Here is a 113247-nt window from a genome sequence, read left to right as displayed (position 1 = left end):
AGCCGAGATCGATGTCCGGCGTATCGTCCTCCTCGTTTTCGTCTTCCACCGCCGCGTCCGCGACCGGATCGGGATCGATGTCGCTGAGGTTGAGGTCGAGCCCCCCGTCGTCTTCCGGCGTATCGTCGGCGTCGGTCGGGTCATCGTCCGTGTCGTCGCCGGCCGACTCCGCCGAGGCCGTCTCGTCCGTCGGCTCGTCGTCCTCGAGTCCGGGGACGGACTCGGAATCGCCGGCGATCATGTCCTTGACCGCGCGACTTCGGTCCTCGGAGACGATGCTACCGATGACCTCGTCGTCGACTTCATCGGCCTCCGAGTCCGATTCGCTGTCGTCGCCAGCGTCGCGTTCGACGAGCGTCGGCTCGGAGAGAAACTCCGTCGCTCTGCTCTCGTCGTCGAGCTGGATGCCGTAGACCGTCTCGAGTCGCTCGTCGGGCTCGAGCGTGGCGGTGAACTCGACGTGGTTGTCCTGAAACGCCGTCCAGTCGTCGCTGTGATAATCCGGGTGGAACCCGACCTTGTCCATCGGGAACGAAGCAGGAATATCTTCGGAGAGCTGAAACGTAATCGGGGAGTCGCGGTCCGATTCGATCTCGAACCGAATCGCAGGGACGGGGAACTCGTCCGCTGCGAACGATTTTCTGACGGTGAGTCCGTCAGTACTGACCTCGACCACGTCGTCCGTGTCGGCGGTGCTACTCATATGAGACCAACGTTACCATACCATTACTATAAATCGTGCGGACGGACACACGTCCCTCCGGCAGTAGCTACAGATCGACTCGGTCGCCGATTTCGACGATCTCGAGCCGCTTCGGATGCGCGAAGCTCCGCGCGTGGTGGTGTAACGTCGTCGGATCGGCGGTGAGCCCTTTCCACATGTCCCAGTGACTCGGAAGGAGCCGTTCGCACTCGAGCGCGGCCGCACACTCGATGATCTGGTTTTCGTCGTTGTACCATCGCGTTCGTTTCGGCTCGCGGGTCTGCTTGTCGGGAATCCGTCCGACGGTGCCGAACGCGAGCGCCGCGAGGTCGATCTCGTACTCGTCGCCGAGTCGCTCGAACTCGTCGGTCGGCTTCGTGTCGCCGCCGTGGAAGAACGTGCTGCCCTCGTGTTCGAACACGTAGCTCACCGGATGGGTCGCGTCTGGGTCGTTCGCCGGTTCGACGTGAACGGTGAACTCGCCAATCTCGAGGGTATCGCCCTCGGCGATCTCGCTGAGCTGGTCGTCGGTTACGTCCCACTCCTCGGTCCAGCTCTCCTCGTCGCGAGCGACTGCGACGCTGTCGTCCGGACCGTAGAACGTCGCGTCCGTCCCCTCGAGGATCGGGGCCTGGCTCGGTCCGTGAACGTGGTCGGTGTGTTCGTGCGTCGCGAGAACGGCGTCGGCCTCGTCGATGTCGGCGGGATCGAACGGGACGGGGATCATCCGGACCGTCCGGGGCGGATCGCCCAGTCCGAGATAGGGGTCGACGTAGATCGTCGTTCCCTCGCTCCCCTTGAGGACGAAGCCGTTACACCCGAGATACCAGATGGCTACGCCGTCCGGGTTCGCGTCTGCAACGTCGCGGACGAGCCAGTCGTTCCAGTCGCTGTGAATCATGTGCGTGGATGCGAGGACCGGCTGTGTAAGTGTTGTCGTCTCCACTGATGGCCCGAGGCGACGATATCGTGCTGGTGCGGCGACGAGCGGCAGTCAGGCCGAGAGAAAAGCGGACGGCAGACGGCGACGAGCGACCACGGGCTAGAGCGAAAACGGAACGTGAGCGTCGTCTCGCCGACCGTCGAGGCGCTCGAGTCGGGAACCGAGCAGCTGTCGCAACAGCACGACGAGCCCGTTCTGGGATCCCTTGCCCACGATCGCCGTTTCGGCGGGCCGATCGTCGCCCGACGACGGGCGTCCGATCGCACCGAGCATGACGGCCTCGCGATCGGCGAACACCAGTCGCCCCACGGAATCGCCGGCCGCTGGGAGGTCGAACCAGTCCCGCTGGGGCTCCCAGACGGTGACGCCTGGGACGCGCTCGCGGACGAGTTCACGGACGCGTGGATCGCTTGATCCGAGATAGACGTCGACGCCCCGGTCGACCGCGTCCTCGATCCGGCGGAAACAGGCCTCCTCGAGCAGCCCGGTCGTCGTAAATAGCAGGAACAGCTCGTTCTCGGTCCCCTCACAGAGTGATTGGCCGGTCGTGACGATCGTCTCGCGACCCTCGAGCGTGCGAACGGGCGCCTCGTCCTCGATCGATGCGGCCGTCTCCCCGTTGGTCACCGTCGATCCGTCGGCGGACCGGAGCCACTCCGCGCGAACGGCGGGGTGGCCCTCGTAGGCGGCTTGACCCGCCGACGCGTCGTAGCTGACGAGCGTGGCCTCGTGGAGCACCGGCAGGTGGACGTGGACGAGCGAGGTGTGTACCTCGTGGACACGATCGTCCGAGACCGCGCGTTCGGTCGTGCCGGCTTCGCGGGCGGCAACGTCACGGGCGAGCGTCTCCGTCGCGATCGGGTGATACTGATCGCCGAGCACCGAGAGGACCGTCCGCCGGCGCTCGTCGGCCAGCGCCTCGAAGAGGGCGTCCAGTTCGGCCGCGTCCTCGGTCCGATCGGCTGAGATGGCGTCCTCGAGGCGGGGTTCGTCGACCGCTCGGTGATCGGCCAACGCGATGGCCCCGTCGTCGGTTTGCTCGAGCAGCCCTACGTCGGTCAAGCGAGGGAGGTGATGGTGGTGGAGGTCGACGAGTGCCTGTTTCCGGTCGTTCTCGGTCACGGCGGCGAGCCGTTTATCATCGATTACGGCTGCGAGCTGGAACGCAAGGTCCTCTTTCTCGACGGCGCGGGGAGCTCGTTCGGAGACGAGACGGACGACGGTCCGGCGACGGCTATCGGCGAGGGCGCTGAAGCGCTCGTCGCGAGCATCGGCCGTGGGTCCGCTCGAAGCTGAGTTATTCATCGACTACCGGTCGGAGCGTAGCGGGCAAAAGAACTGCTCCAAACTGCTTTGGAATCAGTTGTTGGTTGCCGTTCTGGAGTGTGAAACACACGCCTTCATACTAATATCTAAACGAACGTAGTAGTGTATTATCCAAGGATGATCAAACATAGGTTTCGTCAGGATATTCATCGCGACTAGATAGTCGTCGAGTAGCGACTCGAGAGGAAGATACCGTCGGCAGGATCGGAACACGCCGTCAGCGGACTACCAGGTCCCGTGGAAGGTGTCGAACGAGAGACTGTCGAGTGGTTCGTCGCCGACGGCGATCCGGTACTCGCCGGGCGTGAGCATCGGCTTGTGGAACTGCGGGCCGTCGTCGGTCGTAATCCGCGGACAGCCGGTGTTGACGAACGCGTCCATGTCGAAGTTCCGCAGGCGGTCCGGCGTCACCTCGTCCATCGTGATGAGGTAGGCGTTATCGTTGTCGTTGAGGATCTTCTGGGCGGTCTCCCAGCGGCCCTGGCCGATCTTGGTACAGAAGATGACGCCCCACTTCTCTGCGTCCATCGCGCGGTGGATCGCGCCGTAACGCTGCTTCATGAACTTCTCCGTGTCCGCGACGGTGACGACGTTGTTGACCGGGTCCGCGATGACGACGTGTTTGTCGGGGTGTTCCATCGCTAGTCCGAGCGGGTGGAACTTCCCGCCGCCGACGTAGAGCACCTGGTCTGCGGGCACGTCCGCGCTCGCGTAGTTGCAGCCAAGCACCTGTCCCTCGTGGGTCAGCCGGTCGTCGCCGCGCCGGCTGTGAACCTCGTACCCCCGTTCCTCCAAGAACTCGCTCATCTCCTCGTAGCGGTTCATGTGCTGGGCCGTGGTGACGAGGCCGACGCCTTCGGTCTCCGCGGGCGGCTCCAAGGTCTCGAGGGCCTCCTCCATGATCGGCGTGACCTCGACGTTCGAGAACAACGGAACGTAGATCACTTTCTCCGTGTCCTTCATCGGCGAGTGGCCGAAGTGGACGAACACGTCGGTGCGCTTCATCAGATAGGTGTCGAGGTCACAGGCCCCATAGCAGGGCTGGCCCGACAGCATGAACGTTACGTCGTCGCCGGCCAACTCCCGTAAGTCGTCCGCGACGGACGGACCCCGTCGCTTCAACCCTTCGGGAAACTGCAGTCCGACCTTCGTCGCGTCCCGCTCCTCGATCGCCTCGACGATCTGCTCGAGTTCGTAGTCCCACTCGCGATCGTGCTTGAGACGCATCCCGGTGTTCCTGAGGTCGCCCTCGGAGTACTCCGGCTCCTGGCTCATTAGCCTCTGTTGCGGCCACGGACGTATAACGGCGGCGCTTCCCGACTCGGCTCAGGAGAATCGCTCGACCTGTTGCGTTCCGGGATCGGTGCCGGTGTGACAGGCCGTAAACGCCGCCCGGAAATCGTCGCCGTCGAACGCCGCAACCAGTTCGTCTAGCTCGTCGTACAGCTCCGCGAGCCGCTCCTGTACGGCTTCGTACTCTCCGTCCTCGTCGTACTCCCCGTCCCCGTTGTCGTTTGCACGCGCACGTGACTCGAGCTTGCCGCGTCTGGCCGCCAGCGTCGCGCACTCGGCTATCAACTCGTCGTATCGGGCCCGACGCGCCAGCCGATCGACCGTCTCGCGAAGGGTCGCCTCGTCGATGGGCTTGACGAGACAGTCGGTGGTGAGGTGGCAACTCTCGAACTCCCGGTCGCCGCTGCTGAGCACTGCCATCGAGTATGCCCCTGCCCGACGGTCGATTTCGACCGCGACGATGGACCCCGACGCCGTTCGGAGGTCGTGACCGACCAGGACCACGTCGGCATCCTCGAGAGCTGTGAGGGCCTCGTCGCCGTCCGTCGTCGTCTCCACTCGGTAGTCATCGACGAGCAGGGATCGAAGCCCGGTCGTTACGTCGGAGTCGGAGTCCGCAACGAGGACGACGGTCGAGTCACCAGCCATAATTCGTGATGGTGGTACCACTCTATTCGACTGATATCAAACTATGGATACGTTCAGGACCGCTTACACATGTCTGCGAGCCGGCCCGCCTCTCGGGCAGTTCCCGTGCCAAGCCACCGCAAAGGCGCGCCGGTGGTCGGAAAGCCGAGCGCTCGTTCGGCAGACCGCGACCACAACGGCGAACGGGACTGTTCCGTTCTCGTCCCAACAGTCATAGTACTGGAGCGTAAACGGGGGGTTAATGGCAGCGGAACAGGCCGCAGACGGCTATCTCTTCGACCTCTATCGTCGATACATCGGTGAACCGGAGGACCGAACCGACGTCTACGTTGGGTTCGGGCTGTTCCTCGGCGGAATCGGGCTGGCGATCGTCGGACTCCTGCTGTTCCTGTGGGGTAACACGTTCGAGGCCCGCACCGCGGGCTACTTCGCGTGGGTGGGGCCCGCGTACGCGCTCGCGATGACTGCACTCCCAGTCACGATGCTCGGGATCGTCACGCTCCTGCCGTCGGAACGGCGGATGCTGTACGCCTCGATCGGCGGCGTCGCGATCACCCTGGCTGCAGTAGCCGGTTTCCTCGCCGCCTACCCGCACCACTGGAACGGCTACGGGAACGATTACACCGTCGAGATCATTGCGACCTACGCCGTCGGCCTCGCGGGCATCACCGCCTCAACCGGCGCGGCGCTGATCGCACACTATCTCGACATGGCCCAGCAGGCCGACGCGGTCGCGACCGGGGACGAGACCGAGGCCGAACCCGAACTCACCGATGCGGACGTCCGGCAAGATATCGACGAGGCGATGGAGGGCGTCGAACTCTCCTGGGGCGGCGTCGAGAAGACCGAACACAAGCGACTGAGTTTCTCCGAGAACGACTTCGACGACGTCGACGTCGATACCGACGCTGGGACGACGACGACCCGATCGACGGGCGTCGACGCGCAGGTCGCCGGCCTCAAAGGGCTCAAAGGCGGCGAGACGAAACAGACCACCTCGAGTTCGACCGTCGACGACCAGACGGCCAAACTCAAAGAACTCCGCGAACAGCGACGCGCGGAGGAACTGGCGACGGCCGACGACGAGGGCGTGGCCGCGACGGTGACGAAACCGCTCTCGAGCCTGCTCGAGCGAGTTCGAAACGCGTTCGGGCGGAATTAAGAACCAATTAGCGGCCGAAACTCGCTGTTGCTTTCTTCAGAGTGAGAGAGTAATCAACGCACATAGATTTATAATCCGTCGGTGGCCTTGCCCACACATGGCCAAAGGCCTAGACGTTGGAACGATGAACATCCTGTCAGCACAGCAGGATGGGAACGACACGGTTTTCGTGCAACAGCGTAACTCCTTCGTAGAGATCGAGTACTCGGACATGGCCGAGCAGATGCTCTCGCGAAGCGAAGTCCTCCACATCCGCAAAGACGACAAGGTCTACGTCGTCGGCGACGACGCGTTGAATTTCGCGAACATCTTCAATAAGGAGACGCGTCGGCCGATGAAACACGGGATTCTCTCGAACGACGAGCAGAGCGCGATCCCGATGATGAAGCTCATCATCGAGCAGGTCGTCGGTGAGCCCGCGTATCCCGACGAGAAGCTGTACTTCTCGTCCCCCGCAGACCCGATCGACTCGGACCTCTCGACGCTGTACCACCAGAAGACGATCGAATCCTTCCTCGACGACATGGGGTACGACTCCGAACCGATCAACGAGGGGATGTCCGTCATCTACAGCGAACTCGCGGACAACAACTTCACCGGTCTCGGTATCTCGTTCGGTGCCGGGATGACGAACGTCTGTCTGTCGTACTACGCGGTGCCGGTCATGAAGTTCTCCGTCGCCCGCGGTGGCGACTGGGTCGACGAGCAGGCCGCCCGCGCGACCGGGACGCCCGTCGACAAAGTCACCTCCATCAAGGAAGACGACTTCGAACTCGACTTCACGACCGACGTCGGCGGCGTCGAAGGCGCGCTCTCGATCTACTACGAGAACCTGCTCGACTACGTCATCGAGAACATCGTCAAAGAGGTCGACGACGAAGACGTCGAAGAAGGGCTGGACGTGCCCGTCGTCGTCACCGGCGGCACCTCGAGCCCGAGCGGTTTCGAGGAACTGTTCCGCGACCATCTGGAAGAAGCGAACATTCCGTTCTCGATCAGCGGCGTGACGCACGCGAACGAACCGCTGTACAGCGTCGCGCGCGGTGGCCTCGTCGCCGCCCGCTCCGACGAGGACATCGACCACGAGGAAGACGACGAAGCGGAAGCGGCGGCGGCAAACGAGTAACGCCGACGGCTCGGCTTCGATTTTTTCGACCGCTCGATCTCGTCGCCTAGGCGACGTTGGTGCCTCAGCGTTCGGCCGACTGCTCGTAAAACCGGTTGAACGCGTCCCGCCAGGACTCGACGTCCTCCTCGTTGGGCAGGTGTTCGACGGGGATGTCGGCGAACCCACAGCGCGAACACGAGACCGTCGACACGTCGGCGAGCGCGAGTTCCTCGAGTTCCCCACCACACCGCGGACACTCGTCCATACCTGTAACTTCGCCGGGGTATCCTTAACTCTATTCGAACCTGTCGACGAGGTATTACGTTCTTTCTCTCTGAGACCCGATGTGCGACGACGAACACGTTCGAACGACGCTACGTCCGTCCGCCGGGACGGCCCCACTTCGAACCCGACACATTACCACTACGCATCTAACAACCTTTTTGCATGCAGCAAGTGTATGACGCGGCAATGAACACGACGGTCTTACCGAACGCCGCGATCGATCGCTGTCGGCCGGTCGACGCGACCCCCGCCGCACTCGAGCCGACCGCTCCAGACTCTCTGCGCGCCGTCTCCGTCCTCGGCGTCGAAACCGCGACCGTTACCGTCGATGGCTGAGCGATGGCAGGTCCCTCACGGCGCACGCTCGCGCGCCGACTCGAGTCGCTCGAAGACTTCTCGGAGCCGTCAGCGGCGCTCGAGCAGTATTTGACGCCGCCGGAGCTGGCCGCCCACCTCTGTCACCTGGCGCGGCTACAGGGCGACCTCAAGGGGCAGGTCGTCGACCTCGGAACGGGAACGGGGATGCTCGCGATCGGGGCGTCGCTGTCCGGCGCCGACCGCGTGGTGGGTATCGATATCGATGCCGGAGCGCTCGCGGTCGCCCGGCGGAACGAACGGACGGCAGCCGCGGACGCCCGTGAGCACGGCGTCGACTGGCTCCGGGGCGACGTGACCCGCCATCCGTTCTCGGTCACCGACGCGACCGTGCTCTCGAATCCCCCTTTCGGCGCACAGCGCGGGAACCGCCACGCGGATCGTCGATTCCTCGAGACGGCGAGCGAAATCGGCGCCGTCTCCTATACGATTCACAACGAGGGGAGCCGGGAGTTCGTCGAGTCGTTCGCCGCCGACGAAGGGGGCGAGGTGACCCACGCGTTTCGGGCGGAGTTTCCGCTTCCGAACCAGTTCGAGTTCCACACCGCGACAGAGGAGACGCTCGCGGCCGAAGTGTTCCGGATCGAGTGGCCGAGAAGCGGTCGAACCAGTGACAGCGCCTCTCAGTAGCCGCCGTAGGTCTCCTTGCTCGCGATCGCAACGCGGGTCCCGTCGGCGGCCGCGTAGACGGTTTCGTTTCGGCGTTCGAAGACGAGGCCGCCAGCCGTGGTCGTCGCGTTTTGGGCCGGGACGAGGGTAGTCACGGCGGTCTCGGTTTCGCTCGAGGTTACCGCGAGGCGGTACTCCCCGCCGTCGGGGCGGATCGTCACGTTTCGGCCGGCGATCCGGGCGGCGGCCCGCGACGCGTTGGACTCGTACGCGAGCCGGCGATCCGTCCCGTCTTGCCAGAGCCAGACCTGGTAGACAGTCTCGTTGCCGACTGGCTTCCAGCCGGTCCGTTCGACGTGGACGGCCTCGCGCCAGCCGGGACCGCCGACGTAGACCGTCTCCTCGCCCGTGAACGCGAGCCGCCGGGCGCTGACCGCCTCGAGCCAGATCTCGCGGTCGTCGCTGGCGACGATCACCCCGCTCGACTCGAGGCCGGCGTCGCTCTCGATGGCCTCGATGCCGATGCCGGTAACGAGCCGGTTCTGGACGCCCTCGACGTACTCGACGGTGTAGTCGTCGATCTCGACGGCGGCCTCGGTCGACGCGGTGGCGTCCTCGACGACGAGGAAGTTGAAGGGGATGGCCATGCCGGCGAGCAGCGCCAGGATGCCGACGACCGCCAGGAACGCAGTTCCTCGCCGCGTCAGGGTCGACGACGGTCCTGATTCGCGAGCGAGTCGCTGTGTCCCGTCGGCCAATTCGAGAACGCGCTCGAGTCGGGCTGTGCCGGCACCGCTTCGGTCGCCGGCGCTGCCCGCCAACGCGAGCGTCCGATCGATCGCCGGCCGGTCCGACTCGTTCGTCTCCGTGGACTCGCGATCCACACCGGGCACCAGCCCCTCGAGTCGCGCCGGGAGAAGCGGCTTCTCCGAGGCGGTCATCGAGAGCGTGACCACGAGCGCGAGCACCGAGACGACGGCGACGCCCGGCCCCTGAAACAGGATAAACGAGTCGTCGGGCCCGTACCAGTAGATCGCCCACAGTCCCTTCGAGAACCCAAAGAGAAGGATTGCCAACCAGAGCCGGAGTGGGTTCGGTCGGGACCCCCGGCGCTCGAGGAGCACAACGCCGAGGACGAACCCGAGGAAGAGCCCGATGGCGTGGCCCTGAATCGCGATCCCGGCCCAGGACGGAGCCGACGGGGGACTCGGTTGAGCGGTGTACGTCCGGATCGGCTCCTGCAGCGCATAGTAGAGGCGTACGACGACGCTCTGGACGCCGATCGTAGCGACGGTCGTCACGATCGGATATTGGACGAGGGCGAAGCCGGCCAACGCGAAGACGACGCCGGAGAAGCCGATCACGGGGCCGAGCGCGAACGCGCTCGTTGCCAGACCGACGCCGATGACGGCCAGCGGAAAGAGCACGAACGCACGGACCCGCGGATCGGTTCGCCACGACTCGGCCCGCTCTGGGTCGTGACCGTCGGCGTAGTGCCCCCAGGCGAACTCGGCGATCGGGGCGACGACGAGCGTCCCGGAGAGGTTACCGATGAGGTGGCCGGGGCCGGCGTGTGAAAACGCCGCCGTGAGGATCCCGAGCGGATAGAAGTACGACCACGAGCGAAACGGGATCGTCACGGGATCGTCGAAGTTCGCGATCCCGCCCTGGACGAACAGATAGACACAGAGGACGAACGCGATCACGACGAGCGAGCCCCACGGAACGCCGTAGACGAACCGCGCCCGGAGGACCTCGAGCCAGGGCTGACGTGGCCGATGGACCCGCCTGACGACCGCGATCGATCCGACCAACGCCGCGGCGACGACGACCGTCAGCAAGACCGCGAGCACGCGCATGCCCGGTGGTTCGAACGGGGCCGTATAGTGGTTTGCCTTCACCGAAGGCGCTCGAGCCGCGAACCGTGACGTGGGCGGACACGACTCACAGGCCGGCGAGCGGCGGCTTCGAAAGGTACAAGCGGCCGACGAACGGAGACGACGGTATGGAACTGCGGGTCACCGAGAGCACCGAGACCGAACTCTCCATCGAGATCGCCGGCGAGGACCACACGTTCATGAACGTGCTCAAGGGCGCGCTGCTCGAGCACGACGATGTCAGCGCGGCCACCTACGACGTTAACCCCGAACAGTCGGGCGGCCAGACCGAGCCCATCCTGACGATCAAGACCGAGGGCGCGGATCCCCTCGAAGCGCTCGAGGAGGCCGCCGTCGATGTCCGCGAGAAGGCGAACGCGTTCCAGGACGCGTTCGAAGCGGCCGCGTAGCTGCGTCCGACCCACGGAGCGATCGTCTCCTCTATCTCCCCTCCTGTTCGTGAACGCGTGAGGAGCGCCTAACAGGTCCCGTAGAACACGTGGACCGTGCCGTCGACCACGTGGATATCCAGCCCTTCGACGGTATACTCCGAGCCGGTATCGACGCCGCGCGCTTGCAGGCGGTCGACGATGCCATCGGCGAGTGCCCCTTCGTCGTCGTAACTCGACAGAGAGAGGGTCGACGGAAGCCACTCCTCGTCGAGCGTCCCGTGACACTCGAGCCCGAAGTCGTCCAGTGAGACCGCCTCGACCTTCGCGTCCTCGTACTTGATCGCCACGTACGCGAGGTTGTAGTACTCCGCGTACGTCGCGAGATCGTCGTCGTAGCTCCGCGAGTGCTCGCGATCGCGCTCGAGGCGCTCGTGGACCAGCCGCTCGGTCTCCTCGAGATCGATGCCGGCCGCTTCAGTCCCCTCGCCGGGTGCCTCCGGCGGTGCTGGCGCCCCCGTTCCCGGCAACTCCGGCACGGAGACGACCCCCGTCGCCACCAGCGCGACGACGATAGCGACGCCCGCGACGACCGGCAGATACGGCTTGGCGACCTGAAACCAACTCGGCGTGTTCAGGTCGCGATCGACGTCCTCGTACGTTCGCTCGGTCTTCTCGAGCATGGGAGTCCCGCAGCGGGAACACGGCGGCGAGTTGCGGACGTGTTCGCGACCACAATCCGGGCAGGCCCAGACGATGTCCGCGCCGGTGTCGACGGAATCGGGTTCCGACGACGCGTGCTCGGTTATTTCCCCCTCGTCCACCCGAACGATCGCCTCCTCGAAGGCGTTATGGCCGCAGGAATCGCAGGGCGGATCGTTTTCCTCGTGTGGCTTCCCACACCACGTACACCTCCACTTCACTGAATGAACGGCTCGCCTACACGTAAATAAATATGTCGTGTGGCCGATGAAAGCCGTTCTCCGGCCGCTCGTCGGAAGCGAACCGCGAGCCCGACTACGGAGTCAGCAAGTCGCGTAGAAGATGTAGATATCTCCATTCGGCGCGACGTGGAGATCGAGTCCCTCCGCGTCGAACCCGGTTCGAACCTCCTCGCCGAACCGCGAGGAGAACAGTCCCGCGGCGATGTCCGCCGCGAGTGCCGACTCGGTCTCGTAGGAATCGATCGACCGCTCGCTGAGGACCAGCGGCGCGCCGACGGGCCTCGCGTCGCCGCAATCGTGGTCGAATTCGTCGGCCCGGACGGCGTCGGGTTCGGCGTCGTCGAACTCGACCGCGACGAATCCCCGGTTCTGGTACTCAGCGTACGCATCGAGTCCCTCGTCGTAGCGTCGGCTCTCGGAGGCGTTCCGTTCCGCCTCGAGCCGTTCGTGGACCAGTTCCTCGGCCGCCTCGAGGTCGATCCCGGCCGCTTCAGTGCCGTTACCGGGCGCGTCGGGCGGTGCCGGCGACGACGGACCGATCCCCGGCAGCACCGTCGGCGGGACGATGCCCGTGGCGAACAGGGCGACGAGCAACGCGACGGCGACGAGGATCGGCAGATAGGGCTTCGCCACCTCGAGCCAGCCCGGAACGGCCAGATCGCGCTCGAGGTCGTCGTAGTTCCGCTCGACTTGCTCGAGGTCGGGGTTGCCACAGCGGGCACACGGCGGCGTGTTGCGGACGTGTTCGCGGCCGCAGTTCGGACAGGCCCAGACGTACTCGGGACCGGTGTCGACGGTTCCGGCGGGGATCGGCTCGCGGTCGGGGTCGCGCTCGCCGCCGTCGGTCACCGGTGCGACCGCTCGCTCGAGGGCATCGTGGCCGCAGGCGTCACAGGGAGGTTCGCGTTCCGCGTGCGGCGTTTCACACCGCGTACACCGCCATCTCACTCACGAAGGTCGAGGACCGCGTCGGTAAAAGGCTGCTGGACGGGGAACCCCGCGAATCGCGCAGGGAGGGGAGGGAGAGAACAGGGCGTAGCGTCAGCGCGTCAGAGACGGACCGGCACGCCGTGCTCGTCGAGGTACGCTTTCGTCTCCTCGATCGAGTATTCGTCGAAGTGGAAGATCGAGGCCGCGAGGCCGGCGTCGGCACCGGCCTCGGTGAACACGTCGTACATGTCTTCGGGACTGCCACAACCCGAGGAGGCGATGACCGGCGTGTCGACGGTGTCGCAGACGGCTTTCGTCAGCGGGAGATCGTAGCCGTCTTTGGTGCCGTCCTTGTCGATCGAGTTGACGAATAGTTCGCCTGCACCGCGGGACTCGGCCTCGGCGGCCCACTCCAAGACGTCGATCCCGGTCCCTTCGCGGCCGCCTTTCTTCGTACACTCGAACCAGCAAGACTCGCCGTCTACCTCGACGTAGTGTTCGCCCTGCTCGTCGAAGCGTCGCCGGGAGTCGACGCTGATCACGATACACTGGCTGCCGAAGGCGCGCGCGCCCTCGTTGACCAGTTCGGGGCGCTCGAGCGCGCCCGTCGTAATGGAAACCTTGTCCGCACCGGCGCGCAGGGTCTCTTTGATGTCCGCGGTGGTGCGGATACCGCCGCCCACAGTGAGGGGGATGAACACTTCGTCGGCGACGCGCTCGACCACGTTGAGCATGGTCTCGCGGCCGTCCGCCGAGGCGGTGATGTCGAGAAAGACGAACTCGTCTGCGCCCGCGCGGTTGTAGGCGCGGGCCATCTCGACCGGATCGCCGGTGTATTTCAGATCCTCGAAGTTGACGCCGGTGTAGACCGCCGGGTTCCCGTCCTCGTCCAAATCCACGTCGATACACGGGATGACGCGCTTGGTCAGTACCATGTAGTTGCTACCTGCGGATTCGCACCGTGGGTAGTAAAGGCGTCTGGATCGGGCCGGATCTGCCGTCGCATCCGGTGTCGGTGACTTCGGCGTCGGCCCGGTGTAGGTGGTGTTAAGTGCCGGAGACGAAAAGAGACGAGTATGTCAGACGACACCGAAACGCCCGACGGTGACGATACGGGAGCCGACGTCGGACACGACCTCGAGGAACCACGCACGACCGCACCGATGAGCGAATGTACGGCTCGAGAAGTCGCGATCGGCGGCGTGGTCGCCATCGTCGGCGCTGCGGTCGCCTTCGGGATCCCCCTCCTGACAGTCGGCGTGTGAGTTAGAAGACGTACTCGTCGTCGTGGCCCATCATCCCGTCGTCTTCGAGGCCGGTTCCGCCGGTCGCGCCCTCCTCTTCGTCCATCGGTCCGCTGGTCTTGTAGGCCTTGATCCCCGTCGATAGGAGATCCTCGATCGCCTCCTCGCGGTTGACGAACTCGCCGCGCTCGACCATCTGGGCGATCTGCATCTCGAGGTGCTCCGGTATGGTGATCTCTACTTTCGGCATCTGATTCGGCTTTCGGCGAGGGGGTATTTAGGTTTGACGGGGACTCAACAACGCGTAGAAGGATCCGGTCAACGAACCGAAACGACCCGCGGTCACGGGTCGAAAATCGATGGCCGAAACGGTGCGTGGGACCCGAACCAGATGGCTCGTCGAGCCGGGAGTTCGTCTAGCGATTCCCCATGACCGAATCGAACGCGTTTTTCAGCGTCGTTCCGGGCTGGGTCAGCGTGTTCAGCTGCTTGCGCATCTTTCGCTGATTGAAGTAGCTCGCGAACGCGAGGATCGTCGGGGGCCAGAGACCGACGAACGTCCCGAGCTGGCGTTCACCCCGAATGAAGTAATAATACAGCGAGAGGCCGACCGAGGCCGCCGACGCGACGAACGCCGGGCCCATCGCCTGTTCTCCGATCTCTTCCGGTTCCTGTTCGGTGACTTCCCGTTCCGTTAGCTGTTGTCTGCTCGCCATGCAACGGGAGAGTCGGGAAGACCGTACTAAGGGATGACGAGGGTTTCACCGGAAACCACCTAATACACTGCCAAACTGACCGTTTCGATGGCGGTGCGGTGGCCGCAATCTCGCCTTTCTTCGTGCGAACGCGTACCGACGGCCGGCCGGAGCGGTCCCGGACCCGTCGACGGTCGATCGACGGCGTCACATCTACGGTGATCGGGGCGTAGCCTCGAGTATGGATGCGACAGACGTGACCGATCTCTATCGGGAGTTCGGCGACGAGCGACTGCCGCCGGGACAGCGCGAGACGACCGAGTTTCCCGTCCTCTCGAAAAGCCGGACGCCGGAGTGGGATCCCGACACGTGGGAGTTCACCGTTACGGGCGCGGTCGACGATGAACTGACGCTCTCGTGGGACGAGTTTCGCGACCTCCCAAGCGTCACCCAGCGACAGGACTTTCACTGCGTGACCGGCTGGAGCAAGTTCGACTGCGAGTTCACGGGCGTTCCGTTCCCGGAACTCGCCGAGCGCGCCGGCGTCCACGACGACGCGGTCCACGTCATGTTCGCCGCGCTGGACGACTACACGACCGACCTGCCCCTCGAGGACTGCATGCGCGAGGAGGTCCTGTTCGCCTCCGGGTTCGACGGCGAGGCGCTCCCCACCGATCACGGCGGGCCGCTCCGGGTCGTCACGCCGCACAAGTACGCCTACAAGGGCGCGAAATGGGTCGACGGCGTCGAGTTCCTCACCGACTCCGAACGAGGGTACTGGGAGCGACGCGGGTACTCGCGGACGGCGAACCCGTGGGAGGAAGAGCGGTACAGCTAGACCGTTCCGTTCGCCGAATAGTTAGGCTGAAGGCGTGGCGGTCCTGACGTGGGGTCGATGGACCGATCGTCGGGCGAGAGTCGGCTTGCTGGCGGTGCGGACTCGGCGGACCGACCCGCCGAACTGGTCAGCCGGTGTCGCGAACTCGAGGGCGCCGCGGTCGAGGCGCTGCTCGAGGACGACACCGAGACGCGCGTCCAGTGGGCCGCGCCCGACGGACTCGCGATCGTCGGCCGGGGGGTCGCCGCCCGCATCCGGGCGGACGGCCCCGACCGATTCGATCGTATTCGGACGCGGGCGAGCCGGCTGTTCGACGGGATCGCACACGACGGCCCCCCACAGGCCCGCCCGCGGGCGTTCGGCGGATTCTCGTTTCACGACGGCCACGAGCCGGACCCGCCGTGGACCGGCTTTCCCGCCGCGTCGTTCGTCGTCCCGCGAGTGCAAGTCAGCCGAACCGACAACGGAACGTGGCTGACGACCGTCGGAAGCGGCGACGAGGCTGCAGACCGCCTCGAGCGCTGGCACGAACTGCTGACGGCGTCGACGACGGAACCGAACGCGAGCGGCTCGACTCCTGGCGTCCGTTCGACGACGCGCACGACTTCCCGCGAGCAGTGGGCCCGGCAGGTCGAGACCGCGCTCGAGCGGATCGCCGACGGCCAACTGACGAAGGTGGTGCTCGCACAGGCCCTGTCGGTCGACCTCGAGGGGTCGGTCGACGTGCCGGCGACGCTCGAGCGGCTGGGCCGCCGATACCCGAACTGTTACCGGTTTCTGGTGGGCCACGGCGACAGCGGCACGTTCTTCGGCGCACCACCGGAACGGCTGGTGTCGAAACGCGGGGAGCGCGTCGAGACGGAGGCGCTCGCCGGCTCGGTGGCGCGGGGAGACACTCCCGACGAAGACGAAGCGTACGCCGAGCGGATGCGAGCCGACGCGAAACTTGGGCACGAACACGGGCTCGTCGTCGACGCCATCCGGGAGCAACTCGCCCCGCTCGCGCGCGAACTCACCGTCAGCGAGCGGACGATCCGGAAGCTGGCAACCATCCAGCACCTCCAGACGCCGATCGAGGCGCGACTGCCGGGTGATCGCCACGTCCTCGAGATCGTCGAGGCGCTCCACCCCACGCCCGCGGTCGGCGGCGTACCGCCGGACGCGGCCTGGAAGACGATCCGCGAGACGGAGACGTTCGATCGGGGCTGGTACGCCGCGCCGGTGGGCTGGTTCGACGCCGCCGGCGACGGCGAGTTCGCGGTCGGCATCCGCTCGGGCGTCGCGGCCGACGGGGCGGTGACGCTCTTTGCGGGCAACGGGATCGTCGCCGACAGCGACCCCGACGAGGAGTGGGACGAAGTACAGTTGAAGTTCCGACCGATCCTGGACGAACTCCGATGACTGCACCGAACCGCGCGACCTTGTGGGGTCGCGTCCTCGTCGACGAACTCGCGAACGGGGGGCTCGAGGCCGTCTGTATCGCCCCCGGCAGCCGGTCGACGCCGCTGACGGTCGCGTTCGCCGAGCACGCCGAGATCGACGTCTACTCGCATCTCGACGAGCGCTCCGCGGCCTACTTCGCGCTCGGTCGCGCCCGTCGAACCGGCGAGCCGACGGCGCTTGTCTGTACCTCGGGGACGGCGGCGGCGAACTTCCACCCCGCCGTCATGGAGGCCGACCGAGCCCGCGTACCGCTGCTCGTGCTGACCGCCGACCGGCCCCCGGAGCTCCGCGATAGCGGCGCGAACCAGACCGTCGACCAAGTCAAACTCTACGGCGACGCGGTTCGGTGGTACGCCGAACTGCCCGAGCCCGAACCCGACGAGCGGAAAATCCGCAGTCTGCGGACGACAGCCGCGCGTGCGCTGTCGGAAACGACTGGCGTGGCGCCGGGCCCGGTTCACCTCAACTGTCCGTTCCGCAAGCCCCTCGAGCCGATCGACGTGCCCGGCGACGTGCCGGACTCCTTCGCCGAGACGACGGCTGCACAGGGTCGAGACGGGTCGTTCGTCGAAACATCCGGCGGGACGCGAACGCTCGACGACGGCGATCTCCGAACGCTCCTGCGGACGCTCGAGGCCGCGGACCGGCCGCTACTCGTCGCGGGTCCAGCAGATCCGGCCGACCTCTCGCGGCTCGAGCCGGCGGCCGTAACCGAACTCGCCGACCGACTCGGCGCGCCCGTTCTCGCAGACCCGCTCTCGGGGCTGCGGTTCGGGTCGCATATCGAGCGAAAGGGGACGGACGGCGACGAAAGCGCTACCGGGGGAACGCGGTCGGTCTACGGCGGCTACGACGCCTACGTCACCGAGATCCCGAAGCCGGACGTGGTCCTCCGCGTTGGCGCCTCGCCCACCTCGAAACCGCTCCGCCACTGGCTTCGAGACGCCGACGCGCGACAGTTCCTGATCGATCCCGCGGGCGCCTGGCGCGAGGCGACGTTCACCGCGACCGACCTCCTGGCCGCCGAGCCGGGGGCCGTCGTCGACGGACTGCTCGAGGCGCTCGCCGACGGCGATTCCGGTGGCGACCGCGGGGCGGACCCGCGAGCGCCGAGCGACGACGCGTGGCGCGCGCGGTTCGACGCGGCCGAACGCCGCCACTGGGCGATCCGCGACGAGGCCGTCGCCGCGGACGCGCTCGAGGAGGCGCCGTTCGAAGGGGCAGTGCTCGCCTCGGTATTTGCGAACGCGCCGGATCCGGCCACGGTGTTCGTCTCGAACAGCATGCCGATCCGGGACGCGGACCGGTTCGGTCGACCCCGACGCGCCGACCTTACCGTCCTCGCGAACCGCGGTGCCAGCGGCATCGACGGCATCGCGAGCACGGCGCTTGGGGCCGGCAGCGCCACCGACGACCCGCTCGTGCTCGTGACCGGCGACCTGGCCTTCTACCACGACTCGAACGGGCTGCTCGCGGTCGGCCGCTGCGACGTGGACGCCACGATCGTGTTGCTGGACAACGACGGCGGCGGTATCTTCCATAAACTGCCGATCGAAGGGTTCGAGCCACCGTTTACCGACCAGTTCAAGACGCCGCACGGGCTCGAGTTCGACGACCTCGCGGCGTTCTACGACCTCGAGTTCGAGTCCGTCACCCCGGCCGACTTCGACGACGCGTATCGACGTTCGCTCGAACGTAGCGGGACACAGGTGCTCGCCGTCGAATTCGACTCGGCGACGAGCCACCGTCGGCGGGAGGAACTCGACGAGCGCGTCACGGAAGCAGTCGCGAAGACGTTCGACGACAGCTCCGCTGCCGACTCGTAGCGGTCGCCAGCGGCCGATTTTGACGTTACGGACGTAGCGTCCACCACAACGCGACGGCGTAGCCAAGCGGCACCCAGGCGAACCCGAGCGCGAATACTCCCGCCAGAGAGATCGGTTCGACGAGTGAGAAGCCGACGATCGCGGCCGGAAAGAGGACGCTCCAAGCGCCGAAGACCGCCATCGCGATTCGCGGCATCGTGAGGAGATATCCTATCAAGACGAGGGTACAGGCGGCGACGACGACGTTGACGGCGAGCGAAAACAGCGAGGAGAGGCTCGCGACGACGAACAGCGGATAACAGAGGACGACGGCCGCGACCGTGATCGCCGTCGTCCGATCGATCCGGGTCCTGTCCCACTCGAGATCGATGTCGCCGTCCCAGTCGTGGACGGAGTACTGAAACCCATCGGCTCCGTTCCCGGTCGAGCCGTCGGGTTCGGCCGCCGCCGACGTCCGCGAACTCGAACGCGTTCCGGTAACTCGCTCGCCGTCGAACGGCCACTCGCCCGCCGCGCGCCGCTTTTTTCGGCGGTGCTGTCGCTCGGCCCGCTGGCGAGCGTGGTGGCTCCGCCCGCGGTCGGACCCCTCGGTCGTCCCGTCGTCCCGCACCTGCCGCGCCTGTTCGCGCGTCCAATCGGTGGTTCCGGAGTCAGTCGCGTCCGTCTCCGCGTTCGCTCGACCGGTCGACGAGGTCGACGCCTCCGACTCGTCGGCGTCGCTCGAGTTGCCGCCGAACGTTGTCCCCTGGGCGAGATCGACGTACGCCTCGTGGCCGAGTCGGTCGTAGCGGGCCCGTTCCGTGCCGTCGGTGAGGACCGACCGCGCGGTCGTAACCCGCTGGAACCGCTCTGCGGCGTCGGGGGCGTCGGAGTGGTCCGGATGGGTCTCGAGGACGCGGTCGCGGTAGGCCGACTCGATGTCGTCCACCGTCGCGCCCGGGTCGACTCCGAGCACGTCGTAGTACGTCTCGCCCATCGCGTGCTCGATTGGACGGCCAGATAAAAAATCACTCGGACGAACAGACTGTCGTCGGTGACTGCTAGTCACACCACTCGGTGCGTCCGAGTCCGCGTGTGACGCCCTTCCGACTCGTAAACTAAGTAGCGCTATATCAAATTCGCCGATCGCGAGACGAGACAGCGGGTGGCTTCGAAACACAGTACCGGCCGAATTCCGTCGGCTCGAGGCCATCAGTCACGAAATCGGTTCAACCAGCGTCGTCGCTCGGTCCGAGAACCGAGCGAATTCGACACGACTCGCCGAGTCGAGTGGCCGGGAGCGGTCGCTCGCAAGCGTTACGGGTTCCGGTCCCGGCCGGATTCGATCCCGGACTGCATGAACTGCGCTAAAATACGGCCGATGCTGCTGCCGGCGGTCCACATCGCCTCCTCGTCGACGACCTCGTCGTCGGTGGCGACCGACAACAACACGGTCTCCTCGTCGACCATGAGCGCACGTCCCGCGAAATCGGCCGGGTTGTCCTCGTCCATCACGATGACCGTGATCGGGCTATCGGCGAAGCGTTCGCGTTCCGACTGTTCGGCCGTCACGACCGTGACGAACACGCCCTGCGTCGCTCGATCGCGAAGCGCCGTTTCGATCCGATCGGACAGGGAATCGCCCTCGGGTGCGACGAAGACGACGCTCGAGTCGGCCGTCCCGACCAGTTCCGCGATTCGATCGTCGATGGGCTGACGGCCCCGAAGCGTCGAGACGGAGCCGTCGTCCTCGCGCCCCGACGACTCCGTCCGCAGGTCGGCGAGGTTCTCGAAGGCGCGCTCCCGTTCGCGCTCGAGGCGATCTGTCAGCTGTTCTCGAGCCGCGGCGAGGCTCACCGGCCGGTACTGCTTCGGCGACGATTCGATGACTTCGACGAGGCCCCGCTCGACGAGGTCGTCGGCCGCGCCGTAGACCTGCGAGCGGGGCACGTCGGAGACATCGCTGACCTCCTGGGCGGTCCCCGTTCCCAGTTGCTGGAGGGCGACGAACACGCGCGCCTCGTAGTTCGGGAGTCCGAGTCGTTTCAGCGCCGCGACCGCGTCTTGTGTGCTCATGGATGGCGTCGGGAGACCGGCTCTCTCGGTCGGTCGATCGGCTCTTCGACCGGCGGGGCTATCAGTAGCGGGGATTTCCGCCCACACACATATTTAGTAGAATTCTACAACACTTATGTTCGCTGGCCCGGAACGGAGCGGTAATGAACCCAGCCGAGCGGTACGCGGCGTTCGTCACTGCCCACAGCAAAACCGTCATCGCGGTGATGCTGATACTGACGCTGATCGTCGGCAGCGGGGCGGGGAGCGTCGATTCGGGGCTGTCGATCGCGAGCTTCGAAAGCGACTCGACGGAGGCCGAGAAGTACGACGCGCTTCGGGAGAACTTCACGACCGACGGCGAAAACGCGACGGTCGTTCAGGTCGTCGTCCGGGGCGACAACGTCCTCTCGAAGCAATCCCTCCTCGAGACGTTGCGCTTCCAGCAAGCCGTCACGGACGATCCAGCGGTGAACGCGACGCTGCGGGAGCGCCGGCCGATGGTCGGGCTCTCGAACGTCGTCGCGACGACGGCCATTCGGCAATCACAGGCCGGCAACGAAACCGGCGCCGAGGGGGCGAACGCCGGAGCCGGCACGGCGACGCCGTCGCTTTCGGCGCAGATCTCGCAACTCGAGTCCATGTCGGAACGCGAGGTCGAGGCGACCGTCGAACGGGTGTTGACGCCCGGCTCGAGCGCTGCTGGACCGGTCGACCCCTACTCGCTGCTGCCGACCGACTACGAACAGGGATCGACGACGGCGTCGGGGCGCGTCCTGTTCGTGTTCCAGGATACGAGCGACGCGACCGGTGACGACCTCCCGCCGGCCGTCGTCGACGCCCAACTCGAGTTGCAGGAGCTGTCCTCGGAACGTATCTCGGCCGAGAGCTTCGTCTTCGGTGCCGGGATCGTCGACGAGGAGAGCACGCAGGCGACCGGCGAGAGCTTCGCGCTGATCTCGCCGGTCGCACTCCTGTTGATTCTGGGCGTGCTCGGGATCGCCTATCGAGACGTTTTCGACGTGGCCCTCGGGCTGCTCGGCGTCGTCCTCGTGCTCGCGTGGATGGCCGGCTTCATGGGCTGGGCCGGTATCGGCGTCACGCAGATCCTGATCGCCGTTCCGTTTCTGCTGATCGGGCTCTCGATCGACTACGCGCTCCACGTCGTGATGCGCTATCGCGAGGCGATGGTCGACGATCCCGACGCGTCGCCGCAAGTGGCGATGCGACGCGGCCTCGCGGGCGTCGTCGTCGCCATCGGCGCGGCCACGTTTACCACGGCCGTGGGCTTCCTCTCGAACGCGGTCAGCCCGCTTCAGTCGATCCAGGAGTTCGGGATCGTCAGCGCCGTCGGCATCGCCGCGGCGTTTCTCGTCTTCGGCCTGTTGCTGCCGGCGCTGAAACTCGAGCTCGACGGCCTCCTACGACGGATCGGGCTCTCCCGGCAGACGCGCGCGTTCGGCCGCGGTGGTGCCGCGGGACGCCTGCTCGGCGTCGGTGCCGACATCGCCCAGCGCGCGCCGTACGTCGTCATCGCCGTCGCCCTCGTCCTGAGCGCGGCCGGCGGTGCCGCCGCGACGGACATCGATACGTCCATCGACCAGACGGACTTCCTCCCGCGGGACTCGCCGGCCTGGATGGACTCGCTGCCGGACTCGTTCCAGCCGAGTGACTACCAGCTCCGGTCGAACGCCGAGTACATCAACACGAACTTCGCGCAGGCGCGCGATCGATCGCGCGCCGAGTTTCTAATCGAGGGGCCGGTCACCGACCCGGCGACGCTCGAGCGGCTCGCGGCCGGCAGGGACGACCTCCGCAACACGTCTTCGGCGGTAGTGCTGGCCGACGGGAATCTGCAGGTGACGGGGCCGCTCGAGACGATCGAGTCGGTCGCCGCGACGAACGAGACCGTGGCCAACATGGTCGCGGAGTCGGATACGGACGGCGACGGCGTTCCTGACGAGAACCTGACCGCGATCTACGACGCCGTCTACGCGGCCGATCCGGCCGCGGCCGAGGCCACGATCCACCGCGAGGGCGGAGAGTACCGCTCGCTCCGGCTCTCCGTGGGGCTCTCCGGCGCGGCAGACACCGGGACCGTCACCGAGGAGATGCGCGCGGTCGCGACCACGATGGAAGGCGAGACCGAACTGACGGTGACGGCGACCGGGCAACCGATCATCGAAGAACTCGTCCAACGGGGTCTGGTGCAGACGCTGGTCAACGGATTCCTCATCACGTTCGGGGTCATCGTCGCCTTCCTGACGGCGATCTTCTGGCTCCGCTATCGGGTGCTCGGCCTCGGTGCGGTCGTGCTGGCCCCCGTCGTCCTCGCGCAGGCGTGGCTGTTCGGGACCATGTACCTCGCCGGAATCCCCTTTACCTCCGAGACGGCCATCATCGCGGCGATCGGCATCGGCATCGGCGTCGACTACGCCATCCACATCGGTGAGCGGTTCGTCGAGGAGTACCGCGGCGACAGCATCGCGGCGCTCCGGCGGACCGTCCGCGGAACCGGGGGCGCGTTGCTCGCCAGCGCCGCCACGACCACGGCCGGTTTCGGCGTTCTGATGCTCGCGCTCGTCCCGTCGCTCCAACGGTTCGGCTTCGTCACGAGCGTCGCGATCGGCTACGCCTTCCTCGCGAGCGTCCTCGTCTTGCCGAGCCTGCTCGCGGTCTGGGTTCGGTTCTCCGGTTACGACGGTGCGGAAGCCGCCAGCGCCTGACCGACGCCACGGTGGCCCCCGACAGCCGCCTCGGGTTGGCTCCGCTCGAGACGCGAATCTATTTCTGCCGCCGCCGACCACACTCGAGCAAATGGTATCGGAACTCTTCGACCCCGAGCAGTGGGAGCCGGCCGCGCTGAACGACGAGTTCAGGGACATTACCTACCACCGGGCGATAGACTCCGGGACGGTCCGGATCGCGTTCGATCGGCCGGACGTGCGCAACGCCTTCCGGCCGGGAACGGTCGACGAACTCTACGACGCCTTGGATCACGCCAAGCGCCAGACCGACGTGGGCTGTATCCTGCTGACGGGCAACGGCCCCTCGACGAAAGACGGCGGCTGGGCGTTCTGTTCCGGCGGCGACCAGACGATCCGCGGCGAAGACGGCTACCAGTACGAAGGTGATGAGGAGCGCGCGTCCGAACAAGGGCGACTGCACATCCTCGAGGTCCAGCGGCTGATCCGTCACATCCCGAAAGTGGTCGTCTGCGTCGTGCCGGGCTGGGCCGTCGGCGGCGGCCACTCGTTGCACGTCGTCTGCGATCTCACCCTCGCGAGCGAAGAGCACGCGAAGTTCCTCCAGACCGACCCCGACGTCGCCAGCTACGACGCCGGCTTCGGCTCGGCCTACCTCGCGAAACAGATTGGCCAGAAGAAGGCCCGCGAGGTGTTCTTCCTCGGGAAAACCTACGACGCCGCGGAGGCCGCGGAGATGGGCATGGTCAACGAAGCGGTGCCACACGAAGAGTTAGAGGAGACCGCCCTCGAGTGGGGCGAACGCATCAACGCCAAGAGCCCGACGGCGATGCGGATGCTCAAGTACGCGTTCAACATGACCGACGACGGTATGGTCGGCCAGCAGGTGTTCGCCGGCGAGGCGACGCGGCTGGGGTACATGACCGACGAGGCCAAAGAGGGCCGCGACGCCTTCGTGGAGGGGCGAGACCCGGACTTCGACGACTACCCCTGGCACTACTGAGCGACCGGACCCCGCCTCGAGGCGGATGTGAACCAGTGATATGAATCGACGAACCTTCCTCCGGCGGGCGACCGCGCTCTCGAGTGCGATAGTCCTCGCCGGCTGTGCCGCTCCGGGCGGCGAGGGAAACGAGAGCGACGACGGCGAACCCGACGGCGGGAGCGGTGGCTCCGTCACGGACACTCCGTCCATTCCCCGGATCGAGGACCCGCCAGCGGCCGTCTATCTCCCCGGCCACCGCAAGTCAATGCGCGTCCTCGAGCCGGTCGACGCCGGCGACTACCGGGTGGCACCGATGCTCTCGTACCCGCACCCGTTCTGGCTCGTCACCGGAGCCGAGCGCCAACTCGTCGAGCCCGAAGCGGGGCGGGGCGTCCACCTGATGTGCACCGTCTGGGATCCCGAGACGGAGACGGTGATTCCCTTCGATCTCGGGCCTCGAGTCGCGCTCGAGCGAACCGACGGCGGCGACGATTGGCGGCGAACGCTGTCGCTGTGGCCCATGCTCTCCCAGGAGATGGGGGTTCACTTCGGCGATAATATCGTCCTCCCGGCAGACGGCACCTACGCCGCCACGGTCGAACTGCCGCCGATGGGGACGCGACGAACCGGCTCGTTCGCGGGACGGTTCGCCGAGCGCGCGAGCGCGACGTTCGAGTTCACCTACGACGAGGCCTTCCGCAAGGCCGTCGTCAACGGTATCGAACTCCTCGAGCGCGAGCGCTGGGGGAAGCGGGGCGCGCTCGAGCCGATGCTCGGCCATGAGGGGCAAGCCGGCGACGGGGCCGGCGGCGACGGGAATCCGGCCGCCAGAATCCCGTACTCCGCGCTGCCGCCGGCCGGAGAGTATCCCGGCACTCGCCTGACCGAGCCGAGCGCGGCCTCCGGTGCCGATTCGGCGGACGGTCTTCCGACCAGCGGCGACGCGGCGTTCGTCGTCACGCTACTCGAGTCCGGCTCCCGGTTGGCCGACGGCGACGACCGATACCTGCTCGTCTCGCCGCGGACGCCGTACAACCGCGTCCCGCTCGCGAACGCGTCGCTTCGCGCGGTCGTCTCCCGCGACGGCTCGACGGTGGTCGATCAACCTCTCGAGGCGACCCTCGACGGCGAACTCGGCTTTCACTACGGGCTGTCGCTCGCCGACATCCGCGCCGGCGATTCGGTGCTGATCGTCGTGGATTCGCCACCCCAGACCGCCCGCCATCAGGGGTACGAGACGGCGTTTTTCGAGATGGAGCCGCTCGAGCTTTCGGTACCCGATACCATCGCCGCGGAAGGGTGACCTCGACGTCGTTGTCCACTGTGAACACATCGGCCGGCTCGCAATGCCAACGTTGACACTCTCTCGAGTGGGACACTCGAGCCATGAGTTCGGCCGAGGTCGAAATCTCACGGACGAAGGCGTGGCTGATGGCGGCCCGCCCGCAGACCTTGCCCGCGGCCGCGGCTCCGGTGATCGTGGGGACGGGGCTCGCGGTCCACGAGGGGGTGTTCGCGCCGTTGCCGGCGGTGATGGCGTTCGTGGGTGCTGCGCTGATCCAGATCGGGACGAATTTCGCGAACGACTACTACGACGCGGTCAAAGGAGCCGACACGGACGACCGCGAGGGGTTCACTCGCGTCACCCAGTCGGGACTCATCTCGCCCGAGCAGGTCAAGCTCGCGACGCTGGTGACGTTCGCCCTGGCGATCCTCACCGGGACCTACCTCGTCTACGTCGGAGGCGTTCCGATCCTGGTCGTCGGGCTGGTGAGCGTCTTCTGCGGGTGGGCCTACACCGGCGGCCCCTATCCGCTGGGCTATCACGGGCTAGGCGACCTCTTCGTGTTCGTCTTCTTCGGACTCATCGCCGTGACCGGGACCTACTACGTGCAGGCGGCGGCCGTCCTCGCTGAGCCGCTGTCGACGACGATCCCGGCGGGGACGGTCACGCGCGAGGCGATCGCCGCGAGTCTCCCCGTCGCCGGGCTCTCGACGGCCATCCTCGTCGTGAACAACGTCCGCGACAAAGAGACCGACGCCGAGGCGGGCAAACGCACGCTCGCGGTCCGGCTCGGCTACCGGGCGAGTCGCCTCGAGTTCACCGCTCTGTTCGCGCTCGCCTACGTCGTTCCGCTCTGGTTCTGGCTCGGCGCGGACTTCGGCCTCGGCGTCTTGCTCCCGCTCGTCACTCTCCCCTACGCCGCGATGATCGCACGGACGATCTGGACGCGGACCGACGGCGAGGCGCTCAATCCGGCGCTCGAGCAGACTGGCAAGCTGCTTGCGGTCTACGCCCTCTGTTTCGCCGGGGGGCTGGTGGTGCTATGAGTCCGACCGACGACCTCTCGCTGGAGTATCGGTCGTTCTCGCTGGAACTCGCGGAGCCCCTCGAGACGGCCGACGGAACGATCGAGTCCCGCGACGGTTTCCTCGTTCGGCTGATCGACGAGGAGGCCGCGGATGCGGGCGGGCCCCACGACGAGGCCGTCGGCTACGGCGAGGCGACGCCGCTACAGGGCTGGACGGAATCGGGCGCTGACTGCGAGGACGCCCTCGAGCGCGCCCGGGACGCGCTCGAATCGGGTGGGCCGAGCGAGGCGCTCGAGGCCGTCGATCGCCAGGTCGCAGCCAGACACGGACTCGCGCTGGCGCTCGCGGACCTGCAGGCGAGCCGCGAGGCGACGCCGCTGTACCGCTATCTCGGGCAGGGCCCGATGGTCGGCCGCGTGCCGGTCAACGCGACGATCGGCGACGGCTCGACGACCGACACCGTCCGCGCGGCGCGTAGCGCGGTCGATCGAGGCTTCGACTGCTGTAAGCTCAAGGCGGGTCTCCGGAGCGTCGAGGAAGACGTCGAACGCGTCCGGCGCGTCCGCGAGGCCGTCGGCTCCGGCGTCGAACTCCGGGTCGACGCCAACGAAGCGTGGACCTACGAGGAAGCCGAGTGCGCGCTCGAGCGCTTCGCCGACCACGGCGTCTCGATCCTCGAGCAGCCGCTTCCCGCGGGGGCGCTCGAGGGTCACGCCGATCTCCGGGCGCAGAGCCGCGGCGTCGACATCGCGCTCGACGAGGGGCTGTTAGAGCACGGCGTCGACGCGATCTGTGAGGCCGACGCGGCGGATGTCGTGGTCCTCAAACCGATGGCGTTGGGCGGGATCGACGTCGCTCGCAAGGTCGCCGCGTGGCTGACCGAACTCGAGGTTACGCCGCTGGTGACGACGACCATCGACGGCGTCGTCGCCCGGACCGGCGCGGTCCACCTCGCGGCGGCGATTCCGAACGTGCCGGCCTGCGGGCTCGCGACGGGCGACCTCCTCGCGACGGATCTCGGGCGAGATCCCGTCTTGCTCGAGAAGGGGTCCGCGGTCGTGCCACAGGCGAAGGGACTGGGCGTCTCGGACGTGTGGGAGGAGCGATGACCGGACCGGTCGACTGGCCGACCCAGGACCTCGTCGCCCACCGCGTCGCGGCGACGCCGGATCGGACGGCGCTGATCGATGTCACGACGGAGACCGAGTGGACCGTCCGCGATCTCGACCGACAGGTCGACCGCGCCGCGGCGGGCCTCGAGTCCGTCCTCGAGAAACGCGACGGGACCGGCGGCGAGCGGATCGGCGTCCTGATGGACACCAGACCGGCCTTCGCGACCCTCTTTTTCGCCGCGATGCGGACCGGGACGACGGTCGTCCTGCTGAACGTCCGCGAGACGGTCGGCGAACTCGCTGCGAAGGTCGAACGCACCGGACTCGGCGCGATCGTCTGCGAGCGAGCCACAGAGGAGACGGCGCTCGAGATCGCGGACGAGCAAGCCCCCGAAGCGGTCGACGTGTACTCGGTCGACGAGCCGCGGAGCGGTCGCGTCTCGGCACCGTTTCGGTCGGCCGTCGCCGAGGAGACAGGCTCCGACCTCGCCCCCGACTCTCGAGCGGTCGAACCGGTCGCGCTCGAGCGCGACGATACCCAGCTGATCATGTTTACTTCGGGCACGTCCGGCGAGCCGAAGGGCGTCCGGCTGACGGTCGGCAACCTCGTCGCGAGCGCGACCGCCTCCGCGTTCCGGCTCGGCGTCGGCCCCGACGACCGATGGCTCTGCTGTCTCCCGATGTACCACATGGGCGGGCTGGCACCCGTCCTCCGCTCAGTGCTCTACGGAACCCCGGTCGTGATCCAGCGCGAGTTCGACGCCGAGTCGACAGCGCGGGTGCTGGGCGAGTACGAGATCTCGGGCGTCTCGCTGGTCCCGACGATGTGCAAGCGCTTGCTCGAGGTCGGCTGGAACCCCGCCGACACGCTCCGGTTCGTCCTCCTCGGCGGCGCGCCGGCCTCGGACGAACTGCTCGAGCGCTGCCGGAAGCGCGGCGTGCCGGTCCACCCGACCTACGGCATGACCGAGACAGCCTCGCAGATCGCGACGGCCACGCCGGCCGAGACCGGCACGCACGAGGGAACGGTCGGCCAGCCACTGTTGTTCACCGACGTGTCCGTCGTCGACGAGGCCGGAACGGCCGTCGGGGCCGGCGAGCAGGGTGAACTCGTCGTCTCGGGGCCGACGGTGACGCCGGGCTACCTCGACGACGAACACACCGAGGCGGCGTTTGGCGACCGCGGCCTGCACACGGGCGATATCGGCTATCGAGACGTAGACGGCCGGCTGTGGATCCTCAACCGACGTAGCGACCGCATCGTCACCGGCGGCGAGAACGTCGATCCCGGCGAGGTGATCGCGGCCCTCCGGTCGCATCCCCGCGTCGAGGAGACCGCGGTCGTCGGCCTCGAAGACGAGGAGTGGGGCGAGCGCGTCGCGGCGCTGATCGTCCCCGATGCTGGAACCAGTTCGGACGCGACGCTCGAGCCACGATCCGTGCTCGCTCACTGCGACGGCCAGCTCGCCGGCTTCAAGCGGCCGAAGACGGTCGGCTTTGCCGGCGAACTCCCCCGAACGGCGTCGGGAACCGTCGATCGCGAGGCGGTCCGGGAGCGCCTGCTCGCAGATGGGATCGACGTGACCGACCCCGCGTGAGCCGGATCGGTGGCTGCCGCCAGCGCCGCACGGACTGCCGCCGGAACGGAAGTTAAGACGCTGGCGTTCCTACCGCGAGCCGTGTGTACGCTCACTCTCGCCTGGCAGGTGTTCGACGACGTTCCGGTCGCGGTCGCCGCCAACCGCGACGAGGCCCTCGAGCGCGAGTCGACATCGCCCGCGGTCTTCAGTGAGGATCCGTTAGTCGTCGCTCCCCGCGACACCGAGGCCGGCGGCACGTGGATCGGCTACAACGAACACGGCGTCTTCGCTGGAATCACGAACAAGTGGACCGACGCCGAGTTGGCCGGCGAGCGCTCGCGGGGGCTGCTCGTCGCCGACGTGCTCGAGGCGGACTCCGCCGCCGACGCGGCGGCGACCGTCGAGGACGCGGTCGAAGCCGACGAGTACGACGGCTTCTATCTCGTCGTCGCCGACGCGACCGACGCAGTCTGCTACGCGTGGGACGGCGCACTCTCTCGGACCGAGTTCGACCCCGGTGTCCACGTCGTCGTCAACGTCGCCGTCGACGACGCGGTCGACGTGCCGTCGATCCGGCCGGAGGCCGGCCGAGCGCAGGCGGCGAACGCACGAGCGGTCCGCGAGGCGCTCGCGGCGACGTCCGGCGAGACGGCGTCGGAGTGGCTCGAGCGAGCGGGCGACGTGCTCGGCGATCACGAGTACGGCGTCTGCATCCACCGAGACGGGTTCGGAACCCGGTCGTCGTCGCTGCTCGCGATCGGCCCGGAAACGGATCACTACGCCTTCGCGCCGGGGCCGCCTTGCCGGACGAGTTACGAGACGGTGTCGGTCGCCACTGAGGGAGAGGCCGGGATCGGATCCCAGGTCGACGCCGCAGACGGGGTCGCGAGCGACGATTCAGCGGTCGACGGGGAAGGGCACATTTAAGCGGTTCGCACCGTCTTGTATGGATATGGACGCACTCCTGCCTGTAGCGACGCGCACGGCGAGGTGGTCGCCGTGAGCGTTTCCGCGGCCGAAGCCGAGCTCACCGAGGACGAGCGCGCCGGTCTCGAACTCGTCCGCGAGTCCGGCGGTATCCACCAGAGCGATTTCTGGAAGGAACTCGATGTCTCCTCGCGCAAGGGCAGCCGGATCGTCGAATCCCTCGTCGAGAAGGAACTCGTCGACCGGGAGGAGACGATCTACGACGGCCACAACACGTACTACATCGCACCGACGGCCCGCGACCTCGATTTCACCCTCCTGATGGCCGGCGACATGCTCTCGCCGTTCATCGGCGAGGAGGAGGTCGATCCCAACAGCGACGCCTTCTCGCAGTGGATCATGAACCTCGCGTACGAGGAGTAGCCGGGTTTTCGCGGCGCTCGGTCACGAGTCGCTCGACCCGTTCGATTTCCGCGCGCCCCGCACTTGCGCGACGTGAGTAAACGTGACCAGCCCTAGCCCGCCGACGAGGTTCCCCGCGGTCGCGATCACGATCGTTTCGAACAGCGTTCCGTACGTGATTCGGGGATCGAAGAGCATCCCGAAGAAAACGTGGATCGCGGTTACGATCACGTGATCGAAGGGCCCGAGAGCCAACAGGAATCCGACGATGTACGCCAGCGTGATCCGGCTTCGGACGGTGTTGACGCCCTCGAGGAGGAACGAGAGCATGCTCACGAGCGCGCCACCGACGATAGCGCTCGCGAACATTGCTCGCCGCGGACGGCGAACGATCTCCTCGGCGGTTCGACCGAGCGCGTGTGCCGTCCCCGACGGCAGGACGCCGTCGACGGCGAAGACGAGCGCGAAGAGGAACCCGCCGACGAGATTGAAAACGAAGGTGACGGTCCACAGCCGAACGAGCGGGCCGAGCAACCACGACCCGTCCCGATCGGCCGCCGTCGCGGCCGGATCGAAGAAATTCTCGTTGAACAGTTCCGTCCGCCCGACGACCAAGAAGACGACGCCGACGCCGAACGCGAGCGCCCCCGCGATGTGCGCGACGGCACCGAACTGCGGTTCGACCAGCGCATCGACGACGCCCAGCGCGGCGATGCCGAAGACGATCGTAAACCCCGCGATGAAACTCGTCGAAACGAGTTCGAGCAGCGACTGGTCGAGGCGACGTTCGCCTTCTTCGACCGCCCGATCGAATATCTCGGCCGGGTCCGGGGCGACAGACACGGTAGAGAGGGTACCGCTGTCTGACGGATAAGCGCCGGGTATGCATACGCTACGGCCGTCCGGTGACCGGCCCGGCCGCCGCTGTCGCTCGAGCCGGGCTGTTCACTTGGGCGTACTGCGAAACGGGCGTTCGGGACGGAGCAAGAGCCACTACTCGTAGGGATCGAACTGTTCGATCAGGACGAAGGGGTCGCGTTCGCGGTTGTAGTAGGAAACGTCGCCGTCGATCGCTTCGATGAGTCGTCGGTGGACCTCGCGTGCGGCCCGCCCCTCGTCGGGCTCTAAGTGGTGACGGCCGCGCATGTCGGTCCAGAAGCCGCCGTCGAGCCAGAGCAGCGTCTCATCGTTGGACTGATAGACGACATCGCCTTTCTCGGTCAGCCCGTCGATCGCGAGTTGCCGACCGGAGAGCTGTGCACGAGCGAGGACGGCGACGAGCTGGCGTCGCGAGACGGGTGCGTGCAGGGCGACGTCGTCGATCGTATCGTCGAAGTAGCCCTCGACGAGGTCACACGCCCTCGAGAATTCGTCGAACTCGACTTCTTGGTCCTGTGCAATCTTCATGAGAGTCTTCCCGAGCTAGCTGTTCGGTATGGGTACAGTTGGCAGACGTGTATAAAAATCTATCCGTCCCCCGGCGACCTCAGGTGAGCGCGCTCGCGGCCCGAATCAACCGCTCCTCGCCGAAGGCGGGGCCGATGAGCTGAAGGCCGACAGGGAGGCCGTCGGTCTCGCCGGCCGGCACCGAGATCGCGGGCAGGTCCGCCAGGTTGACTGGGACCGTGTTCGCGTCGGCGAGATAGAGCTGGAGCGGGTCGTCCAGACTCTCGCCGAGTTCGAACGGGGGCACCGGCATCGTCGGGCTCGCGAGCACGTCGGCGTCCGAGAGCGCCTCGTCGAAGTCCTGTTTGACCCACGCGCGGGCGTCCTGAGCCTTCTTGTAGTACTTGTCGTGGTACCCCGCCGAGAGCGCGTACGTCCCGAGCAGGATGCGGCGCTTGACCTCGTCGCCGAAGCCCTCCTCGCGGGCTTTCGCGAACGCCTCGTTCCAGTTGCCGTCGTAGCCGCCCGACCGGCCGTAGCGGACGCCGTCGAACCGCGCGAGGTTCGACGACGCCTCCGACATCGCGATCACGTAGTAGGCTTCGACGGCGTGCTCGACCGACGGCAGCGAGACATCGTGGTACTCAGCGCCGCGGTCCTCGAGTTCGCCCAACGCCGCCCAGAACGTCTCGACGACACCCTCGTCGGCACCCTCGAGCAACTCGGTGGGGACGCCGATGGAGAGCCCGTCGACATCGCCGGTGGCGGCGTCGGCGTAGCGCTCGCCCTCGAGCCGCGGCGTCTCACGGGCGTCGCCCGCTCGACTCTCCGAGGCGCGTGGCGCCTCGCGTGTCGTCGCGTCGCGCTCGTCGGAGCCGGCGATCACGTCGAGCAGTGCGGCGGCGTCCTCGACGGTCTCGCCGAAGGGGCCGATCTGCTCTAAACTGTTGCCGTAGGCGACGAGGCCGTACCGCGAGACCAGGCCGTAGGTGGGCTTGATGCCGACGACACCGCAGAACGCGGCCGGACAGCGGACCGAACCGCCGGTGTCCGAACCGAGCGCGAGGTCGGCCTCGCCCGCCGCGACGGCGGCCGCCGAACCGCCCGAGGAACCGCCGGGGACGTGGCCCGGCGCGGCCGGGTTGTCCGTGGAGCCGAAGGCGGAGGTTTCGGTGGTCGTCCCCATCCCGAACTCGTCCATGTTGGCTTTGCCGACGATCGTCGCGCCGGCCTCCTTGAGGCGGGAGACGACCGTCGCGTCGTAGGGCGGGACGTACTCCGCGAGCATCTCCGAGCCGCAGGTCGTCCGGACGCCCTCGGTGGAGATGTTGTCCTTGACCGCGACGGTCGTCCCGGCCAGCGGGCCGTCGTCGGCACCCTCGATCCGTTCCTCGGTGATGAAAATATTTTCCGACATGTTCAGGAGACGTTCGGCCCTTTGAAGTAGCCATCCTCGGTTTCCGGCGCGTTCCGAAGCGCTTCCGCGTGCTCGAGCGAGGAACGTTCCTCGTCGGGTCGCATCACGTTCGCGAGGTCGGCCTCGCGGTCGACCTCCGGCACCTCGTCTAACGTCTCGAAGTACGCGAGGATGTCCGCGAACTGCCCGGTGAACCGGTCGACCTCATCGTCGTCGAGATCGACGCGGGCCAGCTCCGCGACGTGGCGGACCTCCTCGGGACTGACGGCGTCGTCGCTCATACGTGTTCGCACCGGCCTCCGGAGAGTAAGGGTTTCGATACTGCCGGCGCGCGACGCGGCAGCCGACGGGCGTCGGAAGACGCCGAAACGACCGAAACTTCCAAGTGTTGTCAGTCCGCAATGATTCGCGAGAACGCGTTTTCCAGCGAGAGGTACCTTGCTGTACTGACAATGACTGACTCCACCATCCAAACGCAGAGCGAGGAGCGACGCCAGGCCGAGTCCGAGACGGCGACCGAGACCGCCACCGAGCGCGAGCAGTGCCCGGAGTGTGGCGGCCGACTGGTCTCCGACGCCGAGCACGCGGAGACGGTCTGTGCGGACTGCGCGCTCGTCGTCGACGAAGGCGAGATCGACCGCGGTCCCGAGTGGCGAGCGTTCGACGCCGCCGAGAAAGACGAGAAGTCCCGCGTCGGCGCGCCGACGACGAACATGATGCACGACCAAGGGCTCTCGACGAACATCGGCTGGCAGGACAAAGACGCCTACGGGCGCTCCCTGAGTTCCCGCCAGCGCCAGAAGATGCAACGGTTACGAAAGTGGAACGAGCGCTTCCGCACCCGCGACTCCAAGGAGCGCAACCTCAAGCAAGCACTCGGCGAGATCGACCGCATGGCCTCCGCGCTGGGCCTCCCCGACAACGTCCGCGAAACCAGCAGCGTCATTTACCGGCGCGCGCTTGAGGAAGACCTCCTCCCGGGCCGGTCGATCGAAGGCGTCGCGACGGCGTCGCTGTACGCCGCCGCCCGCCAGGCCGGCACGCCGCGTAGTCTCGACGAGATTTCGGCGGTCTCCCGCGTCGAGAAAGACGAGGTCGCGCGCACCTACCGCTACGTGATTCGGGAGCTCGGCCTCGAGGTCCAGCCGGCCGACCCCGAGAGCTACGTGCCGCGATTCGCCAGCGAGCTCGAGCTCTCCGACGAAACCGAGCGACGCGCCCGGTCTCTCCTGTCGACGGCCAAGGAATCGGGCGCTCACAGCGGCAAGTCACCGGTCGGCCTCGCCGCCGCCGCGGTGTACGCCGCCGCTCTCTTGACCAACGAGAAGGTCACCCAAAACGAGGTCGGCGAGGTCGCCAGCATCTCCGAGGTCACCATCCGCAACCGGTACAAAGAACTGCTCGAGGCCGAAGAGGGAGCGCCCGCCTGAGGCGACCCCGACGCGTTCGTCCCGACACCGTGGTACGCGTCGATTCCCTGGCCATCGTTTCGGCTAGCGCAATGGTCTTCGAAAGGTGAAATTATTCGCTTCAAATATATTCCTAACCGGTGTCGCGTTCGGATAACGAGCGCATACTCAAGCATCCTGCACTGGAGTGGTCGCATATGAACTGCGACAACTGCCAGGCCGACGAGGTTGCGTACACCCTGACGACCCACGTCGAACCCGGGACCGGCGAGCAGGTCGATCTCCACTTCTGCTCGACGGACTGTCTCCGCGTCTGGACGTGAGCCACGGTAGCCGCGGCCGCCCCGAACCGCTATCCGCCCGCACAACGCAGCGACGATCGTGACTCGACAGTCAGTCTCGACGACGACGGGAGCGTCCCCGGAACCGCCGCTTTCGGCCGAAATCGACGCGGAGGCGACCGAACGGACGGTCAACGGCGTCCGCTTGCACGTCGTCGCGGCCGGCGACGAGACCGGCCCGCTGGTCGTCTTGCTACACGGCTTTCCCGAGTTCTGGTACGGCTGGCGGGCCCAACTCGAGCCGCTCGTCGCGGCCGGCTACCGCGTGCTCGTGCCCGATCAGCGGGGGTACGACCGGAGCGAGAAGCCGGACGGGGTGAGCGCGTATCGAACCCACGCACTCTCGCGAGATGTCGTCGGCCTGCTCGCGTCCGAGGGCCGCGAGCGGGCACACGTCGTCGGCCACGACTGGGGCGGGATGGTCGCCTGGGACCTCTCGCGTCGGTTCCCCGAGCGCATCGACCGGCTCGCCGTCGTCAACGCACCGCACCCGACCGCCTATCTGCGAGCACTGTTCGCGAGCCCCGAACAGCTGCGCCGGAGCTGGTACGCGGCCTGGTTCCAAGTGCCGCGACTTCCCGAGGTCGTCTGCCGACTCGGCGACTACCGCGTCCTCGAGCGCGCCCTGCGAGGGACGGCCCCACCGGGCACGTTCTCCGACGAGGATCTGGCCCGCTACCGCCGCGCCTGGGACCGGGACGGTGCGATCACGGGGATGCTCAACTGGTATCGAGCCGCCGCGAGGTACCCGCCGATTCGGCCGCCCGACCGGGTCGACGCGCCGACGCTCGTCGTCTGGGGCGAGGAGGACACGGCGCTGCTGCCCTCCCTGGCGGTCGACAGCGCGACGTTCTGCGCGGACGCCCGTCTCGAGTTCCTTCCGGGCGTAAGCCACTGGGTACCTCACGAGGCCCCCGCCCGGCTGTCCGAGTTGCTGCTCGAGCACCTCAGTGAGCCGTAGCCTCCTCTGCTCGAGGGTCCCACGCGCCCGCGTCCGTCGACCGGAACACGTTCGGGGAAGGAGTCCCGTCACTGGTCGCCGTCGGTCCGAACGAACGTCACCGCGGGCGTCCGGGGCGTGGACCGTCGCAACCGCCACCACTCCCCGGACCGCGTGCGGTGGCCGCCGCTCGAGAGCCATGATCGAACTTCGCCTGCGTCCGAACCCGGTCGGCCGAGTCGCCTCCGAACCGTCAGTCGTCGCCCTCGCCGTCGCCGACGCGGCGGTCGTCACTGCCTTCCTCGGCTTCGGCCTGTTCGTCCACGGGATCGAGCCGTGGGCGTACCCGGCACACACCCTCCGGACGGCGACGCCGTTCGTGCTCGCGTGGGCGGTCGTCGCCCCGCCGCTTGGCGCGTATCGCGGTCGGGCGCTCGAGTCGTTCCGCTGGACGGTCGCCGTCGTCGTCGTCGCGTGGCTCGCCGCGACCCTGCTCGGTAGCGGCATCCGCGCGTCGTCGTTCTTCCCCGGCGGTGCGCCCCCGTCGTTCCTGCTGGTCAACGCCGCGCTCGGACTCGCGTTCGTCCTCCCGTGGCGACTGGCGGTGACCGGCGGGCGGCGCGTACGGCGATAAGAGAGGGGGCTCAGTCGGCCGCCTGGCCGCCGTCGACCGGGATCGTATGGCCCGTGATGTACGAGGCGTCGGCCGAACAGAGGAACGCGACCGCGCCGGCGATTTCCGAAGGTTCGGCGATGCGCCGCGAGGGGAGAACCGACCCCGATCGGCCGCGGCGCAGCGCCTCGAGCGGCCACGGGACCGCGAACGTGTTCGGCACTACTCCTACCCGGCGCGTCGGCGAGTATCGACCGTGAGATGAGTTCCTGTTCGCTCTGCGGGCTCCCGACGCCCGAGCGGCCGGTGACCGCCGACGGCGTCGACGGCTCGTTCTGCTGTCGGGGCTGTCTCGAGGTCCACGAGACGCTCGCCGAGGTCGACGGCGTGGACCGCTCGAGCGTCGTCGAGCGAGCGGGTGACTCCGCCGAGCGCGAGGTTCCTGACGGCGCCGCCGAGACCTTTCTGGCGATCGAGGGGATGCACTGTGCGACCTGCGAGGGGTTCGTTTCCCTGCTGGGCGAGGAGGAAAATGGAATCCTCACCGTCGAAGCGAGCTACGCCACCGACACCGCTCGCGTCGTCTACGACCCCAACCGATTGGCCGAGGGCGACCTCCCCGAGGCGCTCTCGGGGTACGGCTACGAGGCGCGGTTTCGCGACGGCGAGGCGGGCTCGAGGCGGGCCGACGAGGAACTGGTCCAGCGGCTGCTCGTCGGCGGCTTCCTGACGATGCTGATCATGCCGTGGTACCTGTTTTACCTCTATCCGAGCTACGTCGGCATCGAGACGGGGATCCTCTCGGTCGACGCGACCTCACCGGTCGGGATCTACCTCCCGATGGCGATCATCGGCCTGCTGACGACCGGCGTGCTCTGCTACACCGGTTACCCCGTCCTCCGGGGCGCGTACGTCAGCCTGCGGGTGGGCCAGCCGAACATGGATCTGCTGATCGCCATCGCGGCCGTTTCGGCCTACGCCTACAGCACGGTCGCGCTCGTCACGGGAAGCACCCACCTCTACTACGACGTGACCGTCGCCGTGATCATGGTCGTGAGCCTCGGGACCTACTACGAGCGCCGGATCAAGCGCCGCGCGACCCGGCTGCTCGCGGACGTGACCGCCGCGCAGGTCCGCGACGCGACCCGGCGAACCCCCGAGGGGACCGAGACGGTACCGGTCGATCGCCTCGAGCCCGGCGACGAGGTCGTCGTCAAGCCGGGCGAGCGCATCCCGGTCGACGGGACGATCCGCGAGGGAACCGCGGCCGTCGACGAGTCGGTGCTGACGGGGGAGTCCCTCCCGGTCACGAAGCAGCCGGGCGATCGAGTCGTCGGCGGCGCGATCGTGACCGACAGCGCGCTCGTCCTCGAGGTCGGATCGGACGCCGAGAGCACGCTCGACCGCATCGCGACGCTCATGTGGGAGATCCAGAGTGCGACGCCGGGCGTCCAACGGCTGGCCGACCGGCTCGCGACGGTGTTCGTCCCGCTCGTGCTGACGCTCGCGGCCGCCGTCACTGGCTGGCGACTCGCGACGGGGACGCCGGTCGGCGACGCGGTGCTGACGGGGCTGACGGTGCTGGTCGTCTCCTGTCCCTGTGCGATGGGGCTGGCGACGCCGCTGGCGGTCGCCTCCGGGCTTCGCGACGCCTTAGAGCGCGGGATCGTCGTGGCGAACGCGACCCTGTTCGAGTCGGCTCCGGCCGTCGAGACGATCGTCTTCGACAAGACCGGGACGCTGACAGCCGGCGAGATGACCGTCCACGAGGTCCGCGGCGAGCCCGCGGCCCTCGAGCGCGCCGCGGCCCTCGAGCGACTGTCGGAACATCCCGCGGCCGACGCGATCGTGGCCCACGCCGAGAGCGAGCGGCCGGACCGAGCGGAAGTCGACGCGGGCGTCGCGTCCGACGGCGGCCGTCTCGAGCCGCCGGAAGCGGACGAGACGACCGAACCGGAGCCCGCGCTCGAGCCGACCGACTTCGAGCGCCATCCCGGCGAGGGCGTCAGCGCGACCGTCGACGGCGAGCGATGCGTCGTCGGGACGCCCGCGCTCGTCGAGCGGCTGGTCGGCCCCGTTTCGGCCGACCTCGAGCTGGCAATCGACGACGCGCGTGCGGCGGGACGGCTCCCGGTCGTCGTCGGCTACGAGGGGCGAGCGCGGGCCGTCGTCGTCGTCGGCGACCGGACCAGAGCGGAGTGGCGCGACGTGCTCGAATCGGTCGCCGACCGCGAGGTGGTCGTGCTGACGGGCGATGACGAGGCCGCGACGGCGACGTTCCGCGATCACCCGGCGGTCGATCGAGTCTTCGCGGGCGTCCCGCCCGACGGAAAGGTCGAGACCGTCCGCAGGCTCGCACGTGAGCACGTGACCGCGATGGTCGGCGACGGGACGAACGACGCGCCCGCGCTGGCCGCGGCCGACGTGGGGATCGCGCTGGGCCACGGGACGGCCCGCGCAACCGACGCCGCCGACGCGGTGGTGACCTCGAGCGACCTCGGCGCCGTCCCCGACGTGCTCGAGCTCGCGGCGGGGACCCGGCGGCGTATCCGCGAGAACGTCGCCTGGGCGCTGTTGTACAACGCCGTTGCGATCCCGCTGGCGGCGGCGGGGCTGATCAATCCGCTCTTCGCGGCCGTCGCGATGGCCGCGAGCAGCACCATCGTCGTCGTCAACTCCTCGCGGTCGGTGTTAGCCGACGAGTGAGGGATTCGGCGCCGGCTCTTTCGGGGACCGATGTATGCTCCCTTCGATCCGACGGAAGAATTAAGCCCGGTACGAGAGCAAGAATGGCATAATGTCTGATGGTTCCGCGAGCGACCGGGCCGCCGCGATTCGAGTGGACGGGCTACGGAAGACCTTCGAAGACGGTGACGCTGTCGTCAGGGCCGTCGACGACGTCTCCTTCGAGATCGAACGCGGCTCCCTGATCGGTCTCCTCGGTCCCAACGGGGCGGGGAAGACGACGATGATCAAATCGATGCTCGGGTTGGTGCTACCCGACGCCGGGACGGTGGAGATCGGCGGCGTCGACGTTCATGACGATCCAAGCACCGCCTACGAGAACGTCGGCGCGATCCTCGAGGGCGCACGGAACGTTTACTGGCGGCTAACGGTCCGGGAGAACCTGCGGTTCTTCGCCGGGATCGGCGGCCGGAACCCGAGCGCGCTCCGGGCCCGCCACGACGCCCTCCTCGAGCAGTTCGGCCTCGCGGACCGGGCCGACACCCCGGTCAGAGAGCTCTCGCGGGGGATGAAACAGAAGGTGTCGCTCGCGTCGACGCTCGCGCGCGATGTCGACGTCGTGTTCATGGACGAGCCGACCCTCGGGCTCGACGTCGAGACTTCGCTCGAACTCCGGTCGGAGCTGAGCCGGCTCAGCGACCGCGAGGAGGTGACGATCGTCGTCTCGAGTCACGACATGGACGTGATCGAGAGCGTCTGCGACCGCGTCATCGTGCTGAACGACGGATCGATCGTCGAACACAGCGAGGTTGACGAACTCCTCGAGATGTTCGGCACCCGGCGGTTCCGAGTCGCGCTCGACGGTCCCCTCGACGACGGTGCCCGCCGACGGCTCGAGCGGGCCGTCGACGCCGACTGTACGGACGGTGACCACCAGTTTACGGTCACGTTCACCGCCACCAACGACGAGGCGATTTACGGCGTGATGGATATCCTCCGGGCGACCGAGTCGGAGATTCGGGGCATCGAGTCCCTTCAGCCCGACCTCGAGGAGATCTTCCTCGAACTCACGGAGACGGGCCGGTCGGCCGGAGGCGAGGAATCGGCCCCCGCCGGCGAGCGACGGACCGTCGCGAACGGCGACGACGGCGCGGTCACGGAGGTGTCCCGCGATGGGAACCGCTGAGAACGACGCGTCGGCGGACGGGAATCTCGCGGGGTCGTCGGTGGTGGCGCTGTTCAAAGTGATCTTCCATCAGCAGCTGACCGTCCTCGTACGGTACCCGGTGAACACGGCGAGCATGTTCGTCACGCTGGTCGGTTTCTTCATCGTCATCTTCTTTGGCGGACGCGCGGTCGCCGGCCCCGCGTTGACTGATTCACTCGACGGCATCATCGTGGGGTTGTTCGTGTATACGCTCTCGATGACCGCGTACTCGGGGCTCGCCCGGAACGTCACGCGGGAATCGGAGTGGGGAACGCTCGAGCGACTGTTCATCTCTCCGCACGGGTTCGGAACCGTCATGGTCGTGAAGTCCGCGGTGAACGTCTGTCTGAGCTTCCTGTGGGGATTCGCCATCCTCCTTGCCATGATGGCCATCTCCGGGCGGTGGTTGACCGTCGATCCGCTGACCGTCGTCCCGCTCGTCTCTCTGACGCTGCTGTCGGTGATCGGAGTCGGGTTCTTCTTCGCCGGCATGGCGCTCGTATACAAGCGGATCGAGAACGTGTTCCAACTCGTCCAGTTCGCCTTCCTCGGGCTCATCGCGGCACCGGTCCGGGAATTCCCTCCACTGCGCTTGCTCCCGCTCGCTCAGGGGAGTTACCTCGCGCGGGTGGCGATGGCCGACGGCGTCCGCCTCTGGGAGTTCTCCGCCCGAGAGCTCGGCCTCCTGATCGCGACGAGCGCGTTCTATCTCGCGCTTGGTTACTATTGTTTTCACCGCGCCACGCAGCGGGCGCGAGCCGAGGGACTGCTGGGACACTACTAGGGCCGACCAGTGAGCCGCAGCGGTCGCGGTCACACCGACTCCGCCCGTGCGCTGGCGCAACGACCGTCCGTCCCGACCGGCCGAATATGTCGCCGGGCGTTGCTCGTGCGTGAAGACTCGAGTTGCTCTCGAGAGGATGCGGTTCGTAATCCGTCTCAGGGAAAATTTAATATATCCGCCCATACCATATGGCAATTGCAATGTCAGTTGCAATCAATGGCGACGCTGGCAGCAAGGAAGCGTACGACAACGAGTTCGCCGGTACGCCGACGGTCGGCGACGAAGACGAAGCACACGAAGAGACCGCGGACCACCGCGACGGTTGCGGGTTCACCTGCAGTCCCTTCTCGAGTTGGGGCTAACAGGACCGAGTGCTCGTATTTTTTCGACGGCGTCGCTCTCGGTTTCGATTCGGCCACCCGTCGATACCGTTCATCGAGAAGCCAAACCAGGCGTCCGAGGTGCGTTCGGAAAGGCGGCCACGGATCGTCCGATAGCGGACATCGAACCCCGAAACCATGTCAGTGTTTACCGACGAGGAACGACGCGAGATCGCCGGGCGCGCACGAACTGTCGCGGAACGCTTCGACGGCCCGCCGAACAGCGCAGAGTCACCGCCGCCGATCGATCCGGACGAGATCCTCGAGGAGTGGAAGCAGCGGTTCCCGAACGAAGAGTCGTTCCGCAGGCGGCTCGCGCGCGACGGACTCACGGAGGCGGCCGTCCGCGATCGGATCTCGGCGACCCGCTGGCCCGCCGACGAGCCGCTGCCCGACTGGATCGATACGTTATCGGCGCTGGTCCGACACGTCGAGGCGAGCGCGGCGGACGACCGTGCGGCCGTCGCGGTTCCCGACGAGACTCCGTTCCGGGAGTTGATCGCCGCGATCGTGGACTTCGCTCGTGAACGGGTATCCGACGCTACCGTCCCGGGGTCCGCGGTCTCGCCGATGGAAGCGCATCTCGTCGACCGACTCGAGTCGCTCTGCGTTCGGGCGCTGTACGTCGAATTCAAGAGCTTCGTCGAAGTGTACGATTCGGAACTGGCGTCGGCGGACCCCGCCGCGGTATCCGACCCGCCGACGGCGTACTACGACCGGTTCATCGCGGCGATGCTCGGGGAAGGATTCAAGAACCTGTGTTTGGAGTATCCGGTGCTCGCACGGCACTTCGTCCGCCTGCTCGAGAACTGGCGGCGCGCGCTCGAGGAACTGTGCCGACGGTTGCAGGCCGATCGCGACGCCCTGCGTCGACGGTTCGGCGTCGACGGTGCGGTGACGGCGCTCGAGCCGCTGACCGACGACACCCACGCCGGCGGTCGCGTTCCGGTTCGAGTCGCCTTCGAGAGCGGCGCGGTCGTCTACAAACCGCGGCCGGTCGACGGTGAGGTCGCGTTCTACGCGATCCTCGATCGGTTGGACGACCACCTCGAGACGCCGCCGTTCGAGACGCCGTCGCTCCTCTCTCGCGACGGATACGGCTGGATGGAGCTGTGCGAGTATCGCGATCTCCCCGACGAGGCCGCCGCCGACCGCTACTACGAGCGAGCCGGGGCGTTGCTCTGTCTCGCGTACGTCCTCGATTTCACCGACTGCCACTACGAGAACCTCATCGCCACCGGCGAGACGCCGACGCTCGTCGACGCCGAGACGGTGTTTCACCCTCCGCTCGAGCCGGCCGAGAAGCCGTTCGAGACCGAAGCGAGCGCGGTCGTCGATCGCTCCGTTCTGCTCTCCGTGTTGCTCCCCTTTTCGGTCGGCGACCCCCGCGAGCCACACGGCGGGCGGTTCGTCGACGCTGTCGCCGGGTTCGGACGCGACAGCGAGCCGACGAGTCTCCCGAACCGGTCCCGGCCGACCATCGAGGCGGTCAACACCGACGTGATGACGGTCGAGATGGAGCCCGTGACGGCCGATCCGAGCACCAACACGCCGTCCACCGGCGACGCCGATCGGCCCCCGGCGGTCCACGCCGACGCCGTGATCGACGGATTCGAATCGGCATACGAGACGGTTCGCGAACTACACGAAGCGGGGGAGTTCCTGACCGAAATCGCCGACCCCGAACTGATCGAGGGGGTCGCGACGCGGCTGATCTATCGCTCGACCGGCCGATACGCGTCGATCCGCCGGTCAGCGGCCGCTCGAGACCCGCTCCGGGACGGGGCGCGACTGACCGTCGAGTTCGAACGGCTCGCGGTGCCGTTTTTCGACGGGACGATCGAATCGGACAGGTGCTGGCCGCTGTACGCGGCCGAGCGACGGGCGCTCCGGTCTCTCGACGTTCCGCGGTTCGGCGCACGCGCCGACGAGCGGACGATCGTTCATCGCGGGGGGCGCCTCGACGTCACCACCGGCGAGACGGGCTACGGGGCGGTTCGACGGCGACTCGACGCGATGGACCGCGCCGACCGGCGACGCCAGACGTGGCTGATCCGTCAGGGGCTCGGCGAAGCGACGACGGCCGAGCGCGCGCCACCGCCCGCGGCCGACGCGCCCGCGATCCGGTACGAGCGGGAAGCGGTCGATCTGTTCGAGGGCGTCGTCGACGCGCGGATCGAGGGAGCGGACGGCCCCGGCTGGGTGTCGATCGTCCCCGAATCGGGGATCAATTTCTATCCGGCGGATCGCTCTCTCTTCTGGGGAACTGGTGGGATCGCGCTGACCGCGGCGGCGCTCGCCGACGCGACCGGTCGAGAACGCTACCGACGGCTCGTCGACGAGACGCTCGCACCGATCGCCGACGCTCTCGCGACGGAAGCGATCGCCGTCGACCACGGCGGCTTGCAGGGAATCGGTTCCGTCGTCTACGTCTTCTCGGCGGTCTCGGACCTCCTCGAGGACCAGCGCTACCGAGACGCCGCGCTGGCGGCGACCGACGCGGTGACGGCCCGTGCCATCCGCGACGCCGACGCGCTCGACGTCGTCGAAGGCGTCGCGGGGACGCTACTCGGCTTGCTGGCCTGCTACGAACGGTACGGCGACGCCGGCGTCCTCGGGCGAGCCGTCGACTGTGGCGAGCGATTGCTCGAAGCCCGTACCGTCGTCGACGGGCACCGCGTCTGGCTGACGACCGACGAGGACGCTCCGCTCACGGGGTTCGCACACGGCTCGAGCGGCATCGCGTACGCGCTCGCTCGGCTCGCGGCGGCGACCGACGACGACCGGTTCGCCGAGGCGACGCGTGAGGTCCTCGCGTTCGAGTCGGCGCTCTATTCGCCGTCCCGACGCAACTGGCCGCGGTCCGCCGTCGCGACCGACACCTACCACGATCGGTGGTGTCACGGCCGGACAGGGATGGCGCTCGGACGGCTCGCCGTCGGCGAACTGCTCGGCGACGAGCGCGTCGTCGCCGACGCCTGCGACGCGCTACTCGAAACGGCGACCGCGCCAGCGTCGCACCTCGACAACCTCTGCTGTGGGAACTTCGGTCGCGTCGAGGCGCTGCTCTCCGTCGAGCGACACACCGGCCGCGACGACAGGTTCGCGGCCGAACTGGCAAGGCGGTGTCTCGCTCGCCGGGACCGCGACGGCGTCCTCTCGCTGCCGAAACACGCACCGGAGTTCAGCAACCCGACGTTCTTCGACGGCGTCGCCGGACCGGCGTACACCCTCCTTCGCCTTCGAGACCCCGAGGCGCTGCCCTGCGCGTTGCTACTCGAGTGACGCCGCGATCGGTACCCCCTCGAGGCGCGGGTGAACGGCGCGGGTACCCCGGCAATGCGGAACACAACCCTCATATCTTCGGTCACCGGAAGGCAAATCGTGGGTACGTGGAACCGTGTCATCTCCAGAGCCGACGGGCAGCGCATCATCCTCACAGTGGGAGCGATGTACGTCGCGCTCGCTGCGGGCTGGCTGCTCCTCGAGCTCGAAACGGGGACGTATCCGGGAGACGTCGTCATCGATTCGTTGCTCGTCGCCGGCCCCGGAGCCGTCCTCCTCTACGCCGGATATCGGTTGCCCCGGTTCGATATCCTCGCCCAGTACCACGCCGCCGTCGCGAGCTGGTGTCTCGGCGGGTTCGGCGTCATGCTCGGCGTCCTCGCCCTGTATAGCCTCCAGCCCGGAGAACTCGTCGACGACCCGTCGACGATCCTCATCCTGACCGCGCTCGCCAGCGTCGCCGGCCTCACCGTCGGCATCCGCGACGCGGAGGCCAAAACGCGAACGCGGGAACTCGAGCAGCGAAATCGAGAGCTGAAAGGCACGCAGTCGGAACTCGAGAAGACGGTCCAGCGACTCGAGGACGCGAACGCGCGACTGGAGGCCTCGAACGAGCGTCTCGAGCACCAGCGGGCGTACACGAAGCGCGTGCTCGACGCCGTCCACGACATTTTCTACGTGCTCGAGCCGGACGGGAGTCTGCAGCGGTGGAACGAGAGCCTCCGTGCGGTGACGGGCTACACCGACGCCGAAATCGAATCGATGACCGCCGTGGAGTTCGCTGCCGACGCCGATCGCGAGATGATCGACGACGCGGTCGCGCGGGGATTCGAAACCGGAAACCTCCAGTTCGAAGCGAAGCTGCACACGAAAGACGGGGAGCACATTCCCTACGAATTCGCCGCCTCGACGCTCGAGACGCCCGACGGCGGATCGGTACTGGCGGGCATCGGGCGCGATATCTCCGGACGGACCGCGCGCGAACGGGAACTCGAGGCGCGAGCCCGCCAGCAGCAGGTCGTCGCCGACCTCGGCCAGCTCGCCCTCGAGACCGACGATATCGACGAGCTCATGCACGAAGCGAGTCGGCAGGTGGCGGCCGTCCTCGACAACGAGTACTGCAAGGTGCTCGACCTCGACGCCGACGGCAAGGCGTTGCTCCTCCGCCAGGGCGTCGGGTGGGCGGACGGCCTCGTCGGCGAGGAGTCGGTTTCGGCCGTCGAAGCCGACTCTCAGGCGGCCTACACCCTCGCGAGCGACCGCCCGGTCGTGGTCGAGGACCTCGAGACGGAAACGCGGTTCAGCGGTCCCGACTTACTGCGGAACCACGACGTCCGGAGCGGGGTCAGCACTATCATCGGCCCGATCAGCGACCCCTGGGGAATCTTCGGCACCCACGACACCGAGCCCGGAACGTTCACCGAGGAGGACGTCAACTTCGTCCAGAGCGTCGCCAACGTCCTCGCCGAGGCGATCGAGCGCCAGCAGTACCAGACGCAACTCGAGGCGCTGGTCGCCGACCTCGAACAATCCAACGAGCGGCTCGAACAGTTCGCGTACGCGGCCTCTCACGACCTGCAAGAACCTCTGCGGATGGTCTCGAGCTACCTGCAACTGATCGAGCGCCGGTACGGCGATGCCTTAGACGCCGACGGCGAGGAGTTCCTCGGGTACGCGGTCGACGGGGCCGAGCGGATGCGCGAGATGATCGACGCCCTCCTCGAGTACTCCCGCGTCGAGACGCGGGGTGACGAACTCGAGCCGGTCGACCTCGGGTCCGTGCTCGCAGACGTTCGCGAGGACCTCCGCGTGAAAATCGAGGAAAGCGACGCCGAGATCACGGCCGCGGACCTCCCGCGCGTCGAGGGCGATGCGAGTCAGCTCCGGCAGGTCCTGCAGAACCTGTTGAGCAACGCGCTCGAGTACAGCGGCGACGAGCCGCCGCGAATCCACGTCAGCGCCGACCGGGACGGGGACCACTGGACGGTATCCGTCGCCGACGACGGGATCGGCATCGAGCCGCGCGATCAGGCCCAGATCTTCAACGTCTTCCAGCGGCTCCACAGCCGCGAGGAACACGCCGGGACCGGCATCGGCCTCGCGCTCTGTGAGCGCATCGTCGAGCGCCACGGCGGCGAGATCTGGGTCGACTCCGAGCCCGGCGAGGGGGCGACCTTCTCGTTTACGCTGCCGGCGGTCACGAGGGCAGCCGGCGACCGAGTGCCGGGCGATTCGGAGACCGTCCAGTAAGCGCGCGGTGATCGCGTGCGTTCTGCGGTCAGCGTGGTAGTCGCGTGCGTTCTGCGGTCAGCGTGGTAGTCGCGTGCGTTCTGCGGTCAGCGTGGTAGTCGCGTGCGTTCTGCGGTCAGCGTGGTAGTCGCGTGCGTTCTGCGGTCAGCGTGGTAGTCGCGTGCGTTCTGCGGTCGAGCCGGTCGCTTCGTAGCGACGTGTCGTGTGCGACTGGCCACCTGATTCCGTATTCGGGTACCCGAACGGTCAACAAGTGCCCTCGAGAAGGCGAGACGGCCGGGATCCCCCGATCGGGTCGGTCGCTACTCTTCGGGAACCGACGACAGGTACCGGCGATACCGTCGGACGGTATCGGCGTCCTCGTCGCGGAGTTCGACGACGAACTCCTTCTGGCCGACGACTTCCTCGAGGTCGCTCTCCTGGAAGGAGAACTCGAACGGCGGCTGCTCGACGCGCGTGATCTCCGTGTCGCCGCTGGTCACGACGACGACGTCGACCCCCGCCGACTCGGAGAGGTGACAGTGGACGGTGCCGTCGGCTCGCGTACACGCGAGGTCGGGGTTGACGTCCGAGCCCGAGTCGCTCCCGATCGACGACTGGAAGTCGAGCATCATCGGCGAGATCGGTGCCGTTCCGAGCAGCAGGACGACCGTGAGGAAGATCGAGAGGTTGATCTTCGAGCCGTGGCGGGCGATCGTCCGTGTGAGACCGCCGTCTGCGGTCCGCCGAAGGCGGATCACCAGCGGGACGACAAGGGCGTGGGTCAGCGGCCCCCAGAGGATGAGGACGAACCCGTAGGCCCGCGTGTACTGCAGGATCGTCCAGTCGACCCCGTAGGAGAGGACGAGGTTGCTCGCCGACCAACAGAAGAACCCGAAAAAGAGCAGGCCGACGCTCTTGAGCAGCCGCCAGATCGTCGTGTTGGCGTAGTAGACGCTCAAGAGGTCCCGCCAGGCCTGCCCGAGGACGCGCCTGAGGAACGCGAGCGGCGATGCGGTCGTATCGGCGTCGGTGTGTGAGGTCATGGGTGGAAAGAGGGGAAGCAGCGGCCGTTCAGGCTCCGATCGACCAGAGCTGCGTGAGCAGGTACCAGTTCAGCAGATACGTGACCACGAACGCGGCGAGGAAGACCAGACAGAGGACGAACGTGCCGCGCATCTCGTAGGCGTGGACGGGGTCGTCGGGATCGGTCGCCATCTCGAGGCTGTCTCGCGGCTCCGTCGCTCGATCGTTCGCGGAACTGCGTTCCGCGCTCCCCCCGTCGGCCACGAGATCGGCGTTGTCGCTCGGACTCTCGACGCGGTCGCCGAAGAGCAGCGAGCCGACCGCCAACAGGACGAAGAGGACGCCGCCCGCGATGGCGAGCAGTGCGAAGACCCCGAAGAGCGCGAACAGCGGCGACGCTGCCGAGAGGCTGAATTCGGTGCCCGGAATGTTCCGAACGACCTCGGCGGTCCGGCGCGGGACGCCGTAGAGGATGCCGACGTACATCATCATCAGCACGGCCACGCCCATCGCACCCGAGTAGAAGAACGGCTGGAGCGACGCGAGGCGCTTTGAGATGTACTTGCGCATGAACATCGTCCGGATCACGAAGAAGACAAGGCCCATGAACGCGACCGTGGTCCCGAGGACGACGGTGCCGTGGAAGTGACCCACCGTCGCGAACGTGTTGTGCCAGGTCATATTGAGCTGCAGCTGGCCCATCATGACCCCGGTTGTCCCGCCGAGGAAGCCAAAGAGGATGATCGAGAAGATCGTCGAGGCGAACACCGGGTTCGTCCACGGCGCGGACGTGAGCCAGCCGAACAGGCCGCCGCCCTTGCCGCGCTTGCGGCGACCGGCCTCGATGCCCGCCGGGATGGCGAAGGCGTGGATCAGGCTCGCGAACGTCGCGCCGTAGAACGCGTAGGAGGTGTTCCAGAGCCGCCATCCAGTCGAGACCGCGGGATCCGAGAGCAGGTGGTGGGCCGCTCCGAGGTTGATGAAGAACAAGTAGAGGATAAAAGCCGTCCGCGAGACTTTCTCGCTGACGACCTCCGCGCCCGCGACGACGTGAGTCAGGAAGTACCAGACCGCGATCATCGCGACGAGGTTGATCTGCTGGGTACCGTGACCGATGATCCAGTACATCTGGCGGTACCAGGCCGCGTCCCACCACTCGATGATCTCGAGTCGCCACAGCATCGCTGGCGTGAACGCCACGAGCCCGCCGACCAGCGCCTCGACGGCGATGATCGACGTGACGAACGCGGCGAAGCTCACGAGCGGCAGCGTCGAGTCGGGGTTCTCGCGCTTCTCGAACCACATCGTCGCGAAAAACGGCAGCGCCGCGACGACGGTCCCGAGGATGAAGACGATCGCGCCCGCGTAGAACAGCGGATCGATCGGCATCGGGACGTAGGCGGTCAGTAGCGGCGGTTCGTTCGGTGCCTGGGTCGTCCAGATCGAGTAGTTGACTAGCACCGCGCCGGCAGCCATGACGAGCCAGCCGCCCTTCGCGATCTTGGTAAACGGCAAGCGCCTGCCGAGCACCATCGGGCCGCCCACGTAGAGGATGGCGATCTCCATGAACACCATCCAGAAGATCAACAGGTTCCACGCGTGCAGACTGAGGTGCTTGTAGAAGGCATCGGGTCCGAGCAGCCCGATCGCCTCCCAGCGGGTCATCGCGACGGTAAAGGCGAAGATACCGCCGTACAGCAGGGCGACGACCGCCGTCAGCCCGAACAGCTTCACGTGGTTTTCGACGGAGCGGTGGACCTCGAGCCCCGTCACGGAGCAGGTCCGGAAGCCGTCGTCGCGATACTCGTTGTCGAACAGCCCGAGAACGTCCAGTTTGTGTGCCATTAGTCTCCCTCCTCCACGACGATCGTGCCGTGCATGGTGCGGTGCCCCTGTCCGCAGAATTCGTTACAGATGATGTGGTACGTGCCGGGCTCGTCGAACGTCATCGGGACGACCCACTCGTAGCCGGGCAGCACCTGCAGGTTGATCTGTTTGCTGAGCGCGTCTTCGGGTCGCAGCGAGAAGCCGTGTTGCACGTCCAGCGAACTGAGGTGGATGTCGTACTCCGTTCCCGTCTCGAGGACGACCGGTGCGCCGTCCCACGTAAAGCGCATCGCGTTGAGGTAGACGTCCGTTCCCGGCGGGACGAGCCCGTCTTCGGTCTCGGTCGCCTCCTCTTTGTACGCGCTCATCTTCTCCTGGTACGTCTCGGAATCGACTTCGAACGTCTCGCCGATCGGGTTCTGATCGCCGACGCGCGTCCAGGCGCTCATCCAGCCGAAGAGGATGAGCGACCAGGCGGCCCCCAGTCCGAGCCAGATCGATTCGCGCCTGTTGACGGATTGATTCCACCAGTTTCCTTCGGGAGGTTTGATCGGTGACGTCATCGAATCACCCCATCGGGACCGAGAAGACGTCGATCCATCCCCACGCGACGTACGAGATCGCGAAGAACACGAGCGCCGCCGCTGCGAGGAGCCAGATACGGTTGTATAATCGTTGCATCGTCGGTGTCGGTTCGTCTGCGTGTGACCCAGTCATCTCCTTCAGCCGGACCTCGTTCTGAAAGCCGCATAGCCGTTCTCCCGCACATATTCCCCCGCCCAGAGCGCGAACGCGGCGGCTCCGCTCCGCGGCGATTCACACTGAAAAAGACCCCTCATCCGCCGGGTCAGCCGAGGGCGACGTACAGCTGGCCGACGCCCGCGACCACGAGGACCGCGCCCGCGACGCGGACCACGCGGTCGACGTAGCCGGCGAGTCGCCCGGCGCCGAGCGCGTAGCCAAACGCCGTGGCGACCGTCACCGCGACCGTCAGGACGCCGAACCCGACCGCGTACGTCCCGAGCACCAGCGCCGTCTCGAGCGGCGGCATTGTCAGCGACCGCAGCGCGAGCGCCAGGAACAGCGGCAGCACGCAAGCCGTCGCCGCCAGCGCGTACATCGCGCCGAAGAGCCCGAACCCGAGGACGGTCGACCGCCGCTCTGGCAGGAGGACGTGGACTGCTCCGCTCCCGCCGTACAGCACCCAGATACCGAGCCCGATCAACGCGATCCCGACGCCGACCTCGAGCAGCGGGAGCACTCGCCCGACGGCTTCGCCGGCGAGCAATGCGGCCAGCGACAGCGCGCCGAGGACGGCGATCGCGCCGACGGACGCCGCGAATCCGCGGACGAGGGTCCCGGACAGCGGCGGGGACTCCTCGCCGGTCGCGGCGACGTAGTAGCCGACGTAGCCGGGCAACAGCGCGTACGCACACGGCGAGAAGAACGTGGCCACGCCGGCCCCGAGGGCGAACAGCATCGCGCCGACGAGTTCGCCGCTGGCCATCTCACTCACCTCTCGCGGCGTCGATGGCCGACGCAATCTCGTCGGCCGACTTCTCGCCCCGACCGGACCAGGTCACGGCGTTCGACTCGTCGAGCACGAACGCGTACGGGACCCCCGAGGCGTCGAGCGCCTCCGTCAGCTCGAGATCCGGATCGAGGGCGACGGGCCAGTTCCCGTCGTGGTCGCCCCACCAGCTCGCGACGTCGTCGCGCGTGATGGTGTTGCCGACCGGCTCGCTCGTCACGGAGACGAACTGCACGTCGTCGTCGACGCCCTCGTGGACCTCGGCGAGCGTGGGCATCATCCCCTCGCAGACGGTACACCAGGTGGCGAACAGTTCGACGAACGTCACCCGACCGCGCTCGGGGATCGCCGCCGTTCCCGCCTCGCTTCCGGGCGCGTCGATCGTCTCGAGTTCGATCGTCTCGACGGCGTCGCCGTCGCTCTCGAGGGGATTCCACCCGTTGACCGCGGCCGCGCCGCCGCCGAGGACGGCGAGGCCCGCGGCTCCCGCGAGGACCTCGCGACGGCGCATCGTTTACCACCCCTCGACGACTGCACGGGCGTCTTCTAAGATGTCGTTACCGGGCGGGGAGCCGCCGGTGTAGGCTCGCTCGACGACGCCGTCTTTGTTCACCAGCAGGATCAACGACGTGTGGACGAAGTGGCGGGCGTGGTCGCCGTGCTCGCCCCCATCCATTCCACCGTCGTCGGAGCTGTTGGTGCCGTTCATGTCGCCGCCGTGCATGCCGCTCGAGTCGCCGCCTCGCTCGAACGCGACGCCGAAGGTTTCCTCGACGACGGCGCGGGCATCCTCCGGGGTCTCCGGCCGCAGGAAGTACCAGTTGCCGGCGTCGTAATCGACGCCGTGTTTCTCGCCGTACTCCTCGAGGACCTCGGCCGTGTCGTACTCTGGATCGAACGTCGTCGTGAGGAAGGCCATCTCGTCGGCGTAGCCGCGCTCGCGGGCGTCGGCCTGGACGCGCCGCAGGGCCGCGGTCAGTCCCGGACAGACCGTCGTACAGCTGGTGTAGATGAACGTCAACATGACGTGACGGTCGCCGGTGAACTCCGTGGTCGTGACCGACCGGTCGTGTAGCGGCGCCGGAACGGTCGCCTCGGGGATCGCCTCGCCGTAGATCGGGTGCGGGAGGTCGGCGTTCTCGATGCGATCGTGGTTCTCGGGCGGCGAGAGGACGGTGTCGTCGTCGCCGGAGGTAGTCATCTGCGAACAACCCGCGAGGGACGCGGCGACTGCAGCCGCGCCCGTCGCGCGAAGGAACGTTCGCCTGTCGAGGGGTGCGGATGGGGTCATGGTACGGGTAACTCTATGGACTTAGTGGGGTAATACGCCGTCAGGATTCTCGAGCGGCGGGAAATAGGCCGAACCGGTTCGGGTCGAACCCGGCGCCCCGATCAGGAGTCCGGCCCCGCCTCGAGGACGGGACGCGTCTGCTCGTTGAACAGCTTGATCGCCCGGGCGGCCTGGGACGGCATCTCGGACTGGGGGTCGGCCAGCGCCGGCTCCGCGTCGGGATCGGGCCAGCCGACGACGACGCGGCCGATGTTCCCCGCGACTTCGTGGGACGTACAGACCTGCTGGGTGTCGACGTAGTCGTAGACGCCCTCCCGGTCGAACGTCTTCTCGTACTCCGCGCCGACGCCGGTCAGCCGGGGGCTCCCCCAGTCTTCGGCACCCTTCGGGGATCGGTGGGGGGAGTGGCCGTCCTCGTGGTACGCCGTGATATCGTGGCGGCCCGTCTCGACGAGCCACTCGACGGTCCCGCCGACGACCACGTGGACGACCTGCGGATTGAACTCGGGATACGGATTCGACGACGCCGTCACGGTGACCCGCTCGGCGGGCGTCCCCGGCTCGCCGGCGTTCTTCGGGACCTCGTCGTCGCCGTCGCTCGAGCGATCGGTCACGCGCTCGAGACAGCCGGCGAGGGCGAGCCCGACCGCGCAGGCGGACGATCGAAGGACGCTGCGACGGGACGTGGATGTCATGATTGTGTGGGTGGGGTGGATCAGAGAGCGATACGCCGGTCACGGATGTCCGCAACGGGTCATTCCGTTGCGGCTCACGGGTCAGGGTTGAAGATCTCGGGCCTGGGTTCGCCCTCGACGTCGACGATTCCGAGCGCGCCGCGGTGGACGACCCGCGAGAGCGCGTGGTCGACGATCTTGACCGGCCCGGGGACGGGGAACTCCATCACGCCGGCGGTGGTGGTCCCCGGCGAGACCGGCGTGGTTTCGATGTTGTTCGCCGGTTCGCTCAGCAGGTCGCCGTCGCGGTAGAGGTCGCTCCAGACGTTCCCGATGGGGTGGAGCGAGCTCAGCAGGTTCGGGCCGCCGTTGGCGAAGTAGACCCGGGCGGTTTCGCCCGTGTTGGCTGTCATCGGGCCGGCGGCGTCTTCGGTGAAGCCGTAGGCCTGGCCGTTGAAGACGACGTAGGTGGGCTCTTCGCGCATCATCGCGTCGTGGTCGAAGCCGTGGTGGCCCTGCTGGCCGACCTCGCCGGTGGTGTAGATCTCGTGCTGGCCGAGGTAGAACTCGTTGTCGACCTCGGGCAGGCCCTCCTCGGGTTCGACGAGGATCGAGCCGAACATCCCCGAACTGATGTGCATGTCCATCGCCGGGACCGCACAGTGGTAGATGAACACGCCGGGGTACTCCGCGCGGAACTGGATCTGGGTCGGGTCGTCGTCGGGCGCGATGGTGGTCGCGTCCGCGCCCCCGCCCGGGCCGTAGACCGCGTGGAAGTCCATGTTGTGCATCGCCACGTTCATGTCCTCGGGGACGTCGAACGTGAGGTTGACCGTGTCGCCCCGGCGCACGCGGAGCATCGGGCCGGGGACCTGCCCCTCGAAGGTCATGTAGTCGAACGTGACTCCCGGCTCGATCTCCGCGGTGACCTTCTGAGTCTGGATCGTCACGTCGTGGGTCCGGGGTTCGTTCCAGTCGACCGGGTCGGGAATGTCCGTGGGGTCCCGTGCGATCTGGTCGACGTCGACCGACTTCGCCGCCGGCAGTCCCTCCTCTGCGTTACCGTTTCCGCCGTTCTGGTCGCCGTTCGCTTCGCTGCCCGATTCGTCACCGCCGAGGCAACCGGCCACCGCCAGCGCGCCGGCCGCACCCATCGCCTGCAAGAACCGTCGTCGGTGAGTGTTGTTTTGGGTCATCGTCCTACACTCGGATAGTGGGAAGACATACGTTCAATAGCAGCGACGGTTCCCGGACAATGGCAATCGAATCGACAGTTCCCGCCATATCGTGGGCAATTATATACTCCTCCGAGTGAACCGACGTGGAGAATGCGAGCAAACGCGCTCGCGATCCGCTACCCGGCGATCACGAGCGTCTCGAGGACGATCGCCAGCAGGATCGCTCCGAGATAGTAGTTCGAGACGTAGAACGAGCGCAGCGCGACCTCGTCGGTCGGGCGGCGGTACTGTCGGATCACCGATCGGAGGAAGACGGCACCGAGGGCGATCGACGTGACCGCGTAGACTGGCCCGAGCCCGGCCAGCCAGCCGAGGACGCTCGCGGCCAGCAGCGTCGCGCCCAGGTAGAACGCGACGTGTCTGCGCGCGGCCAGCACTCCCTCGACGACGGGGAACATCGGGAAGCCGCCGCGCGCGTAATCATCACGATACGCGATCGCGAGGCTGTAGAAGTGGGCGGGCGTCCAGAGGAAGATCACCGCCGCGAGGGCGATCGCCGGGAGTCCGATACCGTCGGTGACGGCCGCCCAGCCGATGACCGCTGGCAGGGCCCCAGCGCCGCCGCCGAGGACCGTGTTCCAGGCCGTGTTGGGCTTCAGGACGATCGTATAGAGCGCAGCGTAGTAGGCGATCGCGACGAGAGTCAGTGCCGCGGACAGCGGGTTCACCCAGACCACGAGGACGGCCATCGACGCGAGCGTGAGCCCGACGCCGAACGCCAGCGCGTTCCGAGCCGGGACGAGATCGTGGACCAACGGCCGGTCCGAGGTCCGGTTCATCCGCCGGTCGCGGTCGCGCTCGTAGACGTGATTGAACGTCCCGCTCGCGCCGATCGCGAGGACACCGCCGGAAAGCGTCGCGACGACGGTCACCGGCTCGAGCGCTGCACCGGTCAGCGTCGCCAGGCCCATCCCCGCGACGGCGACGAGACAGAGCAGCCACATCAGCCGCGGCTTGGTGAGCGTCAGGTACGCGCCGGCCGTCTGTTTGAGGCGGGAAATAGGCCCGCTCGGACGCTCGGTCGTGGCGACGGTATCGGCTCTGTCGCCGGCGTCAGGAACGGGGTCCGCCGTCTCGAGTACGTCGAGTTGCATGGATTCATCGCGCGCGTCGACCTCGAGCGTGCGGACGAGCGCGACGAGGAGGCTGGCGAAGATGACCATCGCGAGGACGAGGTGGAGTCCGTTCACGGCCGCGGGACCGCCGACGACGAGGGCGGCACCGAGGACGACCTGAACGGGAAAGAGCACGAGCGCCAGACCGACGAGGCCGGCGACGCGGCGGCCGACGTCGACCCGCCGGACGGCGAGACCGGACGCGACGACGAGGAGACCGGTCAGCAGCGCCGCCGCGCGGTGGCCCCAGAAGAGGAGCGCGTCGCCGGCGAGCGAGCCGAGCGTCGAGTCGCTCGCACAGTTCGGCCAGGTGGTACAGGTCGCTGCACCGTCGGTGGTTGCGACCGCGGTCCCGAGCGCGACGAGGACGTAGGCCGCGATGGTGGTCGTCGCGAGCAGGTCCGCGAACCGGCGCCGGTCGTCTCCGGTCTGGTGCCGGTCGTGGTCGTTGCTCGTCTGATTGTGCCGTTCGTCGATCATCGCTCGAGTACTGTCTGGGTCATAGTGGTCGTGGATGCGGTCCGCCGTCGAATCGTCGATCGGCCGGTCGGCGCGGATTACTCGCGCCAGATGACGGTCACGACATCGTCGTCGCGTTCGACCGTCTCGTAGGTGTAACCGCGGTCGTCCAGTTTCGGAAACAGAAACTGGGGCACGCGGTCGTTTCGCTGGATCAGGACCGTCTCCGCGGGGAGTTCCACGAGGGTCTCGAGGGTCTCCGTGAGCGGCTCCGGTGGTCCGAGCGAGCGAACGTCGATGGTTTCCCGTGGCCGATCGGACGGCGCGTCCGTGCGATCGGCGATTGATGCGAGCGTGGACATGGTCGGTGTGGGGTCGACCCGACCGTCGTCGGACGGTCAGGCTTCCTGTTTCGGGAATCGGGCGACGAACTCGTCGGGAGCGACCCGCTCGACCTCGTAGCCGTCGGCGTCGAAATTCTCGACTTCCGCCTGGAATTCGTAGAACAGCGGCTTGGGCTCGTGATCGTTGACGATCGTCAGCGTCTCGCCAGGCTCGAGGTCGTCGAACTCGTCGTGGATGGTCGGGTGGCGGTTCACCGGCGGAATGTCTCTGACATCGAGTCGCGTCATGTGGTTCGGAGTCCGAACGGCTCCCGCATGGAGATTTGTACGAACACGTTCGGCGCGTCGTCGGTTCGGCCCGCCTACGCGTGCTCGATGAACACGTGCCAGACGCCGCCGTCGCGGTGCTCGCTCTCGTATGCGAACCCGCGATCGGCGAGTTCCTCGTAGAGCGGCTTCGGTTCGAACGGCGCGATCAGGCGCAGTCGCTGGTCGGACTCGAGGTCCTCGAGCGCGGCGACGATGTCGTCGAACGGTGGACCGTCGATCTCTCGGACGTCGAGCGTGCGTTCCGTCGATTCGGTTGCCATCGGTGCGGACGTTCGAGTCGCGAGGGATTGGACGTTCGTCCGAACGTGTTCGCGACCGAGAGACTTCCCACGGCGCTGGAATTTGCCGAACATATTCGTAGCCACCCGTATATAGATTCGATCGGAACACGTTCGTATGGCTCAAGCGACCCTCACTCTCACGATGCCCGAGGCGATCTGGATCCAGCAGGTGTCGACGGAGTATCCGGAAGCGACCTTTCGGGTGCTCGCGGCCGTCCCCGGCGCCGAGTCCGGCTTCGCCCTCGTCCGAATCACCGGCCCCGAGGTCCCCGAAGTCGTCGACGCGATGGACGACCATCCCCAGATCACCGAACTCTCGCTCGCCCAGTGGAGCGACAACGAGGCGACGATCCACTTCGAGACCACCGCGCCGCTACTGCTGTTCTCCTCTCGCGAGTCGGGGATGCCGATCGAACTTCCGGTCGAGATTCGCGACGGCGAGGCGACGATCGAGGTTACCGGCTCCCGCGAACGGCTGGCCGAACTCGCCGAGCAACTCGAGCACTTCGGGCTCAAGTACCGAATCGAACACGTCCGCGAGCGGCTCCACGAGAGCCAACTGCTCTCGGAGCGCCAGCTCGAGGTGGTCGCCGCCGCCGTCGAGGAAGGGTACTACGATACGCCGCGTCGCTGTTCGCTGACCGAACTGGCCGGCCACCTAGATATCGCCAAGTCGACCTGCAGCGAGACGCTCCACCGGGCCGAGGAAGCGATCGTCAAGCGGTTCGTCGACGATCTGCCGAACGTCGGCGGCGAGGATTCACTCGAGGAACAGTTGGCGAGTCCCTGACCGACCCCGCGAGAACCGTCGACTCGACGGGGAGATTCGTGACGTATTCGAACGCTCGTCCGATTTCGTCGGATCCGTCCGCTCGCGTTCCGTTTCAACCGCCGGGAACCCCTTCAAGTGGGTCGCTGCCGAGAGTGCTTCCGTAGCGGCGGCGCTCACCCCCGATACTCGCCGGCAGGGTCGCTGTTGGAATCGCCAGCCGGCGACGGGGCCACACTTATATTAGCGAACAAGTTCGGTCCGATTCTCACGCGCTGGAAATCGGCTTTATCCTTCATCGGCGTCCGGTTATGAGGGGAGGAATGAGGATCCACAAATGAACGATTTCAAGTGCATGCCGTCGAGTACCTCCGGCATGACACCAGTGTCATATTCAGAGGTGTTCTGATCTAATGAGCACGGACGATGAATCATTCCACCCGCTCGGGGAAGAGTGGGAAGACGAACTCGAGTCGATGCTCGACGATACCGAGTACGACAGCGAGCTCGGTATGGAGATGGCCCAGGACGCGATGCGGGTCACCAAGGGCGAACTCTCCGAAGCCGAATTCCACGACCGCTATCACGAGGACGTGATGGAGGAGTTCGGCGAGGACGAACGCCCGACCAAAGAGGCCTACGAGGCCGCCAAAGAAGAGACCAAGGGGACGGTCTCCCGCATGCTCGACGCGTTCGACGGCGACGGTGAGGAGAGTCGCCGCGAAGCGATGAAGAAGATGGGCGTCGGTGCGGCCGCCGTCGGCGTCGGTGCGTTCGGCACCGTCGCTGACGGTCCCGAAGCGAGCCTCTCTGCCGCCGAATCCGGTTCGCACTCGGAGACGAAAGAAAAGCCCGACACCCAGTGGGGGATGACGATCGACCTCGATCGGTGTGACGGCTGTCTCTCCTGTATGGTCGCCTGTACCGAGGAGAACGCGCTGGACCAGGGCGTCAACTGGATGTACGTCATGGCCTGGGAGGACGAACTCCACTCCGCCGGTCACGGCGGCGAAGGCGAAGGTCACAGCGGCAGCGGCGTCGGCAGCCAGTTCAATCGGCTGAGCGACTTCAACATGCTCGTGCGACCGTGCCAGCACTGTACGGACGCACCCTGTGAGAAGGTCTGCCCGACGACGGCCCGTCACACGCGTGACAAAGACGGGCTGGTGCTGACCGACTACGACGTCTGTATCGGCTGTCGCTACTGTCAGGTCGCCTGTCCGTACGGCGTCAACTACTTCCAGTGGGACGAGCCCAGCACGGATTACAGCGAGCTCGAGGAAGAACACACGATGGGCAGCTACGAGTACGGCGACCGCTGGGTCGACGCTCGTGCGCCCCGTGGCGCAATGAGCAAGTGTGTCTTCTGCCCGAGCATGCAAGACGGGAAGATGGGCGAAGACAGGGTCGGCACGACGGCCTGTGAAACCGCCTGTCCGCCGAACGCGATCCAGTTCGGCGACGTCAACGACGAGAAGAGCGACGCCTACCAGCACCGCGAGCACCCGAGCAAGAGCCGCGCGGTCATCAACATCGCGAGCGACGTTCCGTCGCCGGATACGGTCAACAGCACGCTCAGCTCGGACGCCACCGTCGAGTCCGCGGCCGAGGACCTCGAGGACCTCACCGTGGAGATGCTCAGCGTGATGAAGGCGATCGACATCACCGTCCCGGAGGACGAACGCGAATCCAGCAGCGACAAGAACGATACCATCCTCCCGAAACAGCAGACGGTCCTCGAATCACTGGCCGCGATCGAGCAGTACGTCGACCTCGAGAGCTCCGAATCGCTCTCGGCGCTCGGACTCGGCGAGGGCACCGCCGACGACGCGGAGCTCCGACTCGATCAGTACGCCGGCGAGCCCAGCTCGTTCAAGCTGCTCGAGGACATCGGCACGCACCCGAACGTCACGTACCTCGGCCAAGAGCCCGGTCCGGAGGCCGAACAGGTCCCCGGTCCGACGAAGTACGAGGACGTCGGTCTGGTCGACAAGCGCCAGACGGTGCTTGACGACGAAACCGTCGGGTGGTCGCCATGAGCACCAAGGCGCCGACCGAGGAGGACATCCTCCGCCCGATCAACACGCTCACGAAGAAGTACTTCATCCTCTATGGCATCGCGGCCCTGGGGCTCGGTGCCTTCCTCGTCGCGTGGGCCTATCAGCTCCAGAAGGGCCTGATCGTCACCGGCCTCGGCGACTGGGGGAGCGGTGGCGGTGCGACGTGGGGACTGTACATCGGTGCGTTCATCTGGTGGGTCGGGGTCGCTCACGGGGGGATCATCCTCTCGGCGGCCGTCCGCCTGCTCGGCATGGATCGATACATGCCGATCGCCCGACTCGCGGAGATGACCACCATCGGTGGCCTCTCGGCCGCCGGCTTCTACATTCTGGTCCACATGGGTCGACCGGACCGGATGGTCACCAGCGTCATCGGCCACTATCACATCACGGTCAACAACTCGCCGCTGGTGTGGGACGTGACCGTCATCACGGCCTACTTCGTGCTGTCGGCAACCTACCTCGGCCTGACGTTGCGCTATGACATCAGCCGACTCCGTGATGACCTCCCCGACCACTTCGAGCCGATCTACAAGATCATGACGCTCGGTTACACCGAGAAGGAGGACAAGATCATCAGCCGGATGGTCTGGTGGCTCGCGGCGGCGGTCATCATCATGGCCCCGCTCTTGCTCCACGGCGGCGTCATTCCGTGGCTGTTCGCACTGCTCCCGGCGATGCCCGCCTGGACCGGTGGCATCCAGGGCCCGATGTTCCTCAGTATCGCGCTGATGTCGGCGATCAGCGGCGTGATCATCATCTCATACGCGTTCCGACGCGCCTACGACTGGGATCACATCATCACCGACGACATCTTCCGCGGACTGCTCCTGTGGCTCGGGTTCTTCACCCTGCTGTTCCTGTGGTTCCAGCTCCAGTTCGTCCTCAACGGCGTCTTCCTCGGCCCGCTGGCCAAGGCACACGCCGCCGAGGCGAAGCTGGCTAACCCGCTCTATCAGGGCGCGATGACGATGATCTTCCTCACGCTCGTGTACATCTTCCTGCAGGGGATCCGGCCGTCCCTGTTCAGCAAGAAGCGAGCGCTCATCGCCAGCGGGGCGATTCTCACGGGGACGCTGACCGAGAAGGTCCTCTTCGTCGTCGAAGGCTTCCTGCACCCCGTGTTCACCATCTACGACGCGACGCCCGGGGCGTACTTCCCGAGCGTGATCGAGCTGCTGTCGCTCGTCGGCACGACTGCGCTGGTTGCACTTTTATTCCTCAACCTCTCGAAGCTCGTCCCAGTGGTCGAGCTTCACGCAGTCGAGCACATGCGCGGCGACCACGAGCACGAAGCCACTGAATCGGAGGTGGAAGCATGAGTACCACGCAAACGATCCTCTCGACGCTCCTGTATCACGGCTACGACGGGACGAAGGGCCTCACCGGCTTCGCTAACGAAGGGACCTACGTCATCTTCGCGATCATCCTGGTCCCGGTCTACATCATGCTCGCGGCCTGGTTCCTCGGTAAACCCCGCGACACGAAGACTGGACTCATCGGCGTGAGCTACCTCGTCGGCCTGACGACCTCGATGTGGGTCGGGATGTTCATCCTGACCGTCCTAATCGGCGTCGTCTTCTACGGCGGCCCGCCGGAGCCGATTAGCAGCGTCGGCCCGCCGTAACCGTCGTCGTATCGCATCCGATCACCGAACACCGGTTTTCATTTTTGGCACACGACGGTCTCGAGTCGCGGCGTTCGAACTCCGAACCATCACACGTATCCCGTTGCGCACCCTTCTCTCGTCTAGCACACAGTCACTATGAGTATCACAGAACACGAACTCGAAATCAAACTCGAGGGCGTCGAAGACCCCGACATCGGCGAGGACATCGTCTCGCTGGGTCTGGTCAACGACGTCACGATCGACGACGAGACGGCCCGGATCTCGCTCGCGTTCAACGCGCCGTATGCGCCCTCAGAACTCGAGCTCGGCAACCGGATCCGCGAGGTCATCGAGGAGTCCGGCCTCGAGCCCGACCTGCGGGCTCACGTCGGCGAAGAACACGGCTTCGACGACGAGGTACTCCCGCGCGTCCGGAACGTCATCGCCGTCTCCTCCGGGAAGGGTGGCGTGGGCAAGACGACGGTCGCGGCCAACCTGGCCGCCGGCCTCCAGAAGCGCGGCGCGATGGTGGGGCTGCTCGATGCCGACATTCACGGGCCGAACGTGCCACAGATCCTCCCACCGGAGAGCGAACCCGGCGTCACACCGAACGAGGAGATCGTGCCTCCCCGTTCGGACGGCGTCCGTATCATCAGCATGGGGATGCTGATGGAAGACGAAGACGACCCCGCTATCCTTCGCGGCCCGATGGTCAACAAGTTCATGATGAAGTTCCTCGAGGGCGTCGAGTGGGGACGCCTCGACTATCTCATCGTCGACCTCCCGCCGGGGACCGGCGATGCGACGCTGAACCTGCTCCAGTCGATGCCCGTCACCGGCTCGGTCGTCGTCACGACGCCCCAGGAGATGGCTTTGGACGACACCCGAAAAGGGGTCCAGATGTTCAACAAGCACGACACGCCGGTGCTGGGCATCGTCGAGAACATGAGCTCGTTCATCTGTCCCTCCTGTGGCGACCAGCACGGCCTGTTCGGCACCGGCGGCGCGGACACGATCGTCGACAAGTACGACGTCCCCCTGTTGGGTCGGATTCCGATTCACCCCGACTTCGGGGCCGACGGCAGCAAGGGCGCGCTCGTCAAGGACGACGACAGCGAGGTCCAGAGCTCCCTCGAGGACGTCGTCGGCGAAATCGCGGACCGTATCGGCGAGATGAACCGCCGAACCGTCTCCGAGAACGTCGAACACGAGCCGGCGAACAAACTGCCGACCGAGACGAAAGACTGATCGTCCGGTCCGCCGCGCTGTAGCAGCCGCCGTCCTCTCCCCCGCTCTCCTATTCCCCCGTCGTTTTGGTGTCGGCCGTCGAACCGCTTCGCATGCTCGACAGTTACGCCGACGCGATCGCCAGCCTCGAACCGGGGGACGGCGAGATCGAGACCGCGGAACTGGTTGTGACCGACGACATCCTCGTCAAAGCCTTCGCGCTCGGACCGGGCGCTGAACTCGAGGCCCACGACCACGCCGAGAGCACGAACGTCTTTCACGTACTCGAGGGGACGGTGACCGTGCTTCAGGGAGAGAACAGCGAACGGGTCGATGCGCCCGGCGTCGTCCACCACGAGCGCGGGGTCGACCACGGCGCGCGAAACGAGACCGACGAACGGGTGGTCTTCACCGCGAGCCTCTGTCCGCTCCCCTCGTAGCGATCGGTGAAAATCGGCCGGACTACGCCGCCGCGTCCGCGAGCAGCGACTCGATGTACTTCGAGACGTGATCGTCCATCCGGCGTTTGTACCCCGCCTGGCGGGCGAGCCGGTCGAGTTCGCGGGCGACCAGGCTGCCGTACTGGACCGCCTTCTTGTCCCGCGTTGCGATCTCGGTCGGTAAGTGACGGGCGGCGACACGTCGAAAGCCGCGTTTGCGTTCGTCCTCGTCGGCCAGCAGGTCGTCCGGCAGTCGGAGCGCGGCCTCGACGACGGCGTCGTGGAGAAACGGCGCGACCGGCTCGAGGCCCGCCGCCTCGATCGTCAACACGTCCCGCGGGAGCTGCTCGGACAGACTGTCCACCTGTTCGCGGACGGCTCCCCGAACCGTCTCGGCCGCGACGCGGTGATCGAGGTGGACGACCTTCTCGTAGCCGCCGAACAGTTCGTCCGCGCCCTGCCCGACCGCGAGCGCGTCGAAGCCGTCGGCGGCGACGCGCTCGCCGACCAGATAAAGTGGGAGCGCGATCTGGACATCCATCGCGTTCGTCCGGCGGGTCGCCCGCGCCACCTCGGGGACGGCCCGTTCCAAGTCGGCCGGCTCGAGTTCGACCACGGCGAGGTCACGGCCCATCGCGTCGGCGGCCGTGCGCGCCGCGTCGACGTCGTGGCTGTCGGAGAAGCCGACGACGTACAGCGGCGCGTCGAGCAGTGCGGCGACCAGCGCCGAGTCGACGCCGCCGGAGAAGGCGACGGCGATCGACCGATCGTCCCGCTGGACGGCCTCGGTCGCCGTCTCGATCGCGCGCTCGAGGGTTTCGATCGCAGTATCGGGGTCCGACTCCGGCTCCGGGTCGGGGAGCGTCCAGCGCGGTTCCTGCCCGGAAACAGGGTCGTCGACCGGCGCGACCGCGCCGGCCGGAAAGAGACGCGGTTCCGCGAGTTCGGACGGCGCGAAGGCCCACGCCGGGCCCGCGGTCTCGGCCTCGGAGTCACCCTCGACGAGCAGCGGGACACGACCCAATACGTCCCGAACGAGACGGCCGTCGAGTTCGCCCGCGAAGCCGCTCGTTCCCGGCAGTGGGTCGCCGCGCTCTATGGCGTCGCGGACAGTCGTCGGGTCGGCACCGCGAAGCGTCGTGTCGGTCGTCGGTGGTGAAGTCATCGGAACAGTTTGAAGACGTGGCCGAGCCGTCGCGTGACGCCGCCGGCGAACTGCTGGACGCTGATCCGCCACGGCGTTCGCTTTCCTTCGACGGTCGTTCGGCCGTCCGCGATCGCCTCGAGGATCGCGTCGGCCGTGCGCTCGTCGGCGTCGACGCGGGTGATCGCCTGGCCGACCATCTCGCTGATGTGGGCGTCGCTGCCGGCGGTCATCGGCAGATCCCGCGAGCGGGCGTACCGTTCGGCCTGACGGTTCGCCCGCCCGGTGAAGAGCCGGGAGTTGTAGACCTCGATGGCGTCGCCCTCGGCGAGTTCCTCGCGGGAGATGCGAGCCATCACGCCGTGGCGTGACTCCTGAAACGGATGGGGGATCACCGCCAGCCCGTCCTGGTCGCGGATCGCCTCGAGCGTCGACTCGAAGGAGAGTCCGGGCGGGACGGCCTCCTCGAGTCCCAGCCCGAGGACGTGGCCGGCCTTGCTCGAGATTTCCATGCCCGGAATGCCGACGAGGCCGTAGTCGGGCGCGCGCTCGGCCGCCTCGAGGCTCGCGTCGATCTCGTCGTGGTCCGTGACCGCGATGGCGTCGAGGCCGACGGCTTCGGCCTGCTCGAGAATCAACTCGACCGGGTCGCGGCCGTCGTAGGACAGCGACGAGTGCGTGTGAAGTTCGACCGACAGCACGAGCGTACGTTTAGACGGGCTGATCAAAAACGGCTCGATTGACGTTGCGCTCGAGCGTCGCCCGCTCCCGACGAGGTGGCAGTACGACGAGGTATCGCCGGCGTCGGGCGGACGTTCCGCGAGGAACGCTACTCCCCTCCGGACCAGGGGTCCGCGGTGTGAACATCGATATCGTAGGTCGACGACGCTCTGTCGCGCCGGATTCCTTCGTCGACGAGCGTCGGGACGGATCCGTCGCGATCGAGATCGAACGTCCAAAGGGACCCGGCCAGAATCGCGGCCACGGCTGCGCCGAGTAGCACGCGACGGAACAGCGCGCTGACGAAGATTGCAGCGATCGCAGCACCCGCGACCGTGATTCGACGGATCCAGACCTGCCGTTGGAACTCGTCGGCGTGAGCGACGACGATCGGTTCCCCGTCGCCCGCTGGAACCGATCGATAGCTGCTCCCAGTCGGCGTCTCGTACCGGAGGACATCGACCGATTCCGGATACTCGGCGCGTTCGTCGGTCATTCGTCCACAGCGTCTCACTGGACTCCGGTAAGCGTTCCGACGAGTCGTCGACCCTCGTCTCGCCGCCTGTATCGAGTGTCGTCGATCAATGCACGAACGTGGACATAGAAACCCATTTACCAACCGGCTTTCACCACCTAGATGAATGAGTCTTGCCGATTCGGACCGCGAACTCGTCGTTTCCGAGCTGGGGCGGGAGCCGACGCGAGCGGAGGCGGCACTGTTCGAGAACCTCTGGAGCGAGCACTGCGCGTACCGCTCATCGCGACCGCTGCTGTCGGCGTTCGACAGCGAGGGCGAGCAGGTCGTCGTCGGGCCGGGCGACGACGCGGCGGTCGTCGCACTCGACGAGGAGAACTACATCACGATGGGGATCGAGAGCCACAACCACCCCTCCTACGTGGACCCGTTCGACGGCGCGGCGACCGGCGTCGGCGGCATCGTCCGGGACACGCTCTCGATGGGCGCGTACCCGATCGCGCTCGCGGACTCGCTGTACTTCGGCGGGTTCGACCGCGAGCACTCGAAGTACCTCTTCGAGGGCGTCGTCGAGGGGATCAGCCACTACGGCAACTGCATCGGCGTCCCGACGGTCGCCGGCAGCGTCGACTTCCACCCCGATTACGAGGGGAATCCGCTGGTCAACGTCGCCTGCGTCGGCCTGACGAACGAGGAACGACTCGTCACCGCCGAAGCGCAGGAACCCGGTAACAAACTCGTCCTCGTCGGGAACGCCACCGGTCGCGACGGACTCGGCGGCGCGAGCTTCGCGAGCGAGGATCTCGCGGAGGACGCCGAAACCGAAGACCGGCCCGCGGTCCAGGTCGGCGACCCCTACGCCGAGAAGCTCCTTATCGAGGCCAACGAAGTCCTCGTCGACGAGAACCTGATCGAATCGGCCCGCGACCTCGGTGCCGCCGGTCTCGGCGGCGCCTCGAGCGAGATGGCCGCCAAAGCGAATCTCGGGGCCGACATCGAGCTCGAGCGGGTCCACCAGCGCGAGCCGAACATGTCGGCCTTGGAGATCCTGCTCGCCGAGTCTCAGGAGCGGATGTGTTACGAGGTCGAACCCGACAACGTCGATCGCGTCCGCGAGATCGCAGAGCGGTTCGATCTGGGCTGTTCGGTCATCGGCGAGGTCACCGACGGCAACTACGTCTGCACGTTTGACGGCGAGGCAGTCGTCGACGTCGACGCCTACTTCCTCGGCGAGGGCGCGCCGATGAACGACCTTGAGACCGAAGCTCCCGACCCGCCCGCGACCGACCTGCCCGAGGTCGATCCCGAGGAGGCCTTCGAAGCGATCGTCTCGAGTCCGAACACCGCCTCGAAGCGGTGGGTCTACCGCCAGTACGACCACGAGGTCGGCGTCCGAACGAGCGTGGGGCCGGGCGACGACGCGGCGATCGTCGCGGTCCGAGAAGCCGAGCAGGGACTCGCGATCTCCTCCGGTGCCGCGCCGAACTGGACCGACGCCGCCCCGCGGGAGGGGGCTCGCGCGATCGCCCTCGAGAACGCGACGAACATCGCGGCCAAGGGCGCGACGCCGCTGGCCGCGGTCGACTGTCTCAACGGCGGCAATCCGGAGAAGCCCGACGTCTACGGCGGCTTCACGGGGATCGTCGACGGCCTCGCCGAGATGTGCGAGACGCTGTCGACGCCGGTCGTTGGCGGCAACGTCTCGCTGTACAACGACTCCGTCGCGGGGCCGATCCCGCCGACGCCGACGCTCGCGATGGTCGGTTCGAAGGCGGGGTACGACGCGCCGCCGCTGGCGGTCGAACCCGAGGGCGACCTCGTGCTGGTCGGCGATCTCGGACTCGAGAGCGGCGAGCCGTCGCTCGGCGGCTCCGAGTACCTCGCGCAGTTCGGCGGCAGCGACGGGTTCTCGAAACTACCCGACGACCCTGCGGCCCTGATCGAAACGCTCGCGGCGGTCGCCGACGACGAGTCGACGCTCGCGGTCCACGACGTCAGCCACGGCGGCCTCGCGGTCTCGCTGGCCGAGATGGTCACCGACGAGGCCGGCCTTGCCGTCTCGATTCCGGGCGACGATCCGGCGGCCGCGCTGTTCCACGAACAGCCGGGCCGCGCGCTGATCCAGACCGAGTCGGTCGAGACAGTCCGCGAGGCGTTCGACGGCGTCGCCCCGGTCGTCGAGCTCGGGGCCGCGACCGACGACGGGCGGCTGACGATCGACCTCGGCGAGCGGACCATCGAGACCGACGCGGCCGCGATTCGCGACCGGCGCGCGACGATCGAACGCGAACTCGAGTGACGACCGCGCGCGAGCGACTGGCGATACCCCGTGTACGTATCCGTTGCCTTTCCGTCGAAATCGTCGCCGAGTGATCGAATATCGGCGGCTCACTCCGCTAAATTGTCCGGTATATTGATATACGTTCGGGACGATTCGTTCAACGAGTCGACCGTACAGGAGGAACTCCGATGCCCACCGATACCCCGTCCGTACTGATCGTCGAAGACGAGCCCGACCTCGCGAACCTCTATGCGGCGTGGCTCGGCGAGGAGTGTCACGTCGAGACCGCCTACGACGGCAGCGAAGCGCTCGAGGCCATCGACGAGGAGACCGACATCGTCCTGCTGGACCGACGGATGCCCGGCCTATCGGGCGACACCGTCCTCGATACGATCCGGGAGCGGCGACTCGACTGCCGAGTCGCGATGGTGACGGCGGTCGAACCGGACTTCGACATCATCGAGATGGGGTTCGACGACTACCTCGTCAAGCCGGTCTCGAAAGACGAGTTGGTCGCGATCATCGACCAACTGCTGCTCCGATCGACCTACGACGAGCAACTACAGGAGTTCTTCGCGCTTGCCTCGAAAAAGGCGTTGCTAGACGACCAGAAGACCGAAGCCGAGCGCCGGTCGAGCCAGGAGTACGCCGAACTCAAAGACCGGCTGGCGGTTCTCCGCGTGCAGGTCGACGACACGATGCAGGAGCTCCTCGAGCAAGACGGGTATCGACAGCTCTGTCAGGACATGGCGCGCGAATCCGTCGTGCCGGAGTAGTACTACTCGAGGCGGCGCTCGAGCGTCGTCACGTCTCTGATTTCGATGCGCGTCCCGCCGTTGTCGCCGTTCGTGACCGTACAGTCCCAGCCGTGGGCTTCGGCGACGGCGCGGACGAGCGCGAGGCCGAGGCCGTCGATCGCGGTGTCGTCGTCCGTGGTGGGATCGAGAACCCGGTCGTGGGCGGTCGGCGGGATTTCCACGGCGTCATCGAGGAGGAAGAAGCCGCGGCTGCCCCCGTCGTCGAACCCGACGAGGCCGATCTGAATCGTCACGTCGCCCTCGGCTCGGGCGCTGGCGCTGTCGAAGGCCGTCTCGAGGAGGTGGACGAACCGGTCGGGATCGGCCCGAAGCGTGGCAGCAGCGTCGACGACGACGCTTCCCTCGTCGATGCGCGAGTCGGCGACGGCGTCCTCGATGGCCGACTCGAGGCGGAGCCGGCTGCGGGTGCCGACGGACGTGGCGTTGCGGGCGAACTCCCGAACGTCGTCGACGAGCCGTTCGGCCCGGTCGAGGGTCGTCTCGACGGTGTCCTCCGCGAGCGGGAACTCCCACTTGCCGGCCGCGTCGTCGGCGAGCGCGTCGGCGACGGCCTCGAGTTGCTGTTGGAGGTCACTCGAGAGCACCTCGGCGACGGCCTCGAGCCGTTCGGTCTGGCGCTCGAGGTCGGCCGTTCGGTTTCGGAGGACCTGCTCGCGCTCGGCCCGGTCCAGCGCGGCCCGTGTATTCTCGACGAGCGTCGAGATGAGGTCGACGTCGGTCTCGTCGAACCGGTTCGGATCGAACGAGCCGGTCATGAGCACGCCGTGGGTACCGATGGGAGCGATGATCTCGGAGCGAAGCGGCGTGTCGGGATTGTAGAGTTCCTCGATCGTCTCGAGGTCGTCGAACAGCTCGACCTCGCCGGCCTCGAAGACGTCCCAGACGAGCCCCTCGCCGGGGTTGAACCGCGGGAGGCCGCCGAACTCGTCGTGCGCGCCGGCGGTGCCGGCGACCGGCTCGAGGTAGCCTTGTTCTTCCTCGAGCAGCCAGACGCCGCTGATGGGGAGGTCGAGCAGGTCGCTGCCCGCGTGGACGGCGATCGCACAGATCTCCTCGGGGTCGTCCGAATCGAGAAGCCACCGGGTGACCTCGTGCAGCGAGGTGACGACGCGGTCGTACTCGTGGCGGTCGGTCACGTCGCGGACGACGACGGCGACGGTCGCGACGTTGTCCTCGATCGGGACGAACCGGAACTCGCCCATTCGATCGTCGCCGTCCGGGTCGGTGTAGGGCAACTCGAGCTGGCGGCGGTCGGCGTTTCTGACGTCGACGTCCGTAATCGCCCGCCCGATCTCGACGGCGTGTTCGTCGGCGATGCCGGCGCGCTCGGTCAGGGTCTCGATGTGTTCGCCGACGAGCGTCGATCGGTCGGCACCGAGAATCGTCTCGGTCGCGCCGTTGACCGTGACGATCTCGCGGTTGCGATCGAGCGTGATGATGGCGTCCCGGACCGCCTCGACGACGGCCGCGTGCTGGGCCAGCGTCGTCTCCTGGGCGCGTCGTTCGGTCACGTCGCGCATGTACACCGAGAGGCCGCTCTCGGAGGGGTAGGCCCGGGCTTCGAACCAGGTCTCGAGGCGGGTGTGGTAGATCTCGAAGGAGACCGGCACCTGTTCGTCCATCGCGCGGTGGAAGCCGTCGGGGAACTGCGTCTCGACGGTCTGGGGGAACTCGTCCCACATGACCCGGCCGATCAGCTCCTCGCGGTCGCGTTCGAGCAGCGTCTCGGCGCGGTCGTTGAGGTAGGTGAACCGAAAGCCCGTATCGAGCGCGAAAAACGCGTCGGTGACCCGATCGACGATCGGGACGGATCGCAGCGTCACGGCTCGCGCCCCCTGCTCGCTCGCGGGTCCGGTCCCCCCTCGTACGCGCGACAATCGCCGCTCGCGGCCGTTCGCATCATCGACAGAGAGTCAGCACATAGTTTGTGAAGGCCCTATTTTAGTGTCGCGGCCGAGCGACGGACCGCGTGGTGGTCCCGGGCGTTAGTCGCGCCACAGGAGAGGACGGCTCAGTCGTCGGTCTCGAGTTCGACGAGTTCGAGCGAGCGGTCGAGATGGCAGACCTCGTGTGGCGGCTCGCCGACGATCGTCCGGATGCGGTACTCCTCGTCGAACGCGACGCCGTCGGGCTCGCAGTACTCGTGGCTCGGACACTCGACGTACGGGCAGGGGCCGGGGAGGCTCGCCTTGCTGCCCGCGAAGGCACCCTTGGTGGCGATGTTCGCGCGCACGCTCGCGGGTTCGACCTCGACGGCGCGGACGCCGCCGTCGTGCATGGCGCACTCGAGGGTCTGTGCGTTCTCGCGGACGGACGTGACGCGGTACTTCGTGCCGGGTGCAAGGTTGAGACACTGACTGCGGTAGGGACAGCCGGCGCAGGCATCGGCTTCCCCCTCGTAGACGAACTCGGTCCCCGGGTCGGCGAGCCGGGAGCCGATGAGCGTGACGGTCGACATAGATACCGGTAGTTGCCACTGGCGGTTAAGCGTCACGTCCCGGCCGGCCCGGAGCGCCCGGTTGCCGAGCGCGGATCGGCGTCAGTCCGCGGTGTCGTCGCCGGTGAGTTCGTCTAGCCGAGCGAAATAGTCCTCCCGGGGAACCTGATACAGCGCACGGTAGTTGACCTCGCCGGCGGCGAACTCGCGTGCGAGGTCGATCGTCCGCTCGAGCGCTGCTTTCCGGGTCGGGTATCGCAGCGTCTCGTTCAACGAGACATCCGGCTCGAGGTAGAGGGTGACGAACCAGTCCGCGGAGTCGGCGGTGTCGGCGGGGTTGATACCGGGCCGACGGGTTCGCTTACCGTGCGTGAGGTACAGCGTCGGCAGACAGGGAGCGGGGAACTCGTCGCCGTCGAAGACATCGGGTCGATACGCGAGGACGAGCCGTCCGTCCTCGCCGCGGCTCCAGACGGTCCAGGCGTCCGGCAGCCGCGAGCGATCCATCGCCCCGTCAGCGTCCGACTCCGAGTCCGGCATGGCTGGCGATAGGATCGGCGGCCGTATAGCCTCGTCGTCACGGTCGCCGATCGAACCGGCAGGCGGTCGTCGGCGGTTCACCCCAACGCGCGAACGTCGGATCGGCGCGCGCGAGCGGACGTAGACACTGCAGGCCGTCGATTTATACCGTAATCGGACAAATATGTGGTGTGGTATCGAGTACCGTTCTATAGCCATTACAGTATTTGCCTGTAAAAAAGTCCTGGCAAATACCTTTTGGGGCTAAGGCTAAGTAGCTGGATTACTCACTCATTAAATACTATCGGTATCCGTTTGCCGGACCGATCCACTCCGCGCCCGTCCCCGGCGCGCCGTTGCCCGAGACCGCGAGCGGTTATCGTGCAACTGAGAGTGGTGATAGCTGACACATGACACGGCAGATAGACGCCGCCCACGAAAGGGTCACGCTCCCCGGGTGCCCGCTCGAGGAGTCGACGACTCCGACGCGCTCACAGCGGGTGACACGAGGCGACGGATCCCGAAGGTTCGACCCCGAGCCGATACGGTCGGTCGAACGACGGCCGCTTGCGCCCCGTGCGGCGACGGACGACCGCAGATGGGGGAACCAACCAACGATACCATGACCGGTGACATCGAGACACTCGAGCAGCTCAGTACGGATTACAAGGAATCGATGCCCGCAGACCTGCGGGAAACCAAGTCCTTCGACTGGTACCTAGAGGAGGTGTACGAGGACCCGAAGGTGGCCCGCAACGCCCACCAGCGCGTGGCGGACATGTTCGACTACTACGGCACCACCTACGACGAGACCGAAGGGATGGTCGAGTACCAACTCGCGAGCGAGGACCCCCTCGGCGACGGCGAGAACACCTTCTACGGGAAGGTGATCCACCAGTCGATCCACGAGTTCGTCAACAAGGTGAAGTCAGGTGCCAGGCGGCTCGGTCCCGAACGCCGGATCAAGCTCCTGCTCGGCCCCGTCGGCTCCGGGAAGTCCCACTTCGACAAGCAGGTCCGCAGATACTTCGAGGACTACACGCTACGCGACGAGGGCCGGATGTACACCTTCCGCTGGACCAATCTCTGTGACGTGATTCAGGACCAGGACCCGGCCGACGACACCGTCCGGTCCCCGATGAACCAGGATCCGCTCGTGCTCCTCCCGCTCGAGCAGCGCCAGCGCGTGATCGACGACCTCAACGAGAACCTAGACGCGCCGTACACGATCCAGAACGAACAGGCGCTGGATCCCGAAAGCGAGTTCTACATGGACAGGCTGCTGGCCTACTACGACGACGACCTCCAGCAGGTCTTGGAGAACCACGTCGAGATCGTCCGCTTTGTCGCCGACGAGAACAAGCGCCAGGGCCTCGAGACCTTCGAGCCCAAGGACAAGAAGAATCAGGACGAGACCGAACTGACCGGCGACGTCAACTACTCGAAGATCGCGATCTACGGTGAGAGTGACCCGCGCGCGTTCGACTACTCTGGAGCGTTCTGTAACGCGAACCGCGGCATCTTCTCCGGCGAGGAGTTGCTCAAACTCCAGCGGGAGTTCCTCTACGACTTCCTCCACGCGACCCAAGAGCAGACGATCAAGCCCAAGAACAACCCCCGGATCGACATCGACCAGGTGATCGTGGGCCGCACCAACATGCCCGAGTACAAGGACAAGAAGGGCGACGAGAAGATGGAGGCCTTCAACGACCGCACCAAGCGGATCGACTTCCCGTACGTCCTCTCCTACGAGGACGAGGCCCAGATCTACAACAAGATGTTGAACAACGCCGACGTGCCTGACATCAACGTCGAGCCACACACCCTCGAGATGGCGGGGCTGTTCGGCGTCCTCACCCGCATCGAGGAGCCCGACACCGAGACCGTCGGGTTGCTCTCGAAGGCCAAGGCGTACAACGGCGAGATCGACGAGGGCGACGACATCGACGTGAAGAAGCTCCGCGACGAGGCCGAGGGCAAAGCCGAGATCGGCGAGGGGATGGTCGGCGTCTCGCCGCGCTTTATCGGCGACGAGATCGCCGAGGCGATCATGGACTCGAAACACCGCCAGCGCGGTTTCCTCTCGCCGCTGACGGTGTTCAACTTCTTCGAGGAGAACTTAGAACACCACGGCTCGATCCCCGAGGAGAACTTCGAGCAGTACTACCGTTACCTCGAGTCGGTTCGCGAGGAGTACAAAGAACGGGCTATCGAGGACGTCCGCCACGCGCTGGCCTACGACATCGACGAGATCCAGCGCCAGGGCGAGAAGTACATGGACCACGTGATGGCCTACATCGACGACGACACCATCGAGGACGAACTCACCGGCCGCGAGCAAGAGCCCGACGAGACGTTCCTGCGAAGCGTCGAAGAGAAACTCGACATCCCCGAGGACCGCAAGGAGGACTTCCGCCAGGAGGTCTCGAACTGGGTCTCCCGACGCGCTCGCGAGGGCGAGGCGTTCAACCCGCAGGACAACGAGCGCCTGCGTCGCGCCCTCGAACGCAAACTCTGGGAGGACAAGAAACACAACATCAACTTCTCGGCGCTGGTGTCGGCCAACGAGTTCGACGACGACGAGCGCTCCGCGTGGATCGACGCGCTGATCGAACAGGGCTACTCCGAGGGCGGCGCAAAGGAGGTGCTCGAGTTCGCCGGTGCCGAAGTCGCCAAAGCCGAGATGGAAGACTAACATGATCGAGGTCGACTAACATGACCGGCGACGACTACGTCACCGAAGCCGATCGGGCGCTCGAGGAGACCTACGAGGAGCCGATGACCCTCGCCACCTACGTCGATCGGATCTTCGAGAACCCCTCGATCGCATCCCACGCGTCGAAGTACCTGCTCGAGGCGATCGAGGCCGCCGGCACCCGCACGGTGGTCGAGGAGGGTGAGGAGAAAGAACGCTACCGCTTCTTCGACGATCCGCACAACGACGGCGAACACGCCATCCTCGGCAATACCGAGGTGCTAAACGGATTCGTCGACGACCTGCGGTCGATCGCCGCGGGTCGGGCGAAAGACGAGAAGATCATCTGGTTCGAGGGGCCGACGGCGACCGGCAAATCCGAACTCAAGCGCTGCCTGGTCAACGGGCTACGCGAGTACTCGAAGACGCCGGCGGGGCGACGCTACACCGTCGAGTGGAACGTCACGACGGCCGACGCCGGCGAGCGCGGGCTGAGCTACGGCGGCGACGCCACCGCAGGCGACGACCAGAACTGGTACGAGAGCCCCGTCCAGGCGCATCCGCTGTCGGTGTTCCCCGAGAAAGTCCGAGAGGACCTGCTCGCCGAACTCAACGACGAACTCGACGACCACGTCCCCGTCCAGGTCGACGCACAGCTCGACCCGTTCTCTCGGGAAGCGTACGATTATCTCGAGGAGCGCTACCGCCGGGAGGGCGAGGAGGCACTGTTCTCGGCGATCACCGACGAGAACCACCTCCGCGTGAAGAACTACGTCGTCGACCTCGGTCAGGGTGTCGGCGTCCTCCACTCGGAGGACGACGGGCCGCCGAAAGAGCGCCTCGTCGGCTCGTGGATGCACGGGATGCTCCAGGAACTCGACTCGCGCGGGCGAAAGAACCCGCAGGCGTTCAGTTACGACGGCGTGCTCTCGCAGGGCAACGGCGTTCTCACGATCGTCGAGGACGCGGCCCAGCACGCCGACTTGCTCCAGAAGCTGCTGAACGTCCCGGACGAGCAGTCCGTCAAACTCGACAAGGGAATCGGCATGGACGTCGACAGCCAGCTACTGATCATCTCGAACCCCGATCTCGAGGCCCAGCTCAACCAGCACTCGGATCGCAACGGAATGGATCCGCTGAAGGCCTTGAAACGGCGGCTGGACAAGCACCGCTTTGGCTACCTGACGAACCTCTCGCTCGAGACGGAGCTCATCCGGCGCGAGCTGACGAACGAGACGGCGGTCTGGGAGGCCACGAGCTACGACGAACTCGCTGAGCGGATCCGCGCGCCGGTGACGGTGGCGGTCAAAAACCGCGGCGGCGAGACGCGGGTCCAGGAGTTCGCACCCCACGCGATCGAGGCCGCAGCGCTGTACGCGGTCGTAACGCGGTTAGACGAGGAACACCTCCCGAACGGGCTCGACCTCGTGGACAAGGCGCTGATCTACGATCAGGGCTACCTGCAGGAGGGGGACACTCGCCGGGAGAAAGAGGGGTTCGACTTCGACGGCGACAGCAACGACGGCGATCACGGCGTCCCGGTCACGTACACGCGGGACACCCTCGCCGAGCTACTCCAGGCCGATCGCGACCGCCACCACGCCGACCTGGCGGTCGAGGACGTGGTCATGCCCCGCGACGTGTTGAACGCGATGGTCGAGGGGCTGGCCGACGCGCCGGTCTTCTCGACGGGCGAGCGCTCCGAGTTCGAGAACCGCGTCGTTCCCGTCAAGAACTACATCTACGACCAGCAGGAGAGCGACGTCATCGAGGCCATCATGCACGACAAGCGCGTCGACGAGGAGACCGTCGCCGAGTACGTCGAACACGTCTACGCCTGGGAGACCGACGAGCCGCTGCACAACGACCGCGGCGAGCGCGTCGAGCCCGACCCGCTGAAGATGAAGCTGTTCGAGGTCGAACACCTCGGCCGGTTCACCGAGGACGAGTACGAGGGGAACCTCCCCCGCGAGAGCGTCCGGAACTTCCGGCGCGAGAAGGTCATCACGTCGCTGAACCGCCACGCGTGGGAGCACCGCAACGAGGACTTCTCGGTCGAGGACGTCGACCTCACCGCGATCCCCGTGATCAAGACGGTCCTCGAGAGCCACGACTGGGACGACGTCGAGCGAACCTTCGAGGACTTCGACCCGCGGCAGTGGGACGACCCGCCGAGCGGGACCGAGACGGCCGCGGTCAAAGCCGATACGATCGCGACGATGGTCGACCTCTTCGGCTACACGGAGGCGTCGGCCGAACTGACCAGCAGACACGTTATGGGACAGGTGAGCTACAGATGGGACTGAGAGACGACCTCGAGCGATTCCGCGAAGTCGGCGAAGAGCGCCGCGAGGACCTCGCCGACTTCATCCAGTACGGCGACCTCGGCCAGAGTCGGCCGGGCGAGATCAACATCCCCGTCAAGATCATCTCGCTGCCGGAGTTCGAGTACGACCAGCGCGACCAGGGCGGGGTCGGGCAGGGCGAGGGCGGGACGCCCCAGCCGGGCCAGCCGGTCGGTCAGCCACAGCCCCAGCCGGGCGACGACGACGGCGAAGACGGCGAACCCGGCGAGGAAGGCGGCGAGCACGAGTACTACGAGATGGATCCCGAGGAGTTCGCCGAGGAGCTCGACGAGGAACTCGGGCTCGACCTCGATCCGAAGGGCAAGAAGGTCATCGAGGAGAAGGAAGGGCCCTTTACTGACCTCACCCGGACCGGCCCGAACAGCACGCTCGACTTCGAGCGGATGTTCAAGGAGGGACTCAAGCGCAAGCTCGCGATGGACTTCGACGAGGAGTTCCTGCGGGAACTGTGCAAGGTCGAAGGGATCTCCCCGCGCGACGTCTTCGAGTGGGCCCGCGGGGAGAACCTCCCGGTGTCGATGGCCTGGGTCGAAGAGGCCTACGACGACGTTCCAGACGAGGAACGGGGTACATGGGCCTCGATCGAGGAGGTCGAGAATAACGTCGAGCGCGAGGACGTCCAGCAGAAGATCCGTCGGGAGGGGATCGATCACGTCCCCTTCCGCCGAGAGGACGAGCGCTACCGCCACCCCGAGATCATCGAGGAAAAAGAGAAGAACGTCGTGGTCGTCAACATCCGCGACGTCTCCGGCTCGATGCGCGAGAAAAAGCGCGAACTCGTCGAGCGGACCTTCACACCGCTTGATTGGTACCTGCAGGGCAAGTACGACAACGCCGAGTTCGTCTACATCGCCCACGACGCCGACGCCTGGGAGGTCGAGCGCGACGAGTTCTTCGGCATCCGCAGCGGCGGCGGCACCAAGATCTCGAGCGCGTACGAACTCGCCGCACAGTTGTTAGAGGAGTACCCGTGGAGTGACTGGAACCGCTACGTCTTCGCCGCGGGCGACTCCGAGAACTCGAGCAACGACACCGGCGAGCGCGTGATCCCGCTGATGGAGGAGATTCCGGCGAACCTCCACGCCTACGTGGAGACCCAGCCCAGCGGCAACGCGATCAACGCGACCCACGCCGAGGAACTCGAGCGCCACTTCGGTACCGACGCCGACGAGGTGGCGGTCGCGTACGTCAACGGCGAGTCGGACGTGACCGACGCGATCTACGACATCCTCTCGACGGAGGGCGAGCAAGATGAGTAACGAAGCGAACGCTGTTCGGTTCGGTCCCCGCGGCGCGAGGACCGATGCACGTAAAGCGCGCATCGAACCCACGAAAACCGGTGGTTTTCATGAGTAAACGCAATTCCAACGCGGACCGCTTCCGCAAACAGGCGATCGCCAGCGACCTCGAGGAACCGGTCGACGAAGCCCGGAACCTCGCGAAGAAGCTCGGCCTCGATCCCTACCCGGTGAAGTACTGGATCATCGACTACGACGAGATGAACGAACTCATCGCCTACGGCGGGTTCCAGTCGCGGTATCCACACTGGCGATGGGGGATGCAGTACGACCGCCAGCAGAAACAGGGCCAGTACAGTGGCGGAAAGGCCTTCGAGATCGTCAACAACGACAACCCCGCCCACGCGTTCTTACAGGAGTCGAACACGATCGCCGACCAGAAGGCGGTCATCACCCACGTCGAGGCTCACTCCGACTTCTTCGCGAACAACGAGTGGTTCGGCATGTTCACCCGCGGGCAGGCCGACGAGGGCCAGGTCAACGCCGCCGCGATGCTCGAGCGCCACGCGCGGGCGATCGACGAGTACATGTCCGATCCCGAGATCGACCGCGCCGAGGTCGAGAAGTGGATCGACCACTGCCTCTCGCTCGAGGACAACATCGACCAGCACCAGGTGTTCACCCGCCGGCTCGACGTCGACGGCCCGGCCGGCGAGGAGATCGACGAGGACCTCGCCGAGAAACTCGACGAACTCGACCTCTCCGACGAGGTCAAAGGCGAGGTCTTCAACGAGGAGTGGGTCGAGAAACTCGAGGGCGAGGAGATCGCGGCGAACTTCCCGGAGGAACCCCAGAAGGACCTGCTGGCGTTCGTCCGCGAACACGGCAAGCGATACGACGAGGACGCCGGTCGGGGCGTCGAGATGGAAGAGTGGCAACGCGACATCCTCGATATGATGCGCGCGGAGGCGTACTACTTCGCCGCCCAGAAGATGACGAAAGTGATGAACGAGGGCTGGGCCGCCTACTGGGAGTCGACGATGATGACCGACGAGGTCTTCGCCGGCGACGACGAGTTCATGAACTACGCCGACCACATGGCGAAGGTGCTGGCCTCCGGCGGACTCAACCCCTACAGCCTCGGCATGGAACTCTGGGAGTACGTCGAGAACACGACCAACCGCCGGGAAGTGCTCGAGCATCTCCTGCGCGTCGAGGGCGTCTCCTGGCGCAACCTCACCGACGTCGTCGACTTCGACGCGGTGCTCGAGACGCTGGAGCCGCCGACGGCGATCGAGACGATCTCAGCCGAGACGCTCGACTCGCTCGAGGACGTTCCCGAGGAATGGGTCGATCGCGAGGCCATAGAGCGGGCTCGCGAGGGCGAGATCGACGTCTCGAAGTACCCCTGGAAGGTGCTGACCGACGAAGGACTGGCCCGCCGGCACTACTCGCTGGTCAAGCGCCAGAACCGCGGCTTCCTCGCCAGGGTCAACCAGAACGAACTCGAGCGGATCGGCCGCTATCTGTTCGACGACGCCCGTTACTCGTCGGTCGAAGAGGCGCTCGCGGACGTCGACTTCGCGGCCGGCTGGGACCGAATGTTCGACGTTCGGGAGAGTCACAACGACGTGACCTTCTTGGACGAGTTCCTGACTCAGGAGTTCATCACTGAGAACAACTACTTCACCTACGAACACTCCCAGGCGACGGGGCAGTTCCACGTGGCCAGTGACGCCGCCGAGGACGTCAAGAAGAAGCTCCTGTTGCAGTTCACCAACTTCGGCAAGCCGACGATCGCGGTCTACGACGGCAACTACAACAACGCTAACGAGTTGCTGCTCGGCCACCAGTACAACGGCGTCATGCTCGACATGGGTCAAGCAACGGAGACCTTGAAACGCGTCTTCGAACTGTGGGGCCGGCCGGTGAACCTGCTGACGATCGTCAAGGAGATCGACGAACACGATATCGAGGTGGCGAAACGGCGCAACCGCGAGCCCGAACCCGAAGAGCGGGGCAAGCTCATCCGGTACGACGGCGAGACCGTGACGACCGAGGACGTACCGTGGGAGGAGGTCGAACACCTCGCGGCCGACGACGTCGACTACGACACCAAGCCCGACGAGTGGCTCGCCTAGAGCGACCGGAGCCGACACCCCCGACCGACGCGCCCGAACCGACGCCGTCGCGGGGGTGTTGGCCAGAACGCTTTTGCTGCCTATCTCGAATGCAGAGGACACGATGGATGGGGATAGGGGCGAGGCCGTCGAGCGCCGGGGCGGCGGAGCGGCGGGAATCGATCTGCCGTCAGTTCTCGCGCAACTAGACAGCACCGCACCGACGGAGCAACGTTCTGCGGTCCGACGGATCCGAACCGTGATCGACGAACAAGAGCGGCCAGCGGCGTGCGTCCCGACCGTCCCGAAACTCCGCGCACTGCTCGAGCGACCCGAACTCGACTTTCACGAGGAGGTCGCCGCCTGTCTCGCCGATCTCGCGGCCGAGGCGCCCGACGATGTCGCACCGTCGGCCGACGCGATCGTGGCCATCGCGACCGAGCGCACCGAACAGCCGGTGACGCGAGAACTCCTTCGCTGTCTCGCCGCCGTCGCAGCCGAGCGATCGGACGCTGTGGCCGACCACACCGCGGCGATCGCCGACGTACTGGAGCAGCGCCGTGGCTACGATCGGTGGGGGCTACGGACGCTGGCACACGTCTCGCGAGCGCATCCGACCGCGCTCGAGCCGGCAGCGTCGGTCCTGACGGACGCGTTGGTGGCGAATCCGGCTGACAACGGCCGGCCGGCGCTGCAGGCGCTTGGCCGACTGGCGCGATCGGACGCGACGTTGCCCTCCCTCGAGTTCGTCGACCACGCCGCCGGACTCGTCGACCACGACGACGCCGCCCTGCGGTACGACGCGCTGGGCTGTCTCGGCGACGTGGCCGACCGGGCGCCCGCCGCGGTCGAGCCGGTCTGTCGGGACCTCGGGGCTGCGCTTTCCTGCGACGACCCCGATACCCGGGCGACCGCTGCGATCACGATCGCGCGCGTCGCCGCCACACATCCCACGGCGGTCGAGCCCGTCCGAGAGGCGCTGTTCGAGTTGCTCTCGGACGACCACGCCCACGTCCGTGCGAACGCCTGCGTCGCGATCGGCAACGGGCGGGTGGACGCGGCGGCTGGCCGACTCGCGGACCTCTCCACGGCGGATCCGGCTCCGAACGTCCGCGACCGCGCCGACTGGGCGCTCGAGCAACTTTCGTAATCGTCGCGGCCGTCCGTCTAACTATGACGTTTTCCGTCGAAACCGATTCGCGGCTGACGACCGTCGACGTGACCGACTACATCGCCGCGGCCGTACCGGACGACTGCGAGTCGGGCACCTGTACGGCCTTCGTCGAACACACGACGGCTGGCTTGGTCGTCCAGGAGAACGAACCGCGATTGCGCGGCGACCTCGAGTCGTTTCTTCGAGATCTCGTTCCCGACGAGGGACACGCACACGACGAACTGGACGGCAACGCGGACTCGCACCTGCGGGCGGCGCTCGTCGGACCGGACGTGACGATTCCGATCGAGAACGGAACGCCGGCGCTAGGGACGTGGCAGTCGGTGTTGCTCGTCGAATGCGATGGCCCGCGAACGCGGCGGGTGTCGGTGACGACCGTCGACGACTGACGCTCGAACTCCGCTTCGCTGGCGAGTTCCAAATTACCTAGCAACCACGCTTAACAACTCCCTCTGAGTAGACGGGACCGACGAATGTGTCCGCTCTGGATTGCGTTTCTGCCGGGATATACACATGAGCGATGAACCTGCCGGTCCGATCGATGTGCTCGTCGTCGAAGACGATTCAGGCGACGTTCGACGCCTACACGAAGCGTTCGCCGAACTGGACCACCGGATCTCGATCGATGTCGCCGCCGACGGAGCGGAAGCGCTAGCGCTGTTGACCGACTGTACCGACGAGCCGTCGTCGCTGCCGGATCTCGTCTTTCTGGATCTTGATCTGCCGCGAATGGGGGGCCTCGAGCTCCTCGAAGCGGTTTCGGACGAATTAGTGCTTGCCCGAATTCCCATCCTCGTGGTGACCCGTTCGACGAACGGTGAGGATATCCGCGAGAGTTACGATCTCGCGGCGAACGCGTATCTCCCGAAGCCGACCGACGAAGCCGGCTACGACGAGCTGGCGACCGCCGTCGCAGAGTTCTGGTTCGAGCGGGCCCTAATGCCGACGGCCGCCCTGTAGCGAACCGGTCGCCCCGCGGCGACCGCCACCGCCCCCGACTTTAATGCACGCAGACCGCACATCGTAGCGTATGGTAGCGACATCCGAGTTCGACGTCGACTTCGACGGAACCGTCGCGGTGATCACCGGTGCGAGCGGAGCGCTCGGCAGCGCCGCCGTCGATCGCTTCCGCGAGGCGGGCGCGACGGTCTGTGCCGTCGACGTGATCGCGCCCGACGACGGGGACAGTCAACTCGAGCGCGACCCGGCCGACGACGCCGCCTTCGCGTTCTACGAGGCCGATCTGACCGACGAGGACGACGTGGCCGACCTGATGGACGCGATCGTCGACGACCACGGCCGGATCGACCACCTGCTGAACATCGCGGGGACGTGGCGCGGCGGCGACCACGTCGAGGACACCGCTCTCGAGGAGTTCGATCTCCTGCTGAACATCAACCTGAAGACGGCCTTCCTCGCCTCGAAACACGCCCTCCCCCACCTCCAGGAGTCCGAGGGCGCGATCGTTAGTATCAGCGCCCGCTCCTCGCTCGAGGGCGGTGAGGGCGACGGCCCCTATCGGATCACGAAAGCGGGTATCCGACTGTTGACGGAGACACTGGCCGCCGAAAACCGCGGGACCGTGCGGGCCAACTGCGTCATGCCGAGCGTGATCGACACGCCGATGAACCGCGAGATGATGCCCGACGCGGATCACGACGCGTGGGTCGATCCGCCCGAGATCGCGGACGTGATGGCCTTCCTCTGTAGCGACGGCGCGGCGGTGACCAGCGGCGCTGCCGTACCGGTGTACGGCGAAGCGTAAGCGATCCGGAAACGGAATCGTTCGAACCGGAGCGGCCGATCAGAGGTTCGTACTCAACCAGTCAGCGAAGCCGCCGGTCAGGAATCCGTAGTAGTCCCACGCGTTCAGTGCGACCAGCACGACCAGTGCGATGACGACGGGAATTCGAATGAACCAGAGCCACGCGACTCCGAGCGACCCGACGTCTTTGATCCCCTTGCCGATCTCCTCGAGTGCGAGATCCGGGACGACCCAGCCGACGAAGATCGATAGCAGGAGGCCGCCGAGCATCAGCAGGATGCTGTTCGCGAAGCCGTCGTAGAGGCTGATGAAGACGAGGTCGAGCGCCGCCGGAACGCCGACGAGGAACATGGCCGTGCCCAGCGCGGCCGTCGCGGGAACGCGGCCGACGCCCCGTTCGTCGATCAGGTAGGCGACGACGACCTCCATGATGCTGATCGCGCTCGAGAGGGCGGCGATCGCGACGGTGGCGAAGAAAATCGCGCCCAGAATGCCGCCGAGCGGGAGGCCGCCGAACGCCGAGGCGAGACTGACGAAGATCAGCGACGGACCGGACGCGCCGGGCTCGATTCCCGCGGCGAACAGGACCGGGAAGGCGATCAGGCCGGCGGTGAAGGCGATGAAGGTGTCGAGCGCGGCGATGATGCCGGCGTCTTCCGCGAGGTTCCGATCCTCGCCGAGGTAGGACGCGTACGTAATCATCACGCCCATCCCGAGCGAGAGCGTGAAGAAGGCCTGTGCGGCGGCTGCCGGAAGGATCGTCGTCCAGTTGTTCGCGATAGTGCTGAATTCCGGTGAGAGGTAGTACGCGTAAGCGTCACCGGCTCCCTCGAGTGTGAACGCGTACACGGCGAGGCCGATCGAGATGATGATGATCGCGGGAACCATCACCTTGACCGAGAGCTCGATCCCGCGTTGGATTCCAAGCGCGACGATCGCGACGACCGCCGCCATGAAGATCGCGTGCAAGGCGACGGCGTCGAGGCCGGTCGCGACCTGCCCGAACTGGGCGGGCGCATCAGTAGCGCTGTATCCGCCCCCCAGTCCGATCAGGACGTATCTGAGCGTCCAGCCGGCGACGACGCTGTAGTACGAGAGGATGACGAAGCCGGCCGTGATGAAGACCCAGCCGATCTTCGTCCACGCGCCACGACCGATTCGTTTCAACGCGCCGACTGGGTTTCGCTCCGTGTAGCGCCCGACGACGAACTCGACGAGGATGACCGGAAACCCAACCCCGACGACGAGGAGGAGATACATAACTAGGAACGCCGCACCCCCCTGTTCACCGACCTGATACGGGAACCGCCAGATATTCCCTAATCCCACTGCACTGCCGACTGCAGCTAGGATGAAGCCTGTTCTCGTTGCCCATGATTCTCGCTGTGCCATGGTGTATCGCTCATCTCCCACACCTTAATACCTTACATTCGGCGACTATATTCTCTATTTCAGTATTTCATCACATTCTGTCAGTGTCCGAGTCGTATTTATTTTCGAATTAGAAGATAGAATACCGAACGTTCACTCGAGGCGGCCCGGTACTGGACCGACGGAGACGGGTCCGTTCGAATCGTACTCTCGAGTGGCAACTGGCGTCGCGACCGTAATGCAATCCGACGCCGCCACCCGTGTGCCATGATACCACTCGAACCCTCATGGGAAATAATACGAGTTACAGAACGTTTTTTATTCAGGTCCCCGTTTCCTCGGGCAATGAGTCGCCACGGGAGGGTTTCCCTATGACGATGGAAGACCGCATCGACGAACTCGAGGAACTCCGAGAAGAGGCGCGTAAAGGTGGTGGCGAAGCCCGAATCGAGAAGCAACACGACAAGGGGAAGATGACCGCCCGCGAGCGGATCGATTACTTCCTCGACGACGGCACGTTCACGGAGTTCGACCAACTCCGGACCCACCAGACGAGCCAGTTCGGGATGGAGGAGAAGAAGGTCCCCGGCGACGGTGTCGTCACGGGCTATGGCGAGGTCAACGGGCGGACCACGTTCGTCTTCGCCCACGACTTCACCGTCTTCGGCGGTTCGCTCGGCGAGGTCTTCGCCGAGAAGGTCTGCAAGGTCATGGACATGGCGATGGAAGTCGGCGCGCCCGTCATCGGGCTCAACGACTCCGCCGGGGCTCGTATTCAGGAAGGCGTCAAAAGCCTCGCCGGCTACACCGAAATTTTCCGCCGGAACCAGGAAGCCAGCGGCGTCGTCCCCCAGATCTCCGCGACGATGGGGCCGTGTGCCGGCGGGGCCGTCTACTCCCCGGCGATCACGGACTTCATCTTCATGGTCAAAGACACCAGCCACATGTACATCACCGGCCCCGGTGTCACCAAGACCGTCACCGGTGAGGAGGTCTCCCACGAGGAACTCGGCGGCGCGATGACCCACGCCAACAAGACCGGCGTCGCCCAGTTCGCCTGTGAGAGCGAAGAACAAGCTCTCGACGACATCAAGCGGCTCCTCTCCTATCTGCCCCAGAACAACGTCGAAGACCCGCCCCGCGTCGAGCCGTGGGACGACCCCGACCGGCGCGACGAGCAACTCAAAGACATCGTCCCGCCGAGCCCGCAAAAGCCCTACGACATGACCAACGTCATCGATTCGGTCGTCGACGAGGGGTCCTTCTTCGAGGTGGCGGACAACTTCTCCCAGAATATCGTCGTCGGCTTCGGCCGCCTCGATGGCCGCTCGGTCGGCCTCGTCGCCAACCAGCCCCGCGTCAACGCCGGCACGCTGACCGTCGACGCCTCGATGAAGGCCTCGCGGTTCGTCCGCTTCTGTGACTCCTTCAACATCCCGATCGTCACCTTCGTGGACGTGCCCGGCTACATGCCCGGCACCGATCAGGAACACCGCGGCATCATCCGCCACGGCGCGAAACTGCTCTACGCCTACGCCGAGGCAACCGTCCCCCTGCTGACGGTCATCACGCGCAAGGCCTACGGCGGTGCCTACTGTGTCATGGCCTCGAAGAACCTCGGCGCGGACGTCAACTACGCCTGGCCGACCGCCGAAATCGCCGTCATGGGCCCCCAGGGCGCGGTCAACATCCTCTACCGCCAGGAACTCGAGGAATCCGACAACCCCGACGAGCTCCGCGACGAGCTCATCGAGGAGTACCGCGAGGAGTTCGCCAACCCCTACACTGCGACCGACAAGGGCTTCCTCGACGACGTGATCATCCCGACGGAGACCCGCCCGCGGCTGATCCAGGACCTGAAGATGCTCGAGTCCAAACGCGAACAGAACCCGGACAAGAAACACGGCAACATCCCGCTGTAACATGACTTCACAGCAACAGACGGCCGGCGAGGCGACCGCCGCCTCGGTGGCGACCGACGAGGTGGCCGCCGACGGGCAGCCAGCCGGCTTCGAGGTGGCCTTACCCGGCGATATCAGCCTCGATCTACCGGACGACGCGGACGACGAGGAGGCGGCGGCCATCGCGGCCGCGATCGGTGCCCACCTCCACGATCACGCGCTCGCGGCCGCCGCCGCGGCCGCCAGCGGCGAAGAGACGTGGGACGACAAGCGCTGGGCCTTCGCCGGCCGCGTGCGCGCACAGCAACACCGGACCGTTCGCGTCCCGCGCGACGCGCCGACTAACGCGTGGTCGGCCGCGGGGCGAACCGAGCGGTTCTGAACCGTCTCGCCGAGATAGTCGCGCGGACGCCGGGCGATCCGTTTCCTAATCGTCGGTACTCCTGTCGGATTCGTCTCCAAGTTCCGTGATCTCGATCGGTTCGTCTGTGCCCGACCCGACATCTTCGCCCTCTTTGATCGCCTGAGCTTCCTCTTCCATCGCTTCGACGTCCATCGTCGCCTGCTCGTCGATCTCGCCGATGATTTCGCTGATATCGTCCAGCCCGATCAGTTCGCGCGTCTCCGCGTCGAACTCGAGGCTCTCGAGGGCCGTCCCGTCCCCTTCGATATCGCTGCCCGAGAGATGTTTGCCGTAGCGGCCGACCAGCGAGGAGAGTTCTTGGGGCATGACGAACGTCGTCGACTCGCCTTGGCCGATCTCGGAGAGGGTCTCCATTCCTTTGTCGATGACCGCTCGCTCGCCCATCGATTCGGCGGATCGGGCCCGGAGTACGGTCGAGATCGCGTCGCCCTGTGACTCGAGGATCTGACTCTGTTTCTCACCCTGTGCGCGGATGATGTTCGACTGTTTCTCGCCTTCGGCCTGTTCGACCGCGCTGCGGCGTTCGCCCTGGGCTTCGAGGATCATGGCGCGACGACGGCGCTCGGCTGAAGTCTGTTCCTCCATCGCGCCTTTGACGCCCGCGGACGGCGTGACCTCGCGGACCTCGACGGACTCGACTCGAATGCCCCACTCGTCGGTCGGCTCGTCGAGTTCCTCGCGGATCCGCCCGTTGATCATCTCGCGACGACTGAGCGTGTCGTCGAGTTCCATGTCGCCGATGACGGCGCGCAGGGTAGTCTGGGCGAGGTTCGAGACGGCGCGCTTGTAGTCGTCGACTTCGAGGAAGGCGCGCTTGGCGTTCATCACGCGGATGTAGACGACGGCGTCGGCGGTCACCGGCGAGTTGTCGCGGGTGATCGCTTCCTGAGACGGCACGTCGATCGTCTGGGTCCGCATGTCGAACGTGTAGATGCGCGAGACGAACGGCGGAACGATGTTCAGCCCCGGCTCGAGCAGGCCGCGGTAGTCGCCGAAGACGGTCAGCGCGGCCTTGTCGTAGGCGTCGACGATCTCGACCATCTGCCAGACCGTGACCGCGACGAGCAGGAGGACGACCGCGCCGGCGATCAAGAGCGGATCCTCGAGCAGTGACTGAGCCTGCAGTGGACCACGTACGAACGCGAGCATGTCCGATTCAAGGGTCGAGGGCGCATAACGATTGCCCATAACTAGCACGGGCCAGCTCCCGAAGGCGCGTGAGAGGACGCCAGGTCCGGACTCGATCCGACGGCGGTCGGGGCCGTCGGCCGGCAAATACTGACGAATTATCGAACCGGTTGCGAAAAAGTAAGGTAGGCCCCTCACGACGGTTTCCACAGGAATGTTCAGGAAGGTTCTCGTGGCGAACCGCGGAGAGATTGCCGTCCGCGTTATGCGGGCATGCGAAGAGTTGAACATCGGAACCGTCGCCGTCTACTCCGAGGCCGACAAGGACTCGGGACACGTCCGCTACGCCGACGAGGCGTACAACGTAGGACCGGCGCGCGCGGCCGACTCGTATCTCGATCACGAAGCCGTCATCGAGGCCGCGCGGAAGGCCGACGCCGACGCCATCCATCCGGGCTACGGCTTCCTCGCCGAGAACGCCGAGTTCGCGGGCAAGGTCGAGGACGCCGAGGGGATCACTTGGATCGGCCCGTCCAGTTCGGCGATGGAATCGCTCGGCGAGAAGACCAAAGCCCGGACGATCATGAACGAGGCCGACGTGCCGATCGTCCCCGGGACGACCGACCCCGTCACCGAACCCGAAGAGGTCGAAGAGTTCGGCGAGAAACACGGCTACCCGATCGCCATCAAAGCCGAAGGCGGCGGTGGCGGCCGCGGCATGAAGGTCGTCTGGGACGAAAGCGAGGTCGAAGACCAACTCGAGAGCGCCCAGCGCGAGGGCGAAGCCTACTTCGACAACGACTCGGTCTACCTCGAGCGCTACTTAGAGCAGCCCCGACACATCGAGGTCCAGATCCTCGCGGACGAGCACGGCAACGTCCGTCACCTGGGCGAACGTGACTGTTCGCTCCAGCGCCGCCACCAGAAAGTCATCGAGGAGGGTCCCTCGGCGGCGCTCTCGGACGAACTCCGCGAGAAGATCGGCGAGGCCGCCCGCCGTGGAGTCGCCGCCGCGGACTACACCAACGCCGGCACCGTCGAGTTCCTCGTCGAGGAGGAGGACCGCGAGGCTGGCGAACTGCTCGGCCCCGACGCGAACTTCTACTTCCTCGAGGTCAACACGCGAATTCAGGTCGAACACACCGTTACCGAGGAGATCACGGGGCTGGATATCGTCAAGCGCCAGATCAAGATTGCCGCCGGCGAGGCGGTCGACTTCGAGCAAGAGGACGTCGATATCGACGGTCACGCGATGGAGTTCCGCATCAACGCCGAGAACGCGGCCAACGATTTTGCACCCGCGACCGGCGGCACGTTAGAGACGTACGACCCGCCGGGCGGGATCGGCGTTCGGATGGACGACGCGCTGCGACAGGGCGACGAACTCGTCACCGACTACGACTCGATGATCGCCAAACTCGTCGTCTGGGGCGAAGACCGCGACGAGTGTATCGAACGCTCGCTGCGCGCCCTCCGCGAGTACGACATCGAGGGGATCCCGACGATCATCCCGTTCCACCGGCTGATGCTCACCGACGAGGAGTTCGTCCAGAGCACGCACACGACGAAGTACTTAGACGAAGAACTCGACGAGACCCGCATCGAGGAAGCCCAAGAGCAGTGGGGCGGCGACACCGGCGACGGCGGTAGCGAGGACGACGAGGAGTCCGTCGAACGCGAGTTCACCGTCGAGGTCAACGGCAAACGCTTCGAAGTCGAACTCGAGGAACACGGTGCGCCGGCGATCCCGACCGGCGACGTCGGCGCTGGCGGCGCACAGGCCAGCCGACCGGAGCCCGCGGGCGGCTCGAGCGACGACGGTCCCGACATTCAGGGCGACGGCGAGGTCGTCGAGGCCGAGATGCAGGGGACGATCCTCGACGTGGAAGTCGAGGAGGGCGACGAGGTCGCCGCCGGCGACGTGCTGGTCGTCCTCGAGGCCATGAAGATGGAAAACGACATCGTCGCCTCCCAGGGCGGCACCGTCACCCAGATCGCCGTCGAAGAAGGCGAAAGCGTCGACATGGGCGATACGCTCGTCGTCCTCGAGTAAGGGGCAAGGGGCTAGCCCTGCGCTGGGCCGCGAATATCTTCGGGGAAACGACGACAACCGGTCCGGACCAACGACAGACTGCACGCGACACCCGTCTGACACCCTGCGAGCGGGTGACGGTGACGGTTGCCTGCCACATCTCACCGTCACCCACATATTGCATCCACGTGTCGCGTGTCCGCCGCAGCGATCCGTCGAACCGATCGGCGTGTCGACCCTCGGCTCTACCGAGCTAGATCAGCGGCGCTGGGGCCGTGCCCGTCGACTCGAGGCATCGTCACTGGTGGACGGTCAGCCAGCACGGCTCCGACGCCGCAGCAGCCACTTTCTCTCATCACTTACTTAGAGAGGTACAGACGGTAGCATTCGTGGGGTCGCCACTTACAGTTGACTCAGTCGCCGCTCGAGACGCCCCGTGCGCCGCCGTCGGCGTCGTCCCAGGGCAGCGGCCCGTCGTACTTGTCGGGAACGTAGGGGCAGAGCGGATCGCTCCCGAGCGGGTCGCCGGTGTGGGCGAACGCGCGTGAGCGGCTGCCGCCGCAGACGTAGCGGTAGGGGCAGACACCGCACTTGCCCGACAGTTGATCGCGGTCCCGTAGCGACCGGAACAGCGACGAGCCCCGGTAGATCTCGGTGACCGGTCGCTCGCGGACGTTGCCCGCGGATTCGGGGAGGAAGCCGGAGGGGAAGACCTCGCCCGTGTGGCTGACGAACGCGAAGCCATCGCCGGCGACGATGCCGGTGCGGCGCTGGACGCCGGGATCTGGTTTACCATCGCCGTCGTCGGCCGTCGCCTGGCGTTGCATCACGACTCGCCGATAGTGGGGGGCCTCCGTCGTCTTGACGCCGAAGGGCTCCGTCTCGCTGACTTCGGCCAGCCACTCCATCACCGCGTCGGCCGTATCGGGCGTGACCGACTCGAGGACGCGCCCGCGGCCGACGGGAACGAGGAAGAAGACGCTCCACATGACGGCCCCGATCTCGGTCAGTAGCTCTCGGATCGCGGGAAGTTCGTCGACGGTCTGCCGGCAGACCGTGGTGTTGACCTGCACGGGGACGCCGAGCTCGCGCGCGTCCTTGACGGCCCTGATCGTCTCCTCGAAGCTGCCGGCCTCGCCGCGGAAGGCGTCGTGGGCCTCGGGCGAGGCCCCGTCGAGGCTGACGGCCATCCGCTTGAGCCCCGCGTCGGCCATCTCCTCGATCCGGTCGGCGGTCAGCGAGCCCGTACCGCTGGGCGTGATCGTCATTCGCAGGCCGAGGTCGTCGCCGTGGGCGATCAGCTCCGGAACGTCGTCGCGGACGAGCGGGTCACCGCCCGAGAGGACCACGAGCTGCCCGTCGCCGAAATCGGCCGCTTGCTCGAGCAGTTCCTTCCCCTCGACCGTCGAGAGCTCGTCGGGGTGGCGCTGGGGGTTGGCGTCGGCCCGACAGTGATCGCAGGCGAGCCCGCAGGCCTGGGTGAGTTCCCAGATGAGGACGAACGGTCGCTCGGACGTGTCGAGATTGCCGGGGCGCATAGCGGAGGCTGGGCGACGCGCGACCGAAAACGCCCCTCTCGTTCCCGCGGGCCGGGAAGACGGGAAGATGTTCGTCCCCACGCGGCGGTGTTCCCACGCGCTGGGAGGTGACGGAACGGCCTTCGAGTTCGTCTCGAAGGTGTAGATATGGTAGAGAAGGCACGCCGCTCGAGGGTCGAAAGCGACGAGCGCGGGAACCCGGTCCCGCAGTGGGAGGTGTTCGTCCGCAACGAGGCGGGCAACCCGCTGCGACACGTCGGGAGCGTCGCCGCCGCGAGCGCGACGGAAGCCCACGAACACGCCTCGCGGCTATTCGGCTGGTACGCGGAGGATGTCTGGCTCTGTCCGGCCGAGTCGGTCGAGCGATACTCGACGCGGGGGCTCGCGGACGCAGCGAGCGGACGCGACGAGACTGCCGGAGACAGTGACGACAGCGACGAAGACGGCGACGATGGCCGCGTAGAGCACGAGGACGGGAGCGACGAACCGCGCGTCTACAAGGAGACCGCCGGCGCCTCCGAGGTGAACAGCCTGTGATCTCGATCAGCAAACTCCTCTGTGATCTCGACGCCGAGGGCGACGGGCTGCGCTACGACGCGGCCGAGGGCTCCGCGAAGCCACAGATCACCGAAGAGAAACAGCGCCGGCCGGTCGTCGTCTGGAACACGACTCGCCGGTGTAACCTCTACTGCTCGCACTGCTACGCCGGCGCCGAGACCGAACCCGGCTCCGGCGAGTTCACGACCGCCGAAGGGAAAACGTTCCTCGATCAGCTCGCCGACTTCGGCGCGCCGGTCGTGCTCTTTTCCGGCGGCGAGCCGCTGGTTCGGGACGATCTGATCGAACTCATCGCCTACGCAGCCGACCAGGGGCTCCGGCCGGTGCTGTCCTCGAACGGAACGCTGCTCACCCGCGAGAAGGCCGCGGCGCTGCGAGACGCTGGCCTCCAGTACGCGGGCATCTCGGTCGACGGGCTGCCGGAACGCAACGACCGCTTCCGGGGACAGGAGGGCGCGTTCGAGGCCGCCGTCCGCGGCATCGAGAACTGCCTCGAGGTCGGGCTCAAGACCGGCCTGCGGTACACGATCACCGAGGCCAACGCGCCGGACCTCGAGGGGGTCGTCGACCTGCTGGCCGAGAAAGGGCTGGATCGCTTCTGTTTCTACCACCTCGATTACGGCGGCCGCGGGGCCGAGATCGTCGACGCCGACCTCACGCCCCGCGAGAAGCGCGAGGCGGTGAAGCGAGTGGCCGATCTCACGCTCGAGTACCACAACCGGGGCGAGGAGATCGAGACCCTGCTCGTCGGTAACTACGCCGACGCCGCCTTCCTCGTGGAGTACGCCCGCGAGGAGTTCGGCGAGGCGAAGGCGCGGGCGGTCTACGAGCACCTCGAGCGAAACGGCGGCGATCCGACGGGCGAGCGGATCGCGGACGTCGACTACCAGGGCAACGTCCACCCGACGCAGTTCTGGCAGGGGTACAGCCTGGGGAACGTCCGCGATCGCCCCTTCGGCGAGATCTGGGAGGACGAGTCGAATCCGCTGCTCGAGGCGCTTCGGAACCGCGAGGAGCGACTGACGGGGAAGTGTGCTGACTGCCAGTACAAGTCGATCTGTCGTGGCGCGTCGCGGCTGCGAGCCCTGGCGACGGAGGGCGACCTCTTCGCGCCGGATCCGCAGTGTTACCTCCGCGACGACGAGATCAGCGGGGAGGATACGGGATCGGTCGTCGGCGGTGCCGCGGACTGATCGCGGCTCGAGAGTTGAGGCTTCGAATCAGCGCGTCGTCCCGGCGTGTCCGGCGCCCCCTCGTTCTCACGAGGTCGCGCTCGCCGGGAGATGTCCGAGACAGCGACGACAGTACGTATAGAACGTCCCGTTCTCCGTTCCGCAGACCCTGCAGGTAATCAGGTCGTTCGCAGAGGCAAACTCCGTGCCCATGTCCACCCGTAGGGCTCCGAATCGGATATTCCTCCGCCCCACGCATGCAAGGCCCCAAGCGGACCGCTTCACTCCCCGTCCACGTGGACGCGAGTGACGTGACCGCCGCAACCGCACCGATCGACGTACTCGAGCCGGATACCGTCGAACGCGGCCTCGAGTTCGTCCCAGAGGTACGTCTCGGGGTGACCGTGGTCGCCGTGGGTGACGAGGTTGACGTGGTAGCCGGCCTCGGTCGCGTCGACCGCGTCCTTGGCCTGCTCGACGACCAGCTCGCGGTCCACCGCGTGTGCCGGCTGCTCGAGGTTCGCCGACCACGAGGCGTCGTGTTCCGTTCGTGTCACGGGCTCGACGCCGGAGACGTCTTCGGTCATACGTCGAAATCGGCTGCGAACGGCCGTAGTCCCTGAGCCGAACGGGTTCGGCCTCGAGTCGGCGGTGGCACTGCCCGCCAGCGCGATCGCCGCGACAGCCAGCGCGGTCAGCAGCAGAACATGAACGGGTAGATCAGCGCGACCCGGTCACCGTCCTCCAGCGCCGCCTCGAACCCGCCGAGGTGCTCGTTGAACCGGCCGTTGATACAGACTCGCGCGTACGGCCGGGTCTGCTCGCCCTCGGGGTTCTTGCGCCAGGTCCCGGGGAGGTCGTCGGGTACCGGCGCCCAGCCGCTGTGGGTCGCCTCGGCTTCGGTCTCGGCGATGAGCATCTCCTCTAACTCGTACTCGTCGAAGAAGGCCTCGAGGAACGCCCGGAGCGTGGTCCCCTCGAAAGCGAACTCGAGTTCGTGGGTGCCGACGGCGTCGCGGACGTGGCCGGTACAGCGAACGGTCACGGTGGTCGTCGCTCCCGCTCGGTCGGGCGCTGCCTCCGTAGTGCGGTTGGCGGTCGTGGCGTGATTCGATCCCATGGCTCGCTCCGGTTATACGGGACGCGCGTGCAAACGCTTCGTTCCGAACGTGTTCGGGACGAACGGCACGGCCGTGCGGATCGAACCCCGACGTATGAACCAGATTCCGGGCGGGTTACGGACCGACCAGCAGCCGCCGATGGCGATCCCGTTGCGGCACTTCGTCCTCGCGCTGGGCTTTCTCGTCGTCGGGGTCGGCGCCGGAACCGTGATGGCTCTCACGTCGCTTCCGGGCCTGTCGGGGCTGGCACGGCTACACGTCCTGTTGGTGGGCTGGATCGCGATGACGATCATGGGGGCGATGACCCAGTTCGTCCCGGTCTGGTCCGGCGTGACGATCCACTCGAGACGGCTCGCGGTCGCGCAACTGTGGCTCGTCACCGGTGGATTGCTCGGGTTCGCGGCGGCACTGCTCGCCGGCGCGCTCGCCTGGCTACCGGTCGCCGGCGCACTCATGCTGCTGGGCGTCTGGACGTTCGTCTACAACATCGGTCGCACGCTCGCACGGGCGCGGCCGTCCGATTTCACCGAGCGCCACTTCGCGCTCGCGCTCGCCTGTTTCGCGCTCGTCGCGCCGCTGGGAGTCCTGCTGGCGACTGACTTCGCGACGCCGGTGTTCGATTCGCTTCCGGTCGGTCGGCTCGAGGTCCACCTCGCTCACGCGACGGTTGCGCTGTTCGGCGCCCTGCTCGCGACGGTCGTCGGCGCGCTCTTCCAGCTCGGAAAGATGTTCACGCAGGCCGAGCCCGACCGGTACGACGAGCGGCTGCTGGCGCTCGAGCAACTGTGTTTTCCGACGGGGTTGGTGCTGCTCGCGTTCGGTCGCGGGCTCACCCTCGAGGCGCTGGCGCGGATCGGCGCGGTCGCGTTACTCGTCGGCCTCGCCGCGTTCGCGGTCGTCGTCGGGCGGCTGCTGGCCGGCGCGACGGTCGAGCGGTCGCCGATGATCGACCGCTACTGGGTCGTGGTCGGATCGCTGCTCGCGTGGATCGCGTTGGCCGCACCGACCTGGTGGGCCGATCCGCTCGCCTACGGCTCCCTGTTCGGCCACCCCGACGGCCGAGGTATCCTCCTCTACGGCGTCTTCGGCTTCGTCGTCATCGGCTCGCTCTACCATATCGTCCCCTTCATCGTCTGGATCGAGCGCTACAGCGATCGGCTCGGCTTCGAGAAGGTACCGATGATCGACGACCTCTACGACGACCGGCTCGAGCGGGCCGACTTCTGGACGACGCTCGTCGGCTTCGGCGGGCTGGCGGCGGGTCCGCTCGTCGGCCTCCCACCCGCCGTCCTCGCCGCGAGCAGTGCCCTCGCGACGGTCGGCGTCGCTCTGTTCGTGGCGAACGTCCTATTGACGATCCACCGCCACGGCCCCGACGGGATCGGCGGCGTGCTCTCGAGCGCGCTCGAGTCCGGCGAGGAATCGGCTGGCGTCGAGTCGAGCGGTCCCGACGTCGACGTCTCGCCGGAGCGGTAGCGGGACGCGATTCGGATACCGCGTGCGGACGTCGATTTCTATCGGGCGCGCTCGAGGAAAACCGTCCAGAGAACGGTGACGTAGAGCGCCGCGCCGAGGACGGAGAGCCAGCGTCCGGCTCCGACCAGCGACGGGGCCGACGCGAGTAGCCCCGTGACCTCGAAGCCCAGCCCGCCGATCAGCGACGCCACCGAGAGCCGTGCGGTCCGGTCGCCGACACCCCACTGCGACGCGACGGCGGGCGGATAGAAGCGGTAGGTGACGCCGACGATCGTCAGGCCGACGAAACCGCCGACGGCGAGCCGGTAGTGAGCGTCGTACGCGGCCGGGGGAACGCTCGCGGCCGGTGCGAACGCGAACAGCAGTCCGAGGGCGGCGATCAGCGCGCCACAGCAGGCCGCAGCGAGGATCGCCCGGCCGCCGACGCGTCGGCGGTCGGTCCGTCGAAAGAGGTCCGCAACGGCGACCGCGAAGCCGACGAGCGCGGTCGCCTCGAGGGCACCGCCGAGGCGAAAGAGCGCCCCGCCGCGGAAGTCGGCGGCGAGCAGGGCGGGACCGGCGACGCCGGCGGCCAGTACGAGTCCGACGAGCGAGGGCCTGACCGAGGCGACCAACAGGCGCGGGAACAGGCGGAAGCCGACCGCGAACACCAGCAGGGCCACGGTGCCGGCCGCAAGCAGGTGGGTCGTCGCCGGGCCCGGCGCGACCACCGGTGGCTCGAGGCCGAGTTCGATCGCGAGCGACAGCGACGAGCCGACGAGCAGGTACGCGAGGACGGCGGGGACGGCCGCGTTCGCGAGGCGATCGACTCGCTCGCGGTGGGCGTCGGTCGTGCCGGTTCCGGTCTCCTGCCCGGTCGGATTATCCCGAACGGTCCAGCCGATCGCGGCGACGAAGACGAGACAGCCGACGAACCAGCTCCCCGCGCCGAGGAGCGCGAGCGCGGGCGGACCGAGCCCCGCACCGGCCGCGGCGGCACCGACCGTGCCGACGACCGCGAGCGGGAGGTGGACCGCCGGCGCGCGCGGGACCGCGAGCTCGCGGGCGAAGTACGACGGAATCAGCGTGTACGCCTTCCCGAAGGCGACGTGGAGGACGAACCCGGTGACGCCAAGTGGAACCGTCGCCGCTCGCGGCAGGCCCGCGGCCACGGCCACTTGCCACGCGAGAAAGAAGCCGATGCCGACCGCGACGAACGCGCGCGACCAGCGCGTGACGGTCGCGGTCGCGTTCCCCATGACTCAGAACGGCGACCCTACGGACGACTCGTCTTCGCTCCCCCGTCCGAAGACGCTGCTCGGTCCGGGACTGGCCGAGTCGTCGGGCACTTCGCCGGTTTCTCGGTACCGCTCCTCGAGGTCCGCGAGCGTCTCGTTGAGCGCTGCCGACTGGTGGTGGCTCGGCCGGACGCGGACGCGCACCAGGTCGTACTCGTGGCGGTCGCTCAGGCCGTTCCAGGCGCGGAACGACCCCTTGACGAGCGCGTCGGCCTGCGGACAGAACTCCGTGGTGGGGCTAAACTCCGCCCGCAGGACGGCGGGGTCCTCGGCATCGACGGCGTACCGATAGCCCGCGTTTGGATGGCGGCGGTCGAGGTTGAGCCGCGCCAGATTGTAACCGAACGTCGCGTCGTAGACGCCCCGCTCTTCGAACAGCTCGCGCGTGATCTCGTGGAATGCGACGTGGTCGTCGCCCTCGAGAACGTCGTGGCTCGCGAGGAACGCGCCCGGTTCCGGGACGTTGTCGGGAACGAAGGTCCCCGGCTCGTCGAAGCCGCTCTCGCCGTCGGTCGCGTCAGTCGATCGGCCGCTCGAGAAGGGGTTCATACTGCCAGCAGGTACATGCTCCATCGGCCAGTATGTCTTCCCGAACATGTTCTGTCATCCGGAATCGTGAACGTTCACCTTCGTTTTGCCGGGTTCTCGTCGCTACAATCGCCGATTGGCCGCCTGCTGTCGGCGCTTGAAGTGTTCCAAACTCGAACATAGTAATTGGTTTTTATTAAAATATTAGTCAAATAAATGCCTCGATGGACATATATGTCCATTTGTGCCCACACGTGTGGTCCAAGAGCTGGTTGAGGCCAGAGGATTTATACCGGATCGAAGAAAGAGTCCGGCCAATGCTACTCTCAACCGATCGGTCGGATGCGACAATCAGCCAGTCTGTGAGTTTCGAAGTCATCGCTGCTGTCGCCGAACGAGAAGGTATCGATCCGATGGAACTCGAACCACCGGAGTATCAGGCCCTCTACGAGGTTATCAATCCCGAAGCCCTCGATTCGCTCTTTGCAGCCCGCGAAAACGGTCGGAAGCGACCGACGGGTCGCGTCGAATTCCCTTTCTGTGGCTATCACGTCGCGATTACGAGCGACGGTGAGATAACCGTCTCCGATCTCGAGTGAGCCCGCAGCCGAGAGCGACCACGACGCTACGCACCCCGCTGCTCGATCTGCGTCCGCCACTCCGACGGTAGCGGCCGCGACTCGCCCGTTTCAGGATCGACGAGCACCTGAACGGTGTGTGCCGTCGCCGAACGTTCGCCGTTGGCCCGGAGCTCGTAGCTCATGGGGATGCTCGAGCTCCCAAGTTCGTCGACGCTGATCGCGACGGTCACGTCGTCGCCGGCCTCGATGGGCATTGCGTATTCGAGTTCGAGGCTCACGAGGACGGTATCGGTCTCGACCAGAGAAACGCCGAGCACGTCGCGGAAGTAGTCCTCGCGGGCCTGCTCGAGGTAGGTCGCGTAGGTCGCGTTGTTGACGTGACCCATGAAGTCGATGTCGCGGAGTCGAACGTCGACGGCCGTCTCGTAATCGGTCATGGAGACGAGTACGAAGCGGCCAGCGTAAATACCTGCTCGTCGGCACCGGCATCGTCGATCGATCGCGCTCCGCTCAGCCGACCCGAAACAGGATTACTCGCCGGCAGTCACGGACGCGAAGACATCTTCGTGGAGCCGATCCGTGACGATCTCCATCAGCGGTTCCATGTTGCGAGTGTCGGCGCGGTTGTACTCGACGAGCGTCTCGAGGGCCGCGTCGTCGCCGGCCTCGTACTCGTGCCAGAGGCGGACCGCGTCGCGGCCGCTGATGTCGGGCATGTCGCGATCGATACCCAGATCGCGTTCGATCGCCTTCAGGCCGCCGTCGAGGCCGATCTTCTTGCAGGGGTACATGAGGTCGACGTGTGGCAGGTCCACCTCGAGGTCGAAGCACGTCTCGAGGAAGGGCACGTCGAAGCGCTGCCCGTTGAACGTGACCAGCAGGGCCGACTCCTCGAGTTCGCGCGCGAGCCGATCGCCCGTCAGATCGCGGTCTTTCACGAACGTCTTGGTCTCGCCGCCGCGGTGGAGGGAAACGGTCGTCACGTCGTTTCTATCGGCGCTCAGGCCGGTCGTCTCGATGTCCAGAAAGCAGGCCTCGTCGCTCACGTTCTCGTAGCACCGCCAGCGGCTCGCGGCCGGCAGCGCCTCCGCGAAGACGGAGACGTCACCCCGCTCCAAGTGGGTCCAACCCTCGTCGATGAAGGTCTCGATCCGGTCGGCCAGCGTCGAGCCGACGACACTGCCGTCGAACTCCTCCCAGTGGGTAACGCCGTTCTCCCAGAGGCGTCGTTCGGTGGCTTCCCCGACCCCGCGGACGGGAATGAAGCTGTTCTCGATTCGCATTACCGATGAAGGGGCACGGGGTGAGTAAAAACGTGTGGGTCGGGATGCGTCCGCGGCCGGTCCGCGAACGGCGCGGTCGCGAGACGCGGCTCGTATACAGGGTAGTCGCGATTAATCCTCGAGCGACGCGACCGAGAAGAGGCTATCGTCCTCGAGAACGGCCCGGACGCGGCCGTGCCACGCTTCGGCGAACGCCGCTCGCTGGTCGTCGCTCGCGGTCCCCTGGACGAGGTCGCCGAGATGCCCGACCGCGGGCCCGCCGTCGGGCACGTCGGCGACGCGGTAGGTCACCTCGACCGTCTCGTTCGTATCCGTGCGGCGCAGGCGGAACGTCGGGCCGACGGCGTCGGTCTGAAAGGCGTCGAACGAGAGCAGACCCTGCCGACCGCCGAAACCACCGGCCAGCCCGCCGAAGCCGTCGACGCCCGCCGCGCCGGTGACGACCGAGACGAGTCGGCCGGTGATGCCGTAGCCGGGGTCGTCCCGCGGACCGGCTGCCAGTACCTCGATCTCGCTGCGAACGGGGAGCGAGTCGGGATACAGCGCCTCGAGCCCCAGCTGGGCAATGCGGTACGCGCCCGCCGCGGTCGGACACGAGTGGCCCGCGACCGTGACCACGTCCTCGTAGCCGACGACGAAGGGGTCGCCCGGCTCGAGGACGGCCAGCGCCTCGGCGACCGGATCGCGAATTCGGATCGGATCGATATCGTAGGAGAGGGCCCAGTTCGTTTCGATTTGCTGTGCGTCGGTCGGAGTGGATTCTGTTGACATAGGTTCGTAGCTCGAGTGGGTAATAGTTCGTCGTGAGACGAGTCAGTACCGCAGCAGGCGCATTCCGTTGACGATGACGAGGAGCACGCTGCCCTCGTGGACGAGCATCCCGCCGGCGAGGTGAACGACGCTGCCGAGAACGGCCGCGAGTAGGAGGCCAACGGTCAGCACGGCGATGGCGACGTTCTCGTACACGTTCCATCGGGTCGCCTTGCTCAGGGCGATCGCGTCGGGGATCCGCGTCAGTTCGTCGGCCATCAGCGCCATGTCGGCGGTCTCGATCGCCGTGTCGGTTCCCGCGGCACCCATCGCGATGCCAACGTCGGCGGTCGCCAGCGACGGCGCGTCGTTGATGCCGTCGCCGACCATCGCCACGACGTGGCCCGCCTCGCGGAACGCCTCGATCGCCGCCTGCTTGTCCTCCGGGAGCAATGCGGCCCGATACTCGTCGATACCGATCTCTTCGGCGACGGTGCGGGCGGTCCGCTTGTTGTCGCCGGTGAGCATCACCGTCCGGACGCCGGCGTCCTGCAGCGACCGGACGACTTCGGGCGCGGCTTCGCGGAGTTCGTCGCGGAGCGCGACCGCGCCGACGACCGTTCCGTCACGGACGACGTGGACGGCCGTCTCGCCGCCCGCTTCGCGCTCGCGGACGTAGTCGGCGACCTCGTCGGGAACGGCGATCCCCTCGTCAGCGAGGAGCGCGCGGTTGCCGACGACGATCTCGCGGCCGTCGTGGCTGGCGACGACGCCTTTTCCGGGGACGACATCGAACGCGTCGGGGTCCGTGATCGCCGTCTCCCCGCCGGGACGCGTCGCTTCGACGGCCGCGCCGCCGTCGGTCTCGACGCGACCGCCTGCGACGTCGCGCTCGGCGGCCGCCTCGAGGACGGCGCTCGCGAGGTGGTGTTCGCTCTTCTTCTCGGCGACCGCCGCCAGCCGGAGGACCTCGTCGGCCTCGACCCCGAAACCCGCCACGTCGGCGACGGTCGTCTCGCCTCTCGTCAGCGTCCCGGTCTTGTCGAAGGCGACGAGATCGATCTTCCCCGCTGTCTCGAGGTGTTCGCCGCCTTTCAGCAGGATGCCGTTGCGCGCGGCGTTGCCAATCGCCGAGACGATGCTGACGGGCGGCCCGATGACCAGTGCGCCGGGACAGCCGATCACCAGCAGCGTCAGCGCCAGCATGGCGTCGCGCGTGACCGCGAACGCCCCGATCGACAGCGCGAGGATCGCGGGCGTGTAGTACGTCGCGAACCGGTCGATGAGGCTCTCGGTCGGCGACTGGGCCTCCTGGGCCTCCTCGACCCGCCGAATGATCCGCTGGAGGGTCGTGTCCGATCCCGCGCCGGTCGTCCGGACCTCGAGCGCGCCGTCCTGGTTGATGGTCCCGGCGTAGACCTCGTCACCGTCGGCCTTGTGGACCGGCGCGCTCTCGCCGGTGACTGGAGCCTGATCCACGGCGCTTTCGCCGTCGACGACCTCGCCGTCGACGGGGATCTTCCCGCCCGGCTTGACGAGGACGATCTCGCCGACCTCGACCTCGCGGGCGGGAACGTCGACCAGTTCGCCGTCGCGGCGAACGATCGCTGTATCCGGCGTCAGCTCGAGCAACTCCTGAAGCGCCGAGCGCGTCTTGCGCATCGTCCGCCCCTCGAGATAGCTCCCGAGGCTGAAGAGGAAGACCACGGCCGCGGCCTCCCAGTACGCGCCGATGCCGATCGCGCCGACGGCGGCCAGCGTCACGAGCGTCTTGATGCCGAGGGTTCGACTCCGCAGTTCGTAGTAGCCGCGCTTGGCGATGTCGTAGCCGCCGACGATCGTCGCGAGGACGAGGACGGCGGCGCTCGCGAGGGCGGCGTCGGCGAGGAAGCCGAGGCTCCAGCCGACGACGTAGAGCAGCCCCGTGACCGCCGTGACGACGGCCTTGCGGTGTTTCGCGTAGTAGCGACGCCAGTCGGGCGGCAGCCGGTCGAGTGTCATGGTGATCCTCTTGGCCTCGGTTCAGGCGGGCTGGGGGGTGTAGCCCTGGTTCTCGATCGTCCGCTCGAGCGTCGCCGGCTCGGCTGCGTTCTCGTCGTAGGTGATCTCGACGCGACCGGTCGTGTAGTGGACCGCGGCCGACTCGACGCCCTCGGTCGACTCGAGCGCCCGTTCGACGACGCTCGCACACGTCGGGCAGTCGAAGTCCAGCACGCGGAACTGAGTGGTCTGGCTCATGGGACAGTTCATCGTTGGCACCCTGTTCCCAAAAGCATTTTTCAGATGATATGTTTGAGTGGTGAGAGCGATCGTCTGACCGGTGAGACGAGTCGTCTAGGGCTTCGACCGCGCAGCCCCGGCGAACGGGAACGGGACAACAGCTTTCGGGCCTCGAGCGCCGAATGAGCGTATGCACGAGTCGCACCCGGAGATCCAGCTACAGGACATCGCGATTCAGGACGCCGACGTCTCGAGCGCGGTCGACGAGCCGGTGCGGGCGATGATCCTCGACATGCTCGCCGACGAACCGATGACCGCCGGCGACGTGGACGCCGAACTCACGAGCCGCGGCTTCGACCGGACGGAGAACACGATCCGACACCACATCAACACGCTCCGGGACGCGGGACTCGTCGACGTGGTCCGCTACGAGGAGGGGCGGGGCGGGACCACGAAGTACTACGGCGCGACGACGATGCTCCTCTCGTATACGCTCCCCGAGAGCGGCGACGACGACCTCGAGGAACTCGTCGAAGCAGCTACCCCCAAAGTCGAGGCGCTCCTCGAGACGCTGACCGACGAGCACGGCGACGCGATCGACGCGCTCGTCGCCGAGATGGAACCTTGCGCGCACTGTCGCACGCAGAAATACGAGACGTACGTGCTGTTGACCGTGCTGCGGCGCGCGTTCGCTCGAGCGCGGTAAAACGTGCGATAGAGAGGCAGCGGTAGCGCGAGCGCGGCGCGTCGGTCAGCTACTGTTGTCCGAGAGGTACAGCGTCCGGTCGATGATGCTGACCGCCGCTTCGCCCCACTGCTGGACCGCCGTCCCGTCCGAGTCGAAGATCTCGATCACGATCCGATCTCGGCCGATGGTCACGTCCCCGGCCGGCGTCGACTCCCGGTCGGCGAAGCTCTGCATCTGGTACTGGAGGAGCCGCTTCGTCGAGCCGGTGATGTCGACCGTCTCGGTGTCGAACTCGAACGTCAGGGTCGCGCCGCCGTCGTCGGTCTCCGTCGCCGTCACGTCGAACCGGTGGCTCGAGAGTTCCGGGGCCGGCGCGTCCTCGTTCATGGTGTCGACGGCCTCCTCGACGGTCACGTCCTCCTCGGGGTCGAACGCCTCGGCCTCGTCGAACGCGAACTCTGAGAGGGGGTCCGCTGGCGGGGCGTCGTCGGCGTCCGGGGGGACGTCGTCGGTCACGTCCGCCTCGACGACATCGGTCTCAGTCGAGGCGAACGGCCCGTCGGTCGGCTCCGGTTCGGTCGGTTCGTCGACGAGGTCGGGAACGTCGGATCGGCCCGCGCCGCTCGCCGTAGTGGACTCGGCGTCGTCGGCCGGTTCGTCTGCCGTCCCGCTGGCCGAGTCGTCGGCGTCGTCGCCCCCGTCGTCCGAATCCGTAGCGTCGTCCTCCTCGAACGACAGCACGTCGATCTCGTCGGCCGATGTCGGGATCTCGTCGCCGTCGTCGATCTCGAGGGTGTCGTCGCCGGGTTCGTCACTGTCGTCTTCGCTCCCGCCCTCTGCGCCATCGTCGATGTCGGACGCCGTGTCCGCATCGTCGCTGCGTTCCACATCCGCATCGTCGGCCCTCTCCGCGTCCGCACTGTCGACGGTCGCCGCCGTCGATTCGTCACTCGAGTCCGCATCGTCCGCCGCATCTGATTCGTCGCTCGGATCGGCCGACCGCGAGGACTCGGCGTCGGTGTCGGCAGCCGTGTCGGACGGGTCGCTCTCTGTCGTGTCGGCCGCGTCGTCCACTCCCGCCGCATCGTCCGGAACCGTCTCGCTCGAGCCGACCGGTCCCGCCGCGATAACCTCGGACTCGTCGACTTCGTCGTCATCCCCGGCGGGGAGTTCGCCGGCGATGACCGGCCGCGCCGCGTCGATGGCCGCCCGGTCCAGCGGGGTGGCGTACCAGGCCGTTCGATCGGGTGACGTGATAAATCGGCCGCGGCTGGCTTCGGCCCGCGGATGAGGCGGTTCGTCTTCGCCCTCGTCCTCGGCGGCGGGCGTCGCATCGTCCGCCCGATCGCTCGAGCTCTCAGGGTCGTCTTCGGCGGCGGTATCGGCCGCCGATTGCGGAGCTTCGTCGTCCGCTTTGGCAGCTGCGTCGTCCGGCTCCGCCGACTGGTCGGGCTCGCGGCCGTCGGTCGTGTCGCCCTCGTCTCGCTCTCGTCGAGCGGCTCGGGGCCCCTGCTCGTGGTGTTGGGACTGGGGCTGGTGTTGGGGACCGACGCCGCCGGCGGCCGTGGCCCCTCCCGCTGTGGCCTGCTGCGTGGCCCCGCCCTGTCCGTGACCGGGCTGTTGGGGCTGCTGGGGCTGGTTCGCACCCGGACCGGAACTGATCGTTCCGCCACCGTTCAGATGGAGCTGCGTTCCACCGCCGCCGGCGTTGGACATGCCGTCCAGACTGTGGGCGATGTCCGTCAGGTCGTCGTCGATGTTGTCCTCGAGTTTGTCGATCTTGTCGCCGACGCTACGCAGGGCGAGGGCAACGTCCCAGAGGACCACGACGCCGAAGAAGAGGAGTGCGAGGAAAACGGTAACAGCGGCTCCGCCGAGAAGCTCAGTGGTGGCTTCGACCATGTATGCGACTCTGTAAACCGATAGTTCGTTCGATATATAGACCTTGTGCCGTAACACCGATATCACTGGAGGCACATCGACAGCAGACGGACTAACGCTGCGGTCTATCGGGCTCGTTCACCTCGGAACTAGAATCACGGCCGACGATATATTCCGTTTCTTATACCTGGCGCGGCGGTGTTGCTCACAGCTCGAGCCAGTCGGATTCGGTGTCCGCTTCGCGGAGGTACCACTGCTGTTCGGCGGTCCCGTTACGCGACCGAACCGTGACGACCGCATCGAACATCGGCTCGAGAAGGCTGACCGCCTCGTGGTCCGGCTCGAGTGGGACGTGGTAGTGACCCATACCGCGGGCCTTGCCGACGCGCGCCGTCGCTATGTGCAGCAAGCGAAACACGGTCTCGGCGTCGTAGTCCTCGAGAAGCGGGACCAGCGAGTCGACGCAGACGCGAAGCTCCGACGGTTCGAATCCGCCGGCGGTCTCGGCGAACTGGTCGATCGTTTCGACGATCCTGATTCCGAGCGCTGCGGGCGACGGCTGGCTGCCAGCGGCTGCCAGATTCTCGGCCGGCTCCGTCTCGGTAGCCGAGTACTCGATGGTGCGAACCCGTTCGGACGCGGCGTCCCCGGTCGCGCTGCACGCCGCCCGGTCGTCCGAATCCGTCACGAACAGTCGATACCGGGAGTGTCGTTCCGTCGAACCTAGCATCTGCTGGCAGGCGGTTTCGTGGACGTCCGTCGGCACCGAGCCGACGAGCAAAATGTTACTGCCGTCGCGCTTGAGCGTCCCGAGCGTTCGTGCGAACACCGCACCATCTGGCACGAGGCTCTCACGCTCGTCATCCATTCCGTTTACCTGAACTCGCGGTGCTACAATAAAAATTGTGGCTTGCGACCCTCTGGAATAGAACTCGAGGCTCGAGCGACGCGACTGACACGATCGGCCGGCTTTTCATCCCGGCGGCCGTAGCTCGCGTATGGCCGACCACGACGACGAACTCGCCGACGCCGTTCGCGAACTCACGCGAACGATCGACGACCTGCGAGCGGAACTCGCGGAGTCGCGCCCGCGCCGCCGGCCGCCGCTCCGACCGCCAACGCCGCGGGAGGTGCTTCGGTTCACCGACGAAGTCGCGCTTCCGGCGACGCTGGCCGTCCTCGAGGCCAGCGTCCGCGCGCTCGAGGCGTTCCAGCAAAGCCTCCGAGTCGTCCGCGGCGGACGAGAGGCCAGAGACCGCACGACGGCGGCCGCCGAAGCGACGAGCGAGCGGGCGAGCGAGCTTCGGCGAACGACGCTCTCGCAGCTCGACAGCGTACTGGCGGAGCTCCAGCGGGCCACCTCGGAAGGCGGCCTCCCCGCCGACGAGCAGGCGCGTGACTTACTCGAGGACGCCCGCAGGCTCCGGGACGACGTGGATCGCCGGCTTCGGGACGCCGCCGACCGGGAGACCGAGACGGCGGACACGGACCGAACGGGGTCCGAGGGGGGCGTCACGATCGACATCGACGACGGACCGCTGGGCGATGTCGAGCACAGCGGGGACGCAGAGCGTGAGGCGGAAGACGACGGTCGCGACTCGGCCGTCGACGTCGACGCCGAACTCGAGACGCTGCGGGATCGCTACGGGGCCGACGAGGGCGAGGGAGACGGCTCGAGCGCGAGCGGTGACACGGCCGCCGACGATACGAACGCGGACGATAGCGATGGTGGTACCGCCGCTGACGGGTCCGAAAACGGCGGTGAGGAAGACGAAGGCTCCTAAACCGGTTCGAACCGGTAGCCGTCCCACTCCTGGCTCTCGGGTTCGCGAATGCCGGCACCGGGTTCGCGGAGTTCCTCGACGTGGACGGGTTCGACCTCGTCGCCGGTTTCGACGTCGTCGGTCGTCACTTGTCCGATCGCGCGAACCGACTCGCCATCTACGTCGAACTCGACGATCGCGAGCGTGTTGGGTTCGCGGACGCCGGGCGGCGTCGCGGTGCTGGTCGTCCAGGTGACGACCTCGGCGGTGTACTCACTGAGATCGATCGTCTCGACCGGCTCCGCGCCGTTGGGGCCGCGCGGGTGACCGGGGTAACTGATCGAACCGTCCTCGTATCGCGTCGCGTCCATGCTCATTGTGCAGCCTCCATGATGGTGGTGATCACGCAGTTGCCGAAGCCGCCGACGTTACAGCACAGCCCCGTCTCGGCGTCGACCTGTCGCGGGCCGGCCTCGCCGACGAGCTGTTCGTAGATCTCGACGCCCTGTGCGACGCCGCTCGCGCCGAGGGGATGCCCTTTCGATTTAAGCCCGCCCGACGTGTTGATCGGCAGGTCGCCGGTGTCGCGCTCGGTGTATCCCTCCTCGACGAGCTTCCAGGCCTCGCCCTGCTCGGCGAAGCCCAGCCCCTCCATCTGCAGGAACTCGAGGATAGTGAACATGTCGTGGAGTTCGGCCACGTCGATGTCCTCGGGACCCAAGCCGCTCATCTCGTAAGCGCCCTTCCCGCTCTCGACGACGCCGCCCATGACGGTCGGATCCTCGCGCTCGTGGACGACGTGGGTGTCTGTCGCGCCGTCGATCCCCGAGATGACGACGTACTCGTCTGTGTACTCTGCGGCGACGGACTCGGGGCAGAGCATGAGCGCCGCGGAGCCGTCCGTGATCGGACAGAAGTCGTACAGCCGCAGCGGATCGGCGACGATCGGCGACTCCAGCGCCGTTTCCATGTCGATCTCCTTCCGGAACTGCGCGTTCGGATTGTCGACGCCGTTCTTGTGGTTCTTGACCGCGACCTTCGCTAAGCTCTCGCGGGGCGCGTCGAATCGCTCCAGATAGTGGCGGGCGGTGAGTCCGGCGAACGAGGGCAGCGTGACGCCGGTCTTGTACTCGACGGGGTGGGCCAGCGACGCGATGACGTCGGTAGCCTCGCCGGTCGTCTTGTGGGTCATCTTCTCGCCGCCGACGAGCAGCGTCATGTCGCTCGCTCCGCTCGCGACCGACTGCCAGGCGGCGAAGATGCCCGCACCGCCGCTGGAACTCGTCTGGTCGATGCGTTGGGTATAGGCGGGCATCGCGTTCAGGTCGTGTGCCAACGCGTTGGGCACGCCGGTCTGTCCTTCGAACTCGCCGCTGGCCATATTCGAGACGTACAGGTGCTCGACGGTCTCGGCATCGACACCCGCGTCCTCGAGACACTCGATTCCGGCCTCAGCGAGGAGATCCATCACCCACTCTCCCTCGCGTTGCCCGAACTGGGTCATCGAGGCGCCGATGATTGCAACACGTTCCATATCCTACCGGACTCGAGACTCCCGTTTATAACATGGGGTTGGGAGAAGGAACCGACGCGGCCGGTCTCGGCTCCGCTGGATGGCCAGTCGACGTCCGGCACGGTCACGGGATACCCATTCGGGTTGCGTCTTCGATATTAACGTTTACCCGACTGCTCCTCGAACGGTGCCTATGGTTGAGCACACCCGTACGCTGGGTTTTTGGGTGGCATTCGCGCTGGGGCTGGGGACGATGATCGCAGCCGGGATTTTTTCGTTGTCCGGGACCGCGGTTGCGGCCATCGGGAGCAGCGCGGTGCTCGCGTTCGTCATCGCGGCGCTCATCGCAGGGATCACGGCGGCATCCTACTCCGAATTCGCCTCTATCTACTCCGAGAACGGTGGCGGCTATCTATTCAGTTCGCGGACTTTCGATCGCGACCTCCTCGAGTACGCCGTCGGTGCGTCGCTCTTTCTGGGTTACACCGGGACGACCGCGTTCTACCTCGCGACGATGGACGAGTGGTTCCTCGAGTTCGTGATTCCCCACGGGTGGCCGGTTCCACACGGCTCGGTCGGCGTGCTGGCGGCTCTGCTGTTGGGAGCGCTCAACGCACAAGGGACCGAAGAGAGCGGGACATTTCAGGTCGTCGTCAGCGGCGCGAAAGTCGCCGTCCTCATCGCGTTCATCGGCGGGGCCTTTGCCTACAAAGCACCGGCGGCGACGATCGGCACGTTCACGGCCGAAATCTCGACCGACATCGGCGGCATAATCTCCATCGCCGCGCTCGCGTTCATCACGTTCTTCGGCTTCTCCGCGATCGCGGCCAGCGCCGGCGAGATCATCGAACCGCGGAAGACGGTTCCCCGCGCCATTGCCGCGAGTATCATCACCGTCACGATCCTCTACGCGTTCGTCATCATCGCGATGGTCAACGCGCCGATCCCGGCCGAGGTCATCGCGGAGGAAGGCGAGACCGCGATGGGCAGCGTCGCGAACGCCTTCCTGGGCAGCATCGGGATGGCGCTGATCGTCGCGGGGGCGATCTTCAGCATGATCAGCGCGTCGAACGCGAGCGTCCTCGCGGCCAGCAGCATCGGCTCGCTGATGGGGCGACAGGGCCAAGCACCGCGGCGGTTCTCCCGCATCCATCCCTCCTTCGGCACGCCCTTCTGGAGCGTCATGGCCGTCACCGGAACCATCGTCGCTCTCATCGTCGCCTTCATCATGCTCTTTCCCGCCGAGGGTGGGATCGCCGGCATCGGACTGGGGCTCGAGGCTCTGACCGGCTTCGCGACGTTCAACCTGCTCGCGCCGCTGTCGGTGGTCAACGTCGCGCTCATCGTCTCGAGGCGGCGCTTCCCCGACATGGATCGCCCGCTCAAAATCCCGCTGGTGCCCTTGTTGCCACTCATCGGAATCGCGGCGAATCTGGGGCTCATCACGAGCCTGCCGCTCATCGGGGTTATAGTCGGGACGCTCCTGATCACTGCACTGATCGGCGCGTATCTGGTCTGGGGCGGCGCACCGGAGACCGAAGAGTTGTTCGAACGGATCGTCTCGCCGTACTCACCGGACGAAATGGCGGCACAATCGGCCGCCAGCGGGGGCGGATCAGCTGCCGACGCCCAGCCGATCGAAGCCGCGAGCGAAGCGGCGGCGACGGTCGAGACGGACCGCTTCCGTATTCTCGTCCCCGTCTACCGGCCGGATCGCTCCCCCACGCACGTCCGGTTGGCCGCGACGATCGGAAACCTGTACGCGGACGACCCGATCGTGCAGGTCGTCACCGTCACGCAGATCCCCGATCAGACGCCGAGCGAGATGGTCGTCGACACCGCCGAAGATCGTGCCGCCCGAATCGGCGACGAACTCGCCGCCGCCGACCTCGAGATCGATTACACCGTCGAGGGACACATCTCGCGCGACGTCGGATTCAGCATCGTCCAAACGGCCAGAGAGGATCGGGTCGATCTGATCCTGATGGGCTACCCTGAAGAGAGCCCCGAGATCACCCAGCGCGTCGAGTTCGACGCGCCGTGTGACGTGCTGTTTTCGAAGGGATTCGTGGGACGGAAGACCGGGGTCCCCACCACGGTCAACGTCGGCGCCGGCGGCGGTCCCCATCACGCGGCGCTGTTGCCGTTCATCAACGAACTGGCGGCCGGCGGCTCGTCGATCCACGTCATCAATGTCAGACCCACCGGGAGCGGGACCGCCGAAGACCCCGGCGAGACGCTGAAGGCCCTCCCGGCGGCGGGATCGGTGGAAGTCCACAACGTCACCGCGGATTCGGTCGCCGAGGGGCTCGTGACGACCGCCGCCGAGAACGGAGGCATCCTCGTCATGGGCGCGTCGCGAACGCGGCGGCTCCGCCAGTGGATCCTCGGCAGCACGCCGGATCGCGTCATCGATCTCGCGGAGGACGCCGACGTTCCCGTGATCGTCTACGCCAGCGAAACGGGCGTCAGGGACCTGGCAGAGGATCTGATCTTCCCACTCTATCGGTACTTCGAGAAGCTTCGGACGCCCGATCAGCAGGCCGTGGATCGCGGCCAGTCCGGCGACGTAGAAGGGTAAGCCGCGCGGACGGCGACTACGCGGACTCCGCCGCGGTCGTGCGCAGATCGCTCGCGCGCGAGCGGGCCTGCGAGACCACCGCGGGCCGGGCCTCGAAAGAGACGACGACGTCCTCGTCGCTGTAGTCGACGTTCTCGACGTGTGCGTTATCGTGGAGCCACGAGACGACGCTCATCGTGTCGTCGGTCATCGGAAGCATCAGCCGTTCGCGCTCCCAATCGGGGAGCTCCCGATCGATACGCTCGAGGAGTCCGCCCACGTTGAATCCCTCCTTCGCGCTGACGGTGACCGGGTTCGGCGCGAGCGAGGAGAGGGCCTCGCGCTTCTCGGCGAGCTCCGCGTCGTCGACCTTGTCGATCTTGTTCAGGACGGTCACGATCGGGGCCTCGTTGCGCTCGTAGAGGGTGTCGTGGCAGGTCACGAGCTTCTCGTGGATCTCGTCGACGGGTTCGCTGATGTCGACGACGAGCAAGACGAGGTCGGCCCGATAGACGGAGTCGAGCGTCGACTTGAACGACTCGACCAGCCAGTGAGGCAGGTCGCTGATGAACCCGACAGTGTCGGTCACCAGCACGTCCCGCGGCTCGAGGTCGGCGCGTCGGGTCGTCGTCCCCAGCGTCGTGAACAGCTTATCCTGGGACTCGGCCGTCGCGTCCAGATCGGGGTGGAGGTCCTCGTTCTCGTCGACCTCGAGGTCGGCGGCCAGCCGGCGCAGCAGGGTCGATTTCCCCGCGTTGGTGTAGCCCGCGAGCGCGACCAGATCGAAGCCCGAATCGCGACGGCGTTCTCGGCGGTGCTGCTCGGTCTGCTCGATCCGCTCGAGTTCGTCTTTGATCCGGCTGATCTGGTCTTTGATGTCCCGCTCGCGGCTCTCGTCGTACTCGCCCAGCCCCATGAAGCCGGGGTGTTCCTCGCGCTTTGCGAGGCTCGTCTTCGCCTCGGCGCGCGGAAGTTCGTACCGGAGTTCGGCAAGTTCGACCTGCAGCTGTGCCTTGCGGGTCTGGGCGCGCTGGCCGAAGATCTCGAGAATCAGCGTGAATCGGTCGATGACCTCGACGCCCTCGGGCAGGAGTTGGCCGAGGTTGTACGTCTGATACGGGCCCAGTCGGTTGTCGAAGATGACGGTCGTGGCGTCGGTCTCCGCCACGAGCGCGGCCAGTTCCTCGGCTTTCCCCTCGCCGATCTGGAGGGCCGGATCGGCCCGTCTGGACTGCGTGACCTCGCCGACGACGGTGTATCCCGCCGCGCGGGCCAGATCGCGAACCTCGCTCGTGTCTGCCGTCCCCGAATCGACGCGTTTGGCGATGATCGTGTTCATGCAGGTGGCTGTGTGTCTCCCGGGCGTGGTCGGTCGCGCACCTCGGAGTGCCGCGGCTCGTCGGTCCCGCGACCGGCCGCGCGCCCGAACCGGTCGCGACGGTGTAGACGCCGCCGCGCGAACCCGGACACGCTAACGATGCCGGTCGGACACCTCCGTTGAACGCCCGTGACTCATAGTCGCCCGTACGCGGCCGACCGTCTTCAATCCCGTGCCCGACGCCCTCGTTCGGTTCCCACGCGGGCGGTCCGCGCCGTCGAACGGTCGACTCACCCGCTCGCCGGGAGCCCGTCGCCGATCCATCCCGTTGACCACAACAGTCATAGGAACCGACTCGAATGGGAACGGATAATGATAGATATCGATCCGACGGCGCTCGGCCTCGAATTCGGTGGCGGCGCAGCCATCGGCGGGGTCATGGGGTTCGCTGCGAAGAAGATCGCGAAACTCGTCGCGATTCTGGTCGGCGTCCAATTGATGGTCTTTCGCTATCTCGAGTCACAGGGCATCATCACCGTGGACTGGAACCGGCTCTCGGCCGGTCTCCTGAAGACCCAAGAGCACGCTCAGAACGTCGACGTCCACTGGCTGCAGTCGATCCTCTCGACGCTGTCGATCGGCGCGGGCTTTACCGGCGGCTTCCTGATCGGCTTCAAGCGGGGATAGTCGCGGCCGAGTCGGCCGTTTGAGCGGTCCGCTACCGCGTCTTCAGGTCGTCTTTGTCTTTGATGATCTCCGTTTCGGCCTCGCCGCTGGAGTGTTCGTTGACCACGTCGTAGAACTCGTTTTGCAGCCCCG

110 protein-coding genes and 1 pseudogene (2 of these 111 only partly in view) are annotated in these 113247 nt (G+C 66.7%); 54 read left to right on the top strand and 57 right to left on the bottom strand.

Annotated elements, in window-relative coordinates:
• The 5 genes from NKH51_RS04190 to NKH51_RS04170 form a co-directional block, all read right to left on the bottom strand.
• Positions 1-703 carry the beginning of a midas domain-containing protein gene (locus NKH51_RS04190; RefSeq protein ID WP_254763997.1) on the bottom strand. 1160 nt of this gene lie to the left of the window's left edge, so the window shows 703 of its 1863 coding nt (coding positions 1-703); its start codon is at positions 701-703; its stop codon lies off the left edge, out of view.
• Between the two features lie 67 nt (positions 704-770).
• Positions 771-1604, bottom strand: coding sequence for an MBL fold metallo-hydrolase (locus tag NKH51_RS04185; RefSeq protein ID WP_254763996.1), 834 nt, complete (start codon positions 1602-1604; stop codon positions 771-773).
• Positions 1605-1745: 141 nt separating this feature from the next.
• The gene (locus tag NKH51_RS04180) at positions 1746-2951 is read right to left on the bottom strand and encodes a DUF7344 domain-containing protein (protein WP_254763995.1); all 1206 of its coding nucleotides are present in this window, start codon (positions 2949-2951) and stop codon (positions 1746-1748) included.
• 246 nt (positions 2952-3197) lie between these two features.
• Positions 3198-4247 carry a diphthamide biosynthesis enzyme Dph2 gene (gene dph2 / locus NKH51_RS04175; protein WP_254763994.1) on the bottom strand — a complete coding sequence of 350 codons (1050 nt, stop codon included), beginning with the start codon at positions 4245-4247 and terminating at the stop codon, positions 3198-3200.
• 51 nt (positions 4248-4298) lie between these two features.
• Positions 4299-4913, bottom strand: coding sequence for a HalX domain-containing protein (locus tag NKH51_RS04170; protein WP_254763993.1), 615 nt, complete (start codon positions 4911-4913; stop codon positions 4299-4301).
• 241 nt (positions 4914-5154) lie between these two features.
• Between NKH51_RS04170 and NKH51_RS04165 the strand changes: the two genes are divergently transcribed.
• Both NKH51_RS04165 and NKH51_RS04160 read left to right on the top strand, forming a co-directional pair.
• Complete coding sequence (locus tag NKH51_RS04165) at positions 5155-6075, top strand: cell division protein CdpA domain-containing protein (RefSeq protein WP_254763992.1); 921 nt, start codon at positions 5155-5157, stop codon at positions 6073-6075.
• A gap of 97 nt (positions 6076-6172) precedes the next feature.
• The gene (locus NKH51_RS04160) at positions 6173-7201 is read left to right on the top strand and encodes a cell division protein FtsA (RefSeq protein WP_254763991.1); all 1029 of its coding nucleotides are present in this window, start codon (positions 6173-6175) and stop codon (positions 7199-7201) included.
• Between the two features lie 64 nt (positions 7202-7265).
• Here the strand turns inward: NKH51_RS04160 and NKH51_RS04155 are convergent, their stop codons facing one another.
• Complete coding sequence (locus NKH51_RS04155) at positions 7266-7448, bottom strand: zf-TFIIB domain-containing protein (protein WP_254763990.1); 183 nt, start codon at positions 7446-7448, stop codon at positions 7266-7268.
• Positions 7449-7654: 206 nt separating this feature from the next.
• On the opposite strand from NKH51_RS04155, the gene NKH51_RS04150 reads away from it, so the two are divergent.
• Together NKH51_RS04150 and NKH51_RS04145 are read left to right on the top strand one after the other, a co-directional pair.
• Positions 7655-7804, top strand: a complete 150-nt coding sequence (locus NKH51_RS04150) for a hypothetical protein (RefSeq protein ID WP_254763989.1) — start codon at positions 7655-7657, stop codon at positions 7802-7804.
• Positions 7805-7807: 3 nt separating this feature from the next.
• Positions 7808-8473 carry an METTL5 family protein gene (locus tag NKH51_RS04145; RefSeq protein ID WP_254763988.1) on the top strand — a complete coding sequence of 222 codons (666 nt, stop codon included), beginning with the start codon at positions 7808-7810 and terminating at the stop codon, positions 8471-8473.
• Here NKH51_RS04145 and NKH51_RS04140 read toward each other — a convergent pair.
• Positions 8467-10311 carry a rhomboid family intramembrane serine protease gene (locus tag NKH51_RS04140; RefSeq protein ID WP_254763987.1) on the bottom strand — a complete coding sequence of 615 codons (1845 nt, stop codon included), beginning with the start codon at positions 10309-10311 and terminating at the stop codon, positions 8467-8469. The genes NKH51_RS04145 and NKH51_RS04140 overlap by 7 nt on opposite strands.
• A gap of 146 nt (positions 10312-10457) precedes the next feature.
• On the opposite strand from NKH51_RS04140, the gene NKH51_RS04135 reads away from it, so the two are divergent.
• Entirely contained in the window at positions 10458-10739 is a 282-nt protein-coding gene (locus NKH51_RS04135) for a DNA-directed RNA polymerase subunit L (protein ID WP_254763986.1), read from the top strand.
• A gap of 68 nt (positions 10740-10807) precedes the next feature.
• On the opposite strand, the gene NKH51_RS04130 is transcribed toward NKH51_RS04135, so the two are convergent.
• The 3 genes from NKH51_RS04130 to hisF all read right to left on the bottom strand — a co-directional run bounded on the left by NKH51_RS04130 (position 10808) and on the right by hisF (position 13527).
• Entirely contained in the window at positions 10808-11641 is an 834-nt protein-coding gene (locus NKH51_RS04130; protein WP_254763985.1) for a hypothetical protein, read from the bottom strand.
• 102 nt (positions 11642-11743) lie between these two features.
• Positions 11744-12610 carry a hypothetical protein gene (locus NKH51_RS04125; protein ID WP_254763984.1) on the bottom strand — a complete coding sequence of 289 codons (867 nt, stop codon included), beginning with the start codon at positions 12608-12610 and terminating at the stop codon, positions 11744-11746.
• A gap of 101 nt (positions 12611-12711) precedes the next feature.
• Positions 12712-13527: an imidazole glycerol phosphate synthase subunit HisF gene (gene hisF / locus NKH51_RS04120; protein WP_254763983.1), complete on the bottom strand. Its 816-nt coding sequence runs from the start codon at positions 13525-13527 to the stop codon at positions 12712-12714.
• Positions 13528-13668: 141 nt separating this feature from the next.
• Here hisF and NKH51_RS04115 point away from each other — a divergent pair, with 141 nt between their 5' ends.
• Positions 13669-13857 (top strand): DUF7550 family protein, encoded by a 189-nt coding sequence (locus NKH51_RS04115; RefSeq protein WP_254763982.1) that lies wholly within the window; start codon positions 13669-13671, stop codon positions 13855-13857.
• Position 13858: 1 nt separating this feature from the next.
• Here the strand turns inward: NKH51_RS04115 and NKH51_RS04110 are convergent, their stop codons facing one another.
• Together NKH51_RS04110 and NKH51_RS04105 are read right to left on the bottom strand one after the other, a co-directional pair.
• A complete protein-coding gene (locus NKH51_RS04110) occupies positions 13859-14086 on the bottom strand; it encodes a ribbon-helix-helix domain-containing protein (RefSeq protein ID WP_092933605.1) in 228 nt (75 codons plus the stop codon).
• A gap of 166 nt (positions 14087-14252) precedes the next feature.
• The gene (locus tag NKH51_RS04105) at positions 14253-14552 is read right to left on the bottom strand and encodes a hypothetical protein (RefSeq protein WP_254763981.1); all 300 of its coding nucleotides are present in this window, start codon (positions 14550-14552) and stop codon (positions 14253-14255) included.
• A 220-nt stretch (positions 14553-14772) separates the two neighbouring features.
• On the opposite strand from NKH51_RS04105, the gene NKH51_RS04100 reads away from it, so the two are divergent.
• From NKH51_RS04100 to menD, 3 genes are read left to right on the top strand one after another with little or no spacing between them, the layout of a single operon-like run.
• Positions 14773-15369, top strand: a complete 597-nt coding sequence (locus tag NKH51_RS04100) for a sulfite oxidase-like oxidoreductase (protein WP_254763980.1) — start codon at positions 14773-14775, stop codon at positions 15367-15369.
• A 57-nt stretch (positions 15370-15426) separates the two neighbouring features.
• Positions 15427-16770 (top strand): isochorismate synthase, encoded by a 1344-nt coding sequence (locus NKH51_RS04095; protein ID WP_254763979.1) that lies wholly within the window; start codon positions 15427-15429, stop codon positions 16768-16770.
• Positions 16767-18638, top strand: coding sequence for a 2-succinyl-5-enolpyruvyl-6-hydroxy-3-cyclohexene-1-carboxylic-acid synthase (menD, locus tag NKH51_RS04090; RefSeq protein WP_254763978.1), 1872 nt, complete (start codon positions 16767-16769; stop codon positions 18636-18638). The genes NKH51_RS04095 and menD overlap by 4 nt, the downstream gene beginning before the upstream one ends.
• A 25-nt stretch (positions 18639-18663) precedes the next feature.
• Here the strand turns inward: menD and NKH51_RS04085 are convergent, their stop codons facing one another.
• Together NKH51_RS04085 and NKH51_RS04080 are read right to left on the bottom strand one after the other, a co-directional pair.
• Positions 18664-19614 carry a J domain-containing protein gene (locus NKH51_RS04085; protein WP_254763977.1) on the bottom strand — a complete coding sequence of 317 codons (951 nt, stop codon included), beginning with the start codon at positions 19612-19614 and terminating at the stop codon, positions 18664-18666.
• 320 nt (positions 19615-19934) lie between these two features.
• Positions 19935-20693 carry a TrmB family transcriptional regulator gene (locus tag NKH51_RS04080; protein ID WP_254763976.1) on the bottom strand — a complete coding sequence of 253 codons (759 nt, stop codon included), beginning with the start codon at positions 20691-20693 and terminating at the stop codon, positions 19935-19937.
• A 143-nt stretch (positions 20694-20836) separates the two neighbouring features.
• Here NKH51_RS04080 and NKH51_RS04075 point away from each other — a divergent pair, with 143 nt between their 5' ends.
• The 8 genes from NKH51_RS04075 to NKH51_RS04040 all read left to right on the top strand — a co-directional run bounded on the left by NKH51_RS04075 (position 20837) and on the right by NKH51_RS04040 (position 30717).
• A complete protein-coding gene (locus NKH51_RS04075) occupies positions 20837-23398 on the top strand; it encodes an efflux RND transporter permease subunit (RefSeq protein ID WP_254763975.1) in 2562 nt (853 codons plus the stop codon).
• A gap of 91 nt (positions 23399-23489) precedes the next feature.
• The gene (locus NKH51_RS04070) at positions 23490-24380 is read left to right on the top strand and encodes a 1,4-dihydroxy-2-naphthoyl-CoA synthase (RefSeq protein ID WP_254763974.1); all 891 of its coding nucleotides are present in this window, start codon (positions 23490-23492) and stop codon (positions 24378-24380) included.
• Positions 24381-24420: 40 nt separating this feature from the next.
• Positions 24421-25665 (top strand): DUF7350 domain-containing protein, encoded by a 1245-nt coding sequence (locus tag NKH51_RS04065; RefSeq protein ID WP_254763973.1) that lies wholly within the window; start codon positions 24421-24423, stop codon positions 25663-25665.
• A gap of 83 nt (positions 25666-25748) precedes the next feature.
• Positions 25749-26693, top strand: a complete 945-nt coding sequence (locus tag NKH51_RS04060) for a 1,4-dihydroxy-2-naphthoate polyprenyltransferase (protein WP_254763972.1) — start codon at positions 25749-25751, stop codon at positions 26691-26693.
• Complete coding sequence (locus NKH51_RS04055) at positions 26690-27784, top strand: mandelate racemase/muconate lactonizing enzyme family protein (RefSeq protein ID WP_254763971.1); 1095 nt, start codon at positions 26690-26692, stop codon at positions 27782-27784. The genes NKH51_RS04060 and NKH51_RS04055 overlap by 4 nt, the downstream gene beginning before the upstream one ends.
• Complete coding sequence (locus NKH51_RS04050) at positions 27781-29385, top strand: class I adenylate-forming enzyme family protein (protein ID WP_254763970.1); 1605 nt, start codon at positions 27781-27783, stop codon at positions 29383-29385. Before NKH51_RS04055 ends, NKH51_RS04050 begins: the two co-directional genes overlap by 4 nt.
• 81 nt (positions 29386-29466) lie before the next feature.
• A complete protein-coding gene (locus tag NKH51_RS04045) occupies positions 29467-30294 on the top strand; it encodes an NRDE family protein (protein WP_254763969.1) in 828 nt (275 codons plus the stop codon).
• 72 nt (positions 30295-30366) lie between these two features.
• Positions 30367-30717, top strand: a complete 351-nt coding sequence (locus NKH51_RS04040) for a helix-turn-helix transcriptional regulator (RefSeq protein ID WP_254763968.1) — start codon at positions 30367-30369, stop codon at positions 30715-30717.
• 21 nt (positions 30718-30738) lie between these two features.
• Here NKH51_RS04040 and NKH51_RS04035 read toward each other — a convergent pair whose 3' ends face one another.
• From NKH51_RS04035 to gatC, 4 genes are all read right to left on the bottom strand, one after another.
• Positions 30739-31539 carry a formate/nitrite transporter family protein gene (locus tag NKH51_RS04035; protein WP_254763967.1) on the bottom strand — a complete coding sequence of 267 codons (801 nt, stop codon included), beginning with the start codon at positions 31537-31539 and terminating at the stop codon, positions 30739-30741.
• A gap of 150 nt (positions 31540-31689) precedes the next feature.
• Positions 31690-32103, bottom strand: a complete 414-nt coding sequence (locus NKH51_RS04030; protein WP_254763966.1) for a DUF8048 family protein — start codon at positions 32101-32103, stop codon at positions 31690-31692.
• A gap of 79 nt (positions 32104-32182) precedes the next feature.
• On the bottom strand, positions 32183-33499 hold the full coding sequence (gatA, locus tag NKH51_RS04025) for an Asp-tRNA(Asn)/Glu-tRNA(Gln) amidotransferase subunit GatA (protein WP_254763965.1): 1317 nt from the start codon (positions 33497-33499) through the stop codon (positions 32183-32185).
• Positions 33500-33501: 2 nt separating this feature from the next.
• On the bottom strand, positions 33502-33780 hold the full coding sequence (gene gatC / locus NKH51_RS04020; protein WP_254763964.1) for an Asp-tRNA(Asn)/Glu-tRNA(Gln) amidotransferase subunit GatC: 279 nt from the start codon (positions 33778-33780) through the stop codon (positions 33502-33504).
• A gap of 171 nt (positions 33781-33951) precedes the next feature.
• Here gatC and NKH51_RS04015 point away from each other — a divergent pair, with 171 nt between their 5' ends.
• From NKH51_RS04015 to NKH51_RS04005, 4 genes are all read left to right on the top strand, one after another.
• Positions 33952-34929 (top strand): transcription initiation factor IIB, encoded by a 978-nt coding sequence (locus NKH51_RS04015; protein ID WP_254763963.1) that lies wholly within the window; start codon positions 33952-33954, stop codon positions 34927-34929.
• Positions 34930-35105: 176 nt separating this feature from the next.
• A complete protein-coding gene (locus tag NKH51_RS18790) occupies positions 35106-35231 on the top strand; it encodes a hypothetical protein (RefSeq protein WP_256527493.1) in 126 nt (41 codons plus the stop codon).
• Between the two features lie 58 nt (positions 35232-35289).
• Positions 35290-36210: an alpha/beta fold hydrolase gene (locus tag NKH51_RS04010; protein WP_425606685.1), complete on the top strand. Its 921-nt coding sequence runs from the start codon at positions 35290-35292 to the stop codon at positions 36208-36210.
• 178 nt (positions 36211-36388) lie between these two features.
• The gene (locus NKH51_RS04005; protein ID WP_254763962.1) at positions 36389-36823 is read left to right on the top strand and encodes a DUF3054 domain-containing protein; all 435 of its coding nucleotides are present in this window, start codon (positions 36389-36391) and stop codon (positions 36821-36823) included.
• Between the two features lie 10 nt (positions 36824-36833).
• Here NKH51_RS04005 and NKH51_RS04000 read toward each other — a convergent pair.
• Positions 36834-36959, bottom strand: a pseudogene (locus NKH51_RS04000) (SDR family oxidoreductase); the annotation flags it as partial.
• Positions 36960-37063: 104 nt separating this feature from the next.
• Between NKH51_RS04000 and NKH51_RS03995 the strand changes: the two are divergent.
• The 6 genes from NKH51_RS03995 (at position 37064) to NKH51_RS03970 (ending at position 47393) form a co-directional block, all read left to right on the top strand.
• Positions 37064-39508, top strand: a complete 2445-nt coding sequence (locus NKH51_RS03995) for a heavy metal translocating P-type ATPase (RefSeq protein ID WP_254763961.1) — start codon at positions 37064-37066, stop codon at positions 39506-39508.
• 91 nt (positions 39509-39599) lie between these two features.
• Complete coding sequence (locus NKH51_RS03990; RefSeq protein WP_254763960.1) at positions 39600-40673, top strand: ABC transporter ATP-binding protein; 1074 nt, start codon at positions 39600-39602, stop codon at positions 40671-40673.
• Positions 40660-41478, top strand: a complete 819-nt coding sequence (locus tag NKH51_RS03985) for an ABC transporter permease (RefSeq protein WP_254763959.1) — start codon at positions 40660-40662, stop codon at positions 41476-41478. Before NKH51_RS03990 ends, NKH51_RS03985 begins: the two co-directional genes overlap by 14 nt.
• Positions 41479-41678: 200 nt before the next feature.
• Positions 41679-41840 (top strand): hypothetical protein, encoded by a 162-nt coding sequence (locus tag NKH51_RS03980; RefSeq protein ID WP_254763958.1) that lies wholly within the window; start codon positions 41679-41681, stop codon positions 41838-41840.
• A 156-nt stretch (positions 41841-41996) separates the two neighbouring features.
• Positions 41997-45143 carry a type 2 lanthipeptide synthetase LanM family protein gene (locus tag NKH51_RS03975; RefSeq protein WP_254763957.1) on the top strand — a complete coding sequence of 1049 codons (3147 nt, stop codon included), beginning with the start codon at positions 41997-41999 and terminating at the stop codon, positions 45141-45143.
• A gap of 99 nt (positions 45144-45242) precedes the next feature.
• Positions 45243-47393 (top strand): ATP-binding protein, encoded by a 2151-nt coding sequence (locus tag NKH51_RS03970; protein WP_254763956.1) that lies wholly within the window; start codon positions 45243-45245, stop codon positions 47391-47393.
• A gap of 302 nt (positions 47394-47695) precedes the next feature.
• Here NKH51_RS03970 and NKH51_RS03965 read toward each other — a convergent pair whose 3' ends face one another.
• From NKH51_RS03965 to NKH51_RS03905, 13 genes are all read right to left on the bottom strand, one after another.
• Positions 47696-48418 (bottom strand): hypothetical protein, encoded by a 723-nt coding sequence (locus NKH51_RS03965; protein WP_254763955.1) that lies wholly within the window; start codon positions 48416-48418, stop codon positions 47696-47698.
• Between the two features lie 28 nt (positions 48419-48446).
• A complete protein-coding gene (locus NKH51_RS03960; protein WP_254763954.1) occupies positions 48447-50243 on the bottom strand; it encodes a cytochrome c oxidase subunit I in 1797 nt (598 codons plus the stop codon).
• Positions 50243-50788 (bottom strand): cupredoxin domain-containing protein, encoded by a 546-nt coding sequence (locus NKH51_RS03955; RefSeq protein ID WP_254763953.1) that lies wholly within the window; start codon positions 50786-50788, stop codon positions 50243-50245. The genes NKH51_RS03960 and NKH51_RS03955 overlap by 1 nt, the downstream gene beginning before the upstream one ends.
• Before the next feature lie 4 nt (positions 50789-50792).
• On the bottom strand, positions 50793-50942 hold the full coding sequence (locus NKH51_RS03950; protein WP_254763952.1) for a hypothetical protein: 150 nt from the start codon (positions 50940-50942) through the stop codon (positions 50793-50795).
• 130 nt (positions 50943-51072) lie between these two features.
• Positions 51073-51732: a cytochrome c biogenesis CcdA family protein gene (locus tag NKH51_RS03945; RefSeq protein WP_254763951.1), complete on the bottom strand. Its 660-nt coding sequence runs from the start codon at positions 51730-51732 to the stop codon at positions 51073-51075.
• A gap of 1 nt (position 51733) precedes the next feature.
• Positions 51734-52267, bottom strand: coding sequence for a TlpA family protein disulfide reductase (locus NKH51_RS03940; RefSeq protein WP_254763950.1), 534 nt, complete (start codon positions 52265-52267; stop codon positions 51734-51736).
• A 3-nt stretch (positions 52268-52270) separates the two neighbouring features.
• Complete coding sequence (locus tag NKH51_RS03935) at positions 52271-53047, bottom strand: SCO family protein (RefSeq protein ID WP_254763949.1); 777 nt, start codon at positions 53045-53047, stop codon at positions 52271-52273.
• Positions 53048-53148: 101 nt separating this feature from the next.
• On the bottom strand, positions 53149-53742 hold the full coding sequence (locus NKH51_RS03930; protein WP_254763948.1) for a plastocyanin/azurin family copper-binding protein: 594 nt from the start codon (positions 53740-53742) through the stop codon (positions 53149-53151).
• 74 nt (positions 53743-53816) lie between these two features.
• Positions 53817-54917: a copper-containing nitrite reductase gene (gene nirK, locus NKH51_RS03925; protein WP_254763947.1), complete on the bottom strand. Its 1101-nt coding sequence runs from the start codon at positions 54915-54917 to the stop codon at positions 53817-53819.
• 158 nt (positions 54918-55075) lie between these two features.
• Positions 55076-56554, bottom strand: coding sequence for a heme o synthase (cyoE, locus tag NKH51_RS03920; protein ID WP_254763946.1), 1479 nt, complete (start codon positions 56552-56554; stop codon positions 55076-55078).
• A 77-nt stretch (positions 56555-56631) separates the two neighbouring features.
• On the bottom strand, positions 56632-56895 hold the full coding sequence (locus tag NKH51_RS03915) for a DUF2249 domain-containing protein (protein WP_254763945.1): 264 nt from the start codon (positions 56893-56895) through the stop codon (positions 56632-56634).
• Between the two features lie 36 nt (positions 56896-56931).
• Complete coding sequence (locus tag NKH51_RS03910; protein WP_254763944.1) at positions 56932-57165, bottom strand: DUF2249 domain-containing protein; 234 nt, start codon at positions 57163-57165, stop codon at positions 56932-56934.
• Between the two features lie 74 nt (positions 57166-57239).
• Positions 57240-57467 carry a DUF2249 domain-containing protein gene (locus NKH51_RS03905; protein WP_254763943.1) on the bottom strand — a complete coding sequence of 76 codons (228 nt, stop codon included), beginning with the start codon at positions 57465-57467 and terminating at the stop codon, positions 57240-57242.
• Between the two features lie 136 nt (positions 57468-57603).
• On the opposite strand from NKH51_RS03905, the gene NKH51_RS03900 reads away from it, so the two are divergent.
• The 6 genes from NKH51_RS03900 to NKH51_RS03875 all read left to right on the top strand — a co-directional run bounded on the left by NKH51_RS03900 (position 57604) and on the right by NKH51_RS03875 (position 63593).
• Positions 57604-58278 carry a helix-turn-helix domain-containing protein gene (locus NKH51_RS03900; RefSeq protein ID WP_254763942.1) on the top strand — a complete coding sequence of 225 codons (675 nt, stop codon included), beginning with the start codon at positions 57604-57606 and terminating at the stop codon, positions 58276-58278.
• A 392-nt stretch (positions 58279-58670) separates the two neighbouring features.
• The gene (locus tag NKH51_RS03895) at positions 58671-60296 is read left to right on the top strand and encodes a 4Fe-4S ferredoxin N-terminal domain-containing protein (protein ID WP_254763941.1); all 1626 of its coding nucleotides are present in this window, start codon (positions 58671-58673) and stop codon (positions 60294-60296) included.
• Positions 60293-61639, top strand: a complete 1347-nt coding sequence (nrfD, locus tag NKH51_RS03890; protein WP_254763940.1) for an NrfD/PsrC family molybdoenzyme membrane anchor subunit — start codon at positions 60293-60295, stop codon at positions 61637-61639. The genes NKH51_RS03895 and nrfD overlap by 4 nt, the downstream gene beginning before the upstream one ends.
• Entirely contained in the window at positions 61636-61944 is a 309-nt protein-coding gene (locus NKH51_RS03885; RefSeq protein WP_254763939.1) for a hypothetical protein, read from the top strand. Before nrfD ends, NKH51_RS03885 begins: the two co-directional genes overlap by 4 nt.
• 138 nt (positions 61945-62082) lie before the next feature.
• On the top strand, positions 62083-63174 hold the full coding sequence (locus NKH51_RS03880) for an Mrp/NBP35 family ATP-binding protein (RefSeq protein WP_254763938.1): 1092 nt from the start codon (positions 62083-62085) through the stop codon (positions 63172-63174).
• A 92-nt stretch (positions 63175-63266) separates the two neighbouring features.
• Positions 63267-63593: a cupin domain-containing protein gene (locus NKH51_RS03875; protein WP_254763937.1), complete on the top strand. Its 327-nt coding sequence runs from the start codon at positions 63267-63269 to the stop codon at positions 63591-63593.
• A gap of 22 nt (positions 63594-63615) precedes the next feature.
• On the opposite strand, the gene NKH51_RS03870 is transcribed toward NKH51_RS03875, so the two are convergent.
• From NKH51_RS03870 to NKH51_RS03860, 3 genes are all read right to left on the bottom strand, one after another.
• Positions 63616-64758 carry an asparagine synthase C-terminal domain-containing protein gene (locus NKH51_RS03870; RefSeq protein ID WP_254763936.1) on the bottom strand — a complete coding sequence of 381 codons (1143 nt, stop codon included), beginning with the start codon at positions 64756-64758 and terminating at the stop codon, positions 63616-63618.
• Entirely contained in the window at positions 64755-65438 is a 684-nt protein-coding gene (locus tag NKH51_RS03865; protein ID WP_254763935.1) for a PHP domain-containing protein, read from the bottom strand. Before NKH51_RS03865 ends, NKH51_RS03870 begins: the two co-directional genes overlap by 4 nt.
• 128 nt (positions 65439-65566) lie before the next feature.
• Complete coding sequence (locus tag NKH51_RS03860; RefSeq protein WP_254763934.1) at positions 65567-65953, bottom strand: hypothetical protein; 387 nt, start codon at positions 65951-65953, stop codon at positions 65567-65569.
• A 145-nt stretch (positions 65954-66098) separates the two neighbouring features.
• On the opposite strand from NKH51_RS03860, the gene purL reads away from it, so the two are divergent.
• Together purL and NKH51_RS03850 are read left to right on the top strand one after the other, a co-directional pair.
• Positions 66099-68231 carry a phosphoribosylformylglycinamidine synthase subunit PurL gene (purL, locus tag NKH51_RS03855; RefSeq protein ID WP_254763933.1) on the top strand — a complete coding sequence of 711 codons (2133 nt, stop codon included), beginning with the start codon at positions 66099-66101 and terminating at the stop codon, positions 68229-68231.
• Positions 68232-68401: 170 nt separating this feature from the next.
• The gene (locus NKH51_RS03850) at positions 68402-68989 is read left to right on the top strand and encodes a HalX domain-containing protein (RefSeq protein ID WP_254763932.1); all 588 of its coding nucleotides are present in this window, start codon (positions 68402-68404) and stop codon (positions 68987-68989) included.
• A 2-nt stretch (positions 68990-68991) separates the two neighbouring features.
• On the opposite strand, the gene NKH51_RS03845 is transcribed toward NKH51_RS03850, so the two are convergent.
• The 3 genes from NKH51_RS03845 to NKH51_RS03835 all read right to left on the bottom strand — a co-directional run bounded on the left by NKH51_RS03845 (position 68992) and on the right by NKH51_RS03835 (position 72008).
• Positions 68992-70854 carry a PAS domain-containing sensor histidine kinase gene (locus tag NKH51_RS03845; RefSeq protein WP_254763931.1) on the bottom strand — a complete coding sequence of 621 codons (1863 nt, stop codon included), beginning with the start codon at positions 70852-70854 and terminating at the stop codon, positions 68992-68994.
• Positions 70855-71042: 188 nt separating this feature from the next.
• The gene (locus NKH51_RS03840) at positions 71043-71489 is read right to left on the bottom strand and encodes a UPF0179 family protein (RefSeq protein WP_254763930.1); all 447 of its coding nucleotides are present in this window, start codon (positions 71487-71489) and stop codon (positions 71043-71045) included.
• Positions 71490-71570: 81 nt separating this feature from the next.
• Positions 71571-72008 carry a DUF5820 family protein gene (locus tag NKH51_RS03835; protein WP_254763929.1) on the bottom strand — a complete coding sequence of 146 codons (438 nt, stop codon included), beginning with the start codon at positions 72006-72008 and terminating at the stop codon, positions 71571-71573.
• Between the two features lie 601 nt (positions 72009-72609).
• Between NKH51_RS03835 and NKH51_RS03830 the strand changes: the two genes are divergently transcribed.
• The 8 genes from NKH51_RS03830 to NKH51_RS03795 all read left to right on the top strand — a co-directional run bounded on the left by NKH51_RS03830 (position 72610) and on the right by NKH51_RS03795 (position 83345).
• Positions 72610-74682: a PrkA family serine protein kinase gene (locus NKH51_RS03830; RefSeq protein WP_254765111.1), complete on the top strand. Its 2073-nt coding sequence runs from the start codon at positions 72610-72612 to the stop codon at positions 74680-74682.
• A 20-nt stretch (positions 74683-74702) separates the two neighbouring features.
• The gene (locus NKH51_RS03825) at positions 74703-76988 is read left to right on the top strand and encodes a PrkA family serine protein kinase (RefSeq protein ID WP_254763928.1); all 2286 of its coding nucleotides are present in this window, start codon (positions 74703-74705) and stop codon (positions 76986-76988) included.
• Complete coding sequence (locus NKH51_RS03820; protein WP_254763927.1) at positions 76979-78307, top strand: YeaH/YhbH family protein; 1329 nt, start codon at positions 76979-76981, stop codon at positions 78305-78307. The genes NKH51_RS03825 and NKH51_RS03820 overlap by 10 nt, the downstream gene beginning before the upstream one ends.
• 89 nt (positions 78308-78396) lie before the next feature.
• On the top strand, positions 78397-80427 hold the full coding sequence (locus tag NKH51_RS03815; RefSeq protein WP_254763926.1) for a SpoVR family protein: 2031 nt from the start codon (positions 78397-78399) through the stop codon (positions 80425-80427).
• A gap of 103 nt (positions 80428-80530) precedes the next feature.
• Positions 80531-81556: an adaptin domain-containing protein gene (locus tag NKH51_RS03810; protein ID WP_254763925.1), complete on the top strand. Its 1026-nt coding sequence runs from the start codon at positions 80531-80533 to the stop codon at positions 81554-81556.
• A 23-nt stretch (positions 81557-81579) separates the two neighbouring features.
• Positions 81580-81969: a secondary thiamine-phosphate synthase enzyme YjbQ gene (locus tag NKH51_RS03805; protein ID WP_254763924.1), complete on the top strand. Its 390-nt coding sequence runs from the start codon at positions 81580-81582 to the stop codon at positions 81967-81969.
• Positions 81970-82093: 124 nt separating this feature from the next.
• Positions 82094-82540 (top strand): response regulator, encoded by a 447-nt coding sequence (locus NKH51_RS03800; RefSeq protein WP_254763923.1) that lies wholly within the window; start codon positions 82094-82096, stop codon positions 82538-82540.
• 70 nt (positions 82541-82610) lie between these two features.
• Positions 82611-83345: an SDR family oxidoreductase gene (locus NKH51_RS03795; RefSeq protein ID WP_254763922.1), complete on the top strand. Its 735-nt coding sequence runs from the start codon at positions 82611-82613 to the stop codon at positions 83343-83345.
• Between the two features lie 39 nt (positions 83346-83384).
• Here the strand turns inward: NKH51_RS03795 and NKH51_RS03790 are convergent, their stop codons facing one another.
• Entirely contained in the window at positions 83385-84737 is a 1353-nt protein-coding gene (locus tag NKH51_RS03790; RefSeq protein WP_254763921.1) for a sodium-dependent transporter, read from the bottom strand.
• A 356-nt stretch (positions 84738-85093) separates the two neighbouring features.
• On the opposite strand from NKH51_RS03790, the gene NKH51_RS03785 reads away from it, so the two are divergent.
• Together NKH51_RS03785 and NKH51_RS03780 are read left to right on the top strand one after the other, a co-directional pair.
• Complete coding sequence (locus NKH51_RS03785) at positions 85094-86638, top strand: acyl-CoA carboxylase subunit beta (protein WP_254765110.1); 1545 nt, start codon at positions 85094-85096, stop codon at positions 86636-86638.
• Between the two features lies 1 nt (position 86639).
• Entirely contained in the window at positions 86640-86999 is a 360-nt protein-coding gene (locus tag NKH51_RS03780; protein WP_277998681.1) for a DUF8022 family protein, read from the top strand.
• A gap of 45 nt (positions 87000-87044) precedes the next feature.
• Here the strand turns inward: NKH51_RS03780 and NKH51_RS03775 are convergent, their stop codons facing one another.
• Entirely contained in the window at positions 87045-88190 is a 1146-nt protein-coding gene (locus NKH51_RS03775) for an SPFH domain-containing protein (RefSeq protein WP_254763920.1), read from the bottom strand.
• Positions 88191-88383: 193 nt separating this feature from the next.
• Between NKH51_RS03775 and NKH51_RS03770 the strand changes: the two genes are divergently transcribed.
• Positions 88384-90222: an acetyl-CoA carboxylase biotin carboxylase subunit gene (locus NKH51_RS03770; protein ID WP_254763919.1), complete on the top strand. Its 1839-nt coding sequence runs from the start codon at positions 88384-88386 to the stop codon at positions 90220-90222.
• Positions 90223-90614: 392 nt separating this feature from the next.
• Here NKH51_RS03770 and NKH51_RS03765 read toward each other — a convergent pair whose 3' ends face one another.
• Positions 90615-91739 (bottom strand): TIGR04053 family radical SAM/SPASM domain-containing protein, encoded by a 1125-nt coding sequence (locus NKH51_RS03765; RefSeq protein ID WP_254763918.1) that lies wholly within the window; start codon positions 91737-91739, stop codon positions 90615-90617.
• 147 nt (positions 91740-91886) lie between these two features.
• On the opposite strand from NKH51_RS03765, the gene NKH51_RS03760 reads away from it, so the two are divergent.
• Positions 91887-92276 carry an Htur_1727 family rSAM-partnered candidate RiPP gene (locus NKH51_RS03760; RefSeq protein WP_254763917.1) on the top strand — a complete coding sequence of 130 codons (390 nt, stop codon included), beginning with the start codon at positions 91887-91889 and terminating at the stop codon, positions 92274-92276.
• Positions 92273-93490, top strand: a complete 1218-nt coding sequence (locus NKH51_RS03755) for a TIGR04347 family pseudo-SAM/SPASM protein (RefSeq protein WP_254763916.1) — start codon at positions 92273-92275, stop codon at positions 93488-93490. Before NKH51_RS03760 ends, NKH51_RS03755 begins: the two co-directional genes overlap by 4 nt.
• Positions 93491-93556: 66 nt before the next feature.
• On the opposite strand, the gene NKH51_RS18880 is transcribed toward NKH51_RS03755, so the two are convergent.
• The 3 genes from NKH51_RS18880 to NKH51_RS03745 all read right to left on the bottom strand — a co-directional run bounded on the left by NKH51_RS18880 (position 93557) and on the right by NKH51_RS03745 (position 94589).
• A complete protein-coding gene (locus NKH51_RS18880; RefSeq protein ID WP_425606684.1) occupies positions 93557-93682 on the bottom strand; it encodes a DUF7577 domain-containing protein in 126 nt (41 codons plus the stop codon).
• A 68-nt stretch (positions 93683-93750) separates the two neighbouring features.
• Positions 93751-94056, bottom strand: a complete 306-nt coding sequence (locus tag NKH51_RS03750; protein ID WP_254763915.1) for a CGCGG family putative rSAM-modified RiPP protein — start codon at positions 94054-94056, stop codon at positions 93751-93753.
• 107 nt (positions 94057-94163) lie between these two features.
• The gene (locus NKH51_RS03745) at positions 94164-94589 is read right to left on the bottom strand and encodes a MoaD/ThiS family protein (RefSeq protein ID WP_254763914.1); all 426 of its coding nucleotides are present in this window, start codon (positions 94587-94589) and stop codon (positions 94164-94166) included.
• Between the two features lie 94 nt (positions 94590-94683).
• Between NKH51_RS03745 and NKH51_RS03740 the strand changes: the two genes are divergently transcribed.
• Complete coding sequence (locus NKH51_RS03740; RefSeq protein ID WP_254763913.1) at positions 94684-96066, top strand: heme-copper oxidase family protein; 1383 nt, start codon at positions 94684-94686, stop codon at positions 96064-96066.
• Positions 96067-96104: 38 nt separating this feature from the next.
• Here the strand turns inward: NKH51_RS03740 and NKH51_RS03735 are convergent, their stop codons facing one another.
• A complete protein-coding gene (locus NKH51_RS03735; RefSeq protein ID WP_254763912.1) occupies positions 96105-97304 on the bottom strand; it encodes a hypothetical protein in 1200 nt (399 codons plus the stop codon).
• A gap of 3 nt (positions 97305-97307) precedes the next feature.
• On the bottom strand, positions 97308-97940 hold the full coding sequence (locus tag NKH51_RS03730) for a DUF7998 family protein (RefSeq protein WP_254763911.1): 633 nt from the start codon (positions 97938-97940) through the stop codon (positions 97308-97310).
• Positions 97941-98188: 248 nt separating this feature from the next.
• Between NKH51_RS03730 and ddfA the strand changes: the two genes are divergently transcribed.
• On the top strand, positions 98189-98470 hold the full coding sequence (gene ddfA, locus NKH51_RS03725) for a DdfA family disk-determining factor (protein ID WP_254763910.1): 282 nt from the start codon (positions 98189-98191) through the stop codon (positions 98468-98470).
• 26 nt (positions 98471-98496) lie between these two features.
• Here ddfA and NKH51_RS03720 read toward each other — a convergent pair whose 3' ends face one another.
• From NKH51_RS03720 to NKH51_RS03700, 5 genes are all read right to left on the bottom strand, one after another.
• Positions 98497-98889, bottom strand: coding sequence for an acyl-CoA thioesterase (locus NKH51_RS03720; RefSeq protein ID WP_254763909.1), 393 nt, complete (start codon positions 98887-98889; stop codon positions 98497-98499).
• Between the two features lie 93 nt (positions 98890-98982).
• Positions 98983-99735: a ribonuclease H-like domain-containing protein gene (locus tag NKH51_RS03715; RefSeq protein ID WP_254763908.1), complete on the bottom strand. Its 753-nt coding sequence runs from the start codon at positions 99733-99735 to the stop codon at positions 98983-98985.
• Positions 99736-99846: 111 nt separating this feature from the next.
• Positions 99847-100506: a hypothetical protein gene (locus tag NKH51_RS03710; protein ID WP_254763907.1), complete on the bottom strand. Its 660-nt coding sequence runs from the start codon at positions 100504-100506 to the stop codon at positions 99847-99849.
• 42 nt (positions 100507-100548) lie between these two features.
• A complete protein-coding gene (locus tag NKH51_RS03705; RefSeq protein ID WP_254763906.1) occupies positions 100549-102486 on the bottom strand; it encodes a heavy metal translocating P-type ATPase in 1938 nt (645 codons plus the stop codon).
• Between the two features lie 21 nt (positions 102487-102507).
• Positions 102508-102723, bottom strand: a complete 216-nt coding sequence (locus NKH51_RS03700) for a heavy-metal-associated domain-containing protein (protein ID WP_254763905.1) — start codon at positions 102721-102723, stop codon at positions 102508-102510.
• Positions 102724-102895: 172 nt separating this feature from the next.
• On the opposite strand from NKH51_RS03700, the gene NKH51_RS03695 reads away from it, so the two are divergent.
• Complete coding sequence (locus NKH51_RS03695; RefSeq protein ID WP_254763904.1) at positions 102896-103411, top strand: ArsR/SmtB family transcription factor; 516 nt, start codon at positions 102896-102898, stop codon at positions 103409-103411.
• Between the two features lie 45 nt (positions 103412-103456).
• Here the strand turns inward: NKH51_RS03695 and NKH51_RS03690 are convergent, their stop codons facing one another.
• Positions 103457-105295, bottom strand: coding sequence for an AAA family ATPase (locus tag NKH51_RS03690; RefSeq protein WP_254763903.1), 1839 nt, complete (start codon positions 105293-105295; stop codon positions 103457-103459).
• Positions 105296-105479: 184 nt separating this feature from the next.
• Positions 105480-106142 carry a DUF7504 family protein gene (locus NKH51_RS03685; protein ID WP_254763902.1) on the bottom strand — a complete coding sequence of 221 codons (663 nt, stop codon included), beginning with the start codon at positions 106140-106142 and terminating at the stop codon, positions 105480-105482.
• 130 nt (positions 106143-106272) lie between these two features.
• Between NKH51_RS03685 and NKH51_RS03680 the strand changes: the two genes are divergently transcribed.
• Positions 106273-107058 (top strand): DUF7547 family protein, encoded by a 786-nt coding sequence (locus NKH51_RS03680; protein ID WP_254763901.1) that lies wholly within the window; start codon positions 106273-106275, stop codon positions 107056-107058.
• Here the strand turns inward: NKH51_RS03680 and NKH51_RS03675 are convergent.
• A complete protein-coding gene (locus NKH51_RS03675) occupies positions 107055-107414 on the bottom strand; it encodes an OB-fold domain-containing protein (protein WP_254763900.1) in 360 nt (119 codons plus the stop codon). The genes NKH51_RS03680 and NKH51_RS03675 overlap by 4 nt on opposite strands.
• The gene (locus NKH51_RS03670; protein ID WP_254763899.1) at positions 107411-108571 is read right to left on the bottom strand and encodes a thiolase family protein; all 1161 of its coding nucleotides are present in this window, start codon (positions 108569-108571) and stop codon (positions 107411-107413) included. Before NKH51_RS03670 ends, NKH51_RS03675 begins: the two co-directional genes overlap by 4 nt.
• Positions 108572-108743: 172 nt before the next feature.
• Between NKH51_RS03670 and NKH51_RS03665 the strand changes: the two genes are divergently transcribed.
• Positions 108744-111131, top strand: coding sequence for an amino acid permease (locus tag NKH51_RS03665; RefSeq protein WP_254763898.1), 2388 nt, complete (start codon positions 108744-108746; stop codon positions 111129-111131).
• Positions 111132-111147: 16 nt separating this feature from the next.
• Here the strand turns inward: NKH51_RS03665 and hflX are convergent, their stop codons facing one another.
• Positions 111148-112449 carry a GTPase HflX gene (hflX, locus tag NKH51_RS03660; protein WP_254763897.1) on the bottom strand — a complete coding sequence of 434 codons (1302 nt, stop codon included), beginning with the start codon at positions 112447-112449 and terminating at the stop codon, positions 111148-111150.
• Positions 112450-112800: 351 nt separating this feature from the next.
• Between hflX and NKH51_RS03655 the strand changes: the two genes are divergently transcribed.
• A complete protein-coding gene (locus tag NKH51_RS03655; protein ID WP_254763896.1) occupies positions 112801-113115 on the top strand; it encodes an FUN14 domain-containing protein in 315 nt (104 codons plus the stop codon).
• Between the two features lie 31 nt (positions 113116-113146).
• Here NKH51_RS03655 and NKH51_RS03650 read toward each other — a convergent pair whose 3' ends face one another.
• A protein-coding gene (locus tag NKH51_RS03650) for a ribosome assembly factor SBDS (RefSeq protein WP_254763895.1) crosses the window boundary here: on the bottom strand, positions 113147-113247 show its end. Its footprint extends 625 nt past the window's final position; the window shows 101 of its 726 coding nt (coding positions 626-726); the start codon falls outside the window, past its right edge; its stop codon occupies positions 113147-113149.

It is taken from the genome of Natrinema marinum, from assembly GCF_024296685.1.
Lineage (GTDB): Archaea > Halobacteriota > Halobacteria > Halobacteriales > Natrialbaceae > Natrinema > Natrinema marinum.
This window is presented reverse-complemented; position numbering and strand designations above follow the sequence as displayed.

Bases quoted from the DNA above. Each gene is read 5' to 3' on its own strand.
- NKH51_RS04065 (WP_254763973.1), top strand. From the start codon at position 24,421: ATGAATCGACGAACCTTCCTCCGGCGGGCGACCGCGCTCTCGAGTGCG.
- NKH51_RS03770 (WP_254763919.1), top strand. From the start codon at position 88,384: ATGTTCAGGAAGGTTCTCGTGGCGAACCGCGGAGAGATTGCCGTCCGC.
- NKH51_RS03765 (WP_254763918.1), bottom strand. From the start codon at position 91,739: ATGCGCCCCGGCAATCTCGACACGTCCGAGCGACCGTTCGTCCTCATC.
- NKH51_RS03815 (WP_254763926.1), top strand. From the start codon at position 78,397: ATGAGTAAACGCAATTCCAACGCGGACCGCTTCCGCAAACAGGCGATC.
- NKH51_RS03690 (WP_254763903.1), bottom strand. From the start codon at position 105,295: ATGGTCGAAGCCACCACTGAGCTTCTCGGCGGAGCCGCTGTTACCGTT.
- NKH51_RS04170 (WP_254763993.1), bottom strand. From the start codon at position 4,913: ATGGCTGGTGACTCGACCGTCGTCCTCGTTGCGGACTCCGACTCCGAC.
- NKH51_RS03680 (WP_254763901.1), top strand. From the start codon at position 106,273: ATGGCCGACCACGACGACGAACTCGCCGACGCCGTTCGCGAACTCACG.
- NKH51_RS04110 (WP_092933605.1), bottom strand. From the start codon at position 14,086: ATGCCGAAAGTAGAGATCACCATACCGGAGCACCTCGAGATGCAGATC.
- NKH51_RS03910 (WP_254763944.1), bottom strand. From the start codon at position 57,165: ATGACGCGACTCGATGTCAGAGACATTCCGCCGGTGAACCGCCACCCG.
- hflX (WP_254763897.1), bottom strand. From the start codon at position 112,449: ATGAACACGATCATCGCCAAACGCGTCGATTCGGGGACGGCAGACACG.
- NKH51_RS18790 (WP_256527493.1), top strand. From the start codon at position 35,106: ATGAACTGCGACAACTGCCAGGCCGACGAGGTTGCGTACACCCTGACG.
- purL (WP_254763933.1), top strand. From the start codon at position 66,099: ATGAGTCTTGCCGATTCGGACCGCGAACTCGTCGTTTCCGAGCTGGGG.
- NKH51_RS03870 (WP_254763936.1), bottom strand. From the start codon at position 64,758: ATGACTTCACCACCGACGACCGACACGACGCTTCGCGGTGCCGACCCG.
- NKH51_RS03940 (WP_254763950.1), bottom strand. From the start codon at position 52,267: ATGCGCCGTCGCGAGGTCCTCGCGGGAGCCGCGGGCCTCGCCGTCCTC.
- gatA (WP_254763965.1), bottom strand. From the start codon at position 33,499: ATGTCGGAAAATATTTTCATCACCGAGGAACGGATCGAGGGTGCCGAC.
- NKH51_RS03820 (WP_254763927.1), top strand. From the start codon at position 76,979: ATGGGACTGAGAGACGACCTCGAGCGATTCCGCGAAGTCGGCGAAGAG.
- gatC (WP_254763964.1), bottom strand. From the start codon at position 33,780: ATGAGCGACGACGCCGTCAGTCCCGAGGAGGTCCGCCACGTCGCGGAG.
- NKH51_RS03825 (WP_254763928.1), top strand. From the start codon at position 74,703: ATGACCGGCGACGACTACGTCACCGAAGCCGATCGGGCGCTCGAGGAG.
- NKH51_RS03705 (WP_254763906.1), bottom strand. From the start codon at position 102,486: ATGACACTCGACCGGCTGCCGCCCGACTGGCGTCGCTACTACGCGAAA.
- NKH51_RS03930 (WP_254763948.1), bottom strand. From the start codon at position 53,742: ATGACATCCACGTCCCGTCGCAGCGTCCTTCGATCGTCCGCCTGCGCG.
- NKH51_RS04105 (WP_254763981.1), bottom strand. From the start codon at position 14,552: ATGGCGAGCAGACAACAGCTAACGGAACGGGAAGTCACCGAACAGGAA.
- hisF (WP_254763983.1), bottom strand. From the start codon at position 13,527: ATGGTACTGACCAAGCGCGTCATCCCGTGTATCGACGTGGATTTGGAC.
- NKH51_RS03775 (WP_254763920.1), bottom strand. From the start codon at position 88,190: ATGCTCGCGTTCGTACGTGGTCCACTGCAGGCTCAGTCACTGCTCGAG.
- NKH51_RS03885 (WP_254763939.1), top strand. From the start codon at position 61,636: ATGAGTACCACGCAAACGATCCTCTCGACGCTCCTGTATCACGGCTAC.
- NKH51_RS03915 (WP_254763945.1), bottom strand. From the start codon at position 56,895: ATGTCCACGCTCGCATCAATCGCCGATCGCACGGACGCGCCGTCCGAT.
- NKH51_RS03720 (WP_254763909.1), bottom strand. From the start codon at position 98,889: ATGACCGATTACGAGACGGCCGTCGACGTTCGACTCCGCGACATCGAC.
- dph2 (WP_254763994.1), bottom strand. From the start codon at position 4,247: ATGAGCCAGGAGCCGGAGTACTCCGAGGGCGACCTCAGGAACACCGGG.
- nirK (WP_254763947.1), bottom strand. From the start codon at position 54,917: ATGACCCAAAACAACACTCACCGACGACGGTTCTTGCAGGCGATGGGT.
- NKH51_RS03710 (WP_254763907.1), bottom strand. From the start codon at position 100,506: ATGTCAACAGAATCCACTCCGACCGACGCACAGCAAATCGAAACGAAC.
- NKH51_RS03965 (WP_254763955.1), bottom strand. From the start codon at position 48,418: ATGACCTCACACACCGACGCCGATACGACCGCATCGCCGCTCGCGTTC.
- NKH51_RS03745 (WP_254763914.1), bottom strand. From the start codon at position 94,589: ATGGGATCGAATCACGCCACGACCGCCAACCGCACTACGGAGGCAGCG.
- NKH51_RS04150 (WP_254763989.1), top strand. From the start codon at position 7,655: ATGAACACGACGGTCTTACCGAACGCCGCGATCGATCGCTGTCGGCCG.
- NKH51_RS04015 (WP_254763963.1), top strand. From the start codon at position 33,952: ATGACTGACTCCACCATCCAAACGCAGAGCGAGGAGCGACGCCAGGCC.
- NKH51_RS03830 (WP_254765111.1), top strand. From the start codon at position 72,610: ATGACCGGTGACATCGAGACACTCGAGCAGCTCAGTACGGATTACAAG.
- NKH51_RS03895 (WP_254763941.1), top strand. From the start codon at position 58,671: ATGAGCACGGACGATGAATCATTCCACCCGCTCGGGGAAGAGTGGGAA.
- NKH51_RS03760 (WP_254763917.1), top strand. From the start codon at position 91,887: ATGGTAGAGAAGGCACGCCGCTCGAGGGTCGAAAGCGACGAGCGCGGG.
- NKH51_RS03670 (WP_254763899.1), bottom strand. From the start codon at position 108,571: ATGGAACGTGTTGCAATCATCGGCGCCTCGATGACCCAGTTCGGGCAA.
- NKH51_RS03935 (WP_254763949.1), bottom strand. From the start codon at position 53,047: ATGACCCCATCCGCACCCCTCGACAGGCGAACGTTCCTTCGCGCGACG.
- NKH51_RS03900 (WP_254763942.1), top strand. From the start codon at position 57,604: ATGGCTCAAGCGACCCTCACTCTCACGATGCCCGAGGCGATCTGGATC.
- NKH51_RS04080 (WP_254763976.1), bottom strand. From the start codon at position 20,693: ATGAGCACACAAGACGCGGTCGCGGCGCTGAAACGACTCGGACTCCCG.
- NKH51_RS03675 (WP_254763900.1), bottom strand. From the start codon at position 107,414: ATGAGCATGGACGCGACGCGATACGAGGACGGTTCGATCAGTTACCCC.
- NKH51_RS04145 (WP_254763988.1), top strand. From the start codon at position 7,808: ATGGCAGGTCCCTCACGGCGCACGCTCGCGCGCCGACTCGAGTCGCTC.
- NKH51_RS04085 (WP_254763977.1), bottom strand. From the start codon at position 19,614: ATGGGCGAGACGTACTACGACGTGCTCGGAGTCGACCCGGGCGCGACG.
- NKH51_RS04140 (WP_254763987.1), bottom strand. From the start codon at position 10,311: ATGCGCGTGCTCGCGGTCTTGCTGACGGTCGTCGTCGCCGCGGCGTTG.
- NKH51_RS03990 (WP_254763960.1), top strand. From the start codon at position 39,600: ATGTCTGATGGTTCCGCGAGCGACCGGGCCGCCGCGATTCGAGTGGAC.
- NKH51_RS03785 (WP_254765110.1), top strand. From the start codon at position 85,094: ATGGAAGACCGCATCGACGAACTCGAGGAACTCCGAGAAGAGGCGCGT.
- NKH51_RS03905 (WP_254763943.1), bottom strand. From the start codon at position 57,467: ATGGCAACCGAATCGACGGAACGCACGCTCGACGTCCGAGAGATCGAC.
- NKH51_RS04005 (WP_254763962.1), top strand. From the start codon at position 36,389: ATGATCGAACTTCGCCTGCGTCCGAACCCGGTCGGCCGAGTCGCCTCC.
- NKH51_RS03950 (WP_254763952.1), bottom strand. From the start codon at position 50,942: ATGACTGGGTCACACGCAGACGAACCGACACCGACGATGCAACGATTA.
- NKH51_RS03695 (WP_254763904.1), top strand. From the start codon at position 102,896: ATGCACGAGTCGCACCCGGAGATCCAGCTACAGGACATCGCGATTCAG.
- NKH51_RS04165 (WP_254763992.1), top strand. From the start codon at position 5,155: ATGGCAGCGGAACAGGCCGCAGACGGCTATCTCTTCGACCTCTATCGT.
- NKH51_RS03960 (WP_254763954.1), bottom strand. From the start codon at position 50,243: ATGGCACACAAACTGGACGTTCTCGGGCTGTTCGACAACGAGTATCGC.
- NKH51_RS03795 (WP_254763922.1), top strand. From the start codon at position 82,611: ATGGTAGCGACATCCGAGTTCGACGTCGACTTCGACGGAACCGTCGCG.
- NKH51_RS03665 (WP_254763898.1), top strand. From the start codon at position 108,744: ATGGTTGAGCACACCCGTACGCTGGGTTTTTGGGTGGCATTCGCGCTG.
- NKH51_RS04095 (WP_254763979.1), top strand. From the start codon at position 15,427: ATGGACCGATCGTCGGGCGAGAGTCGGCTTGCTGGCGGTGCGGACTCG.
- NKH51_RS03805 (WP_254763924.1), top strand. From the start codon at position 81,580: ATGACGTTTTCCGTCGAAACCGATTCGCGGCTGACGACCGTCGACGTG.
- NKH51_RS03685 (WP_254763902.1), bottom strand. From the start codon at position 106,142: ATGGATGACGAGCGTGAGAGCCTCGTGCCAGATGGTGCGGTGTTCGCA.
- NKH51_RS04185 (WP_254763996.1), bottom strand. From the start codon at position 1,604: ATGATTCACAGCGACTGGAACGACTGGCTCGTCCGCGACGTTGCAGAC.
- menD (WP_254763978.1), top strand. From the start codon at position 16,767: ATGACTGCACCGAACCGCGCGACCTTGTGGGGTCGCGTCCTCGTCGAC.
- NKH51_RS03880 (WP_254763938.1), top strand. From the start codon at position 62,083: ATGAGTATCACAGAACACGAACTCGAAATCAAACTCGAGGGCGTCGAA.
- NKH51_RS04030 (WP_254763966.1), bottom strand. From the start codon at position 32,103: ATGAAGATTGCACAGGACCAAGAAGTCGAGTTCGACGAATTCTCGAGG.
- NKH51_RS03800 (WP_254763923.1), top strand. From the start codon at position 82,094: ATGAGCGATGAACCTGCCGGTCCGATCGATGTGCTCGTCGTCGAAGAC.
- NKH51_RS03985 (WP_254763959.1), top strand. From the start codon at position 40,660: ATGGGAACCGCTGAGAACGACGCGTCGGCGGACGGGAATCTCGCGGGG.
- NKH51_RS03750 (WP_254763915.1), bottom strand. From the start codon at position 94,056: ATGACCGAAGACGTCTCCGGCGTCGAGCCCGTGACACGAACGGAACAC.
- NKH51_RS04160 (WP_254763991.1), top strand. From the start codon at position 6,173: ATGGCCAAAGGCCTAGACGTTGGAACGATGAACATCCTGTCAGCACAG.
- NKH51_RS03860 (WP_254763934.1), bottom strand. From the start codon at position 65,953: ATGACCGACGAACGCGCCGAGTATCCGGAATCGGTCGATGTCCTCCGG.
- NKH51_RS03735 (WP_254763912.1), bottom strand. From the start codon at position 97,304: ATGGGGAACGCGACCGCGACCGTCACGCGCTGGTCGCGCGCGTTCGTC.
- NKH51_RS04180 (WP_254763995.1), bottom strand. From the start codon at position 2,951: ATGAATAACTCAGCTTCGAGCGGACCCACGGCCGATGCTCGCGACGAG.
- NKH51_RS03840 (WP_254763930.1), bottom strand. From the start codon at position 71,489: ATGTCGACCGTCACGCTCATCGGCTCCCGGCTCGCCGACCCGGGGACC.
- NKH51_RS04070 (WP_254763974.1), top strand. From the start codon at position 23,490: ATGGTATCGGAACTCTTCGACCCCGAGCAGTGGGAGCCGGCCGCGCTG.
- nrfD (WP_254763940.1), top strand. From the start codon at position 60,293: ATGAGCACCAAGGCGCCGACCGAGGAGGACATCCTCCGCCCGATCAAC.
- NKH51_RS03875 (WP_254763937.1), top strand. From the start codon at position 63,267: ATGCTCGACAGTTACGCCGACGCGATCGCCAGCCTCGAACCGGGGGAC.
- NKH51_RS04075 (WP_254763975.1), top strand. From the start codon at position 20,837: ATGAACCCAGCCGAGCGGTACGCGGCGTTCGTCACTGCCCACAGCAAA.
- NKH51_RS03835 (WP_254763929.1), bottom strand. From the start codon at position 72,008: ATGCCGGACTCGGAGTCGGACGCTGACGGGGCGATGGATCGCTCGCGG.
- NKH51_RS03995 (WP_254763961.1), top strand. From the start codon at position 37,064: ATGAGTTCCTGTTCGCTCTGCGGGCTCCCGACGCCCGAGCGGCCGGTG.
- NKH51_RS03655 (WP_254763896.1), top strand. From the start codon at position 112,801: ATGATAGATATCGATCCGACGGCGCTCGGCCTCGAATTCGGTGGCGGC.
- NKH51_RS04155 (WP_254763990.1), bottom strand. From the start codon at position 7,448: ATGGACGAGTGTCCGCGGTGTGGTGGGGAACTCGAGGAACTCGCGCTC.
- NKH51_RS03740 (WP_254763913.1), top strand. From the start codon at position 94,684: ATGAACCAGATTCCGGGCGGGTTACGGACCGACCAGCAGCCGCCGATG.
- NKH51_RS03730 (WP_254763911.1), bottom strand. From the start codon at position 97,940: ATGTTCGGGAAGACATACTGGCCGATGGAGCATGTACCTGCTGGCAGT.
- NKH51_RS03975 (WP_254763957.1), top strand. From the start codon at position 41,997: ATGTCAGTGTTTACCGACGAGGAACGACGCGAGATCGCCGGGCGCGCA.
- NKH51_RS03790 (WP_254763921.1), bottom strand. From the start codon at position 84,737: ATGGCACAGCGAGAATCATGGGCAACGAGAACAGGCTTCATCCTAGCT.
- NKH51_RS03715 (WP_254763908.1), bottom strand. From the start codon at position 99,735: ATGCGAATCGAGAACAGCTTCATTCCCGTCCGCGGGGTCGGGGAAGCC.
- NKH51_RS18880 (WP_425606684.1), bottom strand. From the start codon at position 93,682: ATGGGCACGGAGTTTGCCTCTGCGAACGACCTGATTACCTGCAGGGTC.
- NKH51_RS03955 (WP_254763953.1), bottom strand. From the start codon at position 50,788: ATGACGTCACCGATCAAACCTCCCGAAGGAAACTGGTGGAATCAATCC.
- NKH51_RS04135 (WP_254763986.1), top strand. From the start codon at position 10,458: ATGGAACTGCGGGTCACCGAGAGCACCGAGACCGAACTCTCCATCGAG.
- NKH51_RS04060 (WP_254763972.1), top strand. From the start codon at position 25,749: ATGAGTTCGGCCGAGGTCGAAATCTCACGGACGAAGGCGTGGCTGATG.
- NKH51_RS04100 (WP_254763980.1), top strand. From the start codon at position 14,773: ATGGATGCGACAGACGTGACCGATCTCTATCGGGAGTTCGGCGACGAG.
- NKH51_RS03945 (WP_254763951.1), bottom strand. From the start codon at position 51,732: ATGGCCAGCGGCGAACTCGTCGGCGCGATGCTGTTCGCCCTCGGGGCC.
- NKH51_RS03980 (WP_254763958.1), top strand. From the start codon at position 41,679: ATGTCAGTTGCAATCAATGGCGACGCTGGCAGCAAGGAAGCGTACGAC.
- NKH51_RS03810 (WP_254763925.1), top strand. From the start codon at position 80,531: ATGGATGGGGATAGGGGCGAGGCCGTCGAGCGCCGGGGCGGCGGAGCG.
- NKH51_RS04115 (WP_254763982.1), top strand. From the start codon at position 13,669: ATGTCAGACGACACCGAAACGCCCGACGGTGACGATACGGGAGCCGAC.
- cyoE (WP_254763946.1), bottom strand. From the start codon at position 56,554: ATGATCGACGAACGGCACAATCAGACGAGCAACGACCACGACCGGCAC.
- NKH51_RS04055 (WP_254763971.1), top strand. From the start codon at position 26,690: ATGAGTCCGACCGACGACCTCTCGCTGGAGTATCGGTCGTTCTCGCTG.
- ddfA (WP_254763910.1), top strand. From the start codon at position 98,189: ATGCTACTCTCAACCGATCGGTCGGATGCGACAATCAGCCAGTCTGTG.
- NKH51_RS03780 (WP_277998681.1), top strand. From the start codon at position 86,640: ATGACTTCACAGCAACAGACGGCCGGCGAGGCGACCGCCGCCTCGGTG.
- NKH51_RS04050 (WP_254763970.1), top strand. From the start codon at position 27,781: ATGACCGGACCGGTCGACTGGCCGACCCAGGACCTCGTCGCCCACCGC.
- NKH51_RS03850 (WP_254763932.1), top strand. From the start codon at position 68,402: ATGCCCACCGATACCCCGTCCGTACTGATCGTCGAAGACGAGCCCGAC.
- NKH51_RS03700 (WP_254763905.1), bottom strand. From the start codon at position 102,723: ATGAGCCAGACCACTCAGTTCCGCGTGCTGGACTTCGACTGCCCGACG.